General features: G+C 46.3%; 79 protein-coding genes, 2 tRNA genes and 1 pseudogene. 52 read left to right on the top strand and 30 right to left on the bottom strand.

What is annotated here, in order from left to right; all coding sequences use genetic code 11:
• Positions 1-162, bottom strand: a 162-nt coding sequence (locus EYC62_02635; protein TAH36558.1) for a flagellin, incomplete at its 3' end; no start/stop codon positions are given.
• 300 nt (positions 163-462) lie between these two features.
• On the opposite strand from EYC62_02635, the gene EYC62_02630 reads away from it, so the two are divergent.
• Positions 463-2,598: a hypothetical protein gene (locus tag EYC62_02630; GenBank protein TAH36557.1), complete on the top strand. Its 2,136-nt coding sequence runs from the start codon at positions 463-465 to the stop codon at positions 2,596-2,598.
• Between the two features lies 1 nt (position 2,599).
• Positions 2,600-3,103: a hypothetical protein gene (locus tag EYC62_02625; GenBank protein ID TAH36556.1), complete on the top strand. Its 504-nt coding sequence runs from the start codon at positions 2,600-2,602 to the stop codon at positions 3,101-3,103.
• On the opposite strand, the gene EYC62_02620 is transcribed toward EYC62_02625, so the two are convergent.
• From EYC62_02620 to nadA, 4 genes are all read right to left on the bottom strand, one after another.
• A complete protein-coding gene (locus tag EYC62_02620; GenBank protein ID TAH36555.1) occupies positions 3,098-3,916 on the bottom strand; it encodes a hypothetical protein in 819 nt (272 codons plus the stop codon). The genes EYC62_02625 and EYC62_02620 overlap by 6 nt on opposite strands.
• A 281-nt stretch (positions 3,917-4,197) precedes the next feature.
• Positions 4,198-5,043: a carboxylating nicotinate-nucleotide diphosphorylase gene (nadC, locus tag EYC62_02615; protein ID TAH36562.1), complete on the bottom strand. Its 846-nt coding sequence runs from the start codon at positions 5,041-5,043 to the stop codon at positions 4,198-4,200.
• Between the two features lie 16 nt (positions 5,044-5,059).
• The gene (locus tag EYC62_02610; protein TAH36554.1) at positions 5,060-6,628 is read right to left on the bottom strand and encodes an L-aspartate oxidase; all 1,569 of its coding nucleotides are present in this window, start codon (positions 6,626-6,628) and stop codon (positions 5,060-5,062) included.
• Between the two features lie 29 nt (positions 6,629-6,657).
• Positions 6,658-7,659 (bottom strand): quinolinate synthase NadA, encoded by a 1,002-nt coding sequence (gene nadA / locus EYC62_02605; GenBank protein ID TAH36561.1) that lies wholly within the window; start codon positions 7,657-7,659, stop codon positions 6,658-6,660.
• A gap of 161 nt (positions 7,660-7,820) precedes the next feature.
• Between nadA and EYC62_02600 the strand changes: the two genes are divergently transcribed.
• Both EYC62_02600 and EYC62_02595 read left to right on the top strand, forming a co-directional pair.
• Positions 7,821-8,888, top strand: a complete 1,068-nt coding sequence (locus EYC62_02600; protein TAH36553.1) for an NAD(P)/FAD-dependent oxidoreductase — start codon at positions 7,821-7,823, stop codon at positions 8,886-8,888.
• Between the two features lie 61 nt (positions 8,889-8,949).
• Entirely contained in the window at positions 8,950-9,567 is a 618-nt protein-coding gene (locus tag EYC62_02595) for a hypothetical protein (protein ID TAH36552.1), read from the top strand.
• Positions 9,568-9,600: 33 nt separating this feature from the next.
• On the opposite strand, the gene EYC62_02590 is transcribed toward EYC62_02595, so the two are convergent.
• Positions 9,601-9,834 carry a hypothetical protein gene (locus EYC62_02590; protein ID TAH36551.1) on the bottom strand — a complete coding sequence of 78 codons (234 nt, stop codon included), beginning with the start codon at positions 9,832-9,834 and terminating at the stop codon, positions 9,601-9,603.
• A 125-nt stretch (positions 9,835-9,959) separates the two neighbouring features.
• Between EYC62_02590 and EYC62_02585 the strand changes: the two genes are divergently transcribed.
• The 5 genes from EYC62_02585 (at position 9,960) to EYC62_02565 (ending at position 12,633) form a co-directional block, all read left to right on the top strand.
• A complete protein-coding gene (locus EYC62_02585; GenBank protein ID TAH36550.1) occupies positions 9,960-10,616 on the top strand; it encodes a hypothetical protein in 657 nt (218 codons plus the stop codon).
• A gap of 195 nt (positions 10,617-10,811) precedes the next feature.
• On the top strand, positions 10,812-11,183 hold the full coding sequence (locus EYC62_02580; GenBank protein ID TAH36549.1) for a hypothetical protein: 372 nt from the start codon (positions 10,812-10,814) through the stop codon (positions 11,181-11,183).
• A gap of 218 nt (positions 11,184-11,401) precedes the next feature.
• Positions 11,402-11,887: a hypothetical protein gene (locus tag EYC62_02575; GenBank protein TAH36548.1), complete on the top strand. Its 486-nt coding sequence runs from the start codon at positions 11,402-11,404 to the stop codon at positions 11,885-11,887.
• Between the two features lie 136 nt (positions 11,888-12,023).
• A complete protein-coding gene (locus EYC62_02570; protein TAH36547.1) occupies positions 12,024-12,323 on the top strand; it encodes a hypothetical protein in 300 nt (99 codons plus the stop codon).
• A complete protein-coding gene (locus tag EYC62_02565; protein ID TAH36546.1) occupies positions 12,304-12,633 on the top strand; it encodes a hypothetical protein in 330 nt (109 codons plus the stop codon). Before EYC62_02570 ends, EYC62_02565 begins: the two co-directional genes overlap by 20 nt.
• Here the strand turns inward: EYC62_02565 and EYC62_02560 are convergent, their stop codons facing one another.
• On the bottom strand, positions 12,634-12,933 hold the full coding sequence (locus EYC62_02560; GenBank protein TAH36545.1) for a hypothetical protein: 300 nt from the start codon (positions 12,931-12,933) through the stop codon (positions 12,634-12,636). It abuts the gene before it with no gap.
• 527 nt (positions 12,934-13,460) lie between these two features.
• Between EYC62_02560 and EYC62_02555 the strand changes: the two genes are divergently transcribed.
• Positions 13,461-14,894, top strand: coding sequence for a terminase (locus tag EYC62_02555; protein ID TAH36544.1), 1,434 nt, complete (start codon positions 13,461-13,463; stop codon positions 14,892-14,894).
• Here the strand turns inward: EYC62_02555 and EYC62_02550 are convergent.
• A complete protein-coding gene (locus EYC62_02550) occupies positions 14,891-15,715 on the bottom strand; it encodes a hypothetical protein (GenBank protein TAH36543.1) in 825 nt (274 codons plus the stop codon). The two genes, EYC62_02555 and EYC62_02550, sit on opposite strands and share 4 nt — an antisense overlap.
• A 270-nt stretch (positions 15,716-15,985) precedes the next feature.
• Here EYC62_02550 and EYC62_02545 point away from each other — a divergent pair, with 270 nt between their 5' ends.
• From EYC62_02545 to EYC62_02460, 18 genes are all read left to right on the top strand, one after another.
• Entirely contained in the window at positions 15,986-17,623 is a 1,638-nt protein-coding gene (locus EYC62_02545) for a hypothetical protein (protein ID TAH36542.1), read from the top strand.
• Positions 17,623-17,814, top strand: a complete 192-nt coding sequence (locus EYC62_02540; protein TAH36541.1) for a hypothetical protein — start codon at positions 17,623-17,625, stop codon at positions 17,812-17,814. The genes EYC62_02545 and EYC62_02540 overlap by 1 nt, the downstream gene beginning before the upstream one ends.
• Before the next feature lie 142 nt (positions 17,815-17,956).
• Positions 17,957-18,892 carry a hypothetical protein gene (locus tag EYC62_02535; protein ID TAH36540.1) on the top strand — a complete coding sequence of 312 codons (936 nt, stop codon included), beginning with the start codon at positions 17,957-17,959 and terminating at the stop codon, positions 18,890-18,892.
• Positions 18,893-18,954: 62 nt separating this feature from the next.
• Positions 18,955-19,929 (top strand): phage major capsid protein, encoded by a 975-nt coding sequence (locus EYC62_02530; GenBank protein ID TAH36539.1) that lies wholly within the window; start codon positions 18,955-18,957, stop codon positions 19,927-19,929.
• A 16-nt stretch (positions 19,930-19,945) separates the two neighbouring features.
• Entirely contained in the window at positions 19,946-20,416 is a 471-nt protein-coding gene (locus tag EYC62_02525) for a hypothetical protein (GenBank protein ID TAH36538.1), read from the top strand.
• Between the two features lie 55 nt (positions 20,417-20,471).
• Positions 20,472-21,071: a hypothetical protein gene (locus tag EYC62_02520; protein ID TAH36537.1), complete on the top strand. Its 600-nt coding sequence runs from the start codon at positions 20,472-20,474 to the stop codon at positions 21,069-21,071.
• 19 nt (positions 21,072-21,090) lie between these two features.
• On the top strand, positions 21,091-21,405 hold the full coding sequence (locus tag EYC62_02515) for a hypothetical protein (protein ID TAH36536.1): 315 nt from the start codon (positions 21,091-21,093) through the stop codon (positions 21,403-21,405).
• Positions 21,406-21,411: 6 nt separating this feature from the next.
• Positions 21,412-22,218 carry a hypothetical protein gene (locus EYC62_02510; protein TAH36535.1) on the top strand — a complete coding sequence of 269 codons (807 nt, stop codon included), beginning with the start codon at positions 21,412-21,414 and terminating at the stop codon, positions 22,216-22,218.
• Positions 22,215-22,571 carry a hypothetical protein gene (locus EYC62_02505; GenBank protein ID TAH36534.1) on the top strand — a complete coding sequence of 119 codons (357 nt, stop codon included), beginning with the start codon at positions 22,215-22,217 and terminating at the stop codon, positions 22,569-22,571. Before EYC62_02510 ends, EYC62_02505 begins: the two co-directional genes overlap by 4 nt.
• 17 nt (positions 22,572-22,588) lie before the next feature.
• Positions 22,589-23,302 (top strand): hypothetical protein, encoded by a 714-nt coding sequence (locus tag EYC62_02500; GenBank protein TAH36533.1) that lies wholly within the window; start codon positions 22,589-22,591, stop codon positions 23,300-23,302.
• Between the two features lie 10 nt (positions 23,303-23,312).
• Positions 23,313-24,824 (top strand): hypothetical protein, encoded by a 1,512-nt coding sequence (locus EYC62_02495; protein TAH36532.1) that lies wholly within the window; start codon positions 23,313-23,315, stop codon positions 24,822-24,824.
• 25 nt (positions 24,825-24,849) lie between these two features.
• The gene (locus EYC62_02490) at positions 24,850-25,848 is read left to right on the top strand and encodes a hypothetical protein (GenBank protein ID TAH36531.1); all 999 of its coding nucleotides are present in this window, start codon (positions 24,850-24,852) and stop codon (positions 25,846-25,848) included.
• Between the two features lie 9 nt (positions 25,849-25,857).
• The gene (locus tag EYC62_02485) at positions 25,858-26,277 is read left to right on the top strand and encodes a hypothetical protein (protein TAH36530.1); all 420 of its coding nucleotides are present in this window, start codon (positions 25,858-25,860) and stop codon (positions 26,275-26,277) included.
• A 6-nt stretch (positions 26,278-26,283) separates the two neighbouring features.
• Complete coding sequence (locus EYC62_02480) at positions 26,284-26,703, top strand: N-acetyltransferase (GenBank protein ID TAH36529.1); 420 nt, start codon at positions 26,284-26,286, stop codon at positions 26,701-26,703.
• Positions 26,704-26,715: 12 nt separating this feature from the next.
• The gene (locus EYC62_02475) at positions 26,716-27,582 is read left to right on the top strand and encodes a hypothetical protein (protein ID TAH36528.1); all 867 of its coding nucleotides are present in this window, start codon (positions 26,716-26,718) and stop codon (positions 27,580-27,582) included.
• Entirely contained in the window at positions 27,579-27,890 is a 312-nt protein-coding gene (locus tag EYC62_02470; protein TAH36527.1) for a hypothetical protein, read from the top strand. Before EYC62_02475 ends, EYC62_02470 begins: the two co-directional genes overlap by 4 nt.
• Entirely contained in the window at positions 27,856-28,440 is a 585-nt protein-coding gene (locus EYC62_02465; GenBank protein TAH36526.1) for a hypothetical protein, read from the top strand. Before EYC62_02470 ends, EYC62_02465 begins: the two co-directional genes overlap by 35 nt.
• A gap of 9 nt (positions 28,441-28,449) precedes the next feature.
• On the top strand, positions 28,450-28,632 hold the full coding sequence (locus tag EYC62_02460) for a hypothetical protein (protein ID TAH36525.1): 183 nt from the start codon (positions 28,450-28,452) through the stop codon (positions 28,630-28,632).
• 667 nt (positions 28,633-29,299) lie between these two features.
• Here EYC62_02460 and EYC62_02455 read toward each other — a convergent pair.
• A tRNA-Thr gene (locus tag EYC62_02455) sits at positions 29,300-29,374 on the bottom strand.
• Positions 29,375-29,717: 343 nt separating this feature from the next.
• Between EYC62_02455 and EYC62_02450 the strand changes: the two genes are divergently transcribed.
• The 7 genes from EYC62_02450 to EYC62_02420 all read left to right on the top strand — a co-directional run bounded on the left by EYC62_02450 (position 29,718) and on the right by EYC62_02420 (position 33,684).
• On the top strand, positions 29,718-29,954 hold the full coding sequence (locus EYC62_02450) for a hypothetical protein (GenBank protein TAH36524.1): 237 nt from the start codon (positions 29,718-29,720) through the stop codon (positions 29,952-29,954).
• 62 nt (positions 29,955-30,016) lie between these two features.
• The gene (locus EYC62_02445) at positions 30,017-30,571 is read left to right on the top strand and encodes a dCTP deaminase (GenBank protein ID TAH36523.1); all 555 of its coding nucleotides are present in this window, start codon (positions 30,017-30,019) and stop codon (positions 30,569-30,571) included.
• Between the two features lie 8 nt (positions 30,572-30,579).
• Complete coding sequence (gene murA, locus EYC62_02440) at positions 30,580-31,866, top strand: UDP-N-acetylglucosamine 1-carboxyvinyltransferase (protein TAH36522.1); 1,287 nt, start codon at positions 30,580-30,582, stop codon at positions 31,864-31,866.
• Positions 31,866-32,330: a DUF2948 family protein gene (locus EYC62_02435; protein TAH36521.1), complete on the top strand. Its 465-nt coding sequence runs from the start codon at positions 31,866-31,868 to the stop codon at positions 32,328-32,330. The genes murA and EYC62_02435 overlap by 1 nt, the downstream gene beginning before the upstream one ends.
• Before the next feature lie 2 nt (positions 32,331-32,332).
• Positions 32,333-32,851, top strand: coding sequence for a hypothetical protein (locus tag EYC62_02430; GenBank protein TAH36520.1), 519 nt, complete (start codon positions 32,333-32,335; stop codon positions 32,849-32,851).
• A 71-nt stretch (positions 32,852-32,922) separates the two neighbouring features.
• Complete coding sequence (locus EYC62_02425) at positions 32,923-33,369, top strand: low molecular weight phosphatase family protein (protein TAH36519.1); 447 nt, start codon at positions 32,923-32,925, stop codon at positions 33,367-33,369.
• Between the two features lie 60 nt (positions 33,370-33,429).
• Positions 33,430-33,684 carry a translation initiation factor IF-1 gene (locus tag EYC62_02420; GenBank protein TAH36518.1) on the top strand — a complete coding sequence of 85 codons (255 nt, stop codon included), beginning with the start codon at positions 33,430-33,432 and terminating at the stop codon, positions 33,682-33,684.
• A 1-nt stretch (position 33,685) separates the two neighbouring features.
• Here the strand turns inward: EYC62_02420 and EYC62_02415 are convergent, their stop codons facing one another.
• Positions 33,686-35,524: a hypothetical protein gene (locus EYC62_02415; protein TAH36517.1), complete on the bottom strand. Its 1,839-nt coding sequence runs from the start codon at positions 35,522-35,524 to the stop codon at positions 33,686-33,688.
• Positions 35,525-35,555: 31 nt separating this feature from the next.
• Here EYC62_02415 and maf point away from each other — a divergent pair, with 31 nt between their 5' ends.
• Genes maf through yacG form a run of 3 tightly spaced genes read left to right on the top strand, consistent with a single transcriptional unit; the run spans position 35,556 to position 37,430 of the window.
• Positions 35,556-36,158 carry a septum formation protein Maf gene (gene maf / locus EYC62_02410; protein TAH36560.1) on the top strand — a complete coding sequence of 201 codons (603 nt, stop codon included), beginning with the start codon at positions 35,556-35,558 and terminating at the stop codon, positions 36,156-36,158.
• On the top strand, positions 36,128-37,261 hold the full coding sequence (locus EYC62_02405) for a hypothetical protein (protein ID TAH36516.1): 1,134 nt from the start codon (positions 36,128-36,130) through the stop codon (positions 37,259-37,261). Before maf ends, EYC62_02405 begins: the two co-directional genes overlap by 31 nt.
• Positions 37,254-37,430, top strand: a complete 177-nt coding sequence (gene yacG / locus EYC62_02400; protein ID TAH36515.1) for a DNA gyrase inhibitor YacG — start codon at positions 37,254-37,256, stop codon at positions 37,428-37,430. The genes EYC62_02405 and yacG overlap by 8 nt, the downstream gene beginning before the upstream one ends.
• 70 nt (positions 37,431-37,500) lie before the next feature.
• Here the strand turns inward: yacG and EYC62_02395 are convergent, their stop codons facing one another.
• Positions 37,501-37,728 (bottom strand): hypothetical protein, encoded by a 228-nt coding sequence (locus EYC62_02395; protein TAH36514.1) that lies wholly within the window; start codon positions 37,726-37,728, stop codon positions 37,501-37,503.
• A 284-nt stretch (positions 37,729-38,012) separates the two neighbouring features.
• Between EYC62_02395 and EYC62_02390 the strand changes: the two genes are divergently transcribed.
• Positions 38,013-38,645, top strand: coding sequence for a hypothetical protein (locus EYC62_02390; GenBank protein TAH36513.1), 633 nt, complete (start codon positions 38,013-38,015; stop codon positions 38,643-38,645).
• On the opposite strand, the gene EYC62_02385 is transcribed toward EYC62_02390, so the two are convergent.
• Positions 38,642-39,565, bottom strand: coding sequence for a hypothetical protein (locus EYC62_02385; protein TAH36512.1), 924 nt, complete (start codon positions 39,563-39,565; stop codon positions 38,642-38,644). The genes EYC62_02390 and EYC62_02385 overlap by 4 nt on opposite strands.
• Before the next feature lie 217 nt (positions 39,566-39,782).
• Between EYC62_02385 and EYC62_02380 the strand changes: the two genes are divergently transcribed.
• Positions 39,783-39,857, top strand: a tRNA-Phe gene (locus EYC62_02380).
• A gap of 237 nt (positions 39,858-40,094) precedes the next feature.
• Here EYC62_02380 and EYC62_02375 read toward each other — a convergent pair.
• The 3 genes from EYC62_02375 to EYC62_02365 form a co-directional block, all read right to left on the bottom strand.
• Positions 40,095-42,284, bottom strand: a complete 2,190-nt coding sequence (locus tag EYC62_02375) for a response regulator (protein ID TAH36511.1) — start codon at positions 42,282-42,284, stop codon at positions 40,095-40,097.
• 127 nt (positions 42,285-42,411) lie between these two features.
• On the bottom strand, positions 42,412-43,533 hold the full coding sequence (locus EYC62_02370; protein ID TAH36510.1) for a hypothetical protein: 1,122 nt from the start codon (positions 43,531-43,533) through the stop codon (positions 42,412-42,414).
• A 41-nt stretch (positions 43,534-43,574) separates the two neighbouring features.
• Positions 43,575-45,911, bottom strand: a complete 2,337-nt coding sequence (locus EYC62_02365; GenBank protein TAH36509.1) for a cation-translocating P-type ATPase — start codon at positions 45,909-45,911, stop codon at positions 43,575-43,577.
• Between the two features lie 120 nt (positions 45,912-46,031).
• Here EYC62_02365 and EYC62_02360 point away from each other — a divergent pair, with 120 nt between their 5' ends.
• Complete coding sequence (locus EYC62_02360; protein TAH36508.1) at positions 46,032-47,018, top strand: cation transporter; 987 nt, start codon at positions 46,032-46,034, stop codon at positions 47,016-47,018.
• Between the two features lie 33 nt (positions 47,019-47,051).
• On the opposite strand, the gene EYC62_02355 is transcribed toward EYC62_02360, so the two are convergent.
• Positions 47,052-48,437: an FAD-binding oxidoreductase gene (locus EYC62_02355; GenBank protein ID TAH36507.1), complete on the bottom strand. Its 1,386-nt coding sequence runs from the start codon at positions 48,435-48,437 to the stop codon at positions 47,052-47,054.
• The gene (locus EYC62_02350) at positions 48,425-49,402 is read right to left on the bottom strand and encodes a threonylcarbamoyl-AMP synthase (protein TAH36506.1); all 978 of its coding nucleotides are present in this window, start codon (positions 49,400-49,402) and stop codon (positions 48,425-48,427) included. The genes EYC62_02355 and EYC62_02350 overlap by 13 nt, the downstream gene beginning before the upstream one ends.
• 141 nt (positions 49,403-49,543) lie before the next feature.
• On the opposite strand from EYC62_02350, the gene EYC62_02345 reads away from it, so the two are divergent.
• Positions 49,544-50,239 (top strand): ParA family protein, encoded by a 696-nt coding sequence (locus tag EYC62_02345; GenBank protein ID TAH36505.1) that lies wholly within the window; start codon positions 49,544-49,546, stop codon positions 50,237-50,239.
• Here the strand turns inward: EYC62_02345 and EYC62_02340 are convergent.
• From EYC62_02340 to EYC62_02330, 3 genes are read right to left on the bottom strand one after another with little or no spacing between them, the layout of a single operon-like run.
• On the bottom strand, positions 50,236-51,033 hold the full coding sequence (locus EYC62_02340; GenBank protein ID TAH36504.1) for a 3'(2'),5'-bisphosphate nucleotidase CysQ: 798 nt from the start codon (positions 51,031-51,033) through the stop codon (positions 50,236-50,238). The two genes, EYC62_02345 and EYC62_02340, sit on opposite strands and share 4 nt — an antisense overlap.
• Positions 51,034-51,035: 2 nt before the next feature.
• Positions 51,036-51,533, bottom strand: coding sequence for an outer membrane lipid asymmetry maintenance protein MlaD (mlaD, locus tag EYC62_02335; GenBank protein TAH36503.1), 498 nt, complete (start codon positions 51,531-51,533; stop codon positions 51,036-51,038).
• A gap of 30 nt (positions 51,534-51,563) precedes the next feature.
• Positions 51,564-51,923 (bottom strand): NADH:ubiquinone oxidoreductase subunit NDUFA12, encoded by a 360-nt coding sequence (locus EYC62_02330; protein TAH36502.1) that lies wholly within the window; start codon positions 51,921-51,923, stop codon positions 51,564-51,566.
• A gap of 188 nt (positions 51,924-52,111) precedes the next feature.
• Here EYC62_02330 and EYC62_02325 point away from each other — a divergent pair, with 188 nt between their 5' ends.
• Together EYC62_02325 and EYC62_02320 are read left to right on the top strand one after the other, a co-directional pair.
• On the top strand, positions 52,112-52,582 hold the full coding sequence (locus EYC62_02325) for a hypothetical protein (GenBank protein TAH36501.1): 471 nt from the start codon (positions 52,112-52,114) through the stop codon (positions 52,580-52,582).
• A gap of 507 nt (positions 52,583-53,089) precedes the next feature.
• Positions 53,090-53,593 (top strand): RidA family protein, encoded by a 504-nt coding sequence (locus tag EYC62_02320; protein ID TAH36559.1) that lies wholly within the window; start codon positions 53,090-53,092, stop codon positions 53,591-53,593.
• Here EYC62_02320 and EYC62_02315 read toward each other — a convergent pair.
• Entirely contained in the window at positions 53,590-55,065 is a 1,476-nt protein-coding gene (locus EYC62_02315; GenBank protein ID TAH36500.1) for a hypothetical protein, read from the bottom strand. The genes EYC62_02320 and EYC62_02315 overlap by 4 nt on opposite strands.
• Before the next feature lie 148 nt (positions 55,066-55,213).
• Here EYC62_02315 and EYC62_02310 point away from each other — a divergent pair, with 148 nt between their 5' ends.
• Both EYC62_02310 and EYC62_02305 read left to right on the top strand, forming a co-directional pair.
• The gene (locus EYC62_02310; GenBank protein ID TAH36499.1) at positions 55,214-56,371 is read left to right on the top strand and encodes a phosphoserine transaminase; all 1,158 of its coding nucleotides are present in this window, start codon (positions 55,214-55,216) and stop codon (positions 56,369-56,371) included.
• Positions 56,372-56,392: 21 nt separating this feature from the next.
• On the top strand, positions 56,393-57,685 hold the full coding sequence (locus EYC62_02305) for an adenylosuccinate synthase (GenBank protein ID TAH36498.1): 1,293 nt from the start codon (positions 56,393-56,395) through the stop codon (positions 57,683-57,685).
• 77 nt (positions 57,686-57,762) lie between these two features.
• Here the strand turns inward: EYC62_02305 and EYC62_02300 are convergent, their stop codons facing one another.
• Positions 57,763-58,521 (bottom strand): hypothetical protein, encoded by a 759-nt coding sequence (locus EYC62_02300; GenBank protein TAH36497.1) that lies wholly within the window; start codon positions 58,519-58,521, stop codon positions 57,763-57,765.
• Positions 58,522-58,771: 250 nt separating this feature from the next.
• Here EYC62_02300 and EYC62_02295 point away from each other — a divergent pair, with 250 nt between their 5' ends.
• Together EYC62_02295 and EYC62_02290 are read left to right on the top strand one after the other, a co-directional pair.
• Positions 58,772-60,031: a pyridoxal phosphate-dependent aminotransferase gene (locus EYC62_02295; protein ID TAH36496.1), complete on the top strand. Its 1,260-nt coding sequence runs from the start codon at positions 58,772-58,774 to the stop codon at positions 60,029-60,031.
• A 129-nt stretch (positions 60,032-60,160) separates the two neighbouring features.
• A complete protein-coding gene (locus EYC62_02290) occupies positions 60,161-61,261 on the top strand; it encodes a hypothetical protein (GenBank protein TAH36495.1) in 1,101 nt (366 codons plus the stop codon).
• Here the strand turns inward: EYC62_02290 and EYC62_02285 are convergent.
• The 3 genes from EYC62_02285 to trxB all read right to left on the bottom strand — a co-directional run bounded on the left by EYC62_02285 (position 61,258) and on the right by trxB (position 64,282).
• Positions 61,258-61,827, bottom strand: a complete 570-nt coding sequence (locus EYC62_02285) for a hypothetical protein (protein TAH36494.1) — start codon at positions 61,825-61,827, stop codon at positions 61,258-61,260. The two genes, EYC62_02290 and EYC62_02285, sit on opposite strands and share 4 nt — an antisense overlap.
• Positions 61,828-62,371: 544 nt before the next feature.
• Positions 62,372-63,289 carry a LysR family transcriptional regulator gene (locus EYC62_02280; protein ID TAH36493.1) on the bottom strand — a complete coding sequence of 306 codons (918 nt, stop codon included), beginning with the start codon at positions 63,287-63,289 and terminating at the stop codon, positions 62,372-62,374.
• Positions 63,290-63,295: 6 nt separating this feature from the next.
• Entirely contained in the window at positions 63,296-64,282 is a 987-nt protein-coding gene (gene trxB, locus EYC62_02275; GenBank protein ID TAH36492.1) for a thioredoxin-disulfide reductase, read from the bottom strand.
• 240 nt (positions 64,283-64,522) lie between these two features.
• Here trxB and EYC62_02270 point away from each other — a divergent pair, with 240 nt between their 5' ends.
• On the top strand, positions 64,523-65,017 hold the full coding sequence (locus EYC62_02270) for an Lrp/AsnC family transcriptional regulator (GenBank protein TAH36491.1): 495 nt from the start codon (positions 64,523-64,525) through the stop codon (positions 65,015-65,017).
• Positions 65,018-65,065: 48 nt separating this feature from the next.
• Here the strand turns inward: EYC62_02270 and EYC62_02265 are convergent, their stop codons facing one another.
• Positions 65,066-65,629, bottom strand: a complete 564-nt coding sequence (locus EYC62_02265) for a hypothetical protein (protein ID TAH36490.1) — start codon at positions 65,627-65,629, stop codon at positions 65,066-65,068.
• Positions 65,630-66,020: 391 nt separating this feature from the next.
• Here EYC62_02265 and EYC62_02260 point away from each other — a divergent pair, with 391 nt between their 5' ends.
• Entirely contained in the window at positions 66,021-67,478 is a 1,458-nt protein-coding gene (locus EYC62_02260) for a hypothetical protein (GenBank protein ID TAH36489.1), read from the top strand.
• 7 nt (positions 67,479-67,485) lie between these two features.
• Here the strand turns inward: EYC62_02260 and greA are convergent, their stop codons facing one another.
• Positions 67,486-67,959, bottom strand: a complete 474-nt coding sequence (greA, locus tag EYC62_02255; GenBank protein ID TAH36488.1) for a transcription elongation factor GreA — start codon at positions 67,957-67,959, stop codon at positions 67,486-67,488.
• A 231-nt stretch (positions 67,960-68,190) separates the two neighbouring features.
• Between greA and EYC62_02250 the strand changes: the two genes are divergently transcribed.
• The gene (locus EYC62_02250) at positions 68,191-69,834 is read left to right on the top strand and encodes a hypothetical protein (GenBank protein TAH36487.1); all 1,644 of its coding nucleotides are present in this window, start codon (positions 68,191-68,193) and stop codon (positions 69,832-69,834) included.
• Positions 69,835-69,840: 6 nt separating this feature from the next.
• On the opposite strand, the gene carB is transcribed toward EYC62_02250, so the two are convergent.
• Genes carB through carA form a run of 3 tightly spaced genes read right to left on the bottom strand, consistent with a single transcriptional unit; the run spans position 69,841 to position 75,354 of the window.
• Positions 69,841-73,092: a carbamoyl-phosphate synthase large subunit gene (gene carB / locus EYC62_02245; protein TAH36486.1), complete on the bottom strand. Its 3,252-nt coding sequence runs from the start codon at positions 73,090-73,092 to the stop codon at positions 69,841-69,843.
• Between the two features lie 12 nt (positions 73,093-73,104).
• Positions 73,105-74,013: an amino acid ABC transporter substrate-binding protein gene (locus EYC62_02240; GenBank protein TAH36485.1), complete on the bottom strand. Its 909-nt coding sequence runs from the start codon at positions 74,011-74,013 to the stop codon at positions 73,105-73,107.
• Positions 74,014-74,016: 3 nt separating this feature from the next.
• Positions 74,017-75,354: a carbamoyl-phosphate synthase small subunit gene (carA, locus tag EYC62_02235; GenBank protein TAH36484.1), complete on the bottom strand. Its 1,338-nt coding sequence runs from the start codon at positions 75,352-75,354 to the stop codon at positions 74,017-74,019.
• A 1,625-nt stretch (positions 75,355-76,979) separates the two neighbouring features.
• On the opposite strand from carA, the pseudogene EYC62_02230 reads away from it, so the two are divergent.
• Positions 76,980-77,066: pseudogene (locus EYC62_02230) on the top strand (chitin-binding protein).
• Positions 77,067-81,994 lie beyond the last annotated feature (4,928 nt).

The raw sequence follows: 81,994 nt of genomic DNA, 5'->3' as shown, positions 1-81,994 counted from the left end.
GAGGCGGGAGCCGATGGCAAGAGCGGCGGCGTCATCTCTGGCAGATTGGACGCGGGAGCCGGAAGATAGTTTTGACAATGAGGCAGTCATCGCCCGATCAGATTGATTGAGCGCTCGGAGAGCGATAGACGCTCCGATATTGGATGCTATTTTTAAAGCCACTAATGACCCTACTTGGGATCTATATGCCCTGCCCACAAAGCCAAATCTGCCCCAATGGCTATGCGGGTTACTACCCTCCTGGTAGTAATAAAATTATGACATACAATCGTTTACATTGCGTAAATGGAGACGAATCTTAAATTTCCGTTAAAATTTAATAAAGCGTAATAATCGCGAGGCATTTTAAGTAAGTTTTTAAGATATTATTTTATCATGGTTCTACAGGATTATTCCTATTTTGCAGGTAGTTATTGAGTGAAACCGCGAATGCAGAAATTCGATTTCATTCATTGAGGAATTATGGTCACGACGACAATGAATCCAGGAACGATGTTGGGCGGCGAAAAAAATGCCGCGCCGGCTGCTATTGTGTCCCAAAATACTGAAGCGCCAGCCTTCAATAATATCCATCGGCAAGAAAATCCGGCGGTCGTCAGGCCAAGTAACGATGGTGTTCTACTTAAAAATTTATTTCAAATCATTCCCGGCGCCAGATTGCCGATGTTCGATACGGTTTGCGCCCAGGCATTCGAAGCGATCGAATTGGGAAGCAGCCGCCGTTGCATGGCTATGCTTTGCAAACCCGGGATGCCCGTTCGTATTCGTGTGATCAAAGAAGTAGTTGCAATGGGTGCAGAAGGTATTTGCCAGATTCTAGATTATGGTCCGGTCGACTGGCCAGCATCGCACGATAAAAGAATGGCTATCGTGATTCAACGTCCTATGGGAGATAAGTTATTGCCTAAAGATGGCGGACCTTTCCCAAAAATGTCGGAACAGGACATTATGCGTTTAGTCGCACAACCGGTTATCACCGCGATGCGCGGATATGCCAGCCGTAATGTCAGTTTTCGCGGACTGCGGCTGGAAAATCTATATTGGGAAGATATTAGCAAACAGAAAATTGTTTTTGGCGAGCCGTATTCGACTCCCGCAGCTTTTTTGCAGCCTCCCGCTTATGAACCGTTGGACGTTGCCATGTGCGATCCGGCGGCACGCGGTGAAGGCAGTGTGATGGATGATATCTTTGCATTGGGCACGTTAATGTTGTTCCTGGCTATTGGCCGAAATCCCGTGCAGTCCATGTCACTCGAAGATTTAATCAATCGCCGGATGGATGAAGGATCGTTTAATATATATGCCGGTCAATTTCCTATTCCGGCTTCAATTCTGGAGGCGGCGCGGGGGATGATTGTCGACCTTGAGGAAGACCGATGGAATCTCGAAGATGTTGAAGCGTGGTTTCGCGGCAGTCGGCAGGCTATACGTACACAACGATCGCCGCGCCGTGCGTCGCGTCCTATGACTATCGATGGAAAAAATCATTTATTGGCGTCCACTCTTACCTATGCAATGTCCAGGGATTGGGTTATGGGTGCGGAGATCATTCGCAATAAATCCTTGGACAATTGGCTGCGCCGGTCATTGACCGACGAAAAATTGGCCGATGAAGTACAAAAAAGCATCAATCCGTCAGGTTCTATAAACAAAAATATTCCGGATGATGTTTTGATGGCCAGGGCGTGCGCGGCTTTGGATAAAGATGGGCCGCTGCATTTCCGCAATTTTACCTGTAAAGCCGATGGCATCGGCGCGGCTTTAGCGATGGCGCAGGGAGATAATGAACGCACCACTTTAATCACTCAAATGATTACCAGTAAGTTGCCATTGATTTGGTTGGGACTGCAAGCGAAGAAAAATCAAACAATGCACGATCTACAAGGTACTTTTGAAACAATACCTTCATTGATTGAAAATAAGCAGATAGGTTTCGGTCTGGAACGTTGTATCTATGAATTGAATCCAGAAATGCCCTGTTTATCCCCGGCATTGAAAGACCATTATGTGACGTCACCAGATCAGTTGTTGCAAGTATTTAATAAAATGGGCAACCGATCGGATCGGCCGGCCTTGCCGTTTGATCGTCATGTCGCCGCTTTTATCGGAGCAAGGATGAATGAGGTAAAAGATGGCGATTTGCGTAATATGGGTCCACCCGCGGATCAGGTTCATCAAATCATAGCGATGATGCAATTATTGGTAAAAATGCAGCGTGTGTATAAAATGCGCGAGTTGCAAGGGCTGACCCAATGGTGTCTCGATATTCTAAGGCCGGTCTTAAATAGATTCAGGAACATTGCTCGCCGGAAACGTATCACCGATTCTGTTACGGCAGCTGCAAAATCCGGTTCTGTGGCAGATATATTAAAATTTGTCGATAATGAAGAAGATCGCACCTTGGATGAAGAAATGTTTAAGCGCGCGGCGATGGAGCATGCGGTCATTTCACTTCGTTTGGCTAATTTGGAAGAGATGCGGATCAAGCAGGCGGATATAGCCAAGATAAAAGGCGAGCGTACAGCCGTTGGTTTTGCTGTAACAATCACCTTATTCTTTATGGCGGTATTATTATATTTATATTTTTTGAAGATTTAACATGGGAAAAGCAGCAACCGTACAGCAATCTGGGAAGGGGTCATCGGGATTTAAATCGATGGTCGGACTTTTATTGATGTTAACAATGGGCGTTTTAATGCTGCCCTTTGCGGTTGTTTTGTTTTTTGGCATGATTCCAAGTTATGCGGCCTGGATGGTTGACCAGCGCGAGGAAAAAAATGCGTCGATAACGGTCGCGATGCTGAATTTCTGCGGGGTCGTTCCTATTATGCTGAATTTATGGAATAGGGGCGGAGAATTGTCTCAGGCTTTCGATATGCTGAAAGACCCGTTCAATTTATTATCTATGTATGGCGCTGCGGGTATGGGGTGGTTATTAATTATGGCTATGCCCCCGGTTATGATGTTCTTGATTGGCATTAAACGCGAAGAAGCAGTGCGCCAATTGACCGAAAGAATGCATAAATTACAGGATGAATGGGGTGATTCTATTACCAATGCGGTGGTAGAAGTCGATCCAGAAACTATAGAAGAAACGTTATAACGTTTTGCGTTGATCGGATGATGCCCGGTCGCTAATTCCCATAGCCGCGTTTAATTCCACGCCTTCCGCGATAGAAGTCACCGAAATACTGCGGGCTGTGACAACACAATTTTCCGCAATATAATCGGCCTCAATGTGGTAACTGGCAATCAATTCGGATCCGCTGCCGATATCATCTACAATGATATTTCCTGCTTTTACAATAGATCGCTTGCCAATATTTTTGGCCTTGAATTGATTGACAAAATGCGTGGATCGCAAATCATCTTCCACATTGCATATTTCAATACTGTCTCGTGCGATCAAATTGGCCCCGGCGCCGATGTTTCCGGCTTTAATCGCGCCGCCCGTCCGCAATTGCACAAACTCCCCAGCGTCCTGGATGATAATATTGCTAGTGCAGTTCAGTCGAACATGATCGCCAATTTTTCCCACCACGGTAATGCCAAGATTGGAACTGGAATTCCCGACGGCCGTTTTAATCAGAACCTTGTCATTAACGTCAATCATCACCCCATATTCTATTTCGCCAAGAACAGCAATGCCGCCGCCACGGACTGTGATGCGGGAATTCTTGCCAATATTTTCGGTAATCAAAACCGATCCTTCGAAATTGGCAACGCTGAGTTCATCGATCGACGTAACAATTTGAATGCCGTATTCTTGCGCTTCTTTAATAAAGCGGCTTTTATCCAGCGACAAAGTCTCGTCGCCAGAAAGACCGTTTTGTTTTAAATTGTTTAGAGTGCTGGTAATTTCATGCTCCGATAGCAACGGCGGGAGATTTGATTTTACAGGCTTCTTTTCTGACATCAATGGGCTCGCGGAAAGGGAAGTCACGACACGGACAGGTGATTTGCTGGAGTGATCAAATTTAGAAATTCCGGTTGGGTTTTTATCCACCACGAACCTCCCTAAAGTATTGAAATGTATAAAATAATTCAATTTCGGGCTTGCCGGACAGAATTACTTTTTTTCTTATTCTATCACAGTTTTTCAACGCCCGGCAGTTATTAAATATCAACTTTCGGTGAGAAGATTTAATTTTGAATTTTAATTACCAAACTCAAAAATTAGAGTTGTTTTATAAATGGTTAGAAATCGAGCGCAAGATCTAACCACGGCGCGGAATGGGTAATGCGCCCAACCGAAATAAAATCGACGCCGCTGGCGGCGATTGCCGCAACTGTTTGTAAATTGACGCCTCCCGATGCTTCGCATACGGCCCGGCCTGCAATTTTCTGCACAGACTGTTTCAATTCTTGTGGCGACATATTATCGAGCAGGATTACATCCGCGCCGCCTGCGATAGCCGCGTCGATTTGATCGATTCGATCCACTTCGACCGAAATCCGTACCATATGACCCATCGATTCCTTGGCGCTGCGCACAGTTTTAATAACATCGCCGCCATTTGCTGCTATATGATTGTCTTTGATTAAAATCGCATCGGATAAATTGAAACGATGATTATGTCCGCCTCCCACGCGCACCGCGTATTTTTCAAACACGCGCAATAATGGCCTCGTTTTTCGGGTGCATGTGATTTTGGCGTTGCTGCCTTGAATGGCATCCACATATTGCCCGGTCATAGTTGATATTCCTGACAGGTGGCACATAAAATTTAATGCAACGCGTTCCGCCGTTAATAAGCTTGCGGTGCTGCCGGTAATGGTTGCCAGTTTTTGTCCAGCCGTTATTTTCTTGCCATCGGCAACATGCGCCTTGAATTGGATTTTATCGTCCAAAAACAAAAAAGCGGCTTCGGCAATTTCAATTCCGCAAACAATTCCATCCTGTCTTGCCACAATATGCGCGGTCGATGTTTGATCGGCGCTGACGGTCGACATGGTGGTGATATCGCCATATCCGCCCAGATCTTCGGCAAACGCGGCTTGCAATGCGCTTTGCAACATTGAGGTTGGAATAAACGAATGCATTGAATTACTGTTCATATTATCCGGCCGCGCTTTTCTTGGACGGTGTCTGATTTATTAATTGGTGATGCTGGTTCAGCGTATAAAACTGGCGGCGCTGCCAATCTTTTTTTGCCATTGGAAAATCAGTACGGAAATGACTGCCGCGCGATTCTTCGCGCCATAATGCAAAAGTCGCCGCCAGTTCCGCCACCAAAATCATATTGTGCAACCGGGTTGAACCAGTTGCGGTTTTTTGCAGGGTTTTGATGGCATCCAGTCCCATTTCCAATCCCGCTTTGTTGCGAATCACACCGACGCTTTCGCGCATAATTTGCCGTAATTGCAATTCATACTTTTGCGCGGCGCCATTGTGCGGCAAGAAAACCGGCGCGGATAGTTTGGTGGATGCAGCCACCGTGCGAACGGAAGACGTATTAATATCCATTGCCGCGCGTTTGGCAAATACTACGGCTTCTAATAACGAATTGCTGGCCAGGCGGTTGGCGCCATGCGCGCCGGAACATGCGACTTCGCCGCAAGCCCATAATCCTTCAATGCTGGTGCGTGCCAGGGCATCGGTTGCAACGCCGCCCATGTGATAATGCGCCGCAGGCTCAACCGGAATTGGCGAGATCGACGGGTCAATGCCAACTTCTTGGCATAAGGCAAAAACTTTTGGAAAGTGAGCGGCAAAATCTTTGCCGATCGCCTTGGAACAGTCCAAATAAACCTTATGCCCATTTTGAATCTGCGCGAAAATGGCGCGCGCGACGATGTCGCGCGGTGCAAGTTCGGCGTCTTTGTGAATTCCAATCATAAATCGTTCTTGGTCGTCATTGATCAGAATCGCGCCTTCACCACGCAGTGCTTCGGTGGCCAGCGGCGATGGGTCTTTGCCAACAGCAAGGGTGGTCGGATGGAATTGAACGAATTCTAAATCGGCCAGGCTGGCGCCGGCGCGGGCGGCAACCGCAATGCCTTCGCCGCAAGCCGTCGGCGGATTCGATGTGTTACGGTACAAATATCCGATTCCGCCAGTGGCTAGAATTACCGCGCTTGCGGGTAAATATTCCACCGCACCGTTTTCACCGGTGATCCATAGACCTTGGACTTTATTGTCTTCAACCGCAAGATCTACAACCTGAAAACCGGAACGAATCGTGATGCTGGGTGTTGCGGCAACTGACTTGCGCAGCGCGGCCATAATGCCGGGGCCGGTTAAATCGCCAGCAACGCGTACGATGCGCGCGCAACCATGCGCGGCTTCTTTGGACAGTGCATAATCGCCATTAGGCAGTTTGTCAAAATCCACGCCAATGCGCGTTAGAAATTCAATGGCCGCTTGACCTTCTTCGGTGATGATTTTGATGGCATTCACATCGCCGATGCCTGCGGCGGCAATTAATGTGTCATGCTGATGGGCTTCGGGACTGTCGTCGGATGACAATGCGGCGGCGATACCGCCTTGCGACCAGCCGCTGGCAACCCCTTTACCCATAGGTGCGTTGGCAATCACCGTAACCCGGCGCGGCGCCAGGCGCAACGCGGCCGTCAGCCCTGCAATTCCAGCACCGATAATTACAATATTGTCCAAGGAATTTCCCATCTATCTTGCCATTAATATAGGCCGGTATTTTACTGTTTCTGCGCTGAAAGCGCAATCATCCGTTCAACGGCCTGTTTCGCCCTGCCTGCAATGGCAGGGTCGACCATAACTTCGTGCTGCATGGTTTGCAAACTATGCAAAATATTCTCCAACGTGATTTCTTTCATGTGCGGACAAAGGTTGCAGGGACGGATAAATTCAACCTCCGGATAGGCAATTGCCAGATTGTCCGACATCGAACATTCGGTAATCATAATTACTTTTTTCGGTTGTTCCTTGCCAACGTAATCCATCATCGCCGATGTCGATCCGGTAAAATCGGATTCGGCGATAACATCCGGCGGACATTCTGGATGCGCCAACACCGTCACACCCGGATGCATCTGCCGGTATTGGCGAATTTCCAATCCTGTAAAGCGTTCATGCACTTCGCAATGCCCCTGCCAGGTCAGAATTTTGACATTGGTTTTCGATGCGATATATTTCGCCAAATATTCATCTGGGATGCACAATACACTATCCGATCCCGATTCTTTCGCCATCAGTTCCACAATTTTTACCGCATTCGATGACGTGCAACAAACATCGGATTCCGCTTTTACTTCGGCGCTGGTGTTGACATAGGTCACAATTGGTACGCCTGGATATTTTTGGCGCAATAACCGTACATCCGCGCCGGTGATGGATGCGGCGAGCGAACATCCAGCTTCCATGCTTGGAATCAGAACTTTTTTATTCGGGTTTAAAATTTTGGATGTTTCGGCCATGAAATACACGCCGCCTTGTACAATGACATCGGCATTGGTTTTGGATGCGGCCACCGCCAATTGCAGGGAATCGCCGACAATGTCGGCAACGCCATAAAAAATTTCTGGGGTCTGATAATTATGCGCTAAAATGACGGCGTTACGTTCTTGTTTCAACCGGTTGATTTCGGCGATAATCGGAACGTAATTTTGCAGCTTAATTTTGGATATTTTGCCTTTAGTTTTGGCAAACAATGCATCCAGCATTTTGGCTTGCTCGGCCATCGAAAGCGTGGATTGTAATGCGGTTGCGGTCATGTATATTCTCGTTCCCGTTGTACCCTAGCTTTATATATAAGGCAAAAGTTAGTTTTTGCCAGCATTCTGAATGGTTTGTGCTTTATTTTATTATCCTTATGGCGCTATAAGCGGAATCGGCATCTATTATGAATAAGAATTACGACATTATTGTTGTTGGCGCCGGATTTGCCGGTCTTGCCTGCGCGCAGCAAGCGGCACGGTCCGGCTTGCGCGTTTTGATATTAGAACGCAAGCAAGATGTCGGTCTTGGTATTCGCACCACCGGTATTCTGGTCAAAGATGTTTTCGATCATTTAATCGTGCCGGATCATTTGCTGCGCCGGATAAATCGCATTCGTTTGTATTCGCCATCATTGCGCCATTTGGATTTGCAATCGGACGATTACTTTTTCTGCACCACTGATACGCCGAATTTAATGCGTTATTTGTTGCAACAAGCCAAAAGTGCAGGCGCAGAAATAAAATTGGACTATAGTTTTAAATCGGCTGAAAATCGCGATGACGGTTTTTATATTCCGGATTTGGATATCAGTGCAAAATTTATAATCGGTGCTGATGGCGCCAAATCCGAAGTCGCTTCGTTTTTCAATTTCCCAAAACCAAAGAAGTTTTTAATTGGTACCGAATATGAGTATGCCAAAGATGTTTTGGACATCGTGCAGTTTCATTGTTTTTTGGATCAAGAATTGGCGCCTGGATATTTGGGATGGATCGCGCCCGGTATCGGCATAACGCAGGTTGGGCTTGCTTGCCGGCAACCATACAAGCCCGATATGAAAAAGTTTTTTGAGAAAATCCGCGATATTGTCGATATTCGCGCCCTTCCTTTTCACGGCAATCGTGGCGGATTGATTCCGGTTGATTGGCCGCTGCGCGATTGCGCCAAAGGCAATGTCATCATTGTTGGCGACGCCGCCAGCCATGTCTCGCCTCTGACGGCTGGTGGGATCGATTATGCCTTGCGCCTTGGTTATAATCTGGCGGATGCACTGTATGCGTATATTAAAGGTCAGACCGCGCTTCACCCAGGCAAGGCAATTCAAAAATATATCCCTACTTTTGCTGTGAAACAGCTTATGCGCATGGGTTTTTATCATGCGTGCCCGAATTGGATGATGGAAATCATGATTCATAACCCGGCATTCCGATTATTGGCGCAACAAGTGTTTTTTAAACATAAAAAAACGGCATAATTACCTTTGTCATCCGGGATATTTGCATTGTAAGATGCGGATATTCTTTCAAAGGTTTCCTATGCGCACTTTCCATTTTGTTCTTTTGTCATTTATTGTCTTATTTTTACAAGGCTGTAGCACGCAATTGCTGAAAGAATTCGCGCGCGAGGTTAAGGGATTTGAAGAACGCAATACGGTCAAGGAAACGCCGAAGCCAGCGCCAGCGGTATATTGTTACAATACGCTCGGCAGCGTTTCTTGTTATGAAAAACCGCAACCAAATGATTCGGATAGCCGGTATGTCGGCACATCGGTAGAGCCAATTGATCCAGCAATTCAAGAAAATCAGATTGAGGGCAATACGGCTTTGCCGCCGGTAAAAGTGGAAGAAGAACCGCTTGCCGAGCCACAACCGGTATTTACGGATGAACAGAAAGAAGACCCCAAACCAGTTGCGGAGCCTATGCCAGCATCAGATACTATGCCAAAGGCCGCGGCTCCTGCGGCGGCGGAATCATCTGCAACAGATCCGTCGACAACGGATGCACCGCCAAATCGGCCGTTGTACGATCCTTATTTAAATCAATTGGAAGAAAAGCCGGTTGATAACACGGTCATTAAGCCACCGGTGCCGACGCAAGAACCGATTGTTCCGCCCAAGAAAAAATCGAAAAAGAAAACCACCGAGAAAAAATAGTTTTCCTGGAATATTGGATTTGGATTATAGAAATTAGTGCAGCGGTTTTGCTTTGTCGCGCATATCGGCAGCGGCACGTTCCAATACGCTGGCGGCATGACGTTCGCCCATAACCGCGCTAAAACGATCAATACCCAGGGCAAGAAAGGCACCGGCGATTAAATGAGGTTCAATCCCATCGGCGGCCATCTTGATTTGTTGATCCAGCAGGTTTTTAATCGTTTGCTCTAGACGGTCGGCGATTTCTTGTTCGTTAAAGCTGCTCATCTGGGTTACCCTTGGTTTTAATATATTATTAATAGTTACAGCTTAACACATATTTTCCGTTTTGGCAATAGATTCGTAGGGTGGTAATGCTATATAGTTCAATGAGTTAACAAAAGTTGGCTTTTATGCACAGAAAATTGATCTTGTTCGTATTGGGGTGTTGCCTGGGATGGTCTTCGCCGATCTCGGCTGCCCAATATTGGACCAATAAAGAGGTACGAGAGGCTTTGGGGCCATGCCCGTCTTATCGTCGTGGCATCGAAATAGGTTATGCTTTTGCGGAACCTTACGGAGCGCTGCAATTTATAAATCCCAAAACTAGAGAGAAAAATCGTATCTACGCCGAAGAATTGGCGGTTACATTGCGGATTGTGAATCGGAACAATTTTGATGATAGGTTGGAATCGGTATCCACACCTATTGCCGCGCAAGCTGGCATCAAACAAGTGCGCCAATTACCGCAACAAACCGCGAATGCACTGAATCAGGATTATAATCAGTATATTTATCCGGTCGATGAATTGGGAATCGCCGGATCACAATATACGGTTGGAGATCCATTGACCAGTGACGAAGAATTTTTATCGATTGTAGAATTGCGCGAGAATGATTTGTTTATTCATATTCAAGACGTGCGGCAGATCATTTATTACGGCGATATGATTCCCTTGCAATTGATCTTTGCCAATGCCGGTGCGATGACCGTGTATGCGCAATTGCGGGCACGAAAGGAAATCGACAATAAGTACCGATTCAAAGTTTTATGGCCGTCTTGTAGTTAATTCCCCCATTAAAATATTAACTTGTGATATAGTGAAATAGTACCGTAACTACATTAAGTTACTGTTATATAACAATATATTTTCAAAAATAGTGCTTGCTTTATGTATCTTTTTAAGATATTATTAATTTATAAAGCTCAAGAAAATGTGATTATTGTGTGAGGTAATAAAATTACAAGGATTGGTGAGGGTTCGATGACTATAAAAAAAGAAATCTTCGGTATGGACAACCACGATTTAACTGGAAACGCCCCCAGAATCTCTTCTGTAGATCAGGCTTACTTCCTTTATTACGGCAGTGGACGCCAAGGCGATGTGTTCGGCACCAAAGGCGCTATTGCCATGTTATGTTTGGAATTAATCGCGCAATGCCCGGAATTATCCGCGTGTCGTATTGGCAAATTCGGCGCGAAAGGTACAGAATTATTGACGGATGAAGAAATTATCCGTGCCGCCGCAGAATATATATACAAAGGCGGTGCGGCAGTGCCATCGTTTAAAGCAGGCATTAATTTATCGTCTTGGCGGAATTTGGCAGAACAAAAATCAGGCGGCGCAGTCGCCTAAAATAATGGGGGTTAATGATGACTTTGGTATTTGTGTTGGTTTCTTGCTTGGTTTCAGTTGGCGCCTGCACCGTTTTGTTCAATCGCGTAATGGCCCCGAAGCCTGTTCGCGTTAAGGCAAACCGCCGCTAATAAAAATATTTTCCAAATATTTTCCAAACCTATTGCATTGGATTTGGTTTTGTTTCATATCGTCCATCCCTTATCAAGGAGATGGTTATGAATAAACATTCAAAATCCCGTTCCAATTCCAAATCGAAAGATAATAACGCGGACAAGCCAGCAGTAAGGCTTATTTCCGCAGAAAGTTTATTGTTGCAGTTATATGAAAAGGCGCAAATATCGGAAAATGAATTAAAAGCCGGTTTGCGTTATGTCCATGATTTTTTAACCTCAGGCCTGCAAGGACACTATGCCAAAGTGCATTATGATATCGTCGGAATCAATAGCTTGCCGGCGCACGCCAATGATAATTTTTCGCCAGGCGAATTGCAAATTGCCGCCAGGCAAAGAATTAAACACACTGAAAAAAGATTGGGGCATTTAGCCGCATCTTGTTTTTATCATGTCCTTGGCCTTGGCATTAGCTTGCGCGATTACGCGCATCGCATTAGCCGCGCCGGGTATCAAGGGCATAAGCGTTTGATTTCACCCAGCCAGGCAAAAGCGATTTTATTATCCGGACTATCTTGTCTTGCAGATTAATTTGCAAAAGATTTTCCAGATGGCTTGATTTTTGAAAAATTTTGTAGTACAGTCTGTATACCATCAAATAAATGTAACAACCGCCAGGCCAAAACCTGGCGGTTTTATTTTGTGCCCATTTTTCAAAGGAGACAGGATGCCAACCATCACCGAAGCCCATGTGGTGCTGGTGAAAAACCAGCAATTGACGCAACAAAACCCAATAAATGACGATGATTGCTTGCCAACGCCTTGGGAAGAATTCTTAGAAAAACACGGCAAAGTCAAGCCGCAACGTTTTCAAGTGCATTTGGTTGTATCCGGATTCAGCGAACGCGAAGACGCTCGCGGGTTTGCGGAAAATTTTATGTCTTGCGGCAGCATGTTCGTATTTAACAACAAAAAACGCAATTTATACCGTTTGGAAGTGGAAGCAGATGAAAAACAAAATCCGTAAAAGCCGGTCGGGAAAGAATCGTTTGTCCGCAAATAAAAAACAAGACGAGGATATATCCCGGCAAGCGGTCGATTTGCTGGTTCAGATAGTGCGCGGAGAATTGGTGAAGGATAATAATGACGAAATCGCAGCGCCAACGATCGCACAAAGACTGGCTGCGGCGCAAATGCTGTTGAAAATGAAAGAAAAGCCCATGGATGAAAAGCCCGCGGCAATATCTGCCGTGGAACTGAATCTTCCGCAACGATCTCAAAATTTCGAAGAATGGTTGCGCCGGGCACAGGCAATGCAAAGTACGGAAAGTATATAACTATTTTTTGGATTCAGTATTGCCGGATTCGGATTTTGCGCCGCTGCGACGTCCAAATGGAGCGGAACCCCGCTTCCATGATTTTTCTTTGAATTTACTGGTTGTTTTTATGGCGCTTTTGGATTGATCGCCGGACGCGGTTGCAGGTTTCGCGGATTCTACCTTGCTGGCCGTGCTTGTGTTCAAAGCATTGGTGCTTTCCGACATTTTATTTAGGCCGCTGGTTCCAGCATGGCTGGCAGAAACGGTAAATAAAAACCCGGCCAATATAACGAAAGAGAATAAAGAAAGTTTTTTCATGCAATAACCTTAATGGCGTAGCCATTAATAAGATATATCCAATCGCGGTAAAAAAGAATTATTGTCCCGCCCGTGGGTACATAAATCTTTGATGCTGTGCCCGGGTCAAACCGCGCCGCTTAATGGTGATTTTGTTGCGTACATGCCTGGTTTCAGGGCGGATTTGCGGCTGCTCTAAGGCTGCTGGGGGCACAGCGGAATTGTGCACTATTGGAGGATTAGCATTAACCACCGGCGGTGGAGGCGAGTTATTGGGGTCATCTTGGGCATATGCATTTGGCCCAGCAAATAGGCAGATCAATAAAAAACCTATCGCCAAACTTTGCGAGATACGATTATCGGAATGATTGTATATTTTGCCCATATTCACCCAGTATATCATACGGTGGCAGCCTTTTTTGGCCTAATCGAAAGCAATAATATTATAAAAACTGGTTATTTCTATACTTGCATGACCATATGTCTATTTTAAGGCGGTAACCCTTATTAAAGGGTAAACGAAACGCAGATTATAATTACCTCAAATCATGGATTTACAACAATGGCAGCCTCAGATAGGCCCCCAAGCCGCTGCGATCGATGCCGCCTTTATAGCGGAAGAACTGCTATTTGGCGGGGCTAGGGGTGGGGGGAAGACCGATTTTTTACTAGCGGATTTTTTGGTGGATGTGGGGTCAGGTTATGGTGCGGATTGGCGCGGGGTGATTTTTCGCAAAACCTATCCGGAGTGTGAAGAATTAATTGCACGCAGCCGGGAAATATATCCGGTTTGCTGTCCTGGCGCGGAATTTCATCAGCAAAGCAAGACTTGGCGATTTCCAGATGGGGCGACATTAAAAATTCGCGCGCTGGAAAATCAATATGACGCCGATAAATTTCAGGGCCATTCCTATACCTGGATCGGCTGGGATGAATTAGGCAATTGGCCCAACGCGCATGCGTATCATAAGTTAAAGGCGTGCCTGCGTTCTGCGGCACCCATTGCCGGCAAACGTATTCGGGCAACGGCGAATCCTGGTGGTGTTGGGCATCATTGGATCAAGACATATTTTGCGATTGATCGTTACCCCTTGGGCGGCAGGCTGATTAAAGGCGATACGGATTCCGGTGCGCGGCTGTTTATAAAAAGCCGGGTGTTCGATAATAAAATCTTGTTGGCGCAAGATCCGAACTATATTTTGCGCCTGCAAAAAGTAGGCAGCAAGGATTTGGTGCGTGCCTGGCTGGATGGCAATTGGGATGTCATCGCCGGATCGTTTTTTCCGGAATGGGACAATGATGTTCATGTCATCGCGCCATTTCGCGTGCCGGATGAATGGTTGCGATTTTTATCATTCGATTGGGGATCCAGCAGCCCATTTTCGGTGGGATGGTGGACGGTGGTGGGTGAAGATCATCCGATTGGCAAAAGTTTATTGCCGCGAGGATCGTTATTACGGTACCGCGAATGGTATGGCGCCGATACACAAGGATATGGATTAAAACTAAGTGCGGAAGAAGTGGCATCGGGAATTATATCGCGCATGCCGGGCATGGAAAAATTAGCCTATGCCGTCGCCGATCCCAGTATTTTTCGCGTTGATGGCGGCCCCAGCATTGCCGAACGCATGGGAAAAAAAGGTTTGCAATTCCGCCCGGCCGATAATGCCCGCATTGCGGGATGGGATCAAATGCGCGCCCGGTTAAAAGGCGAGGATTTACCAATGATTTATTGTTTTGATGCTTGTGTCGATTCGATTCGTACAATTCCGGCCTTGGAACATTCCCGCACTATGCCAGAAGATATCGATAATAAAGGGGAAGATCACGCCGCCGATGAATGGCGTTATGCGTGTATGAGCAGGCCTTATGTGCGGCAATCAGTAACCAATTCCACAATACCGGCGGTTACGCCGGTTACATGGAATGATTTGCATGAATTGGATTTGAAAACTAGATCAGCCGAATCAAAGCGAATTTAGTAAACTCGTTCTGCACCTGCATGACGCGGACTTGCAGGATGATGATGTGCCGCCGCCCGAGTCGCTTCGGGAGCACAGGCGCCAACGCCTGCTTCCGATGATGGTTTAACTTTAGCTGGGACTGAAGGAATTTCATTGCCCAAGGTGCGAATATCGATACCTTCAGGATTATCATCGCTTTTTGTGTAAGTGGCATATGCTTTGATAGCAGATTCCCTTGCGCCTGTGTGTTTGCCGGCTAAACGATAAGCCCATTCCACACAATCTAAAGCAAAGGAGCCTTGTTTTAATGGCCGCTGTTCTGTTTCCGCAACTTTTTCTGCAAGCGCTAATAATTCCAGAACAACATTGCGGCGTAATGGAATGCCAACACTTTTGTAAGCATCTCGTTTACGATTAGGTGGAAGTCCTGTCTCAGGATCTTGGTGTCCGCTTGTATCTGTTTCATAACAGAAGGAAGGGTTGGTAATAACAAAGGCTGCGTGCAGCAAACAATCTTGAGCATGACTTATGCTTGGTTCCATCCTGGGATTTGATGGTTGTGCGTATTGTTTTGCGCATTCGATCAGTCCTTTTGTGGTTTCAATAGTAAGCTGATCAAATTCAGGATGTTTGGCATGAGTATGAAAACCGAGCTTCTTAAAAATGCTGGCTGCTCGGGCAACGTGATAGGCATCAGGATTGTCCTGAATCAATCTTTGGCCTTCTGTTAAAAGAGCCAATAAAGTTGCTTCATGTTTTTTCTGAGTTGATTCATCCGCACGCGAAAGTCGAGCGTCTGGCAAAGTGTCCAATGACTGAATAGAAGTTCGAAAAGGCATTTAATCTCTCGTCCCATAAATTGAGTTGTTCACGTTTTTTTGAACTTTATATGACAGTCAATATAACATAAAAATGTCTAAAAACAATACAGAATTTTATTATAAATTATTGAAATTTTATACTTATATAAAGAAAAACTGACATTAAAAAGTAATAATATTTCATATAAAATAATTATATAAATTTTATCTATATGATTTTATTTTATTTCATAAATTTGAAATAAATAGAAAAATTAACCTTATATTTTGAGGGATTTGGAGTAAATTATGATCGAAAAAGATACAAATAACCCATTATTGGGATATTGGTTGGCGGTTTTGGATAAAGCTGAAAAGCGCGAAGCCACTTATCGCGCCAGGGCCGATAAAATTGTTCGAAGGTACCGTGATGAACGGGGCGATGCTGATCGCGGAGGTAAATTCAATATTTTGTGGTCGAATGTCGAAACCTTGAAACCGGCTTTGTATTACAGCGCGCCGAAACCGCAAATCGAACGAAGATATAAAGATAACGATCCATTCACACGTCAGGCATCGATGGTGCTGGAACGCGCGCTGACCACCAATATCGATGTCTATGATTTCGATACGGTCATGCGTTCTTGTGTGCAGGATTATTTGTTGGCTGGGCGCGGTGTTGCCCGCATTCGATATGTGCCGGAATTTGAATCGGCCTATTCGGCCGATGAGGAACAAACTGAGATTCAAAAATTAAAAAGCGAGAAAGCCATTTGCGATTATGTGCATTGGAAAGATTTTCTGCATGCACCGGCGCGGCGTTGGAATGATGTCGATTGGGTTGCATTCCGCAATTACTTATCGCGCGAAGAAATGAAAAACAGATTCGGCGACAAGGTAGATGATTGGAATATCGATTATGATTGCGAAGGCAGTGCCGATATCAAGGCGCAAGCTGGCAAGGCGATGATTTGGGAAATTTGGGATAAATCCTCTCGCCAGGTACTGTGGTTAACGCATGGCGCGAATCGCAAAAAATCACAGATTCTGGAAATTCAGGATGATCCATTGCGTTTGTCCGGATTTTTCCCATGCCCACAACCGCTGCTGGCCACGACGACCAGCGATGACATGCTGCCGGTACCGGATTATTTGTTGTATCAAGATCAAGCAACAGAATTGGATGTTTTAACATCGCGTATCACAGCATTGTCCCGCATGATTCGTCTGCGAGGCGTGTATGATGCCTCGGCAGAACCAATTCAGCGTTTGTTAAGCGAATTTGGCGAAGAAAGCCAATTGATCCCGGTCGATCAATGGTCGGCGATTGCACAAAAGGGCGGCCTCGATGGGGTTGTCGCCTGGATGCCGATTGAACGCATGGTGCAGGTATTACGCGAATTATATCAGGCGCGCGACCGAGTTAAAAACGATCTTTATGAAATCACCGGCATCGCCGATATTTTGCGCGGCGCAACGGTGGCATCGGAAACCGCAACCGCGCAGCAATTAAAAGGCCGTTTTGCGACGCTACGTTTATCCGAACGACAAAAATCGGTGGCGCGGTTCAGCCGCGATTTGATTCGTATAATGGCCGAAGTGATGGCGGAACATTTCTCGCCAGAAACCTTGTCGTCTATGACGGGCCTCGCGGTCGTGCCGGAAATGATGGATTTATTTCGGAACGAACAGATTTTCCACTGGCGTTTGGATATCGAAACCGATTCCACCATTGCTATGGATGAAATCCAGGAAAAACAAACCCGCATCGAATTTTTAAACGCGGTTACCGGATTCGTCAAAGAAGCCGCGCCATTGGTACAATCAGGCGCATTGCCATTATCGGTGGCACGATCGATGTTATTGTTCGGCGCTCGGGGATTCAAAATCGGACGGGAATTGGAATCGTCGCTGGAATCATTGGGCCAAATTGAAAGTCCAACGTAATGCGCAAAACCTATGTTTATCGCAATGGAAAGCTGCAATTGAAAAATGAAGAAGATATGATCCCAAACAGTCCGAATATAATTGCCGATTTGAAACCATATAAAAGCATGGTTACCGGCGAGACCATCGATGGCCGCGCCGCACACCGCGCGCATTTGCGGCAACATGGGTGCATCGAAGTTGGAGATTAAATTTCTAATTTTTTTTAAAAATATTTTCCAGATCTATTGATTTGTGAAAAAAATTGTGGTACGATTCGATACAATCAAAAAATTCTGTAAACCGGCTGTTTAAAAAACAGCCGGTTTTATTTTGACCTAACCGGAGAAAAAAATGAATCTTTCGGAACAAAATTCCGTGCCTGAAAATAATGGTACGGCGACTTCAGATAATAATCCATATCCAAAAGGCAGCGTTGCGGCCGATTTAAAAACGGCGTTTCAGAATGAAAAAACAGCCTATGCCACCGCGCCGGAACATTGGTCGGATGAGGATAAAGCGACTTTTTCAAGCCTGGATGACAGAACCAAATCCTGGGTTATGCGCCGGCACAAATCCATGGAAGCGGATTACACCAAAAAGACCACCGATATTTCCAAAGAACGCAAACGATACGGAGATTTGCAAAAGATATTTGATGAGTACAAAGACGACTTATCGCGCGCAGGGGTCGACGAGGCCGCAGCGGTGGCAGAATTGTTTGGCGTTTACCGCAATTTAAAAAGAAACCCGCAGGCGACCATCAAACATATTTCCGATTTATATGGATATAATGCGGAAGCTGTGCCGCCAGTTAAAAATAACGAACCATCCGATATTAAAAAAGAAATTGATCAATTAAAAGGCGTTTTGGCGCAGCAACAAATGCAACAAGCCGCCGGCGCCATCCGCATCGGCCAGCAAAGAATCAAAGATATGATTGAAGCCAAGGACGTTACCGGCAAAAACATGTATCCGCATTTCGATACATTATTGCCGCATATCACTATGCTGGCCCATGCGGATTTGTTGCAGGGTAAACAGCCCGATCTAAAAGACTTGTATGAACGCGCCGGTTGGGCTCATCCCAATCTGCGCGAAGAATTTTTGTCCGGCCATTTAAAATCGGCAGAAAAAAGGAAACAGGACGAAGATCGGGCTAAGGTTGAAATCGCAAAACGGGCCGGGGCCAGCATTTACGGCACCCCGGGCGCCAATGCGGTACAAAGAAAACCCGCGCAATCGCTACGCGAAGAATTGGAAGCGGCTTACCGTAACGCGCAAGCGTAACGGGCAGAGCAGCGCTCATCCACTCCACGCACATTATCATTAAACTATTTAAGGAGTAGATTATGCCAATTTCTCCAAATCTATCGGAGATTATTACAACGACGTTGCGCAATCGCTCTGGGGCTTTGTCCGACAACGTAAGCAAAAACAACGCATTGTTGAATCGCTTGCGTGAAAAAGGAAAAATGCGCCCCTTTGCAGGTGGCCGTACCATCGTTGAAGAATTAGAATACGCGGAAAATACCACTTTCCGCCGCTATACAGGTTACGAAGTATTAAATATCCAACCGTCCGATGTTTTTACGGCGGCGGAATTTGATATTCGTCAAGCAGCGGTTGTGGTCAGTATTTCTGGTCTCGAAATGCTGCAAAATAGCGGCGAAGAAGCGATTATTCCATTATTGGAAAAACGTATCGATAATGCTGAACGCACTTTGATTAACAACATCTCATTGGACGTTTATTCGGACGGCACAGCCGACAGCGGCAAACAAATCGGCGGCTTGCAATTGCTGGTCGCGGATGATCCGACTACCGGCACCGTCGGCGGTATCAACCGCGCTTCCTGGTCATTCTGGCGCAATCAAGTGTTGGATATGTCCAATGCCGGTTTGGGCGCCCCATCGACCAGCAATATTCAAACGGCGATGAACCGTTTGTATCTGGCTTGCTCGCGTGGCAATGACGCGCCTGATCTGATTGTGGCGGACAATAACATGTTTCGCTTTTATTGGGAAAGCTTGCAGGCGATTCAACGCGTCACCTCGGAAAAAGAAGCGAATTTGGGCTTTACCAGCCTGAAATTCATGAATGCCGATGTGATGTTCGATGGCGGCCTCGGTGGCGGCGCGCCGGCGAATAAAATGTATTTCTTAAACACGAATTACATTTATTTCCGTCCGCACAAAGATCGCAATTTTGTTCCGCTAGAACCGGATCGCTTCTCGATGAATCAAGATGCGATGGTAAAACTGATCGCTTTTGCAGGCAATTTGACTTTGTCGAATGCATCTCTGCAAGGCGTGTTGATTCCGTAATTATAGGAGAACAAAGATGAGTTATATCATAGGTCTTGATCCGACTGATCGTTCCGCTACACCCCTTCATAAGGCGGGTAGTGTGGGCATGGACAGCACTGGCGCTGAATATATTTATGTTCAGGCTGGTGCAACAATCAACAGTGGCGATTGTGTCGCGGTTGATTCCAGCTTTTCCGCGCAAGCCATTACCAAAACTCTGGCCGATACGTTGCCGATCGTGGGCTTTGCCCAAGCGGCATTTACATCAGGCAATTGGGGGTGGGTGGCACGGCGTGGCGTCGGTGTGCGCGGCAACATGCTCGCCAACACCACGGTAAACGTTCCATTGTATACTACTGGAACGGCCGGGCATCTCAGTCATGTGTCGACATCGCAAACCATGGTTCATGGTGTTTGCGCAACGACGACCAGTGGCAGTAATGCCACGCAAACATTGCGCGCTTCCGTGAGTCCATCGGTGATTCGCGGCACCGTGAACGCTTAATATCTAAGACAGAGGATGGTTTCATCCTCTGTCCTTTTCTTGAAAGGACCAATAAATGCTGCCGGAATTATCGTTACCTAAGACTTCTAATGCCACCAAAGATATTTTGGTGCCCATGTTTTACAGGCGCGCGGTACAAGATAAATTGGCCAGTGAACAGCAAGGTCGGCCGATTTTTCGTGAAGAAGATTATATCCAGATACATATTCCTGGAGATAAGAACACAATTATTGATCGGAAAGTTCGCGATGATGACCGTGCGCGCTGGGCGGATCAATGGAAAGCTTATACAGAAAATGCGGCGCAGCCGGTAGAAGGCACCCCACTAGAGCAATGGCCAGCCTTGTCGGTATCTCAGATCGCGGAATTGCGCGCCATGCACGTACCAACCGTAGAAGTATTGGCGGAACTATCGGACCAAGGGTTGCAACGCATCGGTATGGGTGCGCGTGAATTGCAGGCTAAGGCAAAAGCATTCTTGGAAGCATCCAAAGATAATGGTGCGGTAGAACGTATTGCCGCCGAAAATCTAAGATTGCAGGAACAAATCGCAGAATTGCATCAAAAAAATGAGTTCTTTTTATCTCAGATCAAAGAATTAAAAAGCCTGATCCAAGATAAAAAGAAAGAAAAATTAAAATTGAAAACTGAATAAGAGAAAGAGGATGACCATAATGGCATTGATATTAAATGGCGGGAATTTCCTGCCCACTGTTAAGCTAAGTACATCGCAAGACGTGACGGTTGGCGCCAGCAGTGCGCAGTCCGCCGCAATTGGCACCGCAGGTCAAACACCAAACAAAATTATCCGGCTGGTATCCACAACTGCTTGCCGCATTGCATTGGGTACAAATCCAACTGCAACCAGTACAAGCACATTTTTACCGGCAAACGTCGTTGAATTTACTGAAATTTCACCAGGGGAGAAGATTGCCGTTATTCAAGATACTGGGGGCGGTAAATTGAATGTAAGCGAATGCATATTGTAATTGATCATGTTTATTACCCAACATCGATTATCTAATCCATATTGTGCCGTTAATTGTCTGGCTAATGCCGCAAATTTTGATGGCACAAACGATTACCTAAAAGTCAGTACGGATTTATCGGCAAATTTGGATGGACCTCAAGGCATTATTAGCTTTTGGTTCAGATTAAATGGAATAGGGGCTGTTGATCGCGACATTTACAGTACGCAGAATCAGCACGTGCGTATTTATAGAACAAGTGCTTATAAAATCCGTGTTCAATTACAGGCCAGTAATGGAACAGACCAGTTTATTTTTGAAACCGTAGCTAATTTTGGGCCGGCGGTAACAACAGACTATACGCACATAATTGCATCGTGGGATACTAATTACTCGGCAGGAAATAAAATAGGGATGATTTATGTCAATGATGCGCTAAGCACAACAATCGTTAGTGATGCATCTGGCCCATTTAATATTGATTATACGGACAGCTTTCACAGTATTGGGGGCGCAAATGCTTCCCATCGTTTTAACGGCGATTTGGCAGGATTCTATCTGAGCAATTCAAATTTTCTTGATATAAGTTTGGATAATAATAGGCGCGCATTTATTACTGCCGGTAAGAAACCAACTTGTGATTTGCGGTATAGCCGCAATAGTGGGTGGGCTAGCGGTAGTGCCCCAATAATATATTTGAAGAACTCCGTTGTTGACTATGGAATTAACGATGGTTTCGGAGGAAATTTCGCGGTAGTTGGGGCACTTAGCGCTGTCGCAGGCCCATGCAATCAAATGGTACTGGATTTACCAGTATCGGGAGAAGGACAGTGACAAAAAACTGGTATTTTTTAATCGGCAACAATCACGCGGACATACAATCAATCAGAGATGAATGTGCTCTTAGACACACTTTAAACTCTCCTGGTTCCGAGCTCTCCGAAGTATTTTCATGGAGCGGTAACGAGCGTTTGATCAAAGTAGCAAACGGAGACGAAGCATGGCAGCAACAAAGAGACTGGATTAATGATTTATTATTCCGCCCTTTGCAGCAGGGCCTTGAAGCAGATGACAATATTCGTTGGCGCTGGTTAGAGGCTCAAGCGCCGGAATTTGACGGCAACGAAGATGGCAACCCCGATACTGCACAACAGCGTATTGACTGGTGGCAAACGCTTCCCGAATAAATTAAAGGGACATTATTATGAATTTATTATCCATTGCGCAGAATGTGGCGTATGAGGTTGGTTTTGAACCGCCCGCTTTTTTATATGGTAATACCGATGCTACGGCGCGGCAAATCCTGGCGCTGTGCAATCGGGAAGGCAAAATATTGGCACGGCGACATAATTGGACCATGCTGCAGAAAGAATATGATATTACTACAGTCGGTGGCCAAGAAAATTATGATTTACCAGACGATTTTGATCGATTGATCGACAATACATTATGGGATCGCAGCGCATACCAATCCATGCGCGGACCATTAAGTCCGCAACAATGGCAACAAAAAAAATCCGGTTTAATTGGATCGGTGGGCATTAAAAGAAATTTTCGTATTAAGCGCGGTGCTGATATTATAAATCAGATTTATATTGATCCTGTGCCACCCATAAATGGCGATGCGTTGATATTGGAATATGTTTCCCAAAATTGGGTGCGCAATTTAGCAGGCACACAAACCAGCAATGTTTGGCAAGACGATAGTGATGAATCTATACTGCCGGAAAATCTTGTGATTATGGGTGTGGTCTGGAGGTTTTTGCTGGCAAAAGGATTGGATTACGCCATGGCGTTGCAGGAATATGAACGCGAAGTCTCGCAAGCTATAGCCCGTGATGGTGGAATGCCCAAGTTAAATTTACAGTCTAATTGTATGCAAGATATTGCATTAAATTTACCAGAAGCGAATTTCTAAAGACAAATTTATGACAGCAAAAGCAATACAAATAGTGTCTCCTGTTGGCGGGTGGAACACGCGAGACGCTTTGGATCAAATGCCTCCGGAAGATGCGGTGATATTAACCAATTGGTTTCCAACTGTTGGCCGGGTGCAAACCCGCAAAGGGTATGTGACTTATGCATCGGATATGCCTGGACCAGTGGAAACATTAGCGGAATTTAATGCCGGAGCATCGCGCAAGTTTATCGCCGCTAGCAATAATGCTATTTACGATATTTCCACACCCGGCGCGGTTGGTATCGCCCTTGCCAGTGGATTTCAAAATGATCGCTGGTCATTTTCGCAATTTGACGATGCCAGTGGCGGTGCACGAATGGCGCTAGTCAATGGTATTGATCCGCCACAAATGTATGATGGAATGGCAGTTTCTGCCTTGACAGTTTCAGGCACAGATTTGACCATCAATAATTTGATTGGCGTATTTACATTTAAAAATCGATCCTATTTTTGGGAAAAAGACAGCCAGGATTTCTGGTACAGCGCCACTGGTGCGCTAGGCGGCAGTTTAAATAAATTTCCACTAGGCCGTGTTTCCGGATTTGGCGGGAATTTGATTGCAATTCAATCTTGGACTGTGGATGGCGGGGACGGTGTAGATGATCTGGCCATTTTCATTATGTCGAGCGGGGATGTAATAATTTATCAAGGCAGCGATCCTGGTTCGGCTGCCGACTGGGCGTTGGTCGGTATTTTCCGCCTTGGCGCACCGCTATCTTCCCGCGGAGCCTTAAAGGTAGGCTCTGAAGTAGTGGTAATGACCAAAGATGGATATGTGCCGTTATCTAAAGTGTTGGATGCCGGGCGCGCTGCCAGTGCCCGTGCCATTTCCGATAAAATTAATGGCGCAGTCAAAGAAGCGGCCAATTTATATGCCGGTAATTTTGGTTGGCAGGCTTTGATGTATCCGCAGGGCAATTATTTACTATTTAATGTGCCAGTATCGGAAACGCGATTCGATCAGCATATTTTTAATACTCTGACCAATACATGGACCAAATTCGAAGGTCTAAATGGAATATGCTGGTCCCTGTATAATGATAAATTATATTTTGGAGGCATAGACGGGAATGTGTACTTGGCAGATGAAGGACATAACGATAACGGCAATCCCATTACATTTTCCGCACAGACTGCATGGAATTATTTAAACTCTCGTGGACAAATTAAACGATTTACGGCGTTGAAACCGGTTTTTGAAAGTGAAGGGGCCTTACCAATTTCGCTTGCGCTGGCATTTGATTTTGAAACCCCGGCCGCAACTTATAGTGTATCCAATTTTTCCGGCAATGCGCCGGAATGGGATAATAGTCCTTGGGATCTTAGTGCCTGGGCAGGCGAAAATACGATAATCCGCCCATGGGTATCGGTCGCCGGAATTGGGCTTAATGTATCTACTCGGGTAATCGCCGCTTTAGGTCAGCAGTCCTGTAAATGGTTCAGTCTCGAATATTTGTTCGAACCAGCTGGATACGTATAAACATCGGTAAAATTAGGAGATTAGAATGCCTTGGAATGGCAGCGGTATATACACGCGCTTACGAAATTGGGTAACAGACAAGAATAATGGAATTAAAATTGTAGCTTCGCTGCACGATCAGGAAGATGACAATTTGGCCGCAGGGATTCAGGCTTGCTTGACCAAAAATAATGAAAGCAAGCCGACAGCGGACTTTAAACCTCATGTGGATGCAACTTATAATCTTGGATCCGCCAGTTTGCGGTGGCTGCAAGCCTTCGTCTCTGGTGGGGTAAGATTATTTAATGGAGCCACAAATTATGGTGATTTACAGACCGGCCCATTGACTGCAACCCGTACTTATACGTTACCGGATTACAGTGGTAATGTAGTTTTACAAGACGGTACGCAAATTATCAGAGAATCCTCCGGTGCTGCTTTTAAAAACAGCGGTTATGAATCGGTGTTGCAGCCGCAAAGTCTTTCTGCGGCCAGAACCGTTGTTATTCCGGATAGTTCCGGAACTATAATTTTGGATAGCGCCATGCAAGATATTAGCAACAAAACTTTTGCACCGGATGGTGTAGGGGCTGGTCAAGCTGGCGCTATTCGACTGAAAGAATTGGCCACAAATGGAACGGAACAGATTACTTTTCGTGCACCAGATGCAATCGGTACCGGTTATTCGGTTACTTTACCGAATATTCAGGGCAGTGCCGGTACAACTTTGACGAATGATGGAACGGGATTACTGACCTGGCAATCGCCAGGTTCCACCTTTGGCTCAATTGGAATTAATCCGGGAGATGCCGGTCGCATTCAATTGCAAGAACTGGCGGCTAATGGCGTACAAGTTGTTCGTGTAAAGGCACCTGACAGTATTACGGCCAGTTTTGATTTGACGATGCCTAATGCATTGCCTTCCACAGCAGGAGCAGGATTGAGTTTTACGACAGGCGGGGTAGCCAGTTTTACATCATCGCCTATGGCAACACGCCAACATGCGGATGAATCCGCATTAATTTTTTCATTATTGCAAATTTAGGAGATAGTAATGCCAATTACAACAGCCGGTTCTTCAAACGTGGTTACCGGAACTTTTACAAATTCAGTTTCTACGGCCAATGGTATTGGCAGCGGCGGGATCAGTGTCTTCACCACACCCAACACAGCAAATGCCATATTTATTGTAAATTACCAAGTTACCGCATCTACCGCATCAACCAATAATTTAAACCACGCGGCAATTACGATTCCCGGGGCACTGGGATATTCCAGTTCCGGCAGTACGGGATCCGCTGTGGGTATTCAAATCGATGGAACAAACGAACGTTCCGCGGCGTCAGGCGTATTCAAGTGCGGACCGAATACCGCGTTATCGCTGGCCGTGACTTGCAAAAATGCCGGAGCGGCATCCGCCGCAACTTTTGCATACAGAATCCAATATGATTATGTGTCTATTGTTGTTAGCTAGAAAATAATGCGGAAAATATTGTATGGAGCCGACAGTTTAGTCGCTAAATTTGCAATAAATCTATTGCAACCAGATGTCGACGATTTTGGCCCATGCAGCACTATTGGCATAATTGATGACGATAAATTAATTGCTGGAGTAATATTCAATCATTATTACGGCACAGATATTCAGGCAACTATTGCATCTATTTCGCCGTACTGGGCTAGTAGAAAAATTCTAGGAAAAATATTTTCATACCCATTCTTGCAGTTGCAATGTCAACGAATAACTGCGCAAACGCGGGAAAATAATAGTGAAGCTATAGATTTTTTAAAAAGATTAGGATTTAAGCAGGAAGGCGTATTGCGGCAATGGTATGGCAATGAAGCTGCACTAGTTTTCGGCATGATTAAGTCTGAATGTATTTGGATAAACAAAAACTAAATAAGGATTAATATGGGCAAAAAAGCACCAAAGGCACCGGCGGCACCTGATCCGATGCAGTCGGCAGAAGCACAAGCGCAGGTCAATAGATTAAATCAATTCTTTCCAGGGGGCGGCAGTTTGCTGTACGGTCAATATGATGCGGGCGGTAATTTCATGCCAGATTATGATCATAATGCAGTGCAATTGTTGGAAAGTCCCTATCAGAAAAGAAGCCGCGAAGTAAGCGAACAGCTTTCATTGCAGTTAGCAAACTTATTAGGCGGAGGTAATTTGAACTTGCCTAAAATTCAGAGTTCTATCGATTTTTCTGGTATAAACCGCATTCCAACAATTGATGACTTTTCACGCGATGCGAAGCAAGTAGAAGATGCCACTTACAATAAAATCGCCAATTTGCTGCGACCGGAATTTGAAAAGCGCCGCACTAAAAGAGAAAATGATTTGGTTAATCAAGGCATTCCTATGGGGTCTGACGCATATGGCAAGGAATTTGATGCTTTAACTGACAATGAAAATGAAACCTTGCAATCGGCGGCACAAGATGCCGTTGCGGCTGGGCGTGCAGAACAGCAGCGCTTGTTTGCCAATGCCATGGCCGCGCGCCAAGCTCAGGTTAATGATCAACTGCAATCCTTGGGCCTGAACAATTCTGCAAGGTCTAGCATGCTGCAGGAGTTGGCCAGTTTGTTAGGCGGACAGCAATTTACACCAAGCCAGTTTTATGGCGGCATTCAAACTCCTGGCGTGGATGTGCTTGGGACAATTAACAATAATTACGCAGGGCAATTGAATTCTTATAATAACCGCTTGGCGCAACAGCGTCAGTCTTTACAATCGATCGCCAATTTAGGCAGCAGTCTGTTTGGATTTCTATGATTTTTGACATAGACACTGTCCGCGAAACTTTGACTAGTTTCGCAGCTGCCCTCAGCGCAGCTTTTATAGGAAGATTAGCAAAGCATGTTCTTTTAGTACAAAAAGGCTTGCGGCAGTTTTGGGGCGTACATTTGCTGTTGGAGCTGCCTGTAGCAATATTTATGGGTTTTGTTGGCAGTGGTCTTGCGGATTGGATCCATTTAACTGGGCGATCGACCATTGGGTTGGTTGCCGCGGTATCGTATTTAGGTCCAGCGGCAATCGAGCATTGTTATGCAAAATATATGTGGAACAACAAGACAGAATGAGGTGTTTATGCCATTGGTGATTGATGATAGTTTCGCAAGGGCTGTTGATATCGTACTTTCCCATGAAGGCGGTTTTGCGGATAAAAAAGGCGATCGCGGCGGACCAACCAATTTTGGCATATCACTAAAATTTTTAGAACTATTTCCGGAAGGGGACATCAATAAAGATGGCATGGTTGATCGCCGAGATGTGGAATTGTTGACTCGCGATCAGGCTATCGATTTTTATTGGCGGGAATTCTGGAATAAGTTTCAATATGGTAAATTTAACGATTGGTGCTTGGCCACTAAAGTCTTCGATCTTGCCGTCAATATGGGACCAAGCCAGGCGCATTGCCTGTTACAACAGGCGCTTTTGGCTTTAGGAATAAAAATTATTATTGATGGAAAATTAGGGACGGCTACCTTCCGTGCCGCCAATAATGCTAATCGTGATGCATTGCTGGCCGCTTTGCGTGCGGAAGCAGCGGGTTTTTACAGATTAATCGCGCGGTTAAATCCCGGTCAAGATAAATTTTTGACCGGTTGGTTAAATCGTGCCTATTCTTAAGGAGAGCAAATGAATTGGTTATTACAAAATTATGAATTGTTATTGCAGGTTGTTACATCCGTGATTGCTGCGGCATCGGCTATTTCTGCATTAACACCAACGTCTACGGATAACTATGTTGTAGATAAAGTAAAATCAATCGTAGACGTATTAGCCCTTAATATTGGGCACGCGCGCAATTCAAATTCTTAACGTAAATCTTGGCCATGGGCTGGATGCAAATTATTATAGATTTCATTCAGCTTGTGGTTAAATCTATAATCAATTTAGTTTTTATATCTAAATATGTTCAGACCCGGCAAGCGAACAGAGAATTACAGCAAGCTTTGGAATTACAAAAAAAATACGCAGATATTCAGAATCATGGTTCTATTGATGATGACGATTTGTATAAACAGTTGTACGACCATAAATTCTGATAATGTGCATCCGTTAAATTATTGTCCTTCCTTAGTAATTTATTCTCACATCGAAGAGGAAAGCGCGGTAAAACAATTACGAATTTTACCAGCAAAAAATATTTTAAAAAAAATGATGAAGGATTATTTTGTTTTGCGTCAGCAAATTCGTGCTTGTCTTGCCATTTCATGACCAATAAAAAACCCAGCTGTTAAATTGGCTGGGTTTTTAAAATGCTAGAGGAATAAGGGCAAAAATCTCTGTTCAACTCACTTTTTCATTTTTAGTTACTACAATCAAAAATCGATATTTTAACAAATAATCGAAACGTATAATCTGTTAAATGTAATTTATAATACCTGGAATGAATTTGGCAATAGCCAATCAGCCTTGCGATGCAAAATCATGGTGCATAGCAATAATATTGATATATCATACACTTAAGTAATATTTGGGAAACTGGTGCTGCCGAGAAGGATTGAACTTCCGACCCCCACCTTACCAAGATGGTGCTCTACCACTGAGCTACGGCAGCTTCTAGGGCTTCTAAAAAGCTGGGGCAACATGCCATTTCTTACTTGATTTGGCAAGGCCAATATTCATTAATTCAGTTCATGAAGAAAACTCATAAAGAAAAGCAAAAACAACGCCTAGCGACGGCTTTGCAGCAAAATATCAAGAAAAGAAAAAATCAGAAAAAGCAAAGATCTGTAAAAACAGAGCAAATTATAAAATTGCCTTGAATTTTATGTTTAATTATCAAACTATTATTCTTTACTTGATATTATATTCTTACAACGCAGCAAAATATAAATAAGCATAAAGGCTGACGTGATGGTGCTAGGATGGAATCAAGGCTGTGGTTTTTCACTAAGGACATGAATGCGGACGGTATTGTGACGCCGGACGATGTTAGTGCTTGGATTCATTGGTTATATTTCTATCCAGGTGATTTCTTTATCAAAATCTGCCTCAGTCTGGGCATGGATCCATTGATTGACTTTCTAGAATTTTCCTCAAGATATTATGGCGGCTGGCTATCCGGCGTACTTTCTTTTATGTTTTGGCTTACTTTAATAAGGCGATCAACTCGCTCCAAAACAGCTCACGCTTAAAATACTTGCTCTAAAACCTATCGATATATATAAGCCTTAGATCTATAGTAATAGGGGCAAATATGTCGATTTTATCCGATGCCAGCATCCGTCGCTTGGCGACTCAGCAAAAAATGATTGAACCGTTTGTAGAGGCGCAAAAACGCGAGGGTATGATATCTTATGGTTTGTCATCTTATGGATACGATGCGCGCATTGCCCCAGAATTTAAAATTTTTACCAATTTAGAATCGGCTGTGGTCGATCCAAAAGATTTTTCGCCTAGCAGCTTTGTCGATAAAAATACCAATATTTGCACTATTCCTCCAAATTCTTTTGCGTTGGGAAGGACCATTGAATATTTCCGCATTCCGCGCGATGTGCTGGTGGTCTGCCTTGGTAAAAGTACGTATGCGCGGTGCGGTATCATTGTGAACGTCACGCCTCTAGAGCCAGAATGGGAAGGGCATGTGACTATTGAGATTTCTAATACTACTCCATTACCGGCCAAAATTTATGCCAATGAAGGTATTTGCCAATTTTTGTTTTTCCAGGGCGATAAGCCGTGTGAAATTTCATACAAAGATCGTTCTGGAAAATATATGAAACAACAAGGCGTCACTTTGCCTAAACTATAGTTGGAACCATGGATAAAATACGTATTATCGGTGGGAAAGAATTGCATGGTACTGTAAAAATCAGCGGTGCTAAGAATGCAACTTTGCCGCTGATGACTGCTTGCTTATTATCAGAGCAGCCCTTGACACTTACCAATGTTCCGCATTTGGCGGACGTCACAACCATGGCTACATTGCTGGCTTCTCTGGGCGTTGTCATTGGCATGGATGGCAGCGAAACCAATGATAACGGCCACCATGGTAGAGTGCTAAGTTTAGACGCCGGCAACATTGCCTTTACTAAGGCGGACTACGAACTGGTGCGTAAAATGCGCGCCAGTGTTTTAGTTCTTGGTCCTTTATTGGCACGCTGTGGTAAGGCAATGGTTTCTTTGCCTGGTGGTTGTGCGATTGGAACCCGTCCAGTGGATCTTCACATTCAAGCGATGGAAGCTTTAGGCGCTAAGATTGAGTTACAAGACGGGTATATGCACGCAAATGCTCCGAACGGTTTGATTGGTTCTGAAATAGAATTTCCCTTTGTATCAGTAGGTGCAACAGAAAACGCATTAATGGCCGCAAGTTTGGCCAAAGGCCGCACTATTATTCATAATGCGGCGCGTGAACCGGAAATAACCGATTTGGTTAGATGTTTGAATGCTATGGGTGCCAAGATCTTTGGTGTTAATTCTGATACATTAATTATCGATGGTGTTTCCAAATTACATAAGGCCATTCATAATATTTGTGCGGATCGTATTGAAGCTGGCACTTATGCTGTTGCGGCGGCAATTTGCGGTGGCGAATTAACGCTGCAAGGAATCAATGAATCCGATATAGAGGCCTTGGTATCCAAATTAAAAGATTGCGGCGTAAAAATTACGGCTTCCAACAATAACATTACAGTCAAGAAAGATGGCCATATAAAAGCAACGCATATAACCACTGCACCATTTCCTGGGTTTCCAACGGATCTGCAGGCGCAAATGATGACGCTGATGACTTTGGCCGAGGGTGAGTCCGAGATTACTGAAACTATTTTTGAAAATCGCTTCATGCATGTTCCAGAATTAATGCGCATGGGTGCAGATATCAAAGTCGATGGTTCCAAGGCTATTGTAAAAGGCGTTAAACAATTAAAAGGGGCGCAAGTAATGGCCACCGACTTACGCGCTTCGGTATCCTTGGTTCTTGCGGGACTTGCCGCAAATGGTGAAACGGTCGTGAATCGCATTTATCATCTAGACCGCGGTTATGAGCATCTGGAAGAAAAACTGTCAGCCTGCGGCGCGAGTATTGAGCGGATCAGAGGTTGATGACAGAAACAACCAATAACGATACCATTCTTAAACTTCGCGTCGAGGATGTGGAAGACTTATCGGTGGTTGCAATGTTGTTGCAGGATGCTCTGGTTCCTGTGGTTGATATGGCTTTTTTGCCTTCTCCCAGTACCAACACTCATCAATTTGCTCTAATCGCAAGCCGGTTTTGCTGGGAAAAATCCTGCCAGAATATAGATAAAACTCATTCCGCAGCCCGTAGACATACGGCCTTTGTTATTGGCAATGTAAAATCGGTACAATACAAAGGAATTGATAGAGAGGATAAGAACCTGATCTTATCCTTGCTGACTATTTTCGCGGATAATGAAAAAAACATTTCATTATTTTTTGCGGGTGACGGTGTAGTAAAAATTGAAATTGATTGTCTTTCTTGTGTATTGCAAGACATGGCAGAGCCATGGCCAACTAAATTTGTACCCAGCCATAAGATCGCATAACCATGCCTTCTGTAGCCCAATCTAAAATTCTAAAAAGTAAATTGCATATTGTTACTATGGAGGTTTTTTATACGCCTTCAGTTAGAGATAGCGATGTTTTGACGATTGCCCAAGAAATTGAGATTCTAAAAAGTGATCTATTGGCGGATCAGAATATTCATTTACCTGTTTCGCAGTCTAGTTTTTTTAAAAACTGTCACTTTAAAATAACCGCTGGGGCTGATCATTATGGATTGGCGGTAGAAAATGAGAATGGAGAGGATGTAATATGCCAGTGCTCCATCCCGTACGCGGTTATTAAACCTATTCTTTCTGACTACTTAAAAATCTGCGATAGTTACAAATCGGCCTTAAAGGAAGGCGGTCAGGCCCGGCTAGAGTCTATCGATATGGGCCGCCGGGGACTGCATAATGATGCGGCAGATCAATTAATTTCTATGCTAAAGCCAGCCATGGAGATTGATTTCATGACGGCAAGGCATCTCTTTGCATTGCTTTCTACTATCCACAGATCATCTTGAAAAACCTTGCAATAATTCTAAATAATATTATGAATATCAGTGTCTTACACTAATAAATAATTGTTTGCGTTATGGCCCAACCAAAATCTGTATTGTTTGCTTGTAATAAAAACTCGATTCGCTCTCCAATTGCGGCTGCATTAGTGCGCCAGAAATTGGAAGGGAATGTACAAGCCGATGCTTGCGGAATTGAGAAAGATGAATTAAATCCATTTGCTTTTGGGGTTTGTGAAGAAGTTGGACTGAACCTAATCCCACATTTTGCCAAGACTTTTGAAGATGTTGATGTATCGCAATATGATCTTGTGATCGCGCTGTCTCAAGAAGCTGCGGGAATGGCCCGTGCAAAAATTGCGGAATTATCCAATCACAGGCCAGAGTTAGAATTCTGGTTTGTTGAAGACCCAAGCCGGGAAGAAGGCACTAGACAGCAAATTATGATGGCTTTTCGGGCCTGCCGGGATGATCTGGAAAAACGTATCAAGTCACGCTTCTTTTATGCCCTTCCTAAATATTAATCTTGGGACTTGCAAAAATCCGCGATTTTGCCTAACTTGCGCCTATCAAAAGAGGATAAAATGGCAAAAGAAGAGCCAATTGAGTTTCAAGGAACTGTAACCGAAATTTTGCCCAGCGCTATGTACCGGGTGAAGCTGGACAATGGTCACGATATTTTGGCGCATGCTTCAGGTAAAATGCGCAAAAATAGAATTCGCGTTTTATTAGAGGATCGCGTTACGATTGAAATGACGCCCTATGATTTAACCAAAGGGCGCATTACTTTCCGTCACAAACCGGGTAGCAGTGGCGGTCCAACCGGTTCCGTTCAATAGTTTAAGAACACTCCAGCTTGGAGGTGCTTGGATTCCAAATTAGGGACCAGCCGCATCCACAATAACCATTGTGGTTATAGGCATCGATCAGTTCCGGCAGATTCATGCACATAATCGATGGAGGATTAGTGGAGTGATCCATAAATGGCACTTGATCATACCGGCAGCGTGGTCCATTTGGGATGGATTCGCTATAGATAAATGATTCGAATTGTGGCCATGGCGCGGGTAGGGGATTGAACATCCGCGCGCAAATATAGCCGTCTTGATTAAACACACTGGGCGGGGTTCTGGTAACAAACAAATTCTTATCGAAAGCCATCAACTGGCAAGGTCTTTTCTCCCCATAATTGCCTACAGGGCAGAATAAGAATGCTCCTTGTAAAAAAGTGCGCGCCGCCGGCCAAGATGTCGTTCGGGCGACATTACCAAAAAAGTCCCCAAAGGCATTAGAGCGAATACATTGATTTACGACACCCGTAGAACGTGGCAGGTACAGCCACGGATTGCAGCTTTTTAATTTAAAATTCCTTTTACGTTTTTTGATTTCCATTTCAACGGATGATTCTTCTGTTTGGCCGTCTTGGTTTGCCTGTCCAGCGATTAAATTGCTGCCTTTCTGGCCCGAGGCACTTATAGTTCCTTTATCCTGATCATCATTAAAATCTTCTTCAAAAGCAGCATTAATGCTTTCTCCTGGGCTAGGAGTTCTCACTATAAGATTTTTTCTGTTCCTGGCGTTTTGAATTTTTTGTTGGACGGCGGTGTTCGGATCCTGAATGCCGGATGAACTATTGTGCTGGCCGGTCAAGATACGAGAAGGTTGCTGGTCCACAAAAGTCGTTTCGGTGTTATTAGGTTCGTTATTAGTGGTTTTTGTATCGCCAGTATCTGTATTGTTTCCTGCTGCCGATGGTAAAACTACATTATCTGCTAAATTCTGGTTTTTGGTTTTATCTTTAGATGTATTGTCCGTTACTGTAGAACTTACATTGCTATTGGATATGGAACTATCGCTGCCAGCAGAAGACATTTCTGCGGCGATTTCCGGATCTACTTTATCAATTGCTTCACAACGCACTTTTTTACTGCGCTCCACCAGTACTTGACCCGTTGGACATCCGGCTGGAATAGATGCTGTTTGCTCCGCAGCAGGTGTTTTGCATTCCCACTGCTGCTTCACTTCATTCCAAATATAAATTTGTCCGAAGGCGCAGTTGCGATTACTTTTGCGCGGTGTTGCTGTCTTTTGCGTAGCAAGCCGCTCAGTTTCTGTTCGGTTAAATGTTTCAACAATATCGTCGCCTATTGAGGACTTTGGCGTCAGAATATTTTCACATCTGGTTTCGTACTTTCCATTGGGACCAGGATCTACCAACGCCATTAAAATGGCAGTTGGTGCCGGGTTAGCAAGAATTTCTGCTGCGCCATGTTCGTTTTTATACATGTAATACCGGGCGGGATTGGTTTTGGCCCCGTAATCCCAGGCGCAATATACATAAGGTTTTTTCTGGGCATTATGGCGTTTAACATTAATGGAAGGCGGAATGAAATAACCAATCGTATCGGTTACTTTACCGTCTAAATCCGATGCGAATGGCGGTTCTAGAACTTTATCACCATCATAATCGGATGCAAATGTGGCCAACCCACTAAGGCTGGTGCGTAATGCCAATCTTGCTTCCGTTATGTCTTTTTGCGATGTGTCATCATTCAAGAAAAACAGCAAGCTGACTAAAAAAATAATTAAAGTGGCAAGAACCACCGTCATTTTCAGCACAAAGCGCCAATTTACGGTTTTTAATATTTGCTGGAATTTTTGCAGGTTTTGTTGATTCATGGTTTTATGGTATATAATACACCTAATTTTTATGGAATTAAACTATAACGGTAACCCCATATACTCAATGCTGATTCTTGCTTCCGCCAGTCCAAGACGCCTGCAATTGTTGCAGCAAATAGGGGTTAAACCCGATCTTGTGGTGCCTGCACAAATTGACGAATCCCCCGAGAATGGGGAGCGGCCAGCCACATATGCCAGGCGCATGGCCAAGGAAAAGGCACAAGAAGTTCAAAAACTCCATCCCAAAGCGTTTATTTTATCAGCGGATACAGTGGTGGTTTGCGGCAATCAAATATTGCCTAAGGCGGAGGATATAGCGACCGCGGAGTATTGCTTGAAGAAATTATCTGGCCGCCGTCACACCGTATTGGGCGGAGTTTGCTTATTGCATCCAGATGGAAAGATAAGTTTGGATATAGCAACCACAAAATTGAAATTCAGACGCTTGCAGCCGCAGGAAATAAAGCAATACCTAGACGGTAAAGAATGGCATGGAAAGGCTGGTGGATACGCTATTCAGGGTAGTGCAGCAGGATTTATTCCTTGGATTAACGGGTGTTATAACAACGTTGTGGGCTTGCCGTTGGCACACATTTATCCATGGTTACAGCATGCGGGATTGGTGAAATAATGGCGTCGGCTGAAGTTTACATTCATGTGACCGATACTATTGTCGAAGCTGCATTATGTTATGATGGCGGGCTATGGCAATTGGTAAGACAAAGTATGCCGAATCCCGGTCCGAATGATATTGGGGCGATATATAAAACTAAGGTCATAAAACGTTTGTCCCCGCTTCATGCCATTTGCGATTTACAGGGAAGAACCGGTTTTTTGGAAGCATCCGCGAAATCTGCGCCAGAAGGCGCATGGATACTGGCCCAAATCCGCCGTCAGGCTTTTGACGGGAAAGATCCAACATTAACGACCGACATTTATTTGCGAAACCGGTATTTAGTATGCCAACCGAACGCAGATAATATTATCGTGCCGCCGGGAATGGAAAAAAGCTTCTCTGCCTCTGTTGAGGCTCTCAAGAATATGGGATGGAATGGCGAGGTTAACCCTCAAGCTAGATATGCCGATGCATCGATTTTGTTGGAAACAGCGCGATTGCAGCAAAAAGAATGGTTGGATTTACAGACTTCTTATGAACAACAAAATCATGCTGGTTTATTGCGGTCGGGCGGGACTGATCTAAACCGGTTTTTCCAGACTTTAGACAAAATTGACAAGGTTTATGTTGATCAGGGAATTTATTTCAAAGAACTGGAATCAGAATTTGTTTTAATGCCGGATTTGAAAAATAAATTATCAATGTATAAAGGCGATAATATATTCTTAGAACATGACATTTTGGATGCTTGGCATCAAGCTTGTGAAACAAATATACATTTGCCTAATGGTGTGCGCTTGCGTTTTGATATCACTTCAACTTTGACGGCAATCGACGTAGATTCTTCTGGATCATTGATGGATGCTGCTGAAATTAATCGGTCCATTACTGCCGAGCTGGCGCGTTTGATAGCCTTGAAGAATATCGGCGGTCTTATTGTGATTGATTTTCTGAAAATGAAACAAAATTCCGATCGATTAATGATACAACAGAAATTGGAATCGGATATGGCACTGGATCCTCTGCGGCCGCGAGTGCTGGGCTTTACTAAGGCTGGCCTGTGCGAGATTACTCGTCCCCGCCGCGGTCAAATGCTTTCAATAGAAAATAATGGCTAAATCCAAAACAAAATCATCAAAAAGTTGCCCTATCTGTGGCCAATCGGCGGCGGCGGCGCATGCGCCGTTCTGTTCCAAGCGTTGTGCCGATGTTGACTTGGGACGCTGGCTGGGTGAGGTATATGCAATTCCCGCCGTAGAGTCGGAACAAACAGATGATGAAGAATAAATAACAAAAAAGCTGACCAAAAATCGGTCAGCTTTTACAAATAGTCCGCCACCAAGCGAACCTGTCGTTCCTAGCCGGCTTTACGCTGCGACGATAATTTTACATATGTGCTTTGTGGGCGCGACTGGCCTAGACCAGTTCCCAAGCGCGGACGTTCCATGTTTTCATTTGCAAACGCGATATACGATTCCTGCTTGGCATCGGCATTTTTCGCCATTTTTGCATTAATGGCGGCAAAACCAACCAGAACGATCAATGCATATAAACCGATATAAGCGGCAATTTCTAAACCAGACATCAAATTCTCCTTACTGATTCCTGCACTTCTTGGGTTTTGGCACTCAGCGCACAAATAATCCCTTTACAGTAAAAAGTGTATTCTATGGCCGGTAAAAAAGCAATATGAGCATGTATCCATTTAGGATATTTATATAATTTTAAAATTCAATTCTTTGTTATTTATATATTAAATTTCATAAAAATAGAATTTTGTTTCAATTCGTGGCATATTTCAATCACTGTCCGTTTGTCAATTCTTCACCATTTTCTTCTACACTAAATCGATCAATCCTTTGTCATTTCATGAAACCAGGCTTTATCGAATATAATACTGTCACCGCCGACGCATGCCAGATTTTGGCAATAGCCGAAATTCAATACGAAGATAGTGCCGGCGCGCAATGCAATATCGTGCGCTCCCAACAATGCCGGACTTTACGCATTACCTTGGGCAATATTATTTTAGAAACCGGACGACAGTTCCAAACGGATTCGGGGGACAGTCATCAATTAGAAGAGGCGGCAATTGCCAAATTAAAATCCCCATTAATGGAATTGATAAAAAAACTGCCGAGCCTGATTGCAGAAATGAAAATAGCGGCGGATAGCGGCAGAGGTTTTGGTTATTTGGCCAAAGTTCTGTTTTGCGAGAACGCTGATTGGAGTCTTTACAATATCAATCGGCTGCAAAATAATTTGGCGTTACTGGTGCATCAAGAACGCGATCCATCGGTGCGTCCGCGCGGATATAATTCCAACCGCATCGTTACCAATATTTTTATGCAGCCGCAAAGCGCGATTGAATGCGAATCAAGGGCCAATGTTAAACTGGCTGAATTGATTGCCGCACGCATAGAACAAACGATGGCGCTTGCGGCATCCGGCCAAACTATTCCTGAAACTCATCCGGGTTTGTTATCGGCTGTGGCTATTTAAAGCGTATGTACACAACCGAACCTGGCTTCAAATGCGGCGCGCGCGCTTTTCAAGCCGTAATTTTTATTTACCCGCAAGTCCCGGCCAAACAGTTCGTCTTTGCCGCTATGATAAAACAATGTGGTGAGGCATATGCCGGGATTTGGCTTATCGGGCAATGGTTCTTGAGTTTTGCCAGTACGAATATTGTCCAGCATTGCGATGATACGATCGGAAGGCATCGCCCGGCATTGGGCGTCAATTACCTGCTTTAAATCATGTTGTCTTAAGCCGGCATAATGATTGTTAGAAAACAAGTTGGTTGCTTGTTGCCGCTCCAGGCTAAATCTAATCTGCTCTTGTGCGATGCCGTGCAATTCTCCGATTAATCCTGGCGCACGGAACTGGTAGGTTGATGTTTCACCATGCGATACATCCCGATAAACATATTGCATCATAAAATCATGCAGTAAATGCAGCGAAGGACACCCTTGCTGTGCATGACAGACAATCAATATCATGGCAGCGGCAATGCCATGTAAATTCTGCGCTAAAGCCGGATCGGTTGAAAGAGAACCTTCAGCCATACGCAGTATTCGCTGGGCGGTATTGGCGGCGAGAATGATTCGGCTTTCTAATGGTTTTGCTTCTTCTGGTGTCGGCTGGTGATCAAATAATAAAACACAATGCGCCAAATTTAATTGCCAATTTAATTCGCCATGTTGATAGACGCGCGCATTTTCCAATTTACAGGCATGTCCAATCATTTCCATCATGCGTGGCGATTCGGAGTGTTCCCATGGAGCGAGTTGACTGGTAATATAGTTAAAATATGCCTTAGGAACGGGAACAACGGCCTGCGAGGACGGAGAGCCGGACGTAGCTATTCCCAGCGCAGAACGCTCTATAGACTGGGGTCGAGGCTCTGAAAAAGCGCTCACAAAACTCTCCTGTTAATCGGTGTCCTGCTACCCGAATTATTTTTTGTTATATACAATCTATATCGCTGATATTATAGAAAGTAAATATCTAAGAGGCGTTGTGCGGCGCACAAAAATATTATTCCACAGTTCTGGTTATAATTTTGTATTTCCAGCAATAAAAAGGAATTCTGGACAGAAGGCTTATTTTCTTATAGATACGATGTTCGTTTAAATTGCCCGGGTAGCTCAGTGGTAGAGCAGCGGACTGAAAATCCGCGTGTCGCTGGTTCAATCCCGGCCCCGGGCACCATCCTACGCCAAGGCTTCGGATGGCAAGTCATTATGATTCCAAAATTGTACAAGTCTCGTCTTCCGAAGCTTCAGCGAAGGAAGATCCCGGCTCCGGGCACCATCCTACGCCAAGGCTTCGGATGGCAAGTGATTATGATTCCAAAATTGTACAAGTCTCGTCTTCCGAAGCTTCAGCGAAGGAAGATCCCGGCCCCGCACCATCATTGCCTTTACCGGCTGGAATTTTCTAAATTTATTATATGGTGCAAACGCGGTGGATGGCCTCGATCAGGCTGGGCAAATTGATTGGTTTTGAAACGTAATCATTCATCCCAGCGCGCAAATAATTCTCTCTGTCTCCGCGCATGGCATTTGCGGTAATTGCGATGATCGGAACCTTGGACCCTTCTTTTTGTGTTTCGCGAATTTTGCGGGTGGCGGTAATGCCATCCATTTCCGGCATTTGCACGTCCATCAATACAACATCATATTTTTTATTCTGTACCGCGTTCACCGCTTCTATTCCGTTGCTTACTAGGTCGATGGAATGGCCCAATTTTTTTAGCATGGCTATAATAACCATTTGGTTGACGCGGTTATCTTCGGCTACCAATATAGTTAATGGTTTCATCGGGTGGTGTATTGTTGCGGCTGCTGGATCATCTACCGCGATTTGTTTAGATGATGATTCTATTATTCTGGCTTTATCATCGGTTGGGGTAGTTATTTCTAAAACAATTTCAAACCAGAATGTACTGCCTTGATTTGGCGCGCTGGTGAAATTAATTGTGCCACCCATCAATTCAACCAATTGGCGGCAAATGGATAATCCCAGGCCGCTTCCACCATATTTACGGCTTATCGAGCTGTCGGATTGGGTAAAACGATTAAAAAGATTTCCTTGGGCCTCGATTGGTATGCCGATCCCCGTATCAATAACCTCAAATTTTATTTTGGCGATTTTGTTGTCGCCGCTTACCAAGCTTATACAAGTCGTAATATGGCCTTGTTCTGTGAATTTAATGGCGTTGCCGATCAGGTTAAATAAGATCTGCTGAATACGAATAGGATCCCCGATAACATATTTCGGCAAATTAGGATCGACGTTGACTAGTAAGCGAATATTTTTATCCGATGCCGGACTTTCCAATAAATGCATCACTCTGTGCAATGGATCCAGCAGCGAGAAGGGCAGATGTTCAATGCTAAGCTTTCCTACTTCCATTTTTGAGAAATCCAAAATGTCATTGATGATGACGATCAAGGATTGCGCGGAAGACTTAATTGTTTGGATATAATCTTGCTGGCTGGTATTAAGCGGGGTGCCAAGCATAATATCCGCTACGCCGATGATGCCATTCATCGGTGTGCGGATTTCGTGACTCATAGTGGCCAGAAAATCGGATTTGGCTTTATTGCCAAGCTTTGCTTGCTCCATAGCCCCTTCCAGTTGCTGAGCTGTTTGCCGTAAATCCACGGTCATTTGATCGGCAAGGCGTTGCGCTCGCAAGCCCGTTATAGTCAGTGAATATAATATTCCTGAAACCAATAATGTAATAGTCAACCCTATTAAAAATAAAGGCATCCATGTCCCAGCTCCGCCAAGCGGGGCGCTGGTTATCAATACCCATTGCCGTTGCCCAAATTCGAAGTTTTCCGTTTGTTGAACATCATTTTGAGTGGTCGTACTGTTAATAGACGCGTAGTGATAATTGTAAATATCGTCATCCGATAATCCCGCGTCTTTATTGAGGATGGAAACTCGAAAGTTGACTGCTAATGTATCATCAATCAAGGACGAGAATAGGCTAGGATAGTTTAAAGCCATGGATACCCAGCCTATAAATTTTTGCTTTGCGCTGTATATTGGGTGAACCAGGAACGCATCGGCCAAGTCTGTCGTTGGCGCATTTGAATTAGACGGTATTAAAACGGACCGCCCCGTTATTTTGGATAATTTCATCGCGGTGCGGATATTGTCATCATTACAGATTGACGTTTCCGTATTAGTGTTGTGCTGTTTAATAATGCTTTGATAGACAATCGAGCATGGAGAATCAGAAGAGCTGATATTGTTTTTATTGATTTGGTTGATGTAATAAACGCTCACTATTCCTTCGTGGCGTATTTTTAAATTTAATCCCTCAATAAAACTGTCCCATTCCTCATGATCGACAATTTGGCTGGATTTGAAGAATGCGGCTATGCTTTGAACGCTGTTATCGTAGCTGTCTAATTCCTGGCGCAAAGATTCGCGCAATAACAGAGATTTTTTTTCTAATGCCTGGCGGGATACTTGTTCATATTGGCGGTTCATGTGATAACACAGCCATAAAGTAACCACGATCCCAATAATTAGGGCGGCAATATAAGCGTGTCGAAAAAAACGAATTTGAGTAAGCATAATTCTAAAACACGAGATTGAGTCAGGTTCTAGAATACGCATTGTGCGTTAATTTATCGTTATTTTTCAAGTATTTGATGGCGCTTTCGGCAAAAAATTTAATGCCTAGTTTCAATAACTTACAGCGCTTCGTCCCGCGGCGATTGGATGCAACCTAAAATGGTATGTATCAAGAACGGTCAATTACGTTAGGGCGATTGCCGATCGACCTTGCCATTGGACCGCGCCGGCGAAATCCCGCGAACAATACATACAGGCTGATTAATATCATGATTCCGACATCAAACCATAAAATGCGCGGCGCCAATTGATAATTCAGGAACAGAAAACAAATGGTGCGCAAGGCATGCCCCAATGCGATGGCAACACTAGGTACCGCCATAACCGGGCCAAATAAAATTCCAAGACCATGAATGACAATCATCATTGCGGCGTATATATAATGCTCTAGATGCGGAATAAAACCGTTCTGCACAAATACAGGTTGGAATACGGAAATCAGTAAAGCGTAAACAATCCATAATCCTGTCATAGCTTTAAAATAAATAGCCACGTGGATATTTTCCAATGGCGCGGCGGCTCTGACAATAATCACTCCGCATAAAAAGGCCAGAATCAAAGTGGGCAGTGTGAAGGCCCAAAAATTCTCGAAATCGAAATCCGGCAATTGGTGCATTTGGAATATATTGCTGCTGGTGGAAACAGCCGATGTATTTGGTTGAAAGGACTTTCGTATCCGCGAAAATTCGTCATGGATGCGGTCTATGAACTCGGAATCCGCCTTTTTGTTTGAAATAGCGTTGCCCCCGAGCTTTACAGTGACCCAGCATTGATCTCCAGCGACGATTTCTATCCCTTCTTCGCGTTTTGGCCATGGCTTGTTAGCGTAAGCGATTTGAAACGCCACCGTTATAGGCTGGCCGGACTGCAATTGATAATCGAACTTATGTCCGCCAGAAGCCGCTTCGCGTTTTAATCGTTCCATCCGTTGCAGTAAGAAACTATTTTTTTCGGCATCGCGTGTTAACGGATCCGGCAATTGACTCCAGCCATACATTAAAATCGACTGGCTGCCAGGATGAAGAAAAATCCGTTGGACATTGGTTAAAACTTGCCGCGCCTTGCGTGCTTCGGTTTCATTGCCCAGAATATCATCGCTGGCATCCTGAAATCCTTGTTGCAATAGGGGGGACTGAATTGTTGCCGCATTCATATCGCATATAATAGTGTCGGCAAAAGCCGGCAGGCTGATGGCGCAAAGAATTGTCAGGCACAAGAAAAATCGTTTCATGTCCGGCACTATATCATTTTTTACCATAAAACCGAAATAGCTTATTTTCGCAGCCGCATGCGAAAAGCGTTGCTGACGACTAAAATGCTGGATGCCGACATCATGGCGCCAGCCAAAGCGGGATGTAACAATCCTGCCGCCGCAAGCGGAATGCCGATAATATTGAATCCAAAGGCCCAAAACAGATTTTCTTTTACCTTGCGGCGGAATAAATCGCCCAGTTGGAATAGTTTCATTACCTGCCAGGGATCAGGCTGCAATAACCCGACATTCGCCGCTTCCATGGCAAGATCAGATCCGCCTGCAATCGCGATTCCTACCTCGGCAGTGGCAAGAGCCGCGGCATCGTTAATTCCATCGCCCAGCATGGCGACTTTGCGGCCACGATTTTTCAACGATTGTATTCGTCCGGCTTTTTCTTCCGGAATAATATCGGCTTGTACATCGTCAATGCTCAAAGACTGTGCAACGCGCGTGGCCGATGCCTTGGTATCGCCAGTCAGCAATAGAATTTTAATTTTCCTTGCTTTAAGGGATTGAATGAACTCGCGGCTTTTGGGCCGCAATTGATCGTTCAGGCCAATAACGCCCAATATTTGTTTTTTATCGCCATGGCCAAATACATGCTGACCAACAAACACCATGCTTTTGCCATCCAGGGCAAGTTCTTCCGCGCCGCCTTCAAGCGGGGTTAAATCAAAAAAATGCGCGTTCAATAACCGGCGATTGCCGACATAAATCCGTTGATGGATGGTATCCGTTTCCGCAAGCGGATTTGCCGGGTTGGTTTTTCCGGTAATAAAATCGGCGATCAATCCTTGCCCCGCGATTTCTTGGACCATTTTTGGGCTCCAGATTGGAATGGACTGATCCAAAGCCGCTTTGACAATCGCCTTAGACATGGGGTGGTTGCTGTTTTGCGCGGCAGAGGCCGCCAAGCGCAAAATTGCATGAGTATCTTTGCCTGGTGCGATGATATCGGTAACCGCCGGTCTGCCGAAAGTCAATGTTCCGGTTTTATCCAGCACCATTGTGTCAATCGCTGGCACAGATTCTAAAACATTGGCATTCTTGATCAAAAGATTTTGTTTTGCAGCAAGGCTGATAGACGACATAACCACAATCGGCGTGGCAAGCCCAAGGGCGCAAGGGCAGGCGATGACTAAAACTGAAACCGCATTCAGCACAGCGCGGGCGATTGATTGATTTTGGCTAAGATCATATCCGGCCCATAAAACAAAGGTGATGGCCGCAAAGCCAAGAACCATCGGTACAAAGTAATTGCATATTTGATCGACCCGTTTGGCGATTTCCGGTTTGCTGCTGGCGGCATTTTGCACCAATTTACTGATGTATCCCAGCCGGGTGGCCATTCCGACATTTAATGCCTTAATTCTAAGAACATGGGTCAGACTGATAGTGCCGGCAAAAACTTTGTCGCCAGTTTGCGCGGTGATTGGGGCAACTTCGCCTGTTAATAAACTTTGATCAATATCGCTTTGCCCCGATAGGATGATACCATCCACAGGAATGCGGGACCCGGGTTCAACAATAACGATCTGGTCCGGTCTTAATTGGCGCAATGGAATTTTTTTCTGCACGCCATCCGATTCAATGATTACGCGGGTTCCCAACAACAGGCTTAAATCGTTCAGATCTTTGCGCACCCTGGCGGTGGATTTTTTTTCAAAATATTGGCCGATATACACAAAGCAAATGACCAATACCGAAGCTTCAAAATAATTATGCGGGGCAACGGCAGCCCATAATTGGGTATCCGCTAATAAGCCGTTCCAATTCATATGAAACAGGCTTAGGGCATATGCCGCGCTGGTGCCGATGGCAATTAAACTATCCATCGTGAAAAATCCGGCTTTTAGGGCATTCCAGGCATTGCGGTAAAAAAATCCGCCTAACAGAAATTGACAAAAACTGGCCAGAACAAAAGAAGACAGCACATTTAATCGCAACGCCGATCCAGTCCAGCCAAGAATCATATCGGCGACAAAAATGATCGCCAGTAAAAACGCGCTGGCATCCCGCCATGTTGTCATGGTCAATGACGGCTTGGCAGTTGCCTTTGGCTCGGCCTTATATCCTAAGGCGGTGATGGTATCGATAATCTTATCTTCGGGATGGTGATCCAATTGCCGCCATGTGATATCGGCGGACTGCATGGCAAAATGCACATTCACATTTTCAATTTCAGGAATTCCCGATAAAGCCCGTTCAATATTTTGCGCGCAATTGACGCAATGCATGCCTTGAATGGAAAATTCTTGATGCCGATCCGAAGCGTCGCCGGATTTTTGCAAGGATGCGGATTGAGGCATTCTAGGAAGGCTTGTTTTCCCGGTATTTACAGCTAGATTAGGCATATATAATATCTAGGCGGCACGGCCCCGAAAAGCAAATCAAAATGTTCCCGTTTGGTGGGAATAACCTTGATCTTCGAAACTTGGAAAATTACAGTATTATTTATCAAATAGTTCCATTACATGCATAACAAACAATTGCACCGGCTGCGTTATAACCACGATTATATCGGCGATCATCATGATCTGGCGGAACGGCAAATGCGTGCCGTGCTGTGGTTAACCTCTATTTTCATGGGGGTGGAGATTGCTTGCGGCTATTGGTTTGGATCCATGGCCTTGCTGGCGGATGGATGGCACATGGCATCGCACAGCGTTGCGTTTGGCATTAGCGTTTTTGCCTATATATATGCCAAGAAATTTGCAACCCATGAAAAATACAGTTTTGGCACCTGGAAGGCCGGGGTTCTTGCTGGGTTTGCCAGCGCAGTATTATTGGCAGTCATTGGGGCGAACGTGATGGTGGAATCTTTATCGCGGTTTGTCCGCCCTGCCGAGGTGAATTATAAAGATGCTTTAGTAATCGCGGTAATAGGGCTTTTGGTCAACGCAATCTCGGCCGTTATGCTGCACTCTAAGAAACAGGGCCACAATCATCATTCTCATGGGATAGGTTGCTCGCACGATCATGGCCATCACGACCATCATCATGTCCACTTGCCGGATCCTGTCGATTTGAATCACCGTTCCGCCTATATTCATGTGATTGCCGACGCGATGACATCTGTGTTTGCGATTATTGCTTTGGCGGCGGGATATTATTATGATTTGGGATTCTTGGATTCCATGGCAGGTGTCGTCGGCGCGATTCTAATGTTGATTTGGGCCTATCAATTGACGGTTCAGACCGCATCCATATTGATGGACAAAAATATAGAACCAAAGCGGCTGGAAGAAATCCGCAACACCATTGAAAGCAATAATGATAATCGGATTGCGGATTTCCATGTTTGGCAAGTGGGGCCACAACATTACGCGGCCATTATTTCAATTGTCACTCACACGCCGCAACAGCCAGAGTATTATAAAAATCTTCTAAGCCAATTTTCGGAACTTGTTCACTTATCGATCGAAGTCAATAGTTGCACGGAATCCGCCTGTCATAAATAGAATAATGGCCGATATTATTGTGCGCAGTTTGAATCAGCAAATAAAGATCTTGCCCGGATTTAAAATATTATCCGGGTCAAGGGCATGTTTTATTTTCTGCAATAATTCGTAATGATTTGGATCGGACAATCTTTTTAAATAAGATCCCTTTAACTGACCGATGCCATGTTCGGCGGAAATCGATCCGCGCAGGCGGGTAATTTCCGCATAGACGATATCATTAATTACAGGTTCTATCGTTGCCAGGGTATCCGCCGTCAATCCCGGCAATGTGACGTTAAAATGCAGGTTGCCATCACCCAAATGTCCCATAGTGATTATTTGCGAAGTTGGATATTGCCGGCGGATTTTATCCGGAACCGCGCGCAAAAATTCTTCCCAACAATTTGGCGGTATAGAAATATCGTGCTTAATGCTTGGTCCTGCTTGGCGTTCCGCCAATGGAATGGATTTGCGGATTTGCCATAATTGTGCGGCTTTATGCCGATCAATTGTGGCGTTGCAATCCAAGACGCCCGCCCATTTTTTTGCAGCCAATATAAATTCGGACTCTATTCCGGGCGACGGCAACAGACTTTCCAATTGGATCAAAATATAATGTTCGGCGGCGCGCACAGGTTTGATTAAACTTGCGTCATATTCATGGGTTAGATTCCAAGTCGGCGCAGAAATATATTCAAAAGCCGATAATTGCTGTCCAAATTCATTTTGCGCCGATGACAAGGCGGCAAGACAATTTTTAAAGCTATCGACAGCCAATATCGCAACCAATCGCTGTTTGGGCAGTGGAAATAATTTTAACGCAACCTTGGTAATAATTCCCAAGGTTCCTTCGCTGCCGATCAGTAATTGCTTTAAATCGTATCCGGCATTGTTTTTGGTCAGCTGATACAAATTATTCCAAATGCTGCCATCGGCCATTACTGCTTCGATGCCCAAGGTTAAATTCCGCATCATGCCGTATTTAATGACATTCAGTCCCCCCGCGTTGGTGGCAACCGCGCCGCCGATTTGTACGTTTTCACGTGGCGTTAACATTAATGGAAATAGCCTATCTTGCTTTGCCGCAAAATCCTGTACTTGCGCAAGGCTGCATCCAGATTCCACCGTCATGCTGAAACCGGAGGCGCTGCATTCCAAAATTTTATTCATCTTTTTAAAATTAACCAGAATGTTGCGATCGTTCTGATCCGGAGTAGCCGCCCCGCACATGCTTGTATTTCCGCCTTGCGGGACAATTTTAAAACCATGCTGGCGGCAAAATAAAACTAATTGCACGACCTGGGCGGTACTGGATGGATAAATTAACGCTTCTGCCTTGCCGCGATAACGGCGGCGCCAATCCTGTAATGCCGAATCAAATAAAACACCTGAGCCGATCACGTTCTCAGCGCCGAAAATTTGCGTCAACTCGCGCACGACAATTCCTTTTGGCTTTCACATGCGCGCCGCAAACGATCGTTGATCGCAAGTCCAAGACCGGTTTCCGGAATCGGCATTACGGCAATGCTGGAAAAACCGCCCAGGTCCAAGTCATGCAAATGTGAATATAAATTGGCTGCGGCTTCAATCGGATCGCCGATCGCGCTTAGGTTCAAAACTTTGGCGAATCCATTCGGTATATCCATGCCAAAAGCCAATAAAGCTTCGTTTGGGCGAGGATTATCGCATCCCAGGCGCAATGGGATTTTTGGCGCATAATGGCGCAATAACATGCCGGGGGCCTTGACGGCGCCACCGTCGGTTTTTTGATGAACGGTGACTTTGCCCAGGATGGCTTCGATCGGTTCAATGTCCAAACCGCCCAAACGCAGAATGGTTGGTTTTGATTCGGACAAATCGACGATAGTCGACTCTAAACCAACGCGGCAATCGCCGCCATTCAACACGTAAGGCAATTTTCCATCCAGCGATTCAATGACGTGTTGCGCCTTGGTTGGACTGATATGGCCGGATTGATTGGCCGATGGCGCCGCAAGTGGCAGGCCGGAATATTGCAATAATTGTTGGGCAATAGGGTGGGCGGGCACGCGTATGGCGATGGTGGGCAAGTTGGCGGTGGCCAGACGGGCGATGCCGCTGTTTTTCTTTGCTGGTAAAACCAGCGTTAATGGGCCAGGCCAAAAGATCGAGGCTATTTTTTCCGCCTCCGGCCCGAATTCGGCATATCGTTTCGCTGCGGCAAGATTAACCACGTGTACGATTAAAGGATTAAAGCTGGGACGGGTTTTAGCGGCAAAAATGCGTGCCACCGCCCGTTCGTCCAGCGCATTTCCTGCAAGACCGTATACAGTTTCAGTAGGAATTCCAACCAGGTCGCCTTGGCGCAATGTTTCCGCGCAAAGCGCGATATTCGGAGGGATAGGGGGTAAAATTTGAGTCATTATGCCTTTACTTCTGCCACAAAAAACCTGTGTATGAAATAGCGGCGTGTATCTTTGGCCGCTGCTAAAGCTGGGGATTATTATTATGATAGCTTATCTTAAGTTTTATGGATATTTCCATTCTTTTTATCGAGGTGCCTCATGCGTTCCGATTCGACCAAAGACCCAATTATCGTCACTGTCGCCCAACAAAAGGGCGGTGCCGGCAAAACCACAATGGCTTTGCAACTGGCAGTGGCTTGGCAAAAACAGGGGTATAAGGTCGCCTTGATCGATATTGATCCGCAAGGCAGCGCCGGCGCATGGAGTCATATGCGCGCTCGCGTTCTGGCCGATGCTTATGAAGGACCGGAAGTGGTTGCGATTACCGGCTGGCGCATGGTCGGCGAGCTATCGCGCCTAAAGCAATTTGGATTTGACATTATTATGATCGACTCGCCGCCCCGCGCCGAAGCTGAGGTATCGATCGCCGTCCGTTCGTCCGACATTGTGGTTGTTCCATTGCAAGCAAGCCCGATGGATTTATGGGCAACCAAACCAACATTGCAATTTTGCTTCCGTGAAAAAGTGCCAGCCTTGCTGGTTATGAATCGGATCAATTTGCGCACGAACTTGGCTGCAAAAATGATCGAAGAAGCGCAATTGCTGGGTGCCGAGGTTTCCGATGCGACCATCGGCAGCCGGGTTGCTTTCCAAGCCAGCCTTGCCGAAGGCAAGGGTGTGGTTGAAAGCCATCCAAGTTCCGAAGCGGCAAAAGAAATCGAAACGCTGGCCAAAGAAGTATTGCGCCGGGCTAAAGCCGGATCGAAAAAAACGGTTACCGCACGCGCCGCTTAAACGGTTTTTCCACGCGCTACAAAATGCGGACATGTAAAGTCCGCATTTTTTCCATACAGAATTTCATTTTCAGACGTATCGCGAATGTTTCCGCCGGCCGCCATTACAATGGCGTGGCCGGCCGCCAAGTCCCATTCGCGCAAATGGGTAAAGCGCGGATATAAATCCGCTCTGCCTTCGGCAATATGCGCGAATTTAATCGGGCCGTCGATACGTTCGACTGTGCCGATGTTTTCATGGGGCGCAATCGCACCCAGCCGTTCCGGCTTTGCGTGACCATGAGAAGAAACTATTACACGTAAATTCTTTTCGGGATATGGTTTGGCTTGAATAATTTCCAGACGGCCGCTGGCATTTTGCCGCCAGGCATTATGGCCTGCGATTCCGCCATAACTGATATGCAGAGCCGGGAAATGAATGAAGCCCAGAATCGGCTTCCCCGCGCTAATCAAAGCAATATTAATGGCAAAATAACTGCCGCCTTTGACAAAATTGCTGGTGGCGTCGATGGGATCGATGCACCAGTATAGAGGCATGCCTTTTGGCGCAGATGCCGGATCGGCATCGTAAGTTTCTTCGGTGACAATCGGAATTTGACGTTCCATGGCCGAAATATGCTGGCGCAGAATTTTATCGGAATAAAAATCGGCGTTGGTCACGATACTGTTGTCGGATTTTTTGGTTTCCTTCAGCCCGGCAACGCGCAACGACAGTAATTCTTGTCCCAAGGTAAAGGCAATATTATGCAATTCGTCTGCAAATATTTGCAGCCGGGAAACAGAAATATCGACCATGTTTAATTGGCGCTGGCGCCCGGATGCGCGGTTGTGGTTTCTTCTTTGGCTTTATCGGCGCCGCTGAATATAAACCGTCCCAATAATTGCACTAAATCCACTGGGCTTTGGGTATATTTAATTTGTCCGCCCGCGGGAATGGTTTGATCTTCGCTGCCGGGCACTAGTGACAAGTAATTTCCACCCAGCAAACCTTCGCTGGCGACTTCGGCGACAGTATCCGATGGCAAGTGAATATTTTCTTGAATGGTCATACGCACATTGGCCATGAAATTTTTATCGTCGAGGCTGAGTCCGCTGATGGTGCCTACTTTGATGCCGCTAAGGCGAACGTCAGATCCTATTTTAAGTCCGCCAATTTTATCGAACCGCGCACTTACATCGTATCCGCTTTCTGACCGCAAATCCGCCATCGTATAGGCAAACCATAAAAACATGGCGGCGGCGGCCAAGACAACGGCGCCTAAAACGGCTTCGATCGTATTTTGATGCTGACTCATAATTGTTCCTTTAAAATATAAATGATTATTTTATACGGGTGTCCACGGTTCATAATCGCCGGTGGCCTTGGCGCGCGTGTCACCCTTTAACAGATGGCCATGCGGCAAATATGCATTGGGCGTACCGCTTTGATTGGCTTGGTGCGGACGAATCCATGGCTTGCGTGTAACAAGACCCGTCGATGGCGGCGGCGCATCAACCGTGTAATGCAACCACCCATGCCAATCGGGCGGCACGCGGGTGGCTTCGGCATCGCCATAATAAATTACCCAACGTTTGGTGCGGCGATTTTTAGCCATTCTTTTTTCGGTATAATATATATTGCCAAATTCATCTTGGCCGACTTTTTTGCCGAATAAAAACGTATGAATTCTGGTGCCGATGGTCATTAAGAAAATCCTGAGATATGGGCCGATGATGGCGATGGCGCATTGTCTAAAAAATCACGCGATATTTCAAGTGTTTTAATATCCACCTAAATCGCCTATAAAAAGCCATAGTTGTTATACTATAACATGTTTGCTATAGTATTTCCCTAACCTTACGCTTTCAAACTTCACGCTTTCAAAGGTGCCGCATGAAAAGAAGAAATTTTCTCACCGCTTTCGGGATTGGCTTGCCGGTTTTTGCTTTCGCCAAACGCAGCGAGGCGTCGACATTGGCCAAGGCGCAAGATGCCGGTCTTAAAATTCCGCAAGGCGCTTGGAATATTTTGGCAAAGGCCACCGAAGGCACCGATCCCAGCACTGCAATCACGGCACTGCCAAAAATAAGCGGCGATATCCGCAAATTGAAAGGGCAGGACGTCACGCTAGAAGGTTATCTGCAATCGATTCCATCGCCGGGTAAAAAATTGTATTTATTGTCTCGCGCCCCATTTCATTGCGCGTTTTGCTATGCTGGTGGGCGCGCTTCTTTGGCGTTAATTGAATCGGAAAAACATTTGCCGGCGACGGATCAATTGGTCGCGCTAACCGGTAAGTTTGATTTTCAAGATTCCGATCCTGAAGACTATTATTTTACTTTGCACGATGCGCGCATTGCCTAAAATGCGGTGGATAGCGCATTGAGTGCGGCGCACTCATGTTATCCCCTTGTTCGTCCACAGAAATTCATCCCCAGGGCCGGTTTTAGGCTATACATAGGTTTTAACCCGTGTTAATCATCAAATTATGGATAGTGCAACTATCCATAGTGGTTAAAAGACCACAAACTGCAAAATATTGGTAAGGTTATACACGCTTTTCGAATATTTTGCCGACGAATCGGTCTACAGATAAGTTATAGAGTAAGAATATATAGATATTTTTTCTTCGGGGATTACAAAATTATAATGAATTCGGCTTCCCACCATATCGCTTCCAAAAGAATTTTTTCCTCCAAAGTTTCGTCCGCTGGCCATTGCGCCACTTAGCGGTCGTTTAGTTTACCCTGCCTCCTAACTTGGGGTCTGAGTTTTACTCGGCCCCTTTTTCTTTTGTGTAATGGGTCAGATCGATTACATTTCGTTTATTGTAAAAAGGAGTTTCCAATGCCCATGTCCCAACCATCCGCCATGCCGCAAGCTGGCGATATTATCGAAGCCAAATTAAAATCGCTGGGTGTTGTGTTGCCGCAGCCGGCCGCCCCGGTAGCGAGTTATGTGCCGTTCGTTGTGATCAACGATATGGTTTACATTTCCGGCCAATTGCCGATGCAGGACGGTAAAATCGCGTTTCAAGGAAAAGTGGGCAAGGATTTCACGGTGGAACAAGCGGCGGAAGCGGCAAAATTATGCGCGATCAATATTCTGGCGCAAATTAAAACCGCTTGCCGCGGCGATTGGGGCCGGATCGAACGTTGCGTCAAATTGACGGGATTCGTAAATTGCATCGATGGTTTTGCCGATCAGCCGAAAGTCATCAATGGCGCATCGAATTTAATGGTGGATGTATTGGGCGATATTGGCAAACATGCGCGCGCCGCCGTTGGGGTCAATGCTTTGCCATTAAATGCCGCGGTTGAAGTGGAGGCGATTTTTACCCTTACCCCATCCCGCGCACAATCGAATGATTATTAAATAACTTTACAAGCCGTTGCAAATATTCTTTGAAGAACGCTAGGATGGTGAGAAATTTTCCTTGCCGTTCTGGATTTCCTTGGCGCTGCATTATTGGCGGGATGGAATATGTATGGCGTTCCAGTCGAAGCGCGTCTTTGGACTTCAGTTGTAAATAAATCCGCTATGGCATTCATTTCCACTGTAGCCGGTCCATTTTCTAAAACTTTAATGTAATTGCTGGTTTCCAATATCGCCCGGCGCTCGTACGTGCGTTGTTCGGCGCTACGTCTATTGCCCCGGATTATTTCTGATATCGCATAACCAATTGTGGAACGAGTTTCGAACGACTTTAAGTCATTTTTATGTGCTTGGATGCTGTCTTGTAAAGCTTGTTTTTCTGTAGCCATCGCCTGGGCATAGGTATCTAGTAATCCCTGATCAATAGATTGTACAATCCATAATTGCATTTGATTTAAAATTGATGCGTGCTCGCTGGATGAAGCCAGCTGTTTAATGTTCCGCAAATATTTAAACATATCGGCTGGCGATAGCTGTTTTTTACCGGTAACAATCTCATCAAAGGCCAGTTTAACTTCCGGCATGTCGGATTCTAGGCGTACTAACGCCAAAGCCGTGGGCTGGTCGATAGGCCTTGCCGAGTCTGGCGGCAATCGGCGCTTAGCTTCTGTTTGAGCTTTTTTATGCATGCGGTTGGCAAATAGCTGGCCAAAAATTTTTGAAGCCGAATCGTTTGCTTGATTTTGTTTTTCAATCGCGGCCGCTAACTCGGCTTTTTTCGCTACTTTTTCTTGGGCGTGTTTAACCACACTTTGCTGCAAGTTAATTTTTTGCTGAATATCGGAAAAGGGATCGTCCAATAACAACGATTTAAAAAAATAACCAGTATCCAAAGAATTCCTAATACGTCTGGCAATTCCCTTGATACCGTAAGACCAAGGTTTGGATTCTTCTAATTTTTTTAATCTTGCTTCTTCTATTGCCAGTTCAGCATCATAGTCCGGCACTTTGGTCTGTGAACCCAAAGTACATTTAGTATGTGCTTCTTTTAGCTGTTTATCGGATAATAGTGCGCTTGCCACCAAAAGGGCGCGGTTTAATGGGTTATCAACATCAATAGTTGAAACCTTCCGTGCCTGCTCAGTGCAGAAATCTACCAGATCTGGTTGCGAGCCAATAACACTGGAAACCGTATTTCTTATTTCAGGCGCCTTGCCTTGAGCGCGCTTCATTTCTTCTCTGGCCGTTAGAACGGCTTGCAATAACAAAGCAGCGGTAATTTTCTTAGACTCGCGTAACGGCTCCAATTGAGCTTTGGTTTCTGGGCAATGTTCTAGGGTAAAGAACTGATCAACCAGCGTTTGTAAGGAGCGAATTTTTTGATAAGTCATTCGACCAAGATACTGGGCGCGGACCAGTGGCATGATGTTTTCCGCGAGATTCGAAAGTGTAACCTGGTTTAAATTGCTCATAAATAAGCTTTTCCTGTTAATTGCGTGTCGATAATATCCTTAAAGAATACTTATGTCAATATAATTAAATTGTTGATTTATAATAAAAAATAACCCTTGATTTGGGCTTATATTACGGCAAAGTGGCTATATCGAACGAAATAATCTTATGTCAAAACCCAATCAAAAACCCAAAAATATTAATTTCGGTTCCGGTCCATCGGCTAAACGGCCGGGGTGGACGCCGTCGGTATTGAATAATGCTTTGGTTGCCCGTTCGCACCGCAGCGCGGATTCGATGGCACGTATTAGGGATTTGCTGGATCGTACCAGGCGAATTCTGAAAATTCCGGCGGATTATAAAATTGCGCTAACGCCTGGGTCGGATACGGGCGCGATGGAAATGGCGATGTGGTCCTTGTGCGGATCGCGTCCGGTCGATGCGGTAGTGTTCGATCATTTCGGCGATTTATGGCGGCATGATGTAATGACCGAATTAAAAATAAAAAATTCGCGCGTGTTAACCGCGCCGGTCGGGCAATTGCCCAATTTGCATGAAATCGATTTTGCGCATGATGTGATTTTTTGTTGGAATGGCACCACCACTGGCGTTTGCGTTCCCAATTCCGATTGGATATCGCCAGACCGCGGCGGATTGACTATTTGCGATGCTACTTCGGCCGCTTTTGCCTATGACTTGCCGTGGGATTTGCTGGATGTAACCACTTATTCTTTCCAAAAAGTTTTGGGCGGCGAGGGGGCGCATGGAGTTATTATCTGTTCGCCACGCGCTATGGAACGCTTGGCACAATCGAATCCGCCTTGGCCGATGCCGCGCCTATTTCGTTTGTTAAAAAATGGCAAAGTAAATGAAGATGTTTGGAATGGATCGACCATTAACACCCCATCGATGTTATGTATCGAAGATTGTTTGGATGCATTAAAATGGATCGAAACGAATGGCGGACTTGATGCCATGACCCGGCGCAGCCAGAATAATTTCGCCGCAATCGATCAATGGGTGGAAAAAACGCCATGGGCGGATTTTTTAGCCGAAGAGCCTTCCGCCAGGTCGCGAACCTCGGTTTGTCTAAAAATTATCGAACCCGGCTACCGCGAACTGCCGGATGAACAGGCCAGGGCTATTTGCCGTTCCATTGCCGATACATTAATGGCCGAAAAAGTGGCTACCGATATTATGGGTCATAAAGAAGCGCCGCCCAATATCCGCTTATGGGCCGGCGGGATGGTGGAAACCGGCGATATCCAGAAATTATTGCCTTGGTTGGATTGGGCGTATTCGCTATATAAGAGCAAAGCAAATTAAATTTTCGTGAGGCAGATTTAAATGAGTAACGTGGCAGTAATCGGCGCCCAGTGGGGCGATGAAGGTAAAGGCAAAATCGTCGATTGGTTGTCTTCGCGCGCCGAAGTGATCGTTCGTTTTCAAGGCGGTCATAATGCTGGTCATACGCTGGTGATCGACGGCAAGGTTTATAAATTGTCCTTGCTGCCTTCGGGCGTCGTTCGCGCCGGAAAATTATCGGTGATCGGCAACGGTGTCGTGGTCGATCCATGGCATTTGATTACTGAAATTGAAAGTTTACGCAAAGAAGGCGTATCGCTTGGTCCCGACAATTTGATGCTGGCTGAAAACGCCGTATTGATTTTGCCATTTTATTCGCAAATCGATAAAGCGCGCGAAGAAGCCCGTTCTGGCGGCAAGATCGGCACGACCGGCCGCGGCATTGGACCCGCGTATGAAGACAAAGTCGCGCGCCGCGCAATTCGTTTCTGCGATTTGAACGATGCGCAATTGCTGAAAGAAAAAATTGATAATTTATTATTCCATCATAATGCGGTACTGCGTGGTTTAAACGCGCCGGAAATCGATCGTGCTGCGTTCGAAAAACAATTGGCTGAAATTACGCCAAAGGTTTTGCCGTTTGTTAAACCGACCTTCCGCCATTTGCACGACGCGCAAGCGGCCGGCAAACGCATTTTATTCGAAGGCGCGCAAGGATCGTTATTGGATGTCGATCACGGCACTTACCCTTATGTAACAAGTTCTAATACGGTTGCCGGCATGGCGGCGGTTGGATCCGGTCTTGGTCCGCGCGATGTACATTATGTGCTGGGCATTACCAAAGCTTATACGACGCGGGTTGGGTCCGGTCCATTCCCAACGGAATTGTTTGACGATATTGGCGAAGGCATCGGCCAGCGCGGCAAGGAATTCGGCACCGTTACCGGCCGTAAACGCCGTTGCGGTTGGTTTGATGCGGTCGCGGTACGCCAAGCGGTGCGTGTGAACGGCATTGACGGTATTGCACTGACGAAACTCGATGTATTGGATGGCATGGAAGAAGTAAAAATTTGCACCGCCTATAAATTAGACGGCAAAGAAATTGATTACATGCCAGCATCCGCTGAACAGCAAAAAAGATTAGAAGCGGTATACGAAACATGGCCGGGTTGGAGCGATTCGACCAAAGGCGCAAGGTCCTGGAGCGCATTGCCATCCCGCGCGGTAAAATATACGCGCCGTATCGAAGAGCTGATCGAAGCGCCAATCGCGATGCTGTCAACCAGCCCAGAGCGAGAAGATACAATCCTCGTTAAAGATCCGTTTGCTGGATAATAAATTCGGTCAAAAATAAAAAAACCCCGCTGTAAAGCGGGGTTTCATTTTATGTGCCTCTGTGTGGGAGCTATATCTTATGCAACGCCTAAATATTGCATAGTACGGAATACCACTTCAGAGCGTTTGGTTAACTTGTCTGACAAAGTTTGCACGCCTTCGGCGCTCAATAAGTTATCATTGCCATCAATAAATAGCTCTCTTGATCCAACGGAATTGCGCCAAATTTGAGCGTCTCCACCGGTCAAACCTTGTTCTTCCACTAGTGATTGAGCGTATTGATCCACTTGGGTGACAATGGATTTAAACTCTTCGTTTAATTTCGCGCGTTCCACGGTACTAAGGCCAGGATTTTTTGCCATGTCCACTAATTCCATTAATCGTTTAGTAGCGGCTCCTAAATTTCTCCAACCATCAGCCCACGCTTCTTGACGGGTCCGTGGTGGAGGTATCACGTCATTGCCTTTGGTTGCACCATCGATAGGTTTGGCTTTTTTTGGATCCAGCTCTACGAATGTGCCGTCGAGTTTATCGGCTTTGGCGTCTATTTTTGGACCGTAGCAAACCGGAATGTCGTCGCTTCCAGCCAATCTGGTTGCGTCAACGCTCGATAATTTTGGTTTTGGGCCATAACAAACAGGAATATCTAAATTTGGTTTGATTGGGGTGGCGTTGCCAGCCAATAATACTTTGGCGCGGCCGCTTAATACGATTTCGTCGGCTTTAACGGCTTCACCGGCAGTGGCAGTAATTTTACCTTGCAGAATTTGCGCGTCTTTGCGCCAGGGGGTGGCTTCCATACTTTTTGCGCCAAGTGATAGATAAGAAACGGACATAGGTATCTCCTTGGTAGGTTATGATACTTTCCCGCAATTATAATTTTTTGCGAGTTCTACTCCGTCCTTGGCAGCAGAATAGGCGAAAAAGGTTAAGATACCGTTAGCAGGTGCAAAAAATAAATCGCAATAATACAAATAGAGGGAATATAATCGCTTTATATATAAGATCGATATTGCGGGATATGGCTAAATCGCATAGCTTGATTCGGCTAATAAAATTTTAATCCCTCGAAACTTTATAAATATCATGGAATTTGACTATTCAGCTTTGCGCGCGAAACGGATGAGCGCGGTGCGCGATTCACCGACGATGGCGATGAATAAAATCGCCAAGCAATTGGCATCCGAAGGCAAGCCGGTCGTAAATTTCACGATTGGTGAACCGGATGCCGACACGCCGGAAAATATCAAGCAGGCCGCGATTAAGGCGATTCAAGCAGGCCGTACCAAATATCCCGCTGTGCAAGGAGACTTGGATTTACGCGAGGCGATCCGCGAAAAATTCCGCCGCGAAAACGGTTTGGATTACAGTCTGGAAGAGATCATAGTCTGCGGCGGCGGCAAGCATGTGATTTTCAATGCCTTCATGGCTACCTTGCAAGACGGCGATGAAGTGGTTATTCCAAACCCATTTTGGACGTCGTACGAAGATATCGTCACGTTGTTTGGCGCGCAGCCGGTTTTTGTCGTCACGCCGAAATCCAGCGGATTTAAATTGAATCCTGCGGATTTGGATAAGGCGATTACCAGAAAAACCAAATGGGTAATGATTAATTCTTGTTGCAATCCGACGGGCGCAAAATACAGCCGCAAGGAAATGGCCGCGATAGGCGAGGTATTGTTGCGCCATCCTCACGTCATGATTTTGACTGACGATATTTACGAACATATGTCGTATGACACGGAGCCATTTTGTTCGGTGGCGCAAGTAATGCCAGCTTTAAAATCGCGCACATTGACATTGAATGGAATCAGCAAGGCCTATCGTATGACCGGATGGCGAATAGGGTATGCGGGCGGTCCAAAGAAATTGATCATGGATATGGTTACGTTGCAGTCTCAGCAAATTACCGGCGCAAGCACTATTTCCCAAGCCGCTGCGGTCGAAGCTTTGATGGGTCCGCAAAACCATGTGACGGAACAAAAAGAAGTTTACCGGCGCCGCCGCGATTTAATGGTAACGGAATTGAATAAAATTCCAGGCTTGGATTGCCCGAAACCGGAAGGCGCGTTTTATGTGTTTGTCGATTGCGGCCAATTGATCGGAAAAGTACGTCCAGATAACGGACAGCCGATAAAAGACGACAAAGAATTTGTGGAATATTTATTGTATCACGCGCATGTGGCCACCGTGCCGGGCCAATTTTTTGGCGGGGGTAATGGGCATTTTTTCCGCATTTCCTATGCCGCGTCCGAGGAAAAACTGGCCGAAGGCTGCCGGCGGATTGCCAAGGCTTGCGCCGATTTGACCAGCGGCGAAAATACCGGAAAGACCAAGATTGCTTAGGTTTTCCGCAAGTCTCTAGCGGCGGCCATGGATTGCCGCTATAAAGAGAGTATGCCCGTTTCCTTTACCCTATCCCGTAAGATTATAGTTCTTCTTATTGTTGTCCTGTTTTTAGGATATTTCCCCACATTGGTTTTTGCGCAAACCGAAAATCCTGCTGCGGCTGAAAAAAAGTCCGTCGAAGCAAAGGCCGAAGAAAATGCGAAATCCGGCGGGAATCAAATTGCTGAAACAAAAGCGCCTTTGTCGCAAGATGTGTGCACATTGCCGGAATCATTGTGCGGCGACAAACCGAAATTCGGCACTTATTGGAATTCCCTTTCCGATTCCGAACGAAAAATTATGTTGCAAGGGTTCGATATTGGACAAACATCGGCAGGCCAAACTTCGTATTTAGAAGGGCAGGAAGCCGGCAATATCCGCGCTGGCATTTTAGACCGGCGGATGAATATTGGCGAAACTTATGCTGGCGTCGGCATTGAATTGTTCGTCGATTATTTTAATAAATTATATGCCGATGCCGCCAATAACAGTATCGACTGGTCTTATGCTTGGATGTTGGCGTCGCTATCGTTTCAGAATGAAACGACAGAAAGCGGCGATAACGATGAATTGTTACTGAAAAAATTCCTGCAAACTTATGGGGAATTGCCGGGCTGGGTGCGTATTGTCGATGTTAAAGATGTAAACGTCATCGAAGTCGAAGTTCTGGTGCCGGAACCGTATCGTTTATCGGTGCGTTTGCGCGGCGTTTCATTAAAAGGCGGCGAAGGGAAAATCTTGACTGAAGACCAGAAACAGCGCGGTATTAAATTTATCAGGGCTTTGGCGGCAACGCGCGGTTATCCATTTGAAAATTGCAATTGCACCGAAATGGTCCGCCCGCAATTATTTTATGGATCGAATTTATTTTCTGCCGATGGCATGCTTGAAGCCTATGTTCAAATTAACGAAGCCAATTTCTGTTTGTTAAAAGACCAAGTCAAAGCCACCGATTTTCAGCCCGGTAAAATAGATGATGGATTTGTTTTAAACGAAGCTATTTTAGAAGCTGGCTTGGCCTATATGGATGAAGAATCCAGCGATTATGTGGAATCCGATAAATTAATGCAGAACATTGATGTCGCTAAGGATCGCGGCCTTAATATTTATGGTAAGAAAACTATCCCCGCTATTGAACGCATGATTAAACAAGGCCCTAAACCTGTTAATCAGAATTGCGTGCCTTAACGCGGTGTACGGCTTGCAGCCTGCCGGTGCTGCACAACAGCGGTTGCCAACATTTCTAAAGCGCTTAATTGCAAATCTATACTATCCGATGGTGGGGTGCGGAAAGATGTTCTTTCATGCCGCATCGCTTGATTGCGGTCGCGTAATTGGGGAATAATACCCAATGCCGTTTCTGGATTTCCTGTGATGATGTGATGAACCGCGCGTTGCAAATATTCAGTCGCCAATTCCAGTGCCGCTGGATTGTTATCGCAACCATGGCTTAATTCAACCATAGTCGTGGCGAAATCCGTGCGGCTTTGCTGTAACATGGTTTCTGCCACCCGCCGGAAATTATGTATGCCTAAATAATAATATTGTTCTTCTGGCGGAGTATTATTTGTGACCGCTAAATAAAGGCTCATTGCCAATTTTAAATTAAGAGTATCGGTTGTGATCGGGGTGTTTGGTGCAACGGGTGCTATCAGCTTTTCTGCGCCCGCCAAAATAATCTGTGCTGCTTTTATCTGCTGTTCCTGCTTTTCGGAATTGCGCAGGGCTATTACCGCCCATGATGCAGTTTGCACTGGACGGTCCGATTCTATGCGCAGGCCATATTTAGGCGCACTGGTATGGCCAAGTGGAAAAGAACCGATATATTCCACATATAGCAATATAGCAGAACATAAAATTTCTCTCTCTTGCTCTGATATTCCGCTTTCTCTGCAAACCGTTTTTTGAAAAAATGTTTTGAGCGGTAAAGGGTCTCTTTTGATTATCCCGAAAATTTTGTTGGCGCGATCAGCATCCGTTGAAGAAGTTTCGCGTAAAGCGCTAAAAATTTGTTGTTCGCGAGGAGCCGGACGAGGCATTCATAACCCCTAGAAAAAAAACTGCCGGGTCAAAGCCCGGCGAGTTGAACAGGGAGGCTTCATGTCTTCTAGACATGTGAGCGGGATCTAGCGATACCCACTCTCCAGACCGGAGTCTGGTTGACAGTTAAGCCAATTGTCCTTTCGAACAACAACTATCGACCACAGTTATATGTATAATTTGTTATATTTAAAATAGCTAAATTCAAGGGATGCCCATGCGTTAAACGCATAGATAAAATTATTATATATCAATATCTTAAAATTCTGTAAGGCTCGCTTGCTCTAATAAAAACTCTCGTAAGACATGAATTCTTTTAGAATTTCTCAAGGCTTCTGGATAGACGTAATAGGTTGGTATTTTTGGCCCTTCAATTCCAGACAGCACGCAAATCAAATTTGGTCTTTCCGCTGCCAAATAATTTGGCAAGGATGCAATGCCAGCGCCGCCTGCGCAGGCATTCAACATGCCTAAATTGCTGTTGATATAAACGCGCGGGTGCCGCACGCCTTCATCTTCGCGGCCTAACGACAAAAGCCAATTGGCGTCATTGAACAAGGCCGGAGTTGTCGGTCCATAGACAATTAAAATATGCTTATCCAAATCTTTTGGATGCTGAGGCATGCCATAGTTACGAATATATTCCTCGGATGCATAAGGCGCCAGGTTGATGGTGGCAAACGGGCGCTGTACCAATCCCGGCTGGTTGGGCGCGGTCATCTGAATGGCGACATCGGCTTCTGCCCGGGTTAAATCGACCGGATAATCGCTTAGGCGCAATTCCAGATTAATTTCGGGATAGCGTTGGCAAAATAAACCGATTCTGGACGAAAGCCAGGTTGTGCCCATGCCAATAGTCGCGGCAATTCGCAATGTGCCTGCGGCTTTGTCTTTCTGTTCCATCAACAAGCCTTGCGTCGCCGATAATTTAGACACAAGTTCCTGAGCCGTTTCAAACAAGGCCTGGCCATGTTCGGTTAAGGCAAGTCCCCGCGCATGGCGGTGAAATAATTGAACATTGCTAAGGCTTTTTTCCAATGCGCTGACTTGCCGGCTGACGGCGGATTGGCTAAGGCGTAACCGGCGTCCTGCTTCGGTAAAACTGCCGGCCTCGGCCACCATGTGAAAAATTTTCAGGCGGTTCCAATCTAACGTATTAGACGATTTGATTGGCATAAAATCCTATTCCGCGGCGGCGGGCACCGTTGTTTGCGATTGATGGCTTAGATATTTTTCGGCATCCAGCGCCGCCATGCATCCAAGACCGGCGGCGGTCACAGCCTGGCGATAGATTTTATCGATAACATCGCCGGCGGCGTAGACGCCTGGAATATTGGTTTTTACGGTACCGGGAGCCGTTTTAATATACCCGTCATTATCCAGATCGATTTGGCCTTTGAATAATTCGGTTGCTGGCGCATGGCCGATGGCAACGAATAATCCATCGACGGCAACATTTTGCTTTTTGCCGGTTTTGTTGTCTACCAACGTCAATCCATTCACCGACTTTGGATTATCTGTGCCTAAAACGGCATCGACGGCGCTGTTCCAAATTACTTTAATTTTTGGATTTTGCGCGATGCGTTGTTGTAAAATTTTCTCGCCGCGGAATTGATCCCGGCGGTGAATCATGATTACTTCCTTGGCGTGGTGGGTCAGATATAACGCCTCTTCCATGGCGGTGTTGCCGCCGCCGACAATAGCCACGGTTTTATTTTTGAAAAAGAATCCGTCACATGTGGCGCAGCCCGAAACGCCGTAACCGCGGAAATGCATTTCCGATTCTATGCCCAGCCATTTGGCCTGAGCGCCCGTGCAAATGATCACGGCGTCCGCAGTATAGGTATGTTCGTCTCCGTGGGCGGTAAAGGGCTTTGATTTAAAATCGACGCTGGCGATATGGTCGGTAATAATTTCAGTGCCGACATTTTTGGCCTGTTCGTACATTTGTTCCATCAATTGCGGACCCTGTACGGCGTGGGCAAAGCCGGGATAATTTTCTACATCGGTTGTGGTCATCAATTGGCCGCCTGGTTGAAGACCCGTGACTAAAACTGGCCCGAGGGCTGCGCGCGCCGCATAGATTGCCGCTGTGTACCCCGCAGGGCCACCGCCAATAATCAATAGTTTTGAATGTTTTAGAGGTTTTTTAGCCGCCGTCATGTTCATTAACCTTTGTTATTCTTGTATATAAACTATGCCTTTTTTTAGAATTTTCTACTTGCGAAGGCAAGTAAATCTGTTTAAAACAAAGCAACATCCGTTCAAAAATCAGACTTATCCTATAAAAATCTTATGGAATTTGCTGATTTAGAAGTGGGTAATTCAATCAATCAGGTAGAGAACAATAATAGTTTAAAAATTGCGGTGTCAACATAACATTGCAATCCTTCTTGTTGGGAGTCATTTATGAAGAGAATTAAGTTAGATAAAATTGATCGCCAAATTTTGCGCGATTTGCAGGGCAATGGCCGTATGACCAATGTTGAATTGGCCGAACGTGCCGGTATTTCCGCGCCGCCGTGTTTGCGCCGCGTTCGCGCCCTGGAAGAATCCGGTTATATCAAAGGTTATCACGCCGATCTTTCGGCCGAAGCGTTAAATTACGGCGTATGCGTATTTGCCTTGGTTGGTCTTGCCAGCCAGTCGGAAGGCGATTTGAAATCGTTTGAATCCCGCATCAACAGCTGGCCAATGGTTCGCGAATGCCACATGATGGCTGGCGAAACCGATTTTATCTTGAAAATCGTTGCCCATAACTGGGATGACTATCAGCGGTTTTTGACAACCCAACTGACATCCGCTCCGGGTGTTGCCAACGTTAAGTCGATGTTGTGCGTACGCACCAGCAAATATGCTCCGGGCGTGCCGGTGGATGAAGAAGATTTTTCCAAAGCCGCGTAACGGTTTTGTGAATCGAATATCAAAGGCGCCTTCCGGCGCCTTTTTTATTTATTCAATCTGAATTACTTGTCTGGCATATGGGCCTAGACTCCAACTGGTGCTGGCCATTGTAACGCCGTTTCTGGGCGGGGTATCAACAGCCATATGGGTGATAATCACCAATCGGCAGCCGGCGCTTTTGATTGTTTCTCGAAATTCGGTCAATGCCCGGAACGCGGCTGGATCGCCATTTTGCCGGATTAAATCGTCTAATTGCAACCAATCCTGACCGAAATTGGCCCAATCCCCCGGACCGGGCATGGATGGCAGGCATTGTTGCGCGTATTCTTCATATCCATAAACTACAACCGGAATAACCGCGCCTTGAACTTTTTGTATCAAAACTTTCGCCGCTGCTTTGGCATAGATTTCATGCCAAACTTGGCGCTGGGATTTTTTATCGGCGGCTTGATAAGCCACTTCGATCAATAAATTTTCGTCCAATCCCACCGCATGGAATATTCCCGGCCTTATTTGGTTGAAAACTTCTTTTGGGCTGAAGAAATAAAATCTTTGGCATCTTTCTGTCAGTTCGGCCGGCAATCCAGCCCTGTCATATTGATCCGTTATCATTTGCCGCCAAGTATGCAGGGCCGATGACAGACTGTTAAGGCTGACAGAATCTTTTAGGTGTGGAAAGTAATGGGTAGGGGATAACGCTTTTCCTTTTAAGGTAAGAAAGACGGTTCTTGGATTGTGACCCTTTTCTCTGCTGTCCATTATTATGTACCCTTTGTTCCAAATCTTAACTTTATGATCTGGATCTGTACAGTTCTTTTTCAGATATTTTAAAGGCCGCTATTTTGGCGAAATAAAACAGCCCAAAATTCAATTGTATGTAACATATTGAATTATATTGATTTTATCATCAATTTTTTGTACTGAGTGACGTATATTAGATTTCACAAAACAGTAACAATATGTTATAACCTTTACAGAAACAATAAAATATATGGGTATGGGTATGAATAAGAGTAGCGACGCATTAATGCGATCGGGTCATTTTGAGGGTTTGCAACAACGTCTGCACCGTTATCGTACGGAAGTTCGCGGTAATAAGGGCTTGGTCGGCAATATGGACGATGCCGACAAACTTGTGGGATGGGCCAAAGAAGTCATTGACGATATGCAGAAACGAAATTTGTTCCAGCCATCTAATATTGATTTTTATAATCGATCCGCCAAAGCCATTTTCGTTCACCAATGTTTGACCGAGGCCGTGGATATTGTTGTTGCTGAAACGGGCAGAGAATTGAAAAAAGCCGAGCAAAATGACGGATCGGTAGAAGATGTTTTAACGGTTCCTATTTTAAAAATTCGCGCCATAATGGGCATGGCCGCCGGGACAGAAAAACCCGTCCGTGGAAAAAGAAGAACCGGACCATTATGGCTTTTGGCTCAAAATGGAAAAAATCAAGATGGTAAAGCCGGCGGGGAATCATCCAGGTATACAACACCCTATAAATTTAAGCAAAATACCACCGAAGGCGAATGCCGCAGCGGTTGCGTTGTTCAAAATGGCCTAACTGTTTTAGGATACGTATCGCGTCACCGGATTCTTGAAAACGAACAGATTGCGCAGGCTTATCGCGCCAATTTTCCAGCGGCTGAAAATTATGCCGTATGCGGATTCATGCGATTGATTGCGATTACCAATACGCCGAACAATGCGATTATGTTGGCGGCTGCCCATGCGTATGGCAAGGCATGCACAAAGAACACGGAAATAGCCGCATCATTAATGCGGTGGAGAAAGGGCCAGATAGACGTTAAAGAAGGCGGTGAAGTAGAAAAAGAAATAGACCGGGTATTGGCTGGTATTGCCGATCTTCAATCGGAATTGGAAATTAAGTCTATCGCCGGAATTAAACCGCACGCCGAAGAAAAAGCAACTGCGCAAGGAACAGCCAAAGCAAAAAAAGACGAACCAAAACCAGTTATAAAATCGGTTTCAATTTTGCATCCATCCACGGTTGAAAATCATCAGCGATTATGGGCGGAGGCATTAAGCCATAAGTTAACTGGTGTAAAAAGACCCCCATTAAAAGCGGTTGTGCCGGTTGCCGCAACCCGCAAAGCTGTTCCGGCTGCGGCGGTGGCAGCTTCTGTGCCTGCGGTTAAGGCGGTTCCAATTCTCCCGCCGCCATCGCCAACAAGACAGCGCGCAACACCGATACGGGCTTCTGAGAATGAATTTAGTGATCCGACTGTGACAGTGCGTGTTGTAACTGTGCCTGCGAATATTGCCGCTATTGGTTCCGAACCCGTTGTTTACGCAACCCCGGGAATGCCTGACGGCCTGGTTCCCATGAGCAAGGTTGACTCAAGGCCATTACCGCCGCCCATGAATGCGCGTATTTCGGATGTCGCGGCCAGAGTTGCAGCTAAAGCTAAAACCAGAGAAGCAGAATTAGTGGCGTAATATTTATTTACGCAAACTTCACTTGCATGATTTCATACGATTTCGATCCGCGCGGCGTCGTGACTTCGACCGAATCACCTTGTGCTTTGCCAATCAACGCGCGGCCCAGGGGCGAGATGATCGAAATACGGCCTTTTTCCAAATTCGCTTCGTCAGCGCCGACGATTTGATATTTGACTTCGTCGCCGGAATCTTCGTCTTCTAACACCACATGCGCGCCGAACTTAATCGTCTTACCGTCGAATTTAGATGGGTCGATCACTTCTGCGCGGCTGAGTTTATCTTCGAGTTCCAAAATGCGGCCTTCGATAAAACTTTGTTTCTCGCGAGCAGCGTGATATTCCGCGTTTTCGGACAAATCGCCGTGCGCGCGCGCTTCGGCAATCGCGGCGATTACGGCGGGGCGTTCAACCGAACGCAAATTCTTCAATTCTTTTTCCAAGGTTTCAAAACCTTGCAGAGTCATCGGGACTTTTTCCATGCCTCTTATTCCTTCTTTAGAAAAACAAAAAAAATGCCCGCAAAGATTACAAATCGCTTTGCGGCGCCAGAATTTCACTATAACCGATTATAGCCCCCGCGCAAACAGGTAAATATCATTTATTTTCAATATATTATCATATAAAAGATAGTTTCCTTTTAGGATAAAATATGATATACTTTTTCTATGCAAAAAACTGTAAAAAGGCCAAATTTTCCATACGCTTGGGGCATGACTCTGGGCCTAATGGCATTGGCCACCGCTGTCCAAAAACCGGCGCAACCTTTATCCGATATCGCCATATCTTCATCGACAAGCATAACGCAATCTTCAGCACCGGTTGCTGAACCGTCAAATTCTGTAATTGCGGATTCTCCACAACCGACCCCTGCGGAACCGTCCAAGAATGCAGCGCATGTTATTCTTGGATCGCAATCGTTATCAACGTCCGATCGGCAATTCGTTGAATTCCTGCGGCAAGAAAATCAAGTCGCTTTTGTGGGGTATAGCGCGACAACAGCAGTTATTTACCGCGATTCTTTTATACCGGAATATTTACGTTTCGGTAATTCCGATGATTATAGAAATATACGCCTAGCGCTTAGCGACGCCCGTAGAGACGTTCAACCTAATTATGTTTATGTTTTTGCCGATTATCGCTCCACCGAAGATTATTTCTTAATGCAGGATATGCGGCCAAGAATACATGTTGATGTTCAGAATGGCGCAGCCAACCAAACAACTAACACCACAAGTTACGCATCCGTTTTGTATCAAGTAACCGGCGCGGAAGAAAATCGCATTGTTTACAGTTGGCTGGAAGCGATGAATACAAGCACGGTATTGTCTCCGCATAATTCTTTATTCACCCTTGGATACACTTCTGTTCAAGAATACAAAAATTCTTATGTTGATCATGTATTTTACAATAATTTTGTTCCGCAATTAACAGACTATGATCGTTCCGTTCTTGTTGCTTTGCACGAAGATGGCCATCGTCATGATTATTTAGGCAATACCAGCACTGCGGCCCAGAATAAATCGGATGATGTATCGGAACAACGGGCCGAAACATATGCAGTGGCTCGGTTTTTGCAGATTTCATATCAAAACCATGGCGCTGATTCGCAGGAATGGCGCCGCGATTTGCAAAAGGCCAGGGAATATTTAGCCGAAGCAACTTGGAACGATTTTCTTAATCTTAGCGTGCTACAGCCATCAGAACGAAGTTACGATTCAGCGGCGATTTTATCCCGATTGTTGGAAAATGATGCGAAATTGTTGAGGGATTTTTTATCGCCCGAGAGCAATAGCGGTCCAATTACGCCAAAAACGCTTTTTCAGAAATTTGTAGTTCCTGCGGTGCAACAATATAGAGAAGATTTTTCACAGCAAGAAGCCGTTGCAAAAGATCTTGCAAATATTAAGAAAACAACGGATGAAAAAGTATCGGCGCAAGTTAAGCAATCTCCTAAAGCTCTATATGCGGATGTATTGACAACAAATTCGGGCGAGGACCTGGTGTCGCCCGTGCTTAAACAACCTCAACGGGCATACCCAGTAACGGTGGTTGGATTCTTTGATTGGCGGCTATATTATGTAGAAGCTTTAAGGGATGCTGGCAATCAATTTGCCGAAGGTTCTCCCACTCGCAATCGCATTGATATGCTAACCACAGCAGCTTATGAATATAAGGGCGTTCCAAGACAACCGTTAGAGGCCTTGCGCGCAGATTTAACCAGGGATGAGCAAAGGGTTTTTGATCGCAACAAAGCTGAAGCGGGAATAGCCCTTATATTTCCGCTTAAAGTCGATGACAATCCCGTCCGCCTTCAATTAAGCGCGCGCTATATTGTGCATGAAAAGTCGCGCTAATTGCGATTATGCGGCTTTCTTAAAATAAGACTGAATGGATTCCACGCCAAGCGGACCTTTGCGCAGCGCGGCAATCGCCGCAACCGTTGCCCAGATGGCCGACACGGTGGTAAAGCAAGGCACGCCTTGCTGTAACGCGGTGCGGCGGATGCTGAACGAATCGGTGATCGACTGGTTTCCGGCGGTGGTGTTGAAAATCAAATTCACTTTGCCGTCGATAATCGCATCCACAATATGCGGACGACCTTCTAACACTTTATTCACCGCAACCACTGGAATACCATTCTGGCGCAGGAAACTCGCGGTGCCGCGCGTGGCCATGATGGTGAATCCCATGCTCGACATATGACGCGCCGGTTCCACCATGGTTTGTTTGTCGGAATTTTTCACTGAAATAAACACCGTGCCTTTTAATGGCAATTTCGCCGATGCGCCAATCATCGCCTTGGCAAAAGCACGGGCGAAATCTTGATCGATGCCCATGACCTCGCCGGTCGATTTCATTTCTGGCCCTAACAATACGTCGACCCCCGCAAAACGGTTGAATGGGAACACGGGTTCTTTCACCGCAACGTGGTTCAATTGAATCGGTTTTAAATTGAATGACGGCAATTTCTCGCCAGCCATGACGCGCGCGGCGATTTTTGCAACCGGCAATCCGACGGCCTTTGCGACAAACGGCACGGTGCGGGATGCGCGCGGGTTGACTTCCAATACATATATATCATTGCCTTGGATCGCGAATTGCACGTTCATCAACCCGACAACGCCCAAGGCCTTTGCCATATCGGACGCTTGTTTTTCAAGCTCGGCAATGGTTTCCGCATCCAGCGAATATGGGGGCAGGGAACAGGCAGAATCGCCGGAATGAATCCCGGCTTCCTCAATATGCTCCATGACACCTGCGACATATGTGTCCGTTCCATCGCAAATAACGTCGACGTCGATTTCAATCGCGTCGCGCAGGAACGAATCCAGCAATACCGGATTTTTGCCCGATACTTGCACGGCCTTGGACATATACCGGCGCAAACCTTCCATATCGCCGACGATTTCCATCGCGCGGCCGCCCAAAACATAAGACGGACGGATGACCAATGGGAAACCCACTTTTTCCGCGACTTTTTCGGCGGTTTCAAGATTTGTCGCCGTGCCGTTGTTCGGCTGTTTCAGCTTCAAATCGTGAATCAATTTTTGGAAACGTTCGCGGTCTTCGGCCAAATCGATGGCATCGACCGATGTTCCCAAAATCGGAATTCCGGCTTCGGATAGTGCATGCGCCAATTTCAACGGCGTTTGGCCGCCATATTGCACGATCGTGCCCAGCAATTGGCCGCTTTCCATTTCCTTGTGCGCAATCGCGATCACGTCCTCGGCGGTCAACGGTTCGAAATATAACCGGTCGGATGTGTCGTAATCGGTTGATACGGTTTCTGGGTTGCAATTAACCATGATGGTTTCAATGCCGGTCTCGCGCAAGGCATAGGCGGCGTGAACGCAGCAATAATCGAATTCAATCCCTTGGCCGATGCGGTTCGGACCGCCGCCCAGAATAATCACTTTGCGCTTATCGCTAATGTCAGATTCACATACCGGGGCGGAATATCCATTGCCTTCATACGTCGAATACATATATTTGGTGTTCGATGCAAATTCGGCGGCGCAGGTGTCGATGCGTTTATAAACGGGCTTAACGCCCAACTGGGTGCGGATTTTGCGGAATTTGTCTTCCGGAATTTTTAATAATTCCGCCAAACGCGCATCGCTGAAACCCAGCCGTTTCAAACGGGCGATTTCGCCAGCGTCCTTGTCCAATCCTTTTTTGCGGATGCTGTTTTCGATATCCACAAGATCCTTGATTTGTTGCAAGAACCATTTGTCGATGAAGCAGCGTTCGTATACTTCGTCAATGCTCCAGCCGTAACGAAACGCTTGCGCGACCAGCAATAAACGGTCTGGCGTCGCGGTCGACAGCGCGGCGGCAATCGCCTCGCGGTTTTGGCCGTTGTCGGAATTTGGAATTTCAATTTCGTTTAATCCCGTTAAACCGGTTTCAATGCCTCGCAAACCTTTTTGCAAGGACTCGGCGAAACACCGGCCAATCGCCATCACTTCGCCAACCGATTTCATCGCGGTGGTCAATAACGGCTTGGTACCTGGGAATTTTTCAAAGGCGAATCTCGGGATTTTGGTAACGACGTAATCGATGGTCGGTTCGAACGATGCGGGTGTGACCTGGGTAATGTCGTTTTTCAATTCATCCAGCGTGTATCCAACCGCCAATTTCGCGGCGATTTTGGCAATCGGGAATCCAGTCGCCTTGGATGCCAGAGCCGACGAGCGCGATACGCGTGGGTTCATTTCAATAACGACCATGCGGCCATTATCGGGATTGATCGCAAACTGCACGTTCGATCCGCCGGTTTCAACGCCGATTTCACGCAATACCGCGATCGATGCGTTGCGCATAATTTGATATTCTTTATCCGTCAGCGTCAGGGCAGGGGCAACAGTGATCGAATCGCCAGTATGCACGCCCATCGGATCGATATTTTCAATCGAACAAATGATGATGGAATTGTCGGCCTTGTCGCGCACGACTTCCATTTCGAATTCTTTCCAACCTAGAACAGATTCTTCGATCAGCGCGGAATGGGTCGGCGAAGCGCGCAGCGCGCTTTCGACAATGTCCATAAATTCTTGTTTGTTGTATGCGATGCCGCCGCCAGTGCCGCCAAGGGTAAAAGATGGACGGATGATCGCAGGCAATCCGACATATTCCAAATGTTCGATTGCCTGCTGCATGGAATTGGCCATGCGGCTTTTCGGCGATTCCAAACCGATTTTGGTCATCGCGTCGCGGAACAATTCGCGGTCCTCGGCTTTTTTAATCGGGCCCAGTTGCGCGCCGATCAACTCGACATCATATTTTTCCAGAATGCCGGATTCCGCCAATGCAACGGCGGTATTCAATGCGGTTTGTCCGCCCATGGTAGGCAATAACGCATCCGGTTTTTCTTTGGCGATCACGCGTTCGACAAATTCCGGCGTGATCGGTTCAATATAAGTCGCATCTGCCATTTCAGGATCGGTCATGATAGTAGCGGGATTGGAATTAACCAAAATCACGCGGTATCCTTCGGCGCGTAACGCCTTGCATGCTTGCGCGCCGGAATAATCGAATTCGCACGCCTGGCCGATGATAATCGGACCCGCGCCGATGATTAAGATGGATTTAATGTCTGTACGTTTTGGCATTACAATTCCGTTCTACTTATTATTAAAATCATTTTTAGAAAACATATCCCCTTGCGGCACTTGCCAATATCGCGGATCGTCCGGCAAATACTTTTTATAAATCGGGGCAATCGATCCTTCGGCAATCATTTCATTAATGGCGCCATCAATCATATACTTCAGTTTCTGATCGCCATGCGGCAACATGAAACCTGAATAACATGTGCCTACCGGCTTGCCGATGGTTTTGGCACTGCCGGGATTTTTGGCGTTATATCGGTCTACCGAAATAAGATTGTTAAACGAAATATCGATTTTTTTGGCCGCTAACGCCAGCATCACATCGGTGTCGGCACCCAATTCGCTAATGTCGACTTGTGTGGCTTTCGGAACCAATCTATTAGCCAAGTGTTCTAAAATCGTATTGCGTAATACGCCGGCTTTTATATCACCGCTATTGGCAATAGACCAATCGTTATCGAATCTGTGGTCGCCATTGCGGCCAATTATATAAAGCGGCGATTGAACAAAAGGACGGGAGAAATAAGTAAATTTAGTGCGTTTAGCTTCAAAACAAACATCAGCGCACAGGGCATCGTAACGCCCATTCAATAAATCTTGTTCTGCGGTGCCGAATCCGGCTTCTTGGGCCCATTCTACTTTTAGATTCAAAATTTCGCCGATTTTATTCATCACATCGAAAGAACTGCCGGATTTTTGGCCGGTATTAGGATCGATTACCATATTGGGATACCATGTGGCGAATCCACAGCGCAAAGTTTTGGTACGCATGACGCGATCATAAGTAGATTCTTTGGACGATATGTTGTGTGTTCCGTTCGCGTTTTGGGAGGATAAAAAATAAGAACCAATTGCAAACACAATTGCGGCGACAACGGCGATGTGTAGGTAAAACGACAGCGTTGTTTTGGGTATTGTCATTTTTTATTTCCCATTCGCCGTTTTTGCGGTTGGCATCGTGATCGATTTTTCATGGTCCATCATTTCAACGAAACGGTGGAATAAATAATGGCTGTCGTGTGGGCCGGGCGAAGCCTCTGGATGGTATTGCACACAAAATACCGGATGATCGGTCATTTTGAACCCTTCGCAGCTATTGTCGAATAACGACGTGTGCGTGATTTTCGCATTCTTCGGCAGGGATGATGGAACCACCATAAAGCCGTGATTTTGGCTGGTGATTTCGACTTTGCCGGTTTCATGATCCTTGACCGGGTGATTCGCGCCGCGATGACCGCGCGGCATTTTTTCAGTGCGTCCGCCCAGCGCGAGACCAAGCAATTGATGGCCCAAGCAAATTCCAAAAATCGGCATGCGGCGTTTGATCAAATCCTGAATAACAGGCACGGCGTATTTGCCAGTCGCGGCGGGATCGCCCGGGCCGTTCGATAAAAACACGCCATCGGGCTTATGCGATAAAATTTCTTGCGCGGTTGTTTTGGCTGGAACCACGGTGACTTTGCATCCCGTTCCCGCCAGCATGCGCAAAATATTTCTTTTCGCGCCGTAATCGATTGCGACCACATGGAATTTCGGTTTGATCACGGGCTGCCAGGCTTTTTGTGCCGGCGCGGCTGTGCCGAACAATTGGCCTTGTGTGTCTTCGGCCAATTTGCCGTATCCTTCACCGCCGGCATTGGGGGCGCGGTACCAGGACGTTTCCGTCCAATGATAAGTTTGATGGCAAGTCACGTCGATGGCCAGATCCATGCCGTTCAATCCAGGCCATTCTTTGGCGGCTTTTTTCAAATGATCGATGTCGATTTTGCCGGACTTGGAATGGAAAATTGCCCCGTTCGGAGCGCCATGATCGCGGATACGTTGTGTTAAAGCGCGAGTATCAATCCCCGTTATTCCGGGAATGCCGCGCGCCTTCATCCATGCGTCCAAATGCTGAACGGCGCGGTAATTGGCGGGTTCGGTAATATCGGCGCGCAGTACGATACCGCGGCAAGCCGGATTTATGGTTTCAATATCGTCCAGATTGGTGCCGACGTTTCCAATATGCGGGAATGTAAAAGTGATAATTTGCCCAGCATAGGAAGGGTCGGTGATTATTTCCTGATATCCGGTCATGGCGGTATTGAAACATACTTCGCCAACCGCTTCGCCGGTCGCGCCGATGCCGCGCCCGTAAAATACGGTGCCGTCGCCCAACACCAAAGCGGCATTGGCATCTGGCGGAACGGTGGTATTGCCCGATTTGCCGAAAATCGACACAGTGTCAGTCAATGCAGAAAGCCAGTCGCTGCCCGCGGTCATGATAAAGTCCTATTTAATTGTAGAGCTAAGGTTACGGATGTACGCAACAATGGCTGTAACGTCAAGCCCAGAAGTTGTTTGGTATCCTTTATACGGGGATAAATTGCCGTCATTATTTGTTCCTTTACGTCCATAAAAAACCCGGCCGAAGCCGGGTTTTTCAAATAAATGCCACTTACTTCATATAAGTAGCGCGTACATCCACTTGCGCCTGCCATTTTGCCGAATAAACTTTGGATTCCAAAGTTACATAGGAAGTGGCGGTCGGAATTGGGTACATCATGGTTTGCGGTTCGGCATCGTTGCTGCCGCTGCCAAAACCAATAGTTCCATCCCGTTCCGGGGCATAGAAACCGCGGCAAGGCACGAATTCCATGATTACGCTGTTATCAGCGCGTTTCATGTAAATTTTACCGGCAAGATTCGCCGGTTTGTCGCCTTTGGCGCCGGCAAAGCAGCGTGCGGTCACTTTTAACATGGTTGCATCGCCTGGCTTGATTGGCATGTTGGTCGAGCTGGTTTGGTTATAAATACCTTGTCCACCGCCATCGTTGCGGGTCAAAGTATTGGCAACTTCACTGCCCAAGGTAACGCCTTGGAAGCTGCTGCCGCCACCGCCACCACCGCCGCCGGTGATCGTACCGGTTACGGTCAAATTGCCAACGCGCAGATCGGCGTAATTGCCATCATTGGTTTTCAACGCAACAGTATTGCGTTGATCCATTGGGCCATAACGCGGCGCTTTCAATTCAATGCGGAAATCGCCATCCGACGAACCGTTGTCCGGTACCGCATACAGGCGGAAACCGCGGCGGAACTGGTTGGTATCGCCAGTGGTTGGGAAATAGTTGATATCGACACCATTATGCTTGGTCGCGATACCGTCATACGCATAAAGTTTTTCTACGCCCAAACGCGCATGGCGGCCTAACGGCTGGTTAAACAGCCAGAACAAATTATTGTTGTTCATGGCTGGATTGCCGCCAGGAGCGGTTTCAATCGCTTCGCCACCCGCAAACGGCATGATTGCCATTTGATGATTCCAGTTATCGCCCATAATACCAACGGCGCCCACGCGGATATCGGCGAATTTATTGTCGCCCCGCGTGGTAAACGCAAAAGTATTGGCGGAATGCAATACGCCCATGCGGCTGGTTTTTGCCATCAAGCGGAAATTGCCTTCCTGCGTTCCAGTAGTGGTTGCGTATAATTTAAACCCGCGCTGGAAAGTATGGCCGTTGAAATAGTTGATATCGACGCCATTGTGCTTGGTTGCGATACCGTCATAAGCATAGACTTTTTCAACGCCGATACGCGCATGGCGGCCTAAACCAACGTTGTAAAAGTAAAACAAGTTGTTGGTATTGGCCGCATTGTTATTGTCATACGGATCCTGGGTTTCCACATGTTCGATGCCGCCCGTCGGATTGACAGGATACATATCCATGCGATGCTGGGTTGGATTGGTATTCGAAGCCAGTACAAAATAAGATCCGCGAATGCTGCCTTCGGCATAGATATTTCCAGCAACGGTCAGTTTTTGACCGGGAGTGGAGGTGCCGATGCCGACGTTACCGGCGTTCGAGCTGTATTGATTGTCGCCAACCACAGTCCAGCTGCCGGATCCAGGAGGGCCTTGCGGACCAGGAGGGCCGGGAGGACCTTGTGGGCCGTTCGAGCCGGGAGGGCCTTGCGGACCTTGTGGGCCAGGAATGGCCGAACCGGTGATTTGGATCGTGTCCGTGCCCAGTTGTTGCAAGCTGACCGTGCCTGCGGCTTTGATTTTACGGAAGTTTAAATAGGTGGTATTGCCGACAACGGTTTTATCTTTGAACACTTCGGCCAATGGTGTTTCCACGGCTGCGCCGGTGCCATCGCCGATATTGGCTCCGTTCAAATCCGCCGTCGATCCGGTGTTGGTGATTAAAACGGAATCGCCGAAAGGTTGAATAATAATCCCGCCGCCCGAAACCAAGCTGCGGAAATTCATCAAAGAACCGGTAGTGTCTTTGTAAATGCCAGCGCCAGCGCCGACGTTTTGACCGCCGGTAATGGTACCGCCGCTCGATGCGCTTGAACTGATACGGATATTATCACCGTCTTGAACAACCGATACATTGTTGCCAGCCACGATCGAACGGAAACGCAATTCGCTGATCGGCGAATCTGGATCCGAAGCGTCTTGGCGATGCGGTTCTTTATAGCTTTCTTTAAAAACCCGGGCGGTATTGGCCGGCACATTGCCGGCATCGCCGGCCGAACCAACGGTGCGGCCTTCGACCAATGGGTCTTGTTCCGGCACGCAGTTGAATTCCGTGGTGCCGTCCGGCAGGCGATCGAAGATCAATTTCTGCGTTCTCCAATCGCAAATTTCGCCGCCAACCAAATTGGCTGCGCCCTGGCCGTTATCATTGATGAAAGTGGTGATATCCGCCGCTTTGTAACTGTCGTTGCCCGCAACTTCACGCATTTCAGTGTCCGTTTTCAAACGGGTATAGGTGCCATAGGCGGTATTTTCGGTAACTGTCGTATTGTCGCAGGTTAAATCTTGCGCGCCTTTTGGGGCAATTAAAACATAGGCTGGCGCGCGCGGCATTTCTTCGCGGGTATTGCGATTATTGCCCGGCAATACAATTGGCGGAACTTCTTCGCCATCGGTCGCTTCCGGGGCGTTTGGTCCGTTATGAAAGGCGCAATATATGATTTTGTTGCCGGTGCCATCGACTTGGCTGCCGAATTCGGCTGGAACGTAACCGCCGCCGCCAGGTGGGGTATGGCCTTCACTATCTGTAACGGCATAGCGCGGATTCAAAATATTTCCGTTGGTGATGCGGCCGGTTCTAGCCAGGCTGCTGGAAATGCCGGACATGGTCGAATTGGTGATCGATCGCGCCGTAATGGTTTGAGAGATTTTTGCCGAATTAGTGGCCGTGGTCATCATGACGGTGGTGGCGATGCCAATTCCCACAACAGCCGCCAAAACGGCGCCCATAATGTATCCGGCCTGGGATTTTGAATCCCGGCGTAGTAATTTTACCATAGTTTCTGCCCCTATCACGTTAACTTTATTATTAGGGGCAAAGTATATCTTTTTAGGGCACTATTTTCAAGGAAAAAGTTATAAAAAAACCCGGCCGAAATGATTGGATTAGAATAAGAATAAAATAAAAAACCCGGCCAAAATGGCCGGGCTAGCTTAGTTGCATGGAAATTATCGTACCGCCCAGGCTTCGGCAGACACGGCGTATCCATTACCTTGTCTGCTTCTTTGGATGGTAATCGTGGCTGATGTTGCGCCCGCCGGTACTGGAATGAACTTAGTATCTGCGACTTGATAAGTACCGTTCGAAATATTTTCGCTTTTTGCCACACTACAAGCCGTGATGTTGCGAGTATAGCCAGCGTTGAAATTAACGGTTACGGTAGCATAGTCATTCGAACTGTCATTCAACCAAACGCTGCAAGCGGCATTGATAGCAAGAAACTTAACACTGCTATCAATCGATATATTTCTGTTTGCGGTTGTACCACCTGCAGGTCCTGATAGGTTGAAAGAAGAGACGGAACTGTATTCCGAGCCAGCCATTCCTGGACCTTGAATACTTCCGGTGACGGCCAAGTTAGCGACACGCAAGTCACCTAAGCCGTCTCTGGTGCGAACGACCAAAGTATTGCTTGGATGCATTGGCGTCGTCCGGTTGGCTTTCAATTCGATGGAATAGTTGCCGTTTGGATCATCCGCCACGGTTGGTTGTGCGTATAACATGAAACCGCGAATATAATCATGCTCATGCCCGGCATCGGTACGGAAGAAATTGATATCGATACCGGCATGTTTGGTTGAAATTCCGTCATAGGCATAAATTTTCTCTACGCCAAGACGAGCATGTTTGCTAAGCATCGGATTATATAAGTAGAATAAGTTATTAACATTAATACTATCCCGATTATATTGTGGGAATTGTTGGGCTGTTTCTATAACCTCCGAGCTGTTCGCAGCCATAATCCGCATCATATAGTTTGGATAGGTATCGTTTCCGCCGCTTCTTTCCCAGCGGCGAATATCCAATGATCCGCGAACAGTGGTTTGGTTGGCCGCAACCGCAAATTCCGGTGGCCAGACGTTATTGTTGCTGATGCCAACGCTTTGGCCCGATATGGCATTCAAAGAAACATAACCATTGGTTTGGAAAGACAGGTTGGATTGGTTTTGCGCGCTATTATAAAAATAAGCCGTTTGACCAGCGCCTGGCGTTGCATACATGCGGGCGTTGCCGGAATTGACACTGCCAACCGCATCGACATTGCCGGAAGAATACATATAAGCGCCCATTACGTTACCGCGCGAATTGACCGCGCCGGCTTCTATGACGCCGTTATTGCCCATAGCGACAACAGGGTTGCCGCCAGCCAGAATGCGGATGGCGCTGTTATTGATATCAACTTTGTTGGTATTGCCGCCGCTTGCGTCGCGTGCGACGAAATAAGTACCTTTGGTTGAAATCTCGCCCTCGGATAATATGTTGCCGGTATTGTTGATATCGCCATTATTCAGCAAGTGAATAACTTCATTGTTGGCACCCCATACCGATAACCGGGCACCTGCGCCATAAACCGAAACACCATTGCCGCCCGAAACCGACAGGCGATAATTGGTATCCATCGCGCCGCCAACACCGACCGATCCATCGGCCATAATGTTTCCAGCGACATGTAATTTTTGCGATGGAGTAACGGTGCCGATACCAACGTTGCCGTTTGGCGCGATACGCATTTTTTCGGACCAGTTTGGATAACCGCCAGCAGATGGAACGTCGCTAACGGTGCCGAATCTTAATCCTAAGGAGTTTGACTGAGGATAGATAATGGCTGAACCGCTATGCAACATCGTGAACGTGCTGCTATCGGTATAGGCGACTACGTCTCCGCGCGCATCCAGTTTACGGCGAGGCGCATTGGTGCCAAGACCGACGTTGCCGGTATTGTAGAATAAGTCGTTACCGTTGCTGGACCATTGATTTGCGCCACTGCCGCTGATGACAATGCCGCCAGCGTTTTCACTGATGGTAACGCCGGCCTGACCTGAAACGCGTTTCAAGGTTAAATTCGACGTTGAACCGGTTTCCGCCGCCAATGGGGTGCCGCTGCCGCTGTGGGCGACGTTAATATTACCGCCACCTCCGCCGCCAGCACCGCCATGATAACCGACGAGGTATACGTTAAACGAACTCCAACCCCAAGATGCGTCGCCAGTGTCGCTTTTTACGCGGAACTGGAAAGTGCCGTTGTTTGCCAATGGCACCGATGCTTGCAGAACTTGTCCGTTCTCGCCGTCATTGATATCGCTGTGTACGTTTGCCGCGACCACAGTCGGCGATACTGCATCAGCACGGGCAAGCACGCGGACGCCGCGTCTGCTGCCATTTTGCCGTGCGGACCAAATTTGGCTGTTGATGATAACCGCTTTAGTTCCAGCGGGAACCAATGCGCTGACATCGACCGTTTTCCAATCGGTATCGCCTTGGACCACATGATATTGATAGTAATTCGGGCTCTGCCAATCCAGCAAAGAAGCGTTGGATGGCATTACGAAAATACCTGGCAGGCTGGCTGGGAATCCCGGCACTCTTTCAATTAAATCCACTGCCGAGATAAACATTGGGCTGCCACCGCCACCACCGCCGCCACCGCCAGTTTGGTCGGATTCGCAGGTAAAGTGCGCGCCATCCCAAGTCAATTTATTGTTCACGCCATTACATACAGCGCCTGGACGAGCGGCCACGAATACCGGATCGGTTTCAAGACCGGCCATGCTGGTGCACACAAATTGAGATCCGTTCCATTTTAAAACTTCATTCGCAGCGCAGGCAGCCGCAGGGCGGGTTGCCACGAACACTGGGTCAGTTTCAGTTTGATTGACGGACACGCAAACAAATCTAGTGCCATCCCAACGAATAACTTGGCCAGCCGCGCAAGCCGCACCCGGCATTACGCTATTGCGCCATGATAAAAACACGGGATCATGTTCATCGATATGAATAGAACCTAAATCCAGGCTGATTTTGATTGCTTTTTCGCAACCGGTAATATTGCTGCCATCATTGCCGGTATCGGTGGCATCATTGGCTTCCACCACGTCGTCCATGGCCTGATTGGCTGGTGCGCCACCGCCGTTGCGGGCAGCCATATTTCCTGCGCTGCCATTAGGATTGGCGTAGGCATTTGCAGCCGCGCCATTGGCGGGTATGGCATCCACGTTTCTGGGATTTCCGTTGTTATTGGCGGTACAACCGTCCCCATCGCTAAGAATTACGCCATTACCGGCTTGCAAGCGGCGGAAGACCATTTTTTTATTGCCATCGATGCCGATGTAAATGCTTTTTGTTTTCGTGGTATCTGGCGGAGTGTTTGGCACGCCTGCGATTAAGCCGCCGCCAACGTTGATGCCGCCTTTTACTGGAACTTGAAGGGTATTTTTGATCACGACGTCATCGGCAACGGTGCTGATATCTAAATTAGTATCCGCCGATTTGATGCGGCGCAGTCCTAAAGTGGATCCGACTGGTTCTTTCAAAATTGCGCCAGGGCCTGTACCAATATTTTGCGCGCCGGTAATAACGCCACTGCTAGATCCATCAAA

It is taken from the genome of Alphaproteobacteria bacterium (assembly GCA_004295055.1).
Lineage (GTDB): Bacteria > Pseudomonadota > Alphaproteobacteria > SHNJ01 > SHNJ01 > SHNJ01.
Note: the sequence above shows the minus strand (reverse complement) of the source record. Positions and strands in the feature narration are given on the sequence as shown.

Bases quoted from the DNA above. Each gene is read 5' to 3' on its own strand.
- EYC62_02595 (TAH36552.1), top strand. From the start codon at position 8,950: ATGCGCACTTTCCATTTTGTTCTTTTGTCATTTATTGTCTTATTTTTA.
- EYC62_02545 (TAH36542.1), top strand. From the start codon at position 15,986: ATGATCGAAAAAGATACAAATAACCCATTATTGGGATATTGGTTGGCG.
- EYC62_02475 (TAH36528.1), top strand. From the start codon at position 26,716: ATGGGCAAAAAAGCACCAAAGGCACCGGCGGCACCTGATCCGATGCAG.
- EYC62_02450 (TAH36524.1), top strand. From the start codon at position 29,718: ATGAATGCGGACGGTATTGTGACGCCGGACGATGTTAGTGCTTGGATT.
- EYC62_02445 (TAH36523.1), top strand. From the start codon at position 30,017: ATGTCGATTTTATCCGATGCCAGCATCCGTCGCTTGGCGACTCAGCAA.
- EYC62_02360 (TAH36508.1), top strand. From the start codon at position 46,032: ATGCATAACAAACAATTGCACCGGCTGCGTTATAACCACGATTATATC.
- EYC62_02580 (TAH36549.1), top strand. From the start codon at position 10,812: ATGACTATAAAAAAAGAAATCTTCGGTATGGACAACCACGATTTAACT.
- EYC62_02555 (TAH36544.1), top strand. From the start codon at position 13,461: ATGGATTTACAACAATGGCAGCCTCAGATAGGCCCCCAAGCCGCTGCG.
- EYC62_02405 (TAH36516.1), top strand. From the start codon at position 36,128: ATGGTTACAGCATGCGGGATTGGTGAAATAATGGCGTCGGCTGAAGTT.
- EYC62_02375 (TAH36511.1), bottom strand. From the start codon at position 42,284: ATGCGTATTCTAGAACCTGACTCAATCTCGTGTTTTAGAATTATGCTT.
- EYC62_02325 (TAH36501.1), top strand. From the start codon at position 52,112: ATGAAAAGAAGAAATTTTCTCACCGCTTTCGGGATTGGCTTGCCGGTT.
- EYC62_02295 (TAH36496.1), top strand. From the start codon at position 58,772: ATGGAATTTGACTATTCAGCTTTGCGCGCGAAACGGATGAGCGCGGTG.
- EYC62_02610 (TAH36554.1), bottom strand. From the start codon at position 6,628: ATGGGAAATTCCTTGGACAATATTGTAATTATCGGTGCTGGAATTGCA.
- EYC62_02525 (TAH36538.1), top strand. From the start codon at position 19,946: ATGAGTTATATCATAGGTCTTGATCCGACTGATCGTTCCGCTACACCC.
- EYC62_02250 (TAH36487.1), top strand. From the start codon at position 68,191: ATGACTCTGGGCCTAATGGCATTGGCCACCGCTGTCCAAAAACCGGCG.
- EYC62_02460 (TAH36525.1), top strand. From the start codon at position 28,450: ATGAATTGGTTATTACAAAATTATGAATTGTTATTGCAGGTTGTTACA.
- trxB (TAH36492.1), bottom strand. From the start codon at position 64,282: ATGAACATGACGGCGGCTAAAAAACCTCTAAAACATTCAAAACTATTG.
- carB (TAH36486.1), bottom strand. From the start codon at position 73,092: ATGCCAAAACGTACAGACATTAAATCCATCTTAATCATCGGCGCGGGT.
- EYC62_02630 (TAH36557.1), top strand. From the start codon at position 463: ATGGTCACGACGACAATGAATCCAGGAACGATGTTGGGCGGCGAAAAA.
- EYC62_02490 (TAH36531.1), top strand. From the start codon at position 24,850: ATGCCTTGGAATGGCAGCGGTATATACACGCGCTTACGAAATTGGGTA.
- EYC62_02510 (TAH36535.1), top strand. From the start codon at position 21,412: ATGTTTATTACCCAACATCGATTATCTAATCCATATTGTGCCGTTAAT.
- murA (TAH36522.1), top strand. From the start codon at position 30,580: ATGGATAAAATACGTATTATCGGTGGGAAAGAATTGCATGGTACTGTA.
- EYC62_02260 (TAH36489.1), top strand. From the start codon at position 66,021: ATGAATAAGAGTAGCGACGCATTAATGCGATCGGGTCATTTTGAGGGT.
- EYC62_02530 (TAH36539.1), top strand. From the start codon at position 18,955: ATGCCAATTTCTCCAAATCTATCGGAGATTATTACAACGACGTTGCGC.
- EYC62_02465 (TAH36526.1), top strand. From the start codon at position 27,856: ATGCAAAATATATGTGGAACAACAAGACAGAATGAGGTGTTTATGCCA.
- maf (TAH36560.1), top strand. From the start codon at position 35,556: ATGGAATTAAACTATAACGGTAACCCCATATACTCAATGCTGATTCTT.
- EYC62_02370 (TAH36510.1), bottom strand. From the start codon at position 43,533: ATGAAACGATTTTTCTTGTGCCTGACAATTCTTTGCGCCATCAGCCTG.
- EYC62_02265 (TAH36490.1), bottom strand. From the start codon at position 65,629: ATGATAACGGATCAATATGACAGGGCTGGATTGCCGGCCGAACTGACA.
- EYC62_02535 (TAH36540.1), top strand. From the start codon at position 17,957: ATGAATCTTTCGGAACAAAATTCCGTGCCTGAAAATAATGGTACGGCG.
- EYC62_02500 (TAH36533.1), top strand. From the start codon at position 22,589: ATGAATTTATTATCCATTGCGCAGAATGTGGCGTATGAGGTTGGTTTT.
- EYC62_02315 (TAH36500.1), bottom strand. From the start codon at position 55,065: ATGAGCAATTTAAACCAGGTTACACTTTCGAATCTCGCGGAAAACATC.
- EYC62_02420 (TAH36518.1), top strand. From the start codon at position 33,430: ATGGCAAAAGAAGAGCCAATTGAGTTTCAAGGAACTGTAACCGAAATT.
- EYC62_02270 (TAH36491.1), top strand. From the start codon at position 64,523: ATGAAGAGAATTAAGTTAGATAAAATTGATCGCCAAATTTTGCGCGAT.
- EYC62_02415 (TAH36517.1), bottom strand. From the start codon at position 35,524: ATGAATCAACAAAACCTGCAAAAATTCCAGCAAATATTAAAAACCGTA.
- yacG (TAH36515.1), top strand. From the start codon at position 37,254: ATGGCTAAATCCAAAACAAAATCATCAAAAAGTTGCCCTATCTGTGGC.
- EYC62_02495 (TAH36532.1), top strand. From the start codon at position 23,313: ATGACAGCAAAAGCAATACAAATAGTGTCTCCTGTTGGCGGGTGGAAC.
- EYC62_02345 (TAH36505.1), top strand. From the start codon at position 49,544: ATGCGTTCCGATTCGACCAAAGACCCAATTATCGTCACTGTCGCCCAA.
- EYC62_02310 (TAH36499.1), top strand. From the start codon at position 55,214: ATGTCAAAACCCAATCAAAAACCCAAAAATATTAATTTCGGTTCCGGT.
- EYC62_02625 (TAH36556.1), top strand. From the start codon at position 2,600: ATGGGAAAAGCAGCAACCGTACAGCAATCTGGGAAGGGGTCATCGGGA.
- EYC62_02435 (TAH36521.1), top strand. From the start codon at position 31,866: ATGACAGAAACAACCAATAACGATACCATTCTTAAACTTCGCGTCGAG.
- EYC62_02560 (TAH36545.1), bottom strand. From the start codon at position 12,933: ATGAAAAAACTTTCTTTATTCTCTTTCGTTATATTGGCCGGGTTTTTA.
- nadA (TAH36561.1), bottom strand. From the start codon at position 7,659: ATGGCCGAGCAAGCCAAAATGCTGGATGCATTGTTTGCCAAAACTAAA.
- EYC62_02300 (TAH36497.1), bottom strand. From the start codon at position 58,521: ATGTCCGTTTCTTATCTATCACTTGGCGCAAAAAGTATGGAAGCCACC.
- nadC (TAH36562.1), bottom strand. From the start codon at position 5,043: ATGCATTCGTTTATTCCAACCTCAATGTTGCAAAGCGCATTGCAAGCC.
- EYC62_02540 (TAH36541.1), top strand. From the start codon at position 17,623: ATGCGCAAAACCTATGTTTATCGCAATGGAAAGCTGCAATTGAAAAAT.
- EYC62_02425 (TAH36519.1), top strand. From the start codon at position 32,923: ATGGCCCAACCAAAATCTGTATTGTTTGCTTGTAATAAAAACTCGATT.
- EYC62_02350 (TAH36506.1), bottom strand. From the start codon at position 49,402: ATGACTCAAATTTTACCCCCTATCCCTCCGAATATCGCGCTTTGCGCG.
- EYC62_02305 (TAH36498.1), top strand. From the start codon at position 56,393: ATGAGTAACGTGGCAGTAATCGGCGCCCAGTGGGGCGATGAAGGTAAA.
- EYC62_02480 (TAH36529.1), top strand. From the start codon at position 26,284: ATGCGGAAAATATTGTATGGAGCCGACAGTTTAGTCGCTAAATTTGCA.
- mlaD (TAH36503.1), bottom strand. From the start codon at position 51,533: ATGAGTCAGCATCAAAATACGATCGAAGCCGTTTTAGGCGCCGTTGTC.
- EYC62_02485 (TAH36530.1), top strand. From the start codon at position 25,858: ATGCCAATTACAACAGCCGGTTCTTCAAACGTGGTTACCGGAACTTTT.
- EYC62_02585 (TAH36550.1), top strand. From the start codon at position 9,960: ATGCACAGAAAATTGATCTTGTTCGTATTGGGGTGTTGCCTGGGATGG.
- EYC62_02565 (TAH36546.1), top strand. From the start codon at position 12,304: ATGAAAAACAAAATCCGTAAAAGCCGGTCGGGAAAGAATCGTTTGTCC.
- EYC62_02620 (TAH36555.1), bottom strand. From the start codon at position 3,916: ATGTCAGAAAAGAAGCCTGTAAAATCAAATCTCCCGCCGTTGCTATCG.
- EYC62_02570 (TAH36547.1), top strand. From the start codon at position 12,024: ATGCCAACCATCACCGAAGCCCATGTGGTGCTGGTGAAAAACCAGCAA.
- EYC62_02340 (TAH36504.1), bottom strand. From the start codon at position 51,033: ATGGTCGATATTTCTGTTTCCCGGCTGCAAATATTTGCAGACGAATTG.
- greA (TAH36488.1), bottom strand. From the start codon at position 67,959: ATGGAAAAAGTCCCGATGACTCTGCAAGGTTTTGAAACCTTGGAAAAA.
- EYC62_02330 (TAH36502.1), bottom strand. From the start codon at position 51,923: ATGACCATCGGCACCAGAATTCATACGTTTTTATTCGGCAAAAAAGTC.
- EYC62_02320 (TAH36559.1), top strand. From the start codon at position 53,090: ATGCCGCAAGCTGGCGATATTATCGAAGCCAAATTAAAATCGCTGGGT.
- EYC62_02520 (TAH36537.1), top strand. From the start codon at position 20,472: ATGCTGCCGGAATTATCGTTACCTAAGACTTCTAATGCCACCAAAGAT.
- EYC62_02575 (TAH36548.1), top strand. From the start codon at position 11,402: ATGAATAAACATTCAAAATCCCGTTCCAATTCCAAATCGAAAGATAAT.
- EYC62_02390 (TAH36513.1), top strand. From the start codon at position 38,013: ATGAAACCAGGCTTTATCGAATATAATACTGTCACCGCCGACGCATGC.
- EYC62_02395 (TAH36514.1), bottom strand. From the start codon at position 37,728: ATGTCTGGTTTAGAAATTGCCGCTTATATCGGTTTATATGCATTGATC.
- EYC62_02590 (TAH36551.1), bottom strand. From the start codon at position 9,834: ATGAGCAGCTTTAACGAACAAGAAATCGCCGACCGTCTAGAGCAAACG.
- EYC62_02600 (TAH36553.1), top strand. From the start codon at position 7,821: ATGAATAAGAATTACGACATTATTGTTGTTGGCGCCGGATTTGCCGGT.
- EYC62_02240 (TAH36485.1), bottom strand. From the start codon at position 74,013: ATGACAATACCCAAAACAACGCTGTCGTTTTACCTACACATCGCCGTT.
- carA (TAH36484.1), bottom strand. From the start codon at position 75,354: ATGACCGCGGGCAGCGACTGGCTTTCTGCATTGACTGACACTGTGTCG.
- EYC62_02470 (TAH36527.1), top strand. From the start codon at position 27,579: ATGATTTTTGACATAGACACTGTCCGCGAAACTTTGACTAGTTTCGCA.
- EYC62_02515 (TAH36536.1), top strand. From the start codon at position 21,091: ATGGCATTGATATTAAATGGCGGGAATTTCCTGCCCACTGTTAAGCTA.
- EYC62_02550 (TAH36543.1), bottom strand. From the start codon at position 15,715: ATGCCTTTTCGAACTTCTATTCAGTCATTGGACACTTTGCCAGACGCT.
- EYC62_02365 (TAH36509.1), bottom strand. From the start codon at position 45,911: ATGCCTAATCTAGCTGTAAATACCGGGAAAACAAGCCTTCCTAGAATG.
- EYC62_02430 (TAH36520.1), top strand. From the start codon at position 32,333: ATGCCTTCTGTAGCCCAATCTAAAATTCTAAAAAGTAAATTGCATATT.
- EYC62_02280 (TAH36493.1), bottom strand. From the start codon at position 63,289: ATGCCAATCAAATCGTCTAATACGTTAGATTGGAACCGCCTGAAAATT.